Raw genomic sequence first — 115,343 nt, 5'->3', positions numbered from 1 at the left:
CCCTTGGTCGTGATATTACCTACGTTGGTGTAAATCTGATTGGTGAGGTTAGAGCCGGATGCCACCGGCACCTGGCTAAGCAGGTCTTTCGTTTTCTTATAGTAATAATCAATAGCGCCCGTAATGCGGCCATTCAGGAAACCATAGTCTATGCCCGCATTATACGTTGCAGTTTGCTCCCATTTGATGTTGGCGTCATAACCTTCAGGACGAAGGGTAGTAATGAAGTCGTTGCCAAACTGGTAAGCGGCTGTACCCGCGCCAATGGTGTAAGCCGGCAGATAACTGTAATCGCTGCCAATATCCTGCTGCCCCGTGATGCCGTAGCCCAGGCGCAATTTCAGGTCGGATACCGCTTTAGAATTTTTCAGGAAATTTTCCTGACCAATGCGCCAGGCAGCCGCCACAGAGGGGAAGGTACCCCAATGTTGGAGGAAGCGGGAAGAACCATCCCGGCGTATGGTACCGGTGAGCAGGTATTTATCCTGGAAAGAATAAGTAACACGCCCAAAGTAAGAAAGCAATGTATTCTGTGTCTTCACTGGCACACCGGCAGCAGAGATAGTATCACCCGCCGTGTTCAGGTTAGGATAAGCAGGCTCACTGCGCCAAAAGTCTTGGTACGAATAACCCGCCGTTGCATCGATGTGGCTATGGATTCCTTTCAGCTCTTTGGAATAAGCCAGGTAAAAGTCCAGTAGTTTGTTATGTTTTTCCTGGGAGAAAGCAATGTATTGACCACCATTGATCACGGCAGATCCAGCATCTGGTGGGAAGGTGTTGGTGCCCTTACTTTTGGAATAGTCGGCACCCACATTCAGTACAGCGTGCAGTTCCGGCAGGAAGTGCATGCTATAATCCAGTTTAATATTGGCAATAGCGCGATTTACGCGGGCCTGGTTATGTTGCTCTTCTAAAATGCCCAGGGGATTGCGGGTGGCCAGGTTGGAGATGCCGGATGCCGCTGCGGTATCGGCCCATTCAAAGTAACCACCAAATTTATTGCCCGGCTGGTAAACAGGTTGGGTAGGATCAAACGCTACGGCCGCATTCACTGCACCCTGATCGGCAAAGCGGGTTTTCTGCGTAGTACCCTTAAAGTTTACATCTACTACCAAATGATCCTTGAAAAATTTTGGCGACAGGTTCAGGGCCACTGATTGGCGGTCCAGGTTGGAAGTTTTGAGAATACCATCCTGGTTGGTATACCCGAAGGATATACGGTAGGGCAAATGTTTAATGCCGCCGCTCAGGCTCAGGTTATTATCGGTCGCAAACGCCGTTTGGTAAATTTCGTCTTGCCAGTTGGTGTTTGCATTACCCAGCAGGTAGGCCTGGGAAGGGTTGCGGGTTTGCACAGCGTTGCGAAATTGGTTGGCATTTAAAACTTTGACCTCTCCTTCTTTTACCGAAAGCGAGTTCACGGTACTGAAATCTACACGCAGTTTATTGCCGGCTACGCCTTTCTTAGTGGTAATGAGGATCACCCCATTGGATGCGCGTGATCCGAAGATAGCGGTGGCCGATGCATCTTTCAATACGTTGAAAGATTCAATATCATTAGGATTAATAAAGCTTAAGATGTTGGACGACCCTGTAATGGTATTATTATCAATAGGCACCCCATCTATCACGATCAGCGGATCGTTCGACGCGTTCAGGGAAGCGCCCCCGCGTATACGGATGGTGCTGCCCGCGCCGGGCGCGCCACCATTGTTGGTAAGTGTTACGCCAGCCACCTTACCGGTGATGAGCTGGTCGGGGGTAGTGATAGCACCTTTGTTAAAGTCTTTGGTGCTGATCGTGGCAATAGCCCCCGTTACGTCCGATTTCTTGGCCGTACCATAACCAATTACCACTACTTCATTCAGCCCCTGTTGGTCAGTAACTAATACTATGTTCAACACCACATTGCCCGCAGTTACTGTTACCGGCTGCTTCAGTGTTTGGTAACCGATGTAATGTACTTCCAGGGTGATATTGCCTGGTGACAGGCCGGCGAGGTGAAAGTTGCCGCTGCCATCTGTCTGGGTGTTTTTGGTAGTACCCGCAACCACCAGCGTAGCCCCCGGAAGCGGCTGGCCGGTATCGTCGGCAACACGCCCGCTGATGCTACCCGACTGCGCATAGGTGTACAGGGACATCAGCATAAAACATAGCAGCCATCCATATTTGAACAGGATACTTTTTTTCATGTAAAAAGTCTTTTAGTTGGTAATAGTTATCGGTGACCGGCCTTTTCGGAAATAGCTACGCTAGCCCCGGCAGGGCAGTAACACCGGCACGTGGTAAAACGTCGAAGTTTAAAAAGATGCAACAAAATGGCGGGAGGCGGATCAGCGCTGCGCCCTTACATACGTGGTGGAAGCAACATTGCCAGGCTTGCAAAGACGTTGGGTTGCGGTCGGGATGACTGTAACGGGCCTTATTACCCGGATAATAGCTGCGTTAATCGTTATCTGTTGTTGTTTTAGATTTGAAAAATGCTGTTTAATCACCGTGAAATGCGCCCATCCAATCTTTTCCAGAAAAGGCGGATTGAAGACCGGGAACGTTACCGGTATCGTTCCCGATTTTTCATAACGTGCTGCTAAAGTAGAAAAAAAACTGGTTTTACCAAGACTTTAACGCACAATTTTTTTTGTGAAGGATGCACGTGTGCCATACCCTAAAATTCAGGAAAAGCCCGTTGCTATTACGAAGGATTGAAACTAAATCGTTTTACTAAAAACAGGAAAGATCAGGTTAAATGAGGACTGCTACGCCCCGGTATGATAGCGGTTTCTAACAAAGAAACAACAATAATAAATTTACACTCCTGTGGACCGGCGTTGGATAATTTTGGAAGTTAATACCAGGTGATCCCGCACCAGGGCAGGCTCTGCCGCCTCCAGGGTCTTAAAGAGCAGCCGCGCCGCTTCGGTGCCTATGCTGCCCGCAGGCTGCGTGATGGTGGTGAGGGAAGGATTGAGCAAGGGCGCAATTTCCAGGCTGGAATAACTAATCACCTTCACCTGCTCAGGAATTTTCACTTCCAATTTATGACAGGCATAGTAAGAAGCCATGGCCAGGCGCTCAACGGAGGCAAAAATACCATCAGGCTTTATGGTGGTCAGTACTTGGGTTAAAATGGATATACTTTCCTCCCGGTCGTTGCTGCAATCTATTACCCAGTCCTGCCGGTAGGTAATGCCTGCTTCCCGCAGCGCATCCACATATCCCTGCATACGCATTTTCCCGATAGACAGGCTTTTGTTGATGACCAGGAATACTATTTTTTTACACCCCCTTTCAATGAGGTGCTTGGTGCCTTCAAAGCTGCTGGCATAATCGTTTGTCGTTACTTTAGCTACATCCACATCGTCGTACACGCGGTCAAAGAAAACCAGGGGTATCTTTTTCTTTTTAAGCTTACTGAGATAGTTGTGGTCATTGGCCTCTCCGGAGGCAGACATGATGATGCCATCTACCCGGCCATTAGACAGGTCGTCGATGATGGCTACTTCTTTTTGATAATCGTCGTCGGTTACATAAAGCAGCGTATGATAACCATTATCGCGGGCCACCCGCTCTATGCCATTCACTGCTTCGGAGAAAAAATTGTTGGCCAGTTCTGGCATGATCACCGCAATGGTTTTGCTTTTCTTTTCACGCAGATTACTGGCGTATAGGTTGGGCTGATAATTTAGTTCTTTGGCCTTGGCAAGAATACGCTCTTTAGTGGCCTGGCTGATATCGCTATTGCCCCGGAAAGCCCTGGAAATGGTGGAGGTACTCAGGTTCAGGTCTTTTGCAAGTTTTTTTATATTGATATCATCCATTCTTGACTGCTTAAGTTATCAAGGCATTGTGCCACCATCAATATTACAACAATTTTTTTTACAGCACCGCCATGGCCGCGTCCTGTAAGATGCCGGTAAATGCGCTACGAAGGCCGATACATACCGCCCTTGCAGGTGGAGTGTAGTATATCCAGGATGGGAATGTCTATCCCCCCCCTGCAGCCCGGCTACGATAGCAATGGCAGCAACGCCGCCCGCAGTTCCGTATAGGATAATCCATCCGGTGCCGGTGCATCTACACAAGGCATGCTATGGTAATTATGCACATACACATCCAGGTATATGGCACATAGCCGTGCATGTTGGCCAGCTTTTCCTTACCATGGCCCGTTGCCAGTACCAGGGCCATGCGCGCCGGCCGTTCCGGAGTGTTCCGACCCCTGGTAGTAGGTATGGCCATCCAGGAAAAAAAGCCCGTATTGGCCGCAAACTTTTAGCCCCAGCACACAGCCAAGGAGAATACTGCAATCGCCTTCGATCACAAGGGCCTGTTCACCCGCTTGTACGGCTGCCTGTAGCTGCTGGGCCAGTACAATGCTATAGCCTTGTATATCGGCAGCATTGCGCACAGGGGTTGCAGGGGCTATGTCATTATGGTATGGTAACTCCAGCTAATGGGTGTGCGATGCGCCTCAACGCCTGGCCAAATCAAATTATTGCAGGTGTTCCGGCAAACTGCGCACACCAGGCTCTCCTTGCCCGGCGCGGTTGCCTGCAAGCAATGGTTATACGGAGCATTGATGAGTACACGAAGTAAGGCAACGTGGATGGCATTGGTTAAACTGCTGAAAATACAACATCATCCGGGCAGATGCAAATGTTAGCTAGTAGTAAAGAGGTACGCAAATCCACAACGCAGCAGGCGCTTATATTTAAAAAAAAAGAAAACATGGAAAACTCACACCTGTCAGATTTTGAGGGTATGAGCAATGAAATAATCCTGCTCGTTATGCATGTAAGCCGGCCAGCTTTTTCACCGCGTTATAAATACTCCACAAGCTCACCAGGATAACGATGATACCTACGGCGACCATGATGGTCTTGGCCGAAATTTTATTAGACACCCGCGCCGCAATAGGCGATGCCACGGCACTGCCAATAACCAGACCTAATACAGCACTCCAGGGAATATTTTTATTTAGGGCTAATATGAAAGTAATGGAAGAAAGGATAGCTATGAAAAAACGGCTCAGCTTCACCGTGCCCAGCGCGGTGCGTGGGTTACGGCCACCGGCTATCAGCGCGGAAAGTACAATGGAGCCCCATCCTCCCCCGCCTATGGCGTCAATAAATCCACCGCCCAAACCCAGGAGCCGCACCTGGCGTATCTTTTTGAGGCGCTGTTTTCGTTTTATGTTGAATGATTTGGTAACGATCAATATCCCGAGAAATAACGTGTACGCAGATACGAAAGGCTTCATGTATATACTGTAATGTTCCAGGTTGGACAAAATATAAGCCCCCAGCACGGCACCAATGCTACCCGGGATAACCAACAAAATAAAAAGCCGCTTGTTGATGTTGTGCATACGCCAATGCATCCAGCCGGCTATCCCATTACTCAGGATCTCCGATAAATGCACGCCCGTACTGGCTGCCGCCTGGCTGATGCCCATGAACTGCGAAAATGCAATGGAGGTTACGCCATAAGACATGCCAATAGCCCCGTCTATCATGGCGAATACAAAGCCTGCAAAGAGAAAATAATAAAATTGAGGATCAATATTTTCTACTTCCGTACGAAAGCCTTCTACATTTAGCCATGCCAGTATCCCTGCAATCGCAGCCACGGCAAGCAACGCAGCCCATACAAGGCGGATACGGATTTTTACCGCTTTGGGCGGAGGCGGGATGATAACCGGGCCAGGTATGCCTTCTGCTATGGCCGCAGCCACCGAACCGGCATTGGCAGCAGATGGAGGTGGCGCAATAGCTTCTCCGGAAGCACTACCGGCAGGAGTGGTGGCGCCTGCATCTTGCGCTCCGTTGGCATTAGGTTGTCCGTCTCCGGGCAAAACTTCCTGTTTGATGGCTGGTTCCATGTTCATATTTAAAAAGTACCGGCGGGAATAATTACCCTATAAAACTGGTAGACTACGTAAAAATGAACATTAATTATGGTAAATCCAAGAAATATCGCTGAATTATTGGCCGGAGGGATTAAATATTTGGAGGAAGGATACAAGGAATCTCAACGTGTTATTGAAACAAGCCGGAGGGTAACTGACAGGATCTTGCCACAATTATTTGATACGGTAAGATTGTCCGTCTACTTTTTGCAGCTGGGTGTTGGTCATCGTAGATACAGATTCCATCACGTTGTCTACCGTTTCATCCGTGAAGGTGGCCGTTACGGGGGTATTCATACGGGAAGAATCTGTAACAGCCACTTGTATGTCGTACATGGTTTCCACGGTACTGAGTACAGAAGAAAGAGGAATATCTTTAAATACCAGCTTATGATGATCCATATCGGCCACGTGTTCCCCTACGCGATACTTATCGGTCAGGGTATTATAGGCCAGTAACATACCGTCGGAAAGCATCACGCTGTCGTTATTATCACGATCTACTACCATTACCTGGCCATTGCGTACGTGTACGCGCAAGCCGGCTACCTGTGGTTCATAATCTACCACAAAGCGTGAACTTACGGAATGAATTTCCATTTTACCCAGGCGTACAATGAAAGGCGTGTTACGCTTCACTACGTTAAAAGCACCTTTGCCCAGAAAATGCACGTTGCGGCCATGTTTGCCCTCATCGTCTGCGGCGGTTACTTCCAGCGAGGCACTGGAATCCAGTTGTACCTGGCTGCCATCTTTCAATTTAGTAAAACTAGGTCCGGAAATAGCGCCGGAACGGTGTTCCTGCGTAAGCCACCAGCCTGCACCTAGCAGCAATGCCAGCATAGCCGCCCACTGCCAGCGGGAAATGGGGTGAGAAATGGGCGTTACCTTTTTACCAGGAAGGGTATTATTAATTGTTTCTTGTGCCATGGCAGCGGAAAGACGATTCCAGGCACTTTGTGTTTGGGCAGGCGTAACTGGCTCCATCGGAAGGGGACGCAGTAAAGCTTCCAGGGATGATAAAACAGCCGTATTTGCCGGATCGGCGGCCAGCCATTCGGCCACACGGGCTTGCGCCTCCGGGCTTGCTGTTTCCAGCAAGTACTCGGCCAGCAAGTCGTACGGTATGTCTTGGGAACGCATATCCATGGTGAGTGCTTAATTACAATTTAAAGACGCATTTTCACTCCTCCTCCCCCTACGTTACGGGGACCGTGATTTGTTAAATAAGCGGCATTGTTATGTTAAATCCTTGTTTACAGGGCTTTTCAGCCTTGTGTTAATTTTGCTGACCAGGCTTATCCCTGCTTTCCGGGCGCAAGGGCAACTGGCCATGACGCTCGGCGGGCAGGTATTCCCGTAGTTCATTGTGTAATATCTTCAAAGCCTTACCCATTTGGTTCTCTACCGTTTTCACGGCGATACCCATCACGGCTGCAATCTCGGCATATTTTAATTGTTGCTGACGGCTCAGGAGAAATACTTCCCGGCATCGCTCGGGCAGCTTGTCCAGGGCCTTGTGTAAGGAGGCTTCCAGTTCTTTACCGGGCAGTACTGCATCGGCCACTACCGGTTGCAATTGGCCAAAGGCCGTTTCCCGCAGGGTTTGGGCACTTTGCTTGCGCCAGCGGGAAATAGCTACATTGCGAATGGCTGTAAAGAGGTAAGACTTCTCCGGACCGGCAATCTCAATGTTATCCCGCTTCTCCCAAATATTTAAAAACACCTGTTGCACTACCTCTTCTGCCTCATACCGGCTCCCTGTGTATTGGGCGGCAAAGGCCAGGCAATGTGCATGGTGCGTTTTAAAAATGGTTTCAAAAGCAGTAAGCGATAACATAGAAATCCCCGCTAAATTAATGGCATAATGGCAATAGCCAAACAGGCCCTTAAAATTGTGAATAAAAAACAGTTGGCCAAAAGGGAGGGATGCTTGTCGCTGATTCTCTATCTTTGCATCCGCATGTATCCGCTGATAAAAAAAATACTCTTCCGTTTTCCCCCGGAAAACATTCACCACCAGGTGATGAAAGGTCTCCGATTACTACACCGCATACCGCTGGGCGGTGCGGCCCTCCGGGCAGCATTTGATAATAAAACCACCGGGCTGGAACGCCATTTGTTTGGACTCACCTTCAAAAATCCCGTAGGTTTGGCCGCCGGGTTCGACAAGGATGCCAAATATATTAAAGAATTGGCATCCCTGGGTTTTGGTTTTGTAGAGATCGGTACGCTCACGCCACTGGCACAACCCGGCAACGATCAACCCCGCCTTTTCCGCCTGCCGGCAGACAAGGCCTTGATTAACCGGATGGGTTTCAATAACCAGGGTGCGGCAGCAGCCGCCATCCGTTTGCAACATCGGCCCCCGGGGCTGATTATCGGTGGCAATATAGGGAAGAATAAGATAACGCCCAATGAATCTGCCACGGATGATTATGAAAAATGTTTTCATGCCCTCTACGATGGGGTAGATTATTTCGTGGTAAATGTAAGCTCACCCAACACCCCCAACCTGCGCGCCCTCCAGGAAAAAGAACCGTTGCGCCAACTGCTCCAGCACTTACAGGACCTGAACCAACAAAAACCATTGCCAAAACCTATTTTGCTAAAAATTGCTCCCGACCTTACAGACGAACAATTGGATGATATTATCGAAATCGTACAAACTACCCGCCTGGCGGGCATTGTAGCCACCAATACCACCATCCGCCGGGAAGGCCTGCAAACGCGTACAGACGAAATAGCCGCCATCGGCGCAGGAGGTCTCAGCGGCCTGCCGCTGCGCGAGCGTGCTACGGAAGTAATCCGCTACATTCACACCCACTCCGGCGGCACTATTCCCATCATCGCCGTGGGCGGCATCTTCACTGCCGCCCACGCCCAGGAAAAACTGGACGCAGGCGCATCCCTGGTGCAGGTGTACACAGGCTTCGTGTATGAAGGTCCGGGTATTGTGAAAAATATATGTAAAGGACTGCGCAAGTAAGCTTTCTTTAAATATTTGGATACGTTGGCCTGCTGTTACCCAGCTTCGTTTACGCTTTGCATTAACACACAGGCCACCATACCTGCCGTTTCTGTTCTTAACCGCGTATTGCCCAAAGATACCGGCTGGTAGCCATGTTCCAGCGCCAGTGTTATTTCCTCCGGCGTAAAATCGCCCTCCGGCCCTATCAGAATAAAGGCTTCTTTTCCGGGCTGCAATGCATCGCCGAAATAAGTTTTCTGCGCTGGCAGGCAGTGCGCAATAAACCGTTGGGCGGTGTTGTCCTGCTTCACTAATTGATCAAAAACTACCGGCTCACTTAGCGTTGGCAGGTAAAATTGCTGGGATTGCATCATGGCCGATATCAGTATACTTTCCAGCCGGTCCATTTTGAATTTATCCTTCTCGGTACGTTTACTCAACAGCGGCACGATGCGCTGTATGCCGATCTCCATCGCTTTTTCCAGGAACCATTCATTGCGTGAAGCGCTTTTGGTAAAGGCAATGCCGATCGCACAGGCAGGAGCAGGGGCGGGCATTTTATCCACCTGCTCAATTTTTAACAAGCAGCGTTTACGGTTATCATCGGTAATGATGCAGCGGTAGCGATAACCTTTGCCGTCAGCCAGCAAAATGGCATCGCCGGTATGGTGGCGCAGCACCATGATCACGTGTTTAGACGTGTCTTCATCCAGGGTAAAGATTTTAGCGGAAGGCAAAATGTCTTTGGCGTAAAACAGCGGTAAGTCCATGGGCGCAAAGATAAAATTTATCCATTGGCCGCGACCATTTGCCGGGTGCGGATGTGGAAGCGGATGAACACCATGACGGACGATGCCAGTAAGCCGAGCAACAATCCCCACCAGATGCCACTTATACCCCAGCCCATTTTTATGCCTAGCATATATCCCACAGGTAATGCAAATCCCCAGTACGCGAACAGGGTGGTAATTGTAGGCACCTTTACATCGCCCATACCACGCAAAATGCCCAGGCCTACCACCTGGGTGCCGTCGAAAAGCTGGAAGAAGGCTGCGATCAGCAGCAGCCGGGCCGCAATGCCATTCACCTCCACATCGCGGATATAGAGCGTGGGCAGGATATGACGCATTACTACAAACAATATGGCCGTACAGCTCATGTACACCAGCACCATGTGGTAGCTGGCAATGGCGGAGCGGCGCAGCTCCCCGTAATCACCGCGCCCCAGGAAATTACCACTCTTGATGCCGGCTGCCGCCGCAATGCCACTGGCGCCCATAAAGGTCATGGAGGCCAGGCTAATGGCTATCTGGTGGGCAGCCAGGTAGGGCGTACCTATCCATCCTACCATAATGGCTGCGCCGCTGAAGGCGCTCACCTCAAACACATATTGCAGGGCCACCGGCGCGCCAATGCTCAGGATTTGCCTGGCAATGCTGCGGGAAAACTGATGCAACCGCACACCCACCAGGTAAGGCGTAAAGCGCTTATTGCGCAGTACATAATAACACATAGCAATACCCATGAGTACCCGGTCTGCCAGCGTGGCAACACCTACACCTACTACTCCCATTTTAAAGCCATACACCAGCGTAATGCCCAGTACAATGTTGATGATATTGCCTACGATGGTGATATGCATGGCCTGCCGGGTAAAGCCCAGCCCCTCGGTGAATTGCTTAAAACTTTGAAAAAACATGAGTGGCAATACTGACCATCCCAGCAAACGCAGGAAGGTGGCGGCCTGCGCAGCCACAGCGGGCGGCTCCCGCAAAAAGCCGATGTTGTAACTCAGGGCAAGCAGTCCTCCGCACAACATCACACCTGCCAGCAGGTTTATCACCAGGCTATGTTGCAGCAGGTATCCACAGGCACTTTGCTGCCCTGCCCCATCGGCCTGCGCCACCAGCGGGGTAAGGCCATAGGAAATGCCAATGCCCACCACCAGGAATATTGTGAATATGCTGATGCCCAGCGACACCGCAGCCAGGGGTACTTCGCCGGTATGGCCAATGATCACACTGTCTGACAGTCCTACTAATGTGTGTCCAAGCTGGGAAATAATGACCGGGTAAGCAAGGTGGAAATTATCTTTATAATGCGATTTGTATATATTAAAAATATTTTTCATATTTTATAAGCTACCTCAAAAAAAAGCCGGCACCTTTTGCAGATGCCGGCCCGTATAAAAAATATAGGCGCTAAAACGGTGCATCTTCAAATCCTTCATCGCCAAAATCCATATCGTTCATCTTGGACCCTTTCTGGATGTACAACTTAGCCTCATCGTTGCCTCCCGCTGTACCAGGGCGCATACCGGCAAAGCTATTATTGCCACCCTGGTAACCAGCATTGCCGCCAGGATTTTCCAAACTGCCATCGTCTTCAAAACGCTGATATTCCAGGATAGCCCGCAGTTTAATGGTATCGAGCTGGCCATTACGGTGCTTGGCTATACGCACATGGGTTTCTCCTTTATTGGATTCTCCATTTTCATTCTGGTTAATATCGTAGTATTCCGGTCGGTAAAGGAACAGTACCATATCGGCATCCTGTTCAATAGCGCCCGATTCCCGGAGATCACTTAGCTGGGGCATTTTGTTGCCGTCTTTACGTTTTTCCACATCACGGCTTAACTGCGACAGGGCGATAACCGGTACCTGAAGTTCTTTGGCAAGGCCTTTCAGGTCGCGGGAAATTTTGGATATTTCCTGCTCGCGGTTCGTGTTCTTGCCATCGGCGCTCCCACTCATCAATTGCAGGTAGTCTATAATAATAACGCCCACTCCATTGTTATGCACCAGGCGGCGACACTTGGCGCGCAGCTCAAAGATGTTCAGGGCTGGTGTATCGTCTACAAAAATGGGCGCTTTAGCCAGGCGTTCCACACCATGAGTCATCAGCTTTTTCATCTCGTACTCTTCCAGTTTACCACGGGAAATTTTTTCGAGTTTGATCTCTGATTCTGCGGAGAGAATACGCGCTACCAACTGGCCGGACGACATTTCCAAAGAAAAGATCGCAGCACCTTTGGGGTGTTTGGGATGCAAAGCAGCGTTGCGGGCCAGGTTCAGCGCGAAGGCCGTTTTACCTACTGCCGGACGGGCCGCAATGATGATCAGATCCGTAGGCTGCCAGCCATAAGTTACTTTATCCAGCGAAGGAAAACCACTGGGCACCCCGGTAATATCGTCGCCTTTATTACGGAGGTCTTCAATACGTTTCATGGTATTTACCAGTACGCGGTCTATAGAGTCGTAATTCTTACGCAGGTGATTGTTGGTAATCTCGAACAGCTTGGATTCAGCACTATCCAGCAGGTCAAACACGTCGGCAGTATCTTCATAAGATTCGCTCAAGATTTCACCGGAAATACGAATCAGCTCCCGCTGAATGAATTTCTGGAGAATAATGCGTGCGTGTGCTTCCACATTGGCGGAAGATACGACCGCATTGGTAAGGCGGGTCACATAAAACGGGCCGCCTACCGTGTCCAGCTCGCCCATGAAACGCAGCTCTTCAACTACCGTGAGGATATCAACCGGCATAGACTTGCCAGCCAGCCGGATCATCGCGTTAAAGATCTTCTGATTGGCATCTACATAAAAGCAATCTGATTTCAGGATCTCGACCACCGTATCAAAAGCTCCCTTCTCCAGCATGATGGCTCCCAGCACGGCCTCCTCCATGTCTTTCGACTGCGGGGGCACTTTCCCATATACCATGGTGGACACATCTACGGAGGGTTTCCTGCGCACATTACGGTCTTTCTTGAGATTCAGATCCATTTATGTTAAAGGCATTAAATGTTAAAAAAATAGCAAAAGATACGGTGCAATAAAACACTACTTGTCCCGCTTACTGACGGGTTGTCAACATCCGGTTTTGTTCGGTTTTTCGAGCTTTTGAGTGCCGTACAGATGAAGGTAATCGCATTTTCCGATTATTCATCTTTAACATCCCCCAATCTTTGTTCGCATGTCACCCACATCTTATTCACCCGCAAATTGTCAGTTACCCACTGACTAAAGATGGCTTATTAAGATACGCCATTATTAATTCACAACGAAGATCAGTTTATTCACATTAACCCGTGGAAAAAGATTTCTCTACGAGACTATGCCGTATGATCAATGTTTTGTTATGAAGCCCGGTAGCGTATAGACAGGGCGCGAATTTATCTCAATAAAATTTACCGGCAAATGGCGATTTGGCAGTCACTTATTTTCACGTACCGCCATCGCTATGTCACTGTGCCTAAAAGAGCGGGGAATGGCAAAATCGTTTAACTTTACCCGGTATTTTATTGATTTAGCAAAATGACGATCTCGTATAACTGGTTATGTGACTATTTGCCGGTACGGCCAACACCGGAAGAACTATCTGTAATACTAACCCGTATCGGGCTGGAGGTGGAAAGCCTGGAAAAAATTGAAACCGTGAAAGGCAGCCTGGAAGGACTGGTGATCGGCGAAGTGCTGACAACGGCCCAGCACCCCAATGCTGATAAGTTAAAACTTACCACGGTAAACATTGGCGGCCCTGCACCTTTACAAATTGTATGCGGTGCGCCCAATGTAGCTCCAGGGCAAAAAGTGGTAGTAGCCACTATTGGCACCACCATTTATCCCATTGAAGGCGAACCTATGACCATGAAAAAGGCCAAGATACGTGGGGAAGAAAGCCAGGGCATGCTGTGTGCAGAAGACGAGATCGGACTGGGGGCCGGCCATGCAGGCATCCTTGTTTTAGCACCCTCACTCATACCTGGCACCCCCGCCCGCGAGGTGTTTAATATTTCCGAAGATTATGTGTATGAAATAGGGCTTACCCCCAACCGTATGGATGCCATGAGCCACCTGGGCGTGGCCCGCGATGTGTGCGCCTACCTGAATAATGAAAATAACAACCAGGCCTACAGCGCTAAGATACCTGCCATCCCGGCACTACCAAAAGCTGCCATCAGCTTGCCCATTAGCGTAAGCATAGTGAATACGGTGGCCAACCCGCGTTATGCTGGCCTTTCTATTACCGGCGTAAAAACCGGCCCATCTCCCGATTGGCTAAAAAACCGGCTGCAAGCTATTGGCGTTAGGCCCATCAGCAACATCGTAGACATTACTAATTTTGTATTGCACGAAACCGGCCAGCCCTTGCATGCTTTCGATGCTACCGCTATTAAAGGAGGCCGCATCGTGGTGAAAAACTTACCACAAGGAACCCCCTTTATAACACTGGACGATAAAGAACGCAAACTAGACGCTGCCGACCTGATGATCACTAACGGCGAAGGCGAACCTATGGCTATTGCAGGCGTATTTGGAGGTGCCCATTCCGGCGTGCAAGCCACTACCACCAGCATATTCCTGGAAAGCGCCTGTTTTGCACCGGCCAGTATACGCCCCACTTCTTTCCGGCATGGCCTGCGTACCGACGCAGCTACCCGTTTTGAAAAAGGCGTAGACATATCCCAGGTGCCTTATGCGCTGCAACGCGCAGCAGCCCTGATTTGCGAACTAGCCGGCGGACAAATAGCCTCCGACATGGTGGATATTTACCCTGCCCCCAAACCAAAGACGCAAGTAACCGTTACCTACGCCTATATTCACCGCCTCAGCGGCAAGGCTTACCCGGTTACCAAAATCCATAACATACTGGTGAGCCTGGGCTTCGACATACTGGCCCAGACCGCCGAAAGCCTTACGGTGGCGGTACCCTACAGCAAGCCCGATATTAGCCTTCCAGCCGATATTGTGGAAGAAGTTATGCGCATTGACGGGCTAGATAATATAGAAATACCAGCCTTTATCAGTATTGCTCCTTCCCTGAGCGCGCAGCCGGATAAGGAGCGCATCAAGGAAAAAATTGCGGAATATCTGGCGGCCAGTGGGTTTCATGAGATCTTTACAAATTCTATTACCAATAGTAAATATTACCCGGAAGAACTGCAAAACTCGCTGGTGCGCATGCTGAACAGCCTGAGCGCCGACCTGGATGTAATGCGCCCCTCCATGCTTGAAACCGGCCTGGAAAGCGTAGCTCACAACCTGAACCGTAAAAATGAGGACCTGCTCTTTTTTGAATTTGGCAAGACCTACGGCCTGGCCAACAACGGTTACACTGAGCATGATCATCTAAGCCTGTACCTGAGCGGCCACAAAACACAGGAACACTGGCAGCACAAACCAGAACTGGTGGATTTTTATTTCCTGAAAGGTTTCGTGATCAATATATTTACCCAGCTAGGCATTAAAGGTCTGGAATGGGAAGAAGCACCACAAGATAGTTTGGCCCAGGCCTATACGTTGAAAGTGCGAAAGAACCCCCTGGCCGTGTTGGGTGCAGTAACTGCGTCTAAACTGAAACGTTTTGATATTAAACAAGCCGTATGGTTTGCCGATATCGACTGGCAACTCGTGCTGCAACTGGTGGGACAGCATACAGACAAATACTTCACGGAAATCCCGAAATTTCCCGCCGTACGCCGCGACCTGGCGCTGGTGCTGGACAAGCAGGTAAAATTTGCCGCCGTGGCTCAGGCCGCCGCCAGCATTAAATCGCCGCTGTTGCAGCAAATGAATCTGTTCGATGTTTTTGAAAGTGAAAAGCTGGGTACCAACAAAAAGTCGTACGCAGTAAGCTTCACCTTCCAGGACGTGCAGAAAACCCTTACCGATAAGGAAATAGACAATGTGATGGATAAACTGGTAAAAACATTTACCGCTCAATTACAAGCGGAGATCCGCAAATAATGGCACTGGAACAACACATACAACGGATAGAGGAAAAATTGCACCTGCTGCTGCGTAAACTACAGCAGGTACAGGGCGAGAACACCCAGCTCCGCATGGAAATGCTGGAGCAGCAGCAGGCCATAGACCAGCAGCAGCAAATCATTGCCGGACTGGAAGAGCGCTTGCAACTAATGAAACTCGCCAGTGCCCAGCAGGGCATAGGTAACAATAATGAACATGCCGCGGAGAATGAGGCCTTCCGCCGCGACATCCGCAACAAGATCAATGAATACATCAGGGAGATAGATCGCTGCATGGCACTATTGAACGGGTAATCATGGTGAATATCGCACACTCATTTTAAATCTTTTCCCGGAGGCGCGGAACAGCATGGTAATACAACAACCAGGACCATGCTGCCAACCCAATAAATACCAGTATTTATTATTAAATGATACAAATGGACGAATTAATTCCTATCAATATCGTAGTGGCAGACCGTAGCTACCGCATCAAAATGCGGCCAGAGGAAGAAGAGGCCGTGCGCCGTATTATGAAGGAAGTCAATGAAAAAATCATTGAATTTAAGACAGCCTATGCCGGCAAAGATATCCAGGACTATATTGCGATGGCCCTGATCATGTATGCTACCCACCCCGTAACGAGCGGAGGCATAGCCCAAGGTAACGCGGCACCTTTCCTGGCAGAAAAATTGCAACACCTGGAAGACTTACTCAACGCAAATCTATAGCAGCCGGGGCCATGCGGAAACCCATTGTTATAATCCGCTCTCCGTTAAGCATTTACCCTAAAAATTTACCCAAATTACGGTGCGCCCCTGCGGCATTACCCTGCTAAAACAAGGCAGCTTTGCAACTTAATTAATTCATTATCACCCTTCGTACGTGGTTTGCTGCTATTTTTTTGTATTTTCGCCCGTCTATATCCCGTCCATACCGTTTACCACAACTTCGGAGGCCGGGATTGCACTATAAATCGTTAAAAAAATCGTAATGGATGCTAATTTGATAACCGCGATAGCGGCCGTGGTAGCACTGGGGATAGGGATTTTGCTGGGGAAAGTGATCTTCGCCAAGAACACACAACAGAAAATAGCCGACGCCGAGGCACAGGCCCAAAAATTACTTGCCGACGCCCAATTGCAGGCAGAAAGTATCAAGAAAGACCGTATGCTGGAGGCCAAAGAAAAATTCCTGCAACTGAAGTCTGAGCATGAAAAAGAAGTGTTGCAGCGCAACCAAAAAGTAATTGAAGCGGAAAGCCGCATAAAACAAAAAGAACAAGGATTAACGACCAAAACCGAGCAACTCGATAAAAAAATTGCAGAAAACGAAACCATCAAGGACAACCTTAACCGCCAAATAGAGGTGGTAAACATTAAACGTTCCGAGCTGGAAAAACACCAGGAAGAACATATTCGCCGCCTGGAGAAAGTGGCAGGCCTTACCGCCGAAGAAGCCAAACACCAATTGGTAGAAACCCTGAAAGAAGAGGCCCGTTCACAGGCCCTCTCCCATATTCAGGAAATTATTGAGGATGCCAAGCTGAAAGCCAACAAAGAAGCCAAGAAAATTATTATTCAATCCATACAGCGTACGGCTGCAGAGCAAACCATTGAGAACGCCATTACGGTGTTTAACCTGGAGAGCGACGAAATCAAGGGCCAGATCATTGGCCGCGAAGGTCGTAACATCCGCGCCATTGAAGCCGCTACCGGTGTAGACCTGATTGTAGATGATACCCCGGAAGCCATCGTATTGTCTTCCTTTGACCCGCTGCGCCGTGAAATTGCCCGCTTGTCGCTGCAACGCCTGGTGCAAGATGGCCGTATCCACCCAGCTCGCATTGAGGAAGTAGTGGAAAAAACTAAAAAACAACTGGAAGAACAGGTGATGGAGATCGGTGAACGCACCGTGATAGAACTGGGCATCCACGGGTTGCACAAAGAACTGGTGCGCCTGGTAGGGAAAATGCGTTTCCGCTCTTCCTATGGTCAGAACTTACTTATGCACTCCAAGGAAACGGCCAACCTGTGTGGTATTATGGCGGCAGAATTGGGCCTGAACCCTAAATTGGCCAAACGCGCCGGCCTGCTGCACGATATTGGTAAGGTACCCGATGAAGAAACAGAACTGAGCCATGCCTTGCTGGGTGCAAAGCTGGCGGAGAAATACGGCGAACATGCTGCCGTGGTTAACGCCATCGGTGCCCACCACGATGAAATGGAAATGGCTTATGTAATCTCCCCCATTATACAGGCCTGCGACGCCATTAGCGGCGCCCGTCCCGGCGCCCGCCGCGAGATTATGCAAAGCTACCTCCAGCGTATTAAAGACCTGGAAAACCTGGCCGTAGCCTACGACGGAGTAGAAAAAGCCTACGCCATCCAGGCCGGACGCGAGCTACGCGTAATTGTAGAAAGCGATAAGGTAACCGACAACGATGCCGACCGCCTGAGCTTCGAGATTGCCACCAAGATCCAAACCGAGATGCAGTATCCCGGCCAGATCAAAGTAACGGTGATCCGCGAAAAGAGAGCCGTGAATATTGCCCGATAATAAGCTTGCATTTATATTAAAAACGCCCTACCGGATTATCCAGTAGGGCGTTTTTGTTGAAGTACTTCTTCCTCTTGCCAAACAGCCACGCAGGTTATTGCATGGCTATTTGCATGATCAGCTATCTTTTAGCAACTTATTGATCAGCTGCTTCACCTGAAGAGCGACCTTATTTATTTTCATCGTCTTCGTCTGCATCTGCATCCTCTTCATCTTCAAAATCCTTTTCAGTTATATCATCCTCCGCAATATCATCCGCATCGTTTTCGTCATCTTCATCCTCTCCATTGCTTTCGTTTTCATTTTCTTCTACTGCCTGCTCCGCTTTATCTGCATCCTCATCATATTCTCCTTCATCCTCATCTCCACTGCTTGCCGCAGTGGCGGGAACTTGCGAAACGATATTACCTGCCAGGTCCTGCGGCGTATCGGTGCTGCCATCTTCCGCTGTATCTTCATCCAATGCAGGCATTGCTGCTTCATGAAGGCCTTCTAGGTTTTTTTCTTCCAGCAGGCTATTGTCTATTTCCAGTTTGGCCTGGTGTTCTTCCAGATGGCCTTCAGGGATGGCGGGGATTTCTTCCAGCAATTCACCAGTCTCCGACACGGCCAGGAAACCTGCTGCCGCTTCTTCCAGGGCTGCGCGTTCCTCTTCGTTGTTAATAAGGGTAGGCTGTAAAATTTCTTCGTCGAAAACTTCGCGCAGCTTGGGCAGGTCTTTGGGTGAGTTAATACCAAAATAATCCATGAAAGCCTTGGAGGTAGTGTATAACAGTGGTTTGCCGGGCAGGTCTTCGCTGCGGCCGGCAATGGAAATCAGTTCTTTTTCCAGCAGTTTTTGCAGGGAGTAATCAGAGCTTACCCCCCGGATATACTCTATCTCGCCCTTAGACACGGGCTGGCGGTAGGCAATGATGGCCAATGTTTCTAATGCTGCGGTAGACAACCGTTTCAGGAATTTTTCCCCGTTCAGTTGGGCCACCGTTTGGTAGTATTCTTTTTTGGTGAGGAATTGGAAACCACCTCCGCTTTCCCGTACTTCAAATGCATAAAATTCGGAATGGTATTTCTCCACGATGGCTTCTAGTGCAGCTTCTACCGCTTCGGGCGTGGCGCGGTCTTCCAGGAAGGCAATGGCATTGTTCAGCAGCTCCAGGATTTCCGTGGCGGGCAAAGGGCGATCTGCCGCAAATATCAGGGCCTCTATATGGGGAATGATCTTAGAAATTTCCATTGAAAATTTTGTTAGCTGCTATGTGTTTAACGTGCGAGGCATATATGCCGCAAAAGCTTAAGCGGTGCGGCAAACGATACCTTGACGGTTACACAAAAATTAAAAAGTCAAAGGCCGAAAATACGGTCTTTGACTTTTTAAAAGAAATCGAAATATTTTGCTGTTGATTACTTGTGCATAACCTGAACAGGGCTTATCCTACCAAGGCTGCCGCACCGCTCACGATTTCGGTCAGTTCCGTCGTAATGGCGGCCTGGCGGGCGCGGTTGTAAGAAAGTTTCAGGCTGCGGAGCAGTTCGTTAGCATTTTCAGTGGCCTTGTCCATCGCCGTCATCCGGGCGCCATGCTCAGAGGCAATGGCATCCAACATAGCTTTAAAGAACTGCGTGTTCAGGATCATAGGCATGAGCTCTGCTACAAGGGTTTCTTTGGCAGGTTCAAAAATGTAGTCAGCTTTGATGGCTTTTTTATTGGTTACGGGTGCTTCGCTTTTCACTTTGGTAATGGGAAGGAACGGCTCGGCCATAAATAGCTGGGTAGCTGCGTTTTTGAAGTGACTGTATACAATCTCTACCGCGTCATATTCTCCATGGATGAAACCATTGAGTGCCACAGCAGCCGCCTGTTTTACGTGTTCAAAATTAAACTGGGAGAAAAGGTGCCAGTAAGTATCCACCATTTTATACCCGCCATTTTTTTGGAAGTATTCGTAGCCTTTTTTTCCGATAGGCATTACGGTTACCTGTCCTTTGGCAAACTGTTCAGGGTATTTTTCCCGGATAGTGGTACGGGCCAATTTGATAAGATTGGAATTATAAGCACCACAGGCTCCGCGATCGGAGGTGATTAACACAATCAGCACCTTTTCCACCGGGCGATTGGCGGCCAGGGCCAGATCGATATCACCTTCACTATTGCTCACAATGTTTTGCAACATATCCTGCAATTTAAGTGCGTAAGGACGCATCTGGAGGATGGCATCCTGGGCGCGGCGCAGCTTGGCCACACTCACCATTTTCATGGCTTTGGTGATTTGCTGGGTAGAGGTTACTGATTTTATACGGTTACGAACTTCTTTCAGTTGTCCGGACATAATATGAGGCCCTTTTATTTAGGCCGCAAAAGTACTAAAAAACGGCAATTAATTCTGTTTTAATCCCAATTTATTCTCCCAGGAACGGTTTACGGGTAATTTCCCTGTATTTTTCACAAATCCCCCTTATTTTTAGTGACTGATCCATGCAAACAATCCACGAATTATGAAAAAACAGGTATTTCTTGCGGCCCTCCTCTCCTTTTACACCACGGCCGCCGTATTTGCACAAAACCTATTGACCGCCCAGGAAAAGAAAGATGGTTTTAAATTGCTGTGGGATGGCAAAACCAGCAACGGCTGGCGCCGGGCTTTTTCCAAAGATTTTCCGGCCCAGGGCTGGGAAATGAAAAACGGGATCCTTACCGTACTCCCCTCCAATGGTGGCGAAGAAGGCGGCGGCGGCGATATCCTTACCACAGACGCCTACAGCGCATTTGAACTGCGGTTTGAATTTAAGCTCACAGAAGGCGCCAATAGCGGGGTAAAATATTTCGTGACCGAAGCCGAAAATACGGGAGGCAAATCGGCCATTGGGCTGGAATATCAAATACTGGACGACGCCCACCACCCCGACGCCAAGCTGGGCCGCAATGGCGACCGTACACTTAGTTCGCTGTACGATCTCATTCCCCGTAAAAATATTGCTGCCGCATTTAAACCCATTGGCGCATGGAATGAAGGCCGCATTATTGTGCGCCCGGATAACCACGTAGAGCATTGGCTCAACGGTTATAAAATGGTGGAATACGAACGCAGCTCCGAAGCTTACCGCCAATTGGTGGCCATCAGCAAATACAACCACTGGAAAGCCTTTGGCGAAGCCAAAGAAGGCCATATATTGTTGCAAGACCATGGCAACCAGGTGTCTTTCCGCAACATACGCATCAAAACCCTGTGATCATTTTAAACAATCCCCGACAAGCGGCGGTAGGCAGTAAACAGCATTCTTTACCTGGCATGGTAAAGCAATAGCGGTAGTACTGCCTGGCAGCCGCTTTTTTACACACAAACTTCACGGCGAAACAATATGTTAAATCTTTGTATAACAGATCCGCACCGCGATAGGAAATATCCCAATGTACTTTGTAAGCTTACCTGAAACCCTTTACCACAAAGGTTATCAGTCAAATTAAGTCCATTATTCCTGATATCATAGTGTAGTGTTAAGATTTGGGAGGAGCCTGCACGGGCAATTGTTATTATTCAGTATCTTTATAGAACACCTTTTAAAACCCGCAGCATGTTTGATCTTATCAAAGAATACTGCCTCTCCCTGCCGGCAGTTGCTGTAAAAGAAAAGCGGAATGGAGGGCTTTATTTTTCCGTGAACGACAGGTTATTTTGCATACTTTACCAACATTTGCCTAATCAGGTGGCATTTCGTTGCAAGCCCGAGGTATATCATTTCCTGATTAGCCGCCCGGCTATCGTTCCGGCTCCACAGTTGGCGCGTTATCATTGGGTGCAGTTGGAAAGGGCCGATGTGTTCCCTTTTAGCGATCTGGCCGCAAATATTCATGCAGCTTACGAAATGGAAGCCAAAGCTGGTTCTCCACAGGTAAATGTGTTGCCGGTAGTACCCCATGCATCTTCCACTTACTATCCTACGCGTTAAGGTTTATTTTATCTTTTAGACGACCGTTCCGTCCCAACTTAATTTTGAAGAACTCACCTTCCGGATACTCCCACCACTATTTTCCTGTATTTGACTCAAATTTATACGCTCCTTTACCAAGGTAGCGATGATGACTTATTTCATTAACGTATACACCATGTCGTACATGCCGAAACCAATCAGGCTAAAGGCAAATAATTTTTCGAGCAGGGATGTTTGCATGCGGATGGCGGTGCGGGCACCCAGCCAGGAAAAAGGCAATGCGGTGACTGCCAGTAACAAGGCGATTCCCCAATCTATATGACCAAGAAACCAATGGGTGAGGGTACCGGGAATGGATAGGAATGCAGATAATAATACAGAACAAGCGAGGGCCCGCTTGATGGGCATGTGGAGTTTTTTAATAAAGAAGGTGCTGAAGAGAATGCCTCCCGCATTGGCTAGCAGGCCGGATAAAAGCCCTATTACAAAAGCAGCGGCAATGATATAACCATTCGCTGCGGTAGCCTGCTTGCCGGCGGTATTACTGGTGGTGCAGTTTTTATTTTTTTTCAGGAAAGTGATGGCCAATGACACGCCCAGGCCAATGATGAAGAGGGCGGTAAGCACCATTAATGTTTTCCCTTTCAAGTAATGACTACCCCATGCGCCGATGATAGTGGCAGGAATGCCAAATAAGGCACAGAGCAGGATTACCCTTTTATCGAACAAATGTTCTTTTCTGTACACTGCGGAAGCAGACAGGGTGCTGGTGATGGCTGCAGGAAGCGGGGACGCCAGTGCATAAAATGGATTTATACCCGCGAATATTTGTAAGGCGGGCGTACTCACAGCGCTGCCGCCTTTGCCCAGTAAACCTGACAAATATCCTACTACTACGCCGATCAGTATAACGACCAGGTAGTTGTTCTGTTGTAATAGTTCCATTATGGTTGGCGGCCCCCTCGTGCCGGAATTACAGGTTGGAAGCAAACGGGTGTACACAAAAGCCGGGCTTCTGTGTTACGTACTTCTCTCAAAAACAGGTTGGTATCACCAGCCGCCGCGCTACGCGGTGCTGCAACAAATGTACATTTAATCAGCGCTGAGAAGGGATAACAAAATGTAATGAGGCATAACCCCTGGTTATACCGAATGAAGTTACCCCGGTGTATTATTATCTATTATCACGACAGCCAGCCCCCATGGCAGCGCCATTCGTATTTCACTCCCTGAGGTGCCTAAGGCTTTTTGTTTGCCAAGGTATTATTCCCTTACCAAATGCTGCCAGATCAGGTCGTATACCTGGGTAGCAGGAATAGCGGTTGCCTGTGGTTTTCCGGTAATTAATATTGGCTGCCAGGCAGGGTCTTCGGTGAGTCGGCCGTGCGAACCTTTGATGAGGGTGGCATCGAGCGGGATTACATTCATGAGGTAGCGGAAACCCAGTTTTTTCTTTATTAGTTTCCCTACAACCTTCAGCTTCACGAAGGGATCTGCAGGGTTCAGGAACATTTCTACCGGATCATAACCGGGTTTGCGGTGAATATCTACGATGCGGGCAAAGTCGGGCGCTTTTGCATCATCTTGCCAGTAGTAATAGGAGAACCAACTATCTTTGTCGGCCACGGCAATGAGATCGCCGGCGCGGTCGTGATAGAGATGGTGCTGCTGCTTGCCTGCTCTATCCAGCACCTGTGCTATGCCGGGGGTAGTTTCCAGCATTGTTCTTACTTTTCTATAATACGAAGGGTGGTTCAAGTAAATGTGCGCCACCTGGTGATCGGCCACGGCAAAGGCTTTAGAAGCTCCTGCATCCAGCAATTCCGTACCGCGCTCCACCCGCAGGGAAAGCAGGCCGGCATCGCGCAGCAAGCGGTTCAGGTGAATGGGATGATGTACTGGCGTAATACCATACTCTGATAGCACAATGATTTCTGCGCCTTTATTTTCGTAGTAAGTAATAAGTTGCTCACACACTTTATCTACGGCCTGCAACTCAGGTCCTACACGGCTCATATCGTGTCCAAACTTTTGCAGGCAGTAATCGAGATGGGGCAGGTAAATGAGGGTAAGGGTGGGGTCGTGCCACTGATCGGTAAGAATAGAGGCGTCGGCAATCCATTGAGTAGATTTAATATTGGCCCCTGGGCCCCAGAACTGGAATAAGGGAAAGGTACCCAGTTGTTCCTGCAAACGGTCGCGCAGATCGGCAGGATGCGAATAACAGTCGGGCATTTTACGTCCGTCTGAAAGATACTGTGGTCGCGGAGTTACGGAAAAATCCACGTCTGCATACATATTGTACCACCAGAACATTTTCGACACCGTAAAAGAGGGATCTGCACGGCGGGCGCGGTGCCAAATCTTTTCTGCCTCCACCAGTTTGTTGGATTGTTTCCAGAATTTTATTTCACTATCTGATCTATCATACCAGCCATTGCCTACAATGCCATGCTCTCCGGGCCATTGGCCTGTAAGGTAGGTGCTTTGTACAGCAGTGGTTACTGCGGGCAGCATGGGTTGTATCTGGGATACTTGCCGCCTGCGCGCATATTTTTCAAGGAAAGGAGTATATGTACCGATCAGGCCAGCAGATAATCCGACCACGTCAATGACAACCGTTTTTTTCATAGCAATGCAAAAGTTGACGCCCACAAAAATGTTTCCGTGGCGAATGGCTCGCTTTCCTCCTCATTCACGATACAAAACTAGGCTGCATATGGCACAATTCCAACTACCCTACAGCGCTTTCCTGATCAACACTATGGTCTCTCCGGGCAGTTTCGAAGGTATCTTTCACCCATTGTAATTCCCGGATGATGCCTTCGGTCATGTCTATACGAAGTTCGTCGGGCAATACATCCCATGTATAGGTTTCTACTTCCAAGTGATGCGTAAACGGCACCAGGGCTTGCAGTTGCAGCATGTTTACGATATCGGGCTGGGTAGATTCCAGCAGGCCGTATCTTTCCAGGAAAACTGGCACATGAAAATGGGCTCTCCATTCGGTTACCCAGGGATTATCAGCATCTTTCACAGCCTGGGGCATGTCTGGATAATGCACCAGTGTTTCTCCTTTTTTGGCAACAACCTGATGCAGGTAAATAGGTTCATCAAACTGATGGAACGCGGCTACCATGGCATTGCGCTGTGGTCCCGGTTCCGGCAAAGGTGCGCGCAGGGCGGCACTGATTTGCAATTTGCCCACCTTCAGTTGGTGGGTCTTTAACAGCGATAATACACCATTCGGCGGCTCATACACAATCGCGAAGTGGCAGATGTCGTAACAAAGTTGCACGTGGTCTTTGATCCATTTCTCCGCAGTATATTCATCGACACCAAATTTTTCCATAAGTAGGGAAATGCCCACTGGCACCAGGTTTTGCTCGTACCAATCAATATAGCCTGCAATGTCTTCCAACAGCCCGTCTGGCTCGGGTTCAATATCCAGGTGCAGCACCGGGCCCCCATTTTGCCGGACACTGGCCAATTGCAGCACCACTTGCATAATATTCATGGTGGCCGAGGCCATCACATCGTTCCACTGATTTGCAGGGTACCAATGTTTGTAAGAGAGGGGCGAAGTGGAGATACCACCTTCCATACCTTCGGGCAGCAAATCGGCCAGAATAAGAAACAGGCGCAGGGTATACTCCACCCTATCTACCTGCGACCAATCAGGTGCATGCACCTGATCTTTCACGGACGCCTCATGAAAATCGCCATAGGGGAAACCGTTCATGGTAAAAACATAACAGTTTTCCTGCTTCAGCCATGCCTTAAACTTTTGCAGGTTCTCCCCTTCCAGCAATTCAAGGCTGGCTTGGTTGGAAAGGCGCAGGCCTATGCCAAAAGGTGCCTGGGGCGACAATGCTATTTTTATGGCGGGAATATGTTTTTGCAACTGTTGAAAATGCACTTCCCAGCTTTCTCCACGATGGATATTGGAACAATACGTTAAATGACCATAGGATGTATGCATATTTAATTCCTTTCCGATGTGCTGTTAGGGGATTAATAAAGATAAGTTGTTTATACTACAAGCCAATGGGTGGTGATGCTAGCAGGCTGGCACCGGCCTTTTTTTCGCTGATGATTTTCAGCAGGGCCGCCGCCTGTTGGAGCAGGTCAAGGTTTATTTGATGCACCTCTTCTCCTTGGCCGATGGCGCGCAGCAGGGTAATGGTAAGCTGGCCCCCCAGGTGTTCCCGAAACTCCTCCAGCCCCTTAAATACAGGGTTTTCACCACCCACCGGCGCATCCAGGAGCGGGTGCCAGGTGGGCAGTCCCAGGCCATACAATAAGTGAACTATACGCTGCATATCTGACTCGCTGATCCATCCTAACGTAAAGGAATACACGCTATCCAGTGCAATGCCAATAGATACGGCCTCTCCATGGCGTAGTGAAAAATGAGTAAGCGGTTCCAGCTTATGAGCGCTCCAGTGGCCAAAGTCCAGCGGGCGCGAAGAGCCGCTTTCAAACGGATCGCCACCGCCAATGTGGGCCATATGCAGGGCGGCGCAACGGTATATCAATTCCTGCATAGGTGCCATTTCACGGGCAGCCAGGGCAGGTGCCGCCTGCTCTAGCCAGGCAAAGAAAGCTGCATCTTTGATGAGGGCTACCTTTACCGCTTCGGCCATACCCGCCGCCCAATCGCGGGCGTGCAGGGTAGTGAGAAAATGACTATCGTTAAATACGGCGACTGGTGGCGCAAAAGTACCCAGGAAGTTTTTTTTGCCCTGGTAGTTGATACCGTTCTTCACGCCTACTCCGGAATCGTTTTGCGATAGTACGGTGGTAGGAATACGAATATGCCTTACCCCACGATGTGACACCGCAGCCGCATAACCTGCGAGGTCCAGCAAAGAACCGCCGCCAATGGCAACAAGATAAGAATGCCGGTCTATGCCAAACTGCTCTACCGCATGAATAAGTTGATCGAACAAAGCAGGATCGTTTTTGCTAGCCTCCCCCCCTGGCAATACTTGTATGGGTGCCAGGCTAAAACCAGCCAGGCTAGCCACATACGTTGTAATTTGCAGCATCAGTTGTGGATGGTGGGCTTGCACCTCTTCATCTATAACGAATAGTAATTTTTGCTCTAAACCTTCACTTTGATGGGATGCCAGAAAGTCGGAAAATACTGGATTAGCGGTATCAAAAAGTGAGGTAGTAAAATACACCTGATACTTATATGGAATCTTAAAAACCTGTTCTAATATCTGCATGGTTAAATTAAATCAATGACACCCAACTAAAGTACGGTTTTTGAGGAATACGTTCTTTAAATTATCACGTTACGGCGAAGGCTTTGGCCAGTAACATAGATATGGGCAGCAGGGCAAGGATAATGAGGGCATAAGTCCAGTCGGAAAATGCGGCAGCCCAGGCGGCGTTGATAACGATGAGTGCCAGGATGCCCCCCTGTACGGCCTTACCAATATTGGGGCCGGCAGGCAAACGGATGGCCTGTATTAAAGGGCGGTAAATGATATAAGCGGTGAGCGCCACAAAAGGCAGCGTTACCAGCAAATGTCCATTGCGCCAGGAGATTAGCAGAATGGTGCTGAGTACCAAGGTATAAAGTAATACCGCTACCCGCAAGGTGCTGACATTACCTCCATGCACCTCTCCCCGGCTGATCATGGTAATGGCGGCGATATATAACACAGGTATAAGCCCCAGCCACCAGAAATTAAGCAGTACGCCAGGAATAATACTAATGCCCAATAATAAATTTAAGCCCCGGCACAGCCCCATGTTCAGTGGCCCCCAAAAATCCAGGTGCTTGCCCCACTTATTATATATCAATGCGGCTGCAGCAATACTGATGCCCAGCAATCCCGATACGGTGCTTACGGTAAATGCGGCCAGAATGCCTACCAGCAGCAGGTATGCGCCCTGGATAATGGCTTGCGAACGGCTGATAACTCCACTTGGGATGGGACGTTCCGGACGTTCTATCTGGTCTAGCCGGGCGTCCATCACATCGTTAAACACCACACCGCCGCCGTACAGGCCAATGGTGGCCAGGCATAGGCAGGCCAATGGCAATATATCCAGGTAAGTAATAAAGGCTGTGCTAAAATATCCCGCCACGGCAATACCTGCCAGGATATCTGCTACAGCGGTGAGGAGATTGGCAGGCCGCATGAGGCGTAAATAACCTGCTAGTTTTAATATAATGTAATTCACGGATGTGGTTTGTGGGGATAATGAATTACAACAGACGGTTTTTTACACGCAGGGCATTGTTTTACAATTCTTTACTAAATCGATTATTAACAGCGCCCTATGACTGCGGCGTCCTGGTTTCCGGTTCCTGGTGTACTGTTTCTTATAACTAATGCATCACTACTACTACTAATCTCAACGGATTATTTTATTATGCTTGTCTACGCGGGGCTGCTGGCCACCGCGGAGAATAGAACTTCCATTGAATTTTTCGCGCTGGTCCACAACAGCAGCGGATTCCCAATCCGCCTCGTTGATCTGCCCACTTTGTGCAAAAGCGGTGATGGCATTGCGGTAAGTTACCAAATGAATATCATTCAAGTCAATACCACTTTCGTGCATTAAGGCGGCTGTTTTGGGCACAGCCAGCGGGTCGCTGATGCCCCAATCTGCAGCAGAGTTGACCATGATGCGCTCGCTGCCATATTGTTTTACTAATGCTACCATGCGCTCATTGCCCATTTTGGTAAAAGGGTAAATGGTAAAGGCGGCCCAGAAACCACGGTCCAGCACTTCTTGTACGGTTTCTTCATTATTATGGTCTACAATCACCATTTTAGGATCCAGGCCATGCTCCAGGGCAATGTCCATACTGCGTTGTGTACCCCGTTTCTTATCGCGGTGCGGGGTATGTATTTGTACTGGCAAACCTGCTTCCCTGGCCAGATTTAACTGGGCGCGGTAATATTTTTCTTCGAGTGCAGTTTGGTCGTCGAAGCCAATTTCGCCAATGCCTACCACGCCTTCTTTATACATAAAAAGAGGCAGTACTTCCATTACCTGTTCGGCCAGGGCCTCGTTGTTAGCTTCCTTAGAGTTGAGGCCAATGGTGCAATAGTGTTTAATGCCGAATTGTGAAGCGCGGAAACGTTCCCAGCCTACCAGGCTACTAAAATAGTCCTTGAAAGTATCTACGCCCGTGCGGGGTTGACCCAGCCAAAAAGACGGTTCTATAATGGCCGCTACGCCGGCATCGGCCATGGCCTGATAGTCGTCCGTAGTGCGGGAGGTCATGTGCACATGGGGATCAAAAAAGCGCATGCCTTTAATTTTGTCGAGATATAAGGGCTCCTGGGCTTGCGGCTGGAGCGATTGTTCAGATAAAGGATTACAACACATAGTATTGTTTTGTGGTGGCAAAAGTAAGGTGGAAATTTTATGGCAGTGATGGTTTTTATAGCAGCACCTGACTGGCCAGCAGCGATAGTTGTGGATCTACCGTTCTGCCGGCAGCTTTCCGTTCGGCGGCATAATCGTGCAGCATTTGTTGCAGGTCCGGGTTATTGCGTTCCTGTAAACCAGTGATTTCCACTACAGGTTTGCCCGTAAAAAAGGCTTTCAGCACCAACTGGTTCCAGGCGGGCACAGGCAGGTAGCGGGCCGGATAAGGATTGTGCAGCATAATGGCTTCCAGCACATCGCCTATGTTACTGCGAATGCCCTCGGCGGTTTGGGCCACCCAGCTTTCCGGCCATGCCAGGAGCGGTAGGCAACTGTACAAAGCAGTAAGTTCTTCCATACTGCCGGTATGAAAGAGGGTGGATATGCTGCGCACATACGCTTCCTGCGACGCTGCCGGCCATTGCAGCAGCCACCAGGCGCGGGCCAGCCGGTCTGCCGGCCAGTGGCGGGGTGTAAATCCCGGTACCAGCCTGGCCATTGCAGCCAGTTGATCATCCGCTAGCACCACTGTTTGCTTGCCCGCATGGCGGGGCAATGCCACAAAGGTCAGGTTCCATTGTTGGAAACCTTCACTGATAAGAGCTTTAGCTTGTTGCTGCTGCAACCAGGCGAGACCTTTTTCCTGTAGTTGCGTAATTAAAAGGGGCGTTAACAGGCCTAATAAGGCTTGTTGGTCATAAAGATAAGGCTGATGAGTCATGGTATCCCGTTAAGGCCCGTAAAAATACATAAAGGCATTTACAAAGTAAAGGTACCATTCAGTCCGGGCTACACAACAAAATGAACAAGGGAAGCAGGAAAATACAGTAGGGGGATGCCATAGGGATAAACCAGGCGATGATTGGCGTAGGAAATGCAATAGGGACAAGGTTTTTATAAAATAAAAGAGAGGCAACTAGTGCCTCTCCTTCCGCCATTCTAAAACCTGATTAATAACCAGGAGTATCGTTTAACTGTTTTTCAGACAGTATTTATTTTTTTGTTCAGCCCTTTAATATAAAACAATTCTTGTACCAAAAGTACATAAATTTTCTTTATAGGATTGTTTGCAATATAGCCAATATATTTGGTTTAACACCTACTTTTAACACTATTTAAAAAATGGGCATTTTCATAATAATGCCCTGAAATCCGGCAGCCGCGCGGATGTCCACTAGATTACTTTATCTTATTTTCAAGGATAATATAGGGTTGACGTGTATTCCATGGCACCTTAACTCCTTCCGCCAACAATCCCTTTGAGAAGTTCCCCAGGAAAATATCCAGATCGCCGTCATGGTCATAATCGGCAACGTCCATACAAATCCAGCGGCCCATGTTTGCCACAGGTATAGCATGCGGAATAAAATGCATCGGCTTATCTTGTTCAAAATAAACCATGCCCTCCTCCGGCCGGTTAATATAATCGCTGAAAAATGCAATGGTAGCGATATCCATATCACCATCTCCATCAAAATCAGCTACCATGGCTTTGTAGCAGCCATGAATGGGGAAGAAATAAGCTTTTTCAAATTTAAAGTTGCCTTTGTTAAGGAATACGTATACACCGTGAAAGGGTTTCAATACGGTAGAATAGTCTGCATTATCTCCACAGGTATATACAATATCGGGCTGGCCATCGTGGTTTACATCTACATACTGGAAGCTGGTAGAACCCCATACCGGCATAAAATCAAGCAATCGCTTTTCGGTAAAGCCGCCGTGCTGATTGTTAAGGAATAAGGAGATACCTTCCTGTGCATGCGCAAAAAGCACCATCACGTCGGGCCAGCCGTCGTTGTTAAAATCACCGGCCTGCGCCTGCTCTGCACCCGGAATGGATTTGATGGTATCTACGTCAAACTTATGCCCCGTTTTTTGCTGCATGCGCAGTAGTGCGCCCTGCTCATGTCCAAAGCCGCACACGATGTAATCGGTTAACCCATCTTTATTAAAATCGCCGGGCAAGGCTTGTACAGGCCGCGGCTGGAAAGCAGCCACGATGTCATAGTCTGGGTCTGCTTCTTTTTCCGGATTAAAAAGAATTTCTTCTCCCCGGGATTGGTCTGTAGCAATGATCTGACCAATGGTGGTAAACATCCGTTCTACGGTATCGGTGGCGGGATTGCGGTACTGGCTGTAGTGTACCACCGGCGAATGCATGCGAAAAAAATGCAACAGCTTTCCACCAGGCTCATATACGTTGAGTAATTTGGTTTCTTCGGTACCGGTATACAAGTGGCTGGAGGCAGTGTCCCAAGCTACCATGCAGGTGGTGGCATCCATGTTGGTATCTGCTACGGCAGGTATTGTCAGTTTAAATACGGCCCAATCTTTTACAAATGGCTGCGGCAATTTAGCCGTATCCATTTGTTTGGGGGCGGTATGGGTGTAATAAGCTACCAGGTCCAGCCAGTCAGAGAAATCGATGGTGGGATGGTCGCCTTCGCTCGGTGGATAATATTCCGATTCGCCCCATACACGGATCCCTAGTCTACCGGCCATATTGGGCAGTACATGTAATTTCCAGGTAGCGCTGTCTAAAACGGTAGGCGGCACAAACTGGTGGCAATTGCCACAGTATTGTTCGGCCATTTCCTTGCCGTTTTCAATACCCTGTTTTTTTATTTTGGGCGAATGGCAACCGCTGGTCACGGCGGCCATTATCCAGGTGGCGCTGGCTAATGCCATGGCGGCTTTGAGGAATATTTGTCTACGCATACTATATAAAAAAGAAGAGGTAGTGAAAATACTACCTCCTCAACAGAAAACAGGATAAATAATAAACTTTAGTAGCCAGGGTTCTGTGTCAGTGTTTCCTGACCACCTTTCAAGCCCAGATCTATCTGACGTTGTGGGATCGGGTAAGCGGTATCTCTTACCGGGAAATTTGCGCCGGAAAGATCCGTGGTGATCTTGCTTTCATAAGCGTAGTAAGCATTCATGGTAGCCGGTGCTATACCCCATCTAACAAGGTCGAAATAGCGCTGACCTTCCATGGCTAGCTCCAGCTTTCTTTCCAGCCGTACTGCCGTGCGGGCGGCATCTTGACTGGCAAATGGAACTGTATAATCGCTGGCTTTGTACACTGGCAGTTTATAAGCATTCCAAGTTTTTACTTTGCTCGAAGCGTCAATGGCGATAATTACCCAAGTTTCATTGAGATCAGAACGTACTACCCAGTCGCCTACTTTGAGGGAAGCATCTGCATTGGCAGCGTTAAAACCTGCCTGGTCGCTGGTAACTTTTTTAGCATAAGCTATATTATCGCTGTTGCTCACAAAACCAGCAGGTCGATTAGCACGTTCCCTAACCTGATTAATGTATGTACGGGCTTTTTCCAGGGAACCAGCTTCTATTTCTGCTTCCGCCGCCATCAACAATACATCTGCAAAACGGATAACGTGTATATTAATTGCAGTACCGGGTGCCCAGGAATGTGCATCATGGTAGAGCGTTTGGGTAGCCTGATAGTAAACATTTTTTTTAGGGGCATAAGGGCCTGCGTAATCTTGCTGGCGTATCCAGTTGCTGCCCGGGTGAGGACCCCAATCCAGATAAGGTACACCACGACGGCCCACCGTCCAGTCCAGGCGTGGATCTACAGCATGAGTGTCCAGCGTAAAGGGTACTGCGCTAGAAAGGCCCATATCATTTGTTATTATGGTGGCATTGTTATTATTCAGAGGCAATCCGGTGCTTGCATCCACCAGGTAACTATTCACCAAGTCTTGCGAAGGTTGGTAGAATCCACAGCAGCCAAAAGGACTATTGTAAGGGAAGTTCAGCATGTCGCCCTGATTGGCTTTGGTGATCTGGTTTGTACCATTGTTGGCAGTCATCTGGATATCAAACACTGTTTCGGAATTATTTTTCTTGGCAGGGTTAAAATTATCTTCAAAGTTTACCCCATCGAGTGTATAAGATTTACCTGTGGCGGTTTTCCCATTAGCAATCACAAGGTCGAATTCCGTTTTTGCAGCGGCATAATTGTGCTCATACAAAAAGATTTTGCCAAGGTAAGCAATAGCAGCCCATTTGTTAGCACGGCCTGCGTCATTATTTGCAGCAACATCGCCCAGGCTATCTGCAGCAAATTTCATATCATCTTCGATATGCGACCAGGAGTCATCGGCTGGTTGCTGAAAGTCTGTTGTATTTTCATCGATCCACGGCAGTCTTTTGAACATCTTCTTTAACTCGAAGTAGTAATGAGCGCGCAGGAAACGGGCTTCACCTTTAATCACCGTTGCTTCATCGGCTGTTAAACCGGTGGTATTGGCTAGAGCAGCCAGGGTGGTATTACAACGGGTAATCCCTTCAAAAACAGCTTTCCATTTGGAATTAAAAAAACCATTAGCAGGATCGAACACCCCGGTCATTACCTGGTTGATCGGAGGCTGGTCAATAGCATTAGAGCCTTTGTGGGCATCGCCGCCAGCAATACTACCGTAAATCCAGTTACTAGGGGCAGCTTCCCATGGAGAACCGCCGCCAATAGATGTACCACTGGCCGCCTGGCCATCCAAAGCAGCATAAGCCCCTATCAGAAGGGCGCGTACGCCATCTGGTGTAGCTAATTTATCAATGGACAATGCTGATGTAGGTTGTTTTTCCAGGTAGCTTTTGCTACAGGAAAACAATGTCATACCGACAGTAAGCGCGGATAGACCAAATATATAGAATGACTTTTTCATTGTTTGCAGATTTATAAATTCAGATACTCAAAACCAATCGTTGCTTAGAAAGTCAGGTTAGCTCCCACCAAGAAATTACGGGTATTAGGATAACCACCAGTATCAATACCGAAGTTGGTAGTGCCATAATTATTACTTCCACTACCGGTTTGCGGGTTCTGTGCTGTACCAATTTCAGGGTCTATGCCGGAGTATTTGGTGATGGTAAACAGATTGGCTGCTTGTATATAGATACGCAACCGATCAATGCGCGCACGTTTTAAGAGATCTGAAGGCAGTGTATACCCCAGCACCATGTTACGGCAACGCAGGAAAGAACCATTTTCTACAAAATAAGAGTTAGGTGCATTCACCGTAGAGGTGTAAGCTGTTGTTTCCTGGATCGGCAGCTTTGCATTGTGATGCTCTGGTGTCCATGAATTATATACAGCATCTTTGCTTTTCACACTAACAAAAGAAGAGTAAAAATCGGTCCACCACTTAATGTCATTCCATATTTTTCCGCCCTGGCTACCATACAGGAACATACTCCAGTCGAAACCTTTGTAAGACAACCCGATATTAAGACCATAGGTAAACTTAGGATTGGGACTGCCCAGAAACTGTTTATCGTCTGCAGTAATCTGACCATCATTATTGGTGTCTGCATAACGGAAACGACCCAAACCAATACCTTCTTCATATTTCGCTTCCGGATTTCCGGTAGCTTTCTGTGCTTGCAGGTTAGCCGCATCTATTTCTGACTGGCTATTAAAGAAACCTACGATCTTATATCCATAGAAAGAAGATACTGGATGACCTACCTGGTTGCGGATGATATATTGACCATTGAAACGTCTTGATTCCTGGTCGAAATAGCTGGCATCAGCAATTTTGGTGATGGTGTTTTTGTAAGTAGTGATAGTACCGGTGGCGGTGAAATGGAGGTCGTGCGTGAAGTCCAAGTTAGTAGACACCGATGCATCGAAACCGGTGTTCTTCATGCTAGAGATATTTAAGAAAGGAAAGGTAGCCTGGCCTTGGGTGCCGGGTTTTTCTACCTGGTACAACAAATCTTTAATATCCTTTTTATAGTAATCGGCTGTTACTTCCAGTTTGCCTTTGAACAAACTTGCATCGATACCGATGTTACTGTTTGCGTCACTTTCCCATTTAGCGTTCGGGTTACCGAGCTGGCTGCGATAAAAACCGAGGGTGCTGCCACCATCTGCGCCAGTGATATCATAGTAGGAGTTATTTTTATCAGGGGTATATAGGGTGAAGCCGTTAGCCGGGCCTACGTTGATCTGGTTACCCATTACACCATAACCTCCACGGATTTTCAGGTCGCTGATCCAGGAGATATTCTTCATAAATCCTTCTTGGGAAATACGCCAAGCCGCGCTTACTGCAGGAAAATTACCATAACGGTTATTGGAACCGAATTTGGAAGAACCATCCCGGCGGATAACCCCACCGATCAAATACTTATCATGAAATGCGTAATCAACACGAGCGAACAAGGAATACAACGCATCGTTATAATTGTTGCTGTAGTTGGTGGGTGAACCAGAGCCGGTTCCCAAGGTTACATAAGCAGGATCGAAGGAGAAATAGCCTGTAGAAGTACCCCCTACGTTACGGCCAAATTCGTTAAATGCTTCTGAACCCAACAACACTTTCACATCATGATATCTACCAAATACCTGGTGATAGTTCAACGTGTTAGTCCAGGTATAGTCAAAACCATTACCTGCATTTTCAGTATAGCTATTGGTTACTACATTTTCTGAGTTCTCATATTCCGGGAACGTGAACTGGTGATTATTGAAAGAGAAGGACTGACCACCGAAACTGGTGCGAACGGTGAAATACTTGAGGAAGTCTACTTCTCCAAAAACATTACCCAGCAAGCGGGTAGCTACGGTTTTATTGTTGCGGGTACGTTCCTGGATAGCCACTGGGTTACGGGCGTTACCAAAACCCGGGGCGTGTGTGCCGGCATAGTTACCACCGATATCATAAACAGGGATAATATTAGGTTCGCGGAAAGCCATCCCAATACCGCTACCTTCTGCCAGGATCCCCACTTGTGGGTTATCTATAATGGAGTAAGACAGGTTTTCTCCTAGACGTATGCTCTTTGTAACATTGAAGACCGTGTTAGCACGAACCGTGTAACGTTTTTCATATGTCCTATCCAATGTACCTTGCTGGTTGTAATAGTTACCGGAGAAAAAGTAACTACCCTGCTCACCACCACCTGCCGCGGAAATGTTATGGCTGGTTATAATTGCGGGTTTAAATATTTCATGGAACCAATCAGTACCCTGCTTATTAGCTTTTATTATCTGGTTAAACCCTGGACCACCTACCTGGTTAGGATCAGTGTAAAGCGGGTTTACTTTATAATCTGCAAGGGTAGTACCAGGATCGCCTTCCTTGGCACCCTTGGGCAAGATATAGTCCGGCAGCACTGGGGTGGCGCCACTACCATATTGTTCGGATGGCGGCGTGGTGTTAGAATTTTTGTACGCCGTCCACATTAAATTAGCATTTTCCTGTGGCGTAGCCAGGTTCCAAACGTTGCCGGAAGGAGGGCGCTGGGTACCTACATAGCCATCATAGTTCACGCGTATCTTACCGGCGGATCCGCGACGAGTAGAAACGATAATTACCCCATTCGCAGCACGTGCACCATAAATCGTGGCGGAGCTGGCATCTTTCAGCACCTGCATATTTGCGATGTCGTTAGGGTTCAGATCATCAATGTTCTGGGTGGGTACTCCATCCACTACATACAGCGGGGTATTGTTACCGAAGGTGTTGATACCACGGATTTTTACCTGTGGTTGCTGGCCGGGCTGGCCGCTACCTACCACAGTAACACCGGACACTTGACCCTGCAACTGGCTGTTTACGTTGGCCACCGGTTGTGTTTTGAGGTTGTCTACATTCACCACCGCTACGGCACCGGTAAGGTCTTTTTTGCGTTGGGAGGAATAGCCGGTTACTACAACTTCATCCAGCGAGCCTACTTTTTCTTCCAGGCTTACTAATACCGGGCCGGAGCCGATAACGATTTCCTGGTTATTGTAGCCTACGAAGGAGAAAACGAGTACCTGGCCTTTGTTTGCGGATACGGAGAAACTACCGTCTGCTCCGGTAGCAGTGCCCTTTGAGGTGCCTTTAACGGCTACAGATACACCCGGCAACCCACTGCCATTTGCATGATCTGTAACCCTTCCTGTGATCTGTTGTTGAGCGAATGCGCTGTTGCCGAGAAGCAACAAGAACGCACAGCAGCTTAGCGCCAACAAGTGGTAGAAGTGTTTTTTCATAACGTGGTATTTAAATTATAATGTGTGCAATCGAATGAATTAATACAAACAATTACGCTTGCGCGCATTTTCCTGTTTTAGATTTAAACAGCCATAAAAACTGTCGTGTAAATAAAAGTTATTGAATAGAGAAAGCAGCAGTATGAAGCGTAGGCATACAGCACAATGAAAGGTGATTTTGGCACACTTGTCTGTTCATAACGTGGTATTTTTAAAAAAAATTTTGGGTGACCTGTTTTTATAACGTGTAACTAAAACTAAAACTTAACTGTTAATTTCAGGGTTCAATTTATAACATATAATTAACAGATACAAGTATTCTCCCCATTTTTCACAAAAAAAATTTGCCTTCCCCTCCCATCCGCCCGGATGAATTACCCTGCTTAATTGTAAGTTTACCCAACGGAAACTTATCTTCATCCTAACTATACTGATATGAAAGTTTTTAACATTGTCTGGTGTGTCCTATTTATCCTTTTTGCAGGGCTACAATATAATGACCCCGACCCGTATATCTGGATGCCTATTTATTTATATGGCGCATATTTTTGCTGGCAGGCCGCCCGCAAACGCTTTTATTTCACCGCCTACTGGATAGGCATCGTTATTTACCTGGCCTACGCCCTCTTTCTTATTTTTACGGCCAATGGTGTGATAGACTGGATAGCCGTGCACCACGAAGAAAGCATTGTGCAGACCATGAAGGCCGAAAAGCCTTGGATAGAACAAACCCGCGAATGTGGCGGACTACTGATCCTCATTATTGTATTTTTAATTAATTACTGCTATGGCCGGCGCGTGCTAAGGCAGGCCCGCCCATAGACCATATAATGAAAAAATCCCGCTTCGCCCCAATGGCTAGCGGGATTTTTTTTATGGCTTGTATATCCCTGCGCTAATGTTTTAGCAGGAAAGTAAGGATGCCGATGGTGGCTGTTTCCCCGGGTGTAGCATGTATTTTAAAATACAGCGTGTGTAAACGGCTATCTGTAACTGGTGTGAAGGCGATGGTGGCAGTATTCAATGCATTGACGCGCGCGCCGCGACCAATGGCTACTTCGCCCAGCTTAGTGCCGCTGGCATTGTCGAGGAGGGCCTCGATCACGTAACCTCCGCTGGTGGTTCCTTGCGGAAAATAGGTTACTTCCGCGCCACTGATGCCCCGTAAATCCAGGTTATTGTAGGCCACCAGGCTGGCAGCGCTGGGTACCAGGAGCTTAGCGCCGCCCGGTGCCTCTTGTACGGTATTGCCATCCGAAAGATCAGCGTTAGCGGCTTCCAGGCTGGCATTCCGCAGGGTAACGGTGGCAGAGCCGGTAATGGGTTTAATGCCAGGACCACCCTTATCAGTATAACTGGCCGTGAGATAGAAGATACCATTTGCTTTTAACGGGTTGCCCTGGGTAGGGTCTATACCGCCTGTGAAGGGCAGGGAGGGGTGCTGGGCAGCGCCACCATTGAGGGTGAAAATATATTGCACCACTTCTTTGGCTTCGTTCAGGTTTAATCCTGGATGGGCAGGCATCATTACTTCGCCCCATACGCCTCCGCCGCCTTTGATGATCTTATTGGCCAGGCGTTCTTCCGCAGTTTTGTCGTCCTTGTATTTTTCCGCCACCAGTTTAAAGGCGGGGCCTACCGATTTTTCGGCCACTTTGTGGCAGGATTTACAATCGTTGGCTTCCAGTATGCTTTTGCCTGCAAGCGCACCGGTGATTACCTGGTGGCCCTGGGGCAAGGCAGCTTTGTCTTTACCCTCTATATAATTAGCGGAGATATAGACGTTTTCATTGCCGTTGGTAATCTCTCCATCTTCGGCATCGCTGATTTTTACCAGATAGTTCACCGGCTCTCCGGGGAAATAGAACATCTGGCTGCCGGTCAACTGGATATCAACCTTTGGCATTTCATTACCTGCGTACAAGTTTACGGAGGCGCTACTAGTGGAAGCACCTTTGTTGTCGCTTACTTCTACAAACGCATTGTATTCTCCGGCCAGTGCGTAGGTGTATTCCAGTTCCGGTGTGGTGGTTTCTATTTTGTGTCCATCGCCCAGGTACCAGAGGTAGGTAAGCGGATCGCCGTCTGCATCACGGCTGCCCTGTGCGCTCAATTTCACTTTCAGGGGCAATTTACCGGTGGTTTTGTTCACCTTGATCTTGGCCACGGGTGCACGATTGCCGCCATTGAAATCAATGCGGGAAAGGGCTGCGTCTGCATTTTTACTAAACCATCCGCTGCCATATTCCAGGACGTACAGGCGGCCATCCGGCCCCATTTCCATATCGATCATGCCATTAAATTTCATATGCGGAACAATACGTTCCATTTTACTGTAGTGCCCCTCCTTATCCATGGTCACTGCCATAATCCAGCCGCGCATAAAATCGTAGATGAATAGCTTCCCGTCATAATACAGCGGGAAGCGGTTTTTTTCGGGATAGTCTGCTGCATAATACACAGGCCCAGCGCTGGTACTACGCCCACCGCTTCCCACCTGCGGGAAGTCGGTGGAAGGGCCGTAAGGATACCAGATAAAGGCAGGTTGTGCAGGCGGCAGGTTGCGCAAACCAGTATTGTTCCGGGAATCATTGACCGGGTGGGCGGGGTCAAAGAAATCTCCGCTTTGCCCTGTTCCATAATCATAACGGCGGTAAGGTTTGTTGTCCGCAATAAACAGCGGGTAGCCGAAGTAGCCAGGTTTTTGTGCCTGGTTTATTTCATCATAACCACGTGGCCCGCGCAGCGAATCGTCGTTATTGGCATCCGGGCCTACATCGCCCCAGTATACGAAACCGGTGTGCTTGTCTACGGAAATACGATAAGGATTGCGGGTACCCATGGCATAGATTTCCGGTTTGGTATTGGGTGTGCCGGGTTTAAAAAGATTGCCTTCGGGAATGGTATAAGATCCATCTTCCTGGATTTGGATACGAAGAATCTTACCCCGCAGGTCGTTAGTATTGGAAGAGCCGCGGCGGTCGTCGTAGTGGTCATGCCCAGGGCGATCGTCCAATGGACTGTATCCCTTACTGGTAAAAGTTTGTCCAGGTTCGTCGAAGGGCGTGGTATTATCGCCGGTAGAAAGGAACAAAATATGGTCGTTGCCAAAGGCCAGCGATCCGCCGGTGTGGCAGCACATATCGCGCTGCTCATGAAATTGCAGGATCACTTTTTCGGATTCCATCTTCAGCCGGTCGTCTTCAAATATGAAGCGCGACAGGCGGTTTATGGCACTGTCGGCACGGGAATAATAGAGATAGATGTAATGATTCCTCGCATAGTCCGGATCTGTGGTAATGCCTAGCAAACCTTCTTCAGAATTTACATTGGGCGTATCGGTATGGAAGTATACATGGATATCGCCCACTTGTTTCAGGCTGTGATCCAGGTTTTTGAAGAGCATCAACTGTCCCCGGCGCTGGGCAACCAGCACGTCGAAATTAGGCAGGATAGCCATTTCCGTAGGTTCAAAGAAATTGCCACTGGTGAGTACTGTTTTGGAGAAGCGGTCTTCATCGGGTACACGCAGGGTGGTGGCATTGCCGTAATCCAGCACGCTGTTTTCACCCATGGCATATTGAATGCCACCCAAGAGGTGTTTCAGCACATTGGGATCCTGGAAAGCTGCTTCGGTGTGGCCCAGTGCGGTGTAGAATGCGCGGCCACCATCGTAATCGTGGAACCAGCTGATAGGATGGTTGTCCCCCATTTTACCGCCGGTGTAGGATTTTTCGTCCACCTTCATTACTACTTTAATAGTGGGGTCTACCTTTTTAAAATTATACCATTCGTCGGTATGCTCCCAGGTATCGGGCAGGCCGGCGGTGGCGGGAAATTGTTTATCTGTCACGATCAGTTTTGCCTTGTCAGTGCCGGCAGGGTGGTCTTGTAAATAGGCGCCTACCAGGCCGCCGTACCAACCCCAATCGTACTTCGTATCAGCAGCCGCGTGAATGCCTACATAACCACCGCCTGCCTGGATGTATCGTTCCAGGTCGGCCTCCTGGTAGTTATTCAGTACATCGCCGGTGGTGTTCAGGAATATTACGGCTGCATAATGCTGCAAGCTGTCTTCCGTGAAATAGCCGGCGTTTGTAGTAGTGTCTATGGTAAATGCATTTTCCACGCCCAGTTGACGAATGGCCTTTATGGCGGCAGGGATCGCATTGTGGAGTAAGCCCTGTGTTTTGGAAAACACCAGCACACGTGGCTGTCCTTCGCGCTTTTGTTTACAACCCGTTGCCAGGGCTAGCACCAACAGGGCGCCCCATAAAAAATGAATGTATCTCATGTGTTGATTATAGCGATATAAAAATGGTTGCTGCAAAATATATATAAATAAAGGCCAACGTTGGCATTCAAGTAAGCAATCGTGTGTTATTGTTGGGGCATGACCTGATGGGCGGAAACACCTGCCACCTGCATAGCACCTTTTTTCCGGCCTATGGCATAATTGATACCTCCCAATACATGGCCCAGATACAAAGGATCTGTGTAAGATGAGAGCGTATGACCCAGCTCTGTATAAAATGCGCGGCCTCCATCGTAATCGTGGTACCAGGCCATGGGATGCACTGCGCCGTTGCTGCCGCCTGTATAACTCTTTTCATCGATGGTAAGCAGCACGTGCAGATCTGGTTGTATGTCGCGGAAATTATACCATTCATCTTTGCGTTTCCATTCGTCGGGCAATGCCTGGGTGGCCTGGCTGCGATGATGATCTTCCACGTGCAAGATTGCTTCCTGCTGCGCAGGATGGTTCACAAAATAAGCGCCGGCCAGCTTGCCGTACCAGGGCCAGTCATACTCGGTATCGGTGGCAGCATGAATGCCCACGTACCCGCCTCCATGTTCTATAAAACGTTGAAAAGCCAGTTGCTGTGCGCTGTCCAGCACATCGCCGGTGGTATGGAGGAAGATCACGGCTTTATATTGTTTCAGATTTTGGTCGGTAAATGCTGATGCGTCTTCTGTGGTATCTACTGCAAAATTGTTTTCTGCCCCCAATTTAATCAGCGCTAATTTCCCAACGGGAATGGCATCATGGCGGAAGCCTTTTGTTTTGGAAAATACCAGTACTTTGGGCGGCGCAGCCACAACAGCCAGGTGCAGCATGCAGCAAAGTAGCAGGCAGCTAAGCAATTGTTTCATATAACGGGGATATAATGAAAGGGATCATGTTTTACCAGGTATAGGCGGACCATACTAAATAGGATGTACAAGGCCTGCTACTGCATGCTGCCTTGTACATCCTATTTATTTACAATTGCCGGATCTTAATATCGCGGTACCATACTTCGTGGCCATGATCTTGCAGGGCTATACTGCCTTTGGGGTAAGCGGCAAATCCTTTCCAGGTTTTGAACTTACTGTTGGCCAGCATGGTGTTCCATTCGGGTGAGCCGATGGTTACGTCGGCAGTTTTTACGCCGTTAAGCCACAATTGCAGGTGTCCATTTTTCTTAGAGAGTTTTGCGGTATTCCATTCACCCACTGGTTTAGTGGCCAGTTTGGGAGCTTGGGCCAGGTCGTACAGGTCGCCGGAATTGTGTTTTGCGATCTTGCCATCTGGGTGTTTAGAATCGTCCAATACCTGCATTTCCAGGCCGGTAAGGTAGGGTTCTTTGTACTGGGGATCTTCATGAACGCTGAAGATCAGGCCACTGTTGCCACCTTCGGAAATTTTCCATTGGTACTCCAGTTCAAAATTTTCATATTCATCGTTGGTCACCAGGTCATTGCCGGAAGGGCGTCCGGCGTGTTCGGCGTCTGGTGTGAGTTGCAGGGCGCCGTCTACTACCTGCCAGTGTGTGCCAGCGTCTTTAGACAGGTAGGCATGCCAGCCGGTGGTGGTTTTACCATCGAATAATAATGTCCAGCCTTGCTTTTTTTCTTTGGAAGTAAGGGTATTGTGCTGTGCGCTGGCAGTACCCAGCAGGGCGCCCATAGCCAGTAGGAGAATAAAATTTTTTATCATATCAGGTTCCGTTAATAATTAAAATGAATGGTATCAGGGGCAAGTAGTGCAGTAGCAGGCATGGGAAGGAAACGTCCTGGCGGCGGGCCTTTCCGGCCACCAGGCGTTTACACTTTATTTCTGCGCCAGTATATACTTTACAATTTCCTTGGCGTCGTCTTTAGACAAATCTGGGTGGGGCGTCATGGCCACCGTACCCCAGTTGCCACTACCACCGCTGATGATCTTGGCGGCCAGCATTTCAATATTTTCGTCGGTCGGTTTATACTTGGCGGCAATTTCCTTGAAAGAAGGGCCTACCACTTTCATGTCTACTTTATGACAGGTTTTGCAATCCAGGCCAGCCTCCAGCGTTTCGCCTTTAGATACCGCCGAATTAGCCCCGGGTGCCACCATCGAATTGTCGGCAGGGGCGGTAGTTTCAGTCGATTTGGCGCTATCTGTGGCATTCGCATCCTTGCTGCCACCACCGCCACAGGCCGCCATAAATACGGCGATCATCACCATAGACGCCAGCATTCCTTTTTTCATTTTGTCGTTTTTTGTTTTATTGTTTTAATGTTTGCTTCCTTATGCCCAGGACATACCCAATTTTACCAACCGGATGTCCTGTGCTATTGTTTAAAGACCTAATATTTTCTTATTCAGCACATCGTTGGCACCGGTGCCGGCAAAGTCGTCGAACGCACGGTCGGTGACCCGGATAATGTGTTCGGCAATAAAAGGCGCCCCTTCTTTTGCACCTTGTTCAGGATGTTTTATAGCGCACTCCCACTCCATCACGGCCCAACCGCCAAAATCGTACTGCGCCATTTTGCTAAAGATGCTTTTAAAATCCACCTGTCCATCGCCCAGGGAGCGGAAACGTCCAGGCCTTTCCAACCAGCCCTGGTAACCGCCATATACGCCAGAGCGGCCAGTGGGATTAAATTCCGCGTCTTTCACATGGAACATCCGGATGCGCTCATGATAAATATCGATGAATTCCAGATAGTTCAGGCATTGCAGTACAAAATGACTGGGATCGTACAGGATATTGGCGCGTTTATGATGCCCTACAGCTTCCAGGAAACGCTCAAAGGTAACGCCATCGTGCAAGTCTTCGCCGGGATGTAGTTCATAACACAGGTCTATGCCGTGTTGCTCAAATACATCGAGGATGGGTTTCCAGCGTTGGGCCAGTGCTGCAAAACCGGTATTTACCAGTCCTGCAGGCCGTTGTGGCCAGGGATATACGGTAGGCCAAAGCAATGCACCGCTGAAAGTAGCATGTGCGTTCAGCCCTAAATTTTCACTGGCTTTTGCTGCATATTTTAATTGTTGTACCGCCCATTCCGTACGCGCCGAATAGTTGCCGCGCAACTTTTCGGGCGCAAACCCATCGAACAGGTCGTTATAGGCCGGGTGTACGGCTACGAGCTGGCCTTGGAGGTGGGTAGACAGTTCGGTGATTTCTACACCCGCGGCGTTTACCAGCCCCTTGATCTCATCTGCGTACGTTTTGCTTTCTGCCGCTTTTTGCAGGTCAAAAATCTTTGGATCGGAGGTAGGAATCTGTACCCCTTTAAAGCCCAGGGAGGCAGACCATTCGCAGATAGACTGCAGGCTGTTGAACGGGGCTTGGTCGCCCAGAAATTGCGCCAGGAAAATGCCAGGTCCTTTAATCGTTTTCATGCATTATTTTTACGTGTAGGCGTTAACGTTAGATTTCAAATTTTGTCCACTTTTGCTCGCTTTGAGCAGACTTCACCACATTGTCGATGAAGGCCATACCGCGCACACCTTCTTCCACGCTGGGATAGTCCAGGGCTTCAGGGGTGGGGGTGGTGCCATCGGCAAGCGCCATGAGGGTATGGGCAAAGTTGCGGTACAGGTTACCGAATGCTTCCAGATAGCCTTCTGGGTGGCCGCCCGGCGTACGGGTATTCTTGTACATAAAGGGCGATTGGTAATGGTATCCGGCCCCGGCACGGTATATTTCGGCGGGCTTATCCAGCCATTTTACCAGCAGGGTATTGGGTTCCATCTGATGCCATTCCAAGCCGCCTTTTTCGCCATAAACGCGAATGCTAAGGGCGTTTTCTTCTCCGGCTGCAATCTGTGAAGCAATGAGTACGCCGCTGGCACCGTTATTAAATTTAAGCAGTATGGCACCGTCGTCGTCCAGGCGGCGTCCGGGTACTACGATATTAAGGTCAGCACAAAGCCGGTCTATTTGCAGGCCGGAAACATATTCTGCAAGGTTAGCGGCGTGGGTGCCGATGTCGCCCATGGCGCCCGCTTTGCCCGATTTACTGGGATCGGTACGCCAAGCGGCTTGCTGGTTATCTTTTTCGTCCGGGGTGCTAAGCCATCCCTGCGGGTATTCCACGTAAATTTTACGGATTTCGCCTAAGGTGCCTGCTTTTACCATAGCACGGGCCTGTTTTACCATGGGGTAGCCAGTGTAGGTGTGGGTGAGCAACAGTTTCAGGCCGGTAGCTGCTACCTTGGCCTTCAGTTGTTTGGCTTGGTCCAGGGTGAAGGTGATGGGCTTGTCTATCACCACATGAAACCCTTTTTCCAGGGCCAGCATGGCGGGTTCAAAGTGTACATGATTGGGCGTAACGATCACGATAAAATCCAGGCGTTCACTGGCCGGTTTGGCGGCTTCCGTTTCCAACATGGTTTTATAGTCAGCGTAAATGCGGTCTGCTGCGAGAAAAAGTTCGCGGCCCGATTCCAGGGCGCGTTGTGGATCTGAGCTGAGGGCGGCGGCGGTGAGGGTAATGAGGCCGTCCATATTGGCTGCAATACGATGCACTGCACCGATAAAGGCGTTTTTGCCACCTCCTATCATGCCCATTCTTAACTTACGGTTCATTGACAAATCGTTTTTATACGTATCTGATAACTGTTGTTTGAAATACTTTTTGCGGTGTGCGGTTCATAACGTGCTACTGCGCAGGTGGCCCTCGTTTTTATATGCATAGTTCCGGAGAGGGCTGCCCTGGTGGCAGGCCTTAAATTTATAAAAAGTATTTTCATATTTCCCGTTTTTTCATGGCGGCAGCCTGTATGCCTCCCAGGCCAGCCTGCCTTTTTGCCTGGCGGCCGCCGGCTTTCCCCTATAAGCCGTTGTGGGGGCTGGTTTATGATATTGGGATTTTTATTATTTAAAGTCTTACTAATATTTACATTTTAGCTACGCCTGTCTGTAAATTATTCCTACATTTACGCCCCATGTGGGCCAGCAGGGAAAAGATAATTTTCACCACCGCAATTTCCATCCACAACAATTTTGTTTTTTTGGAGCTAGCCTTTGGGGAAATTGCGCACCCCGCGCCTGTCAGCATGACATAACAATCAGTTAAGCATAATATTTGTCTGCATTCATCGTGGCGAAGCCCATGCCTGCTGCAACCAACTTAAATCCGATAATTCTTATAATAACATGTTAGGTTTTTTAACTAAACTTTTTGGTGGTCACAAATCCGAGCGGGATGTTAAATCTCTGGCTCCTATCGTGGTGCAGATCAATGAGGAATTTGCCAAATTACAATCTTTATCTGTAGATGAACTGCGTAACAAAACGCAGGAGTTCCGCCAACGCATCCGCGAATACCTTTCCGATGTTGATGCGCAAATTGCCGCCCAGCAAGCAGATGCCGACGAGGCTGCCGACGTGGCCGCCAAAGACATCGTATACCAGGAAATCGATAAGCTGAAAAAAGATCGCGATAAAAAAATTGAGGAAGTGCTGAATGAGCTGCTGCCCCAGGCCTTTGCTGTGGTAAAGGAAACCGGCCGCCGCTTTAAAGAAAACACCCAACTCACCGCCACCGCTACGGAACTGGATCGCGCCCTGGCAGTAGGTAAACCCTATATTAACATTGCAGGTGACAAAGTGACCTACAATAATAGCTGGAAAGCTGCAGGCCAGGAGGTGGTTTGGAATATGGTGCATTACGATGTACAGCTTATTGGCGGTATAACACTGCACCAGGGCAAGATCTCCGAAATGGCTACTGGTGAAGGTAAAACCCTGGTATCTACCCTGCCCGCTTACCTCAATGCACTAGCCGGAGAAGGCGTGCATATTGTAACGGTGAACGACTATCTGGCCCGCCGTGACTCTGAATGGAATGGCCCTATCTTCGAATTCCTCGGTATTACCGTGGATTGCATTGACAAGCACCCCTCTCATTCTCCCGAACGCCGCAATGCTTACCTGGCGGATATTACGTACGGTACCAATAATGAATTTGGCTTTGACTACCTGCGCGATAACATGGTACACAGCCCTGAAGAAATGGTGCAGCGCAAACATCATTATGCCATGGTGGATGAGGTGGATAGTGTATTGATCGACGATGCACGTACTCCCCTCATCATTTCCGGCCCCATTCCCCGTGGCGACGAACAGGAGTTTCATTCCCTGAAACCCCGCATTCAACGCCTGGTAGATGCCCAGAAAAGAGTAACCCAGCAGTTTCTCCTGGAAGCCAAAAAACTCATCGCCGAAGGCAAGGACGACCCTAAGACCGGCGGCCTGGCCCTGATGCGTGCCTGGAGAGGCTTGCCAAAGAACAGCGCACTGATAAAATTCCTCAGCGAGCCTGGAAATAAAGTACTGCTCCAGAAAGCAGAGAATTATTACATCGCCGATCAGCAACGCGAAATGCCGAAAGTGGATGAAGAACTTTACTTTCACATCGACGAAAAAAATAACAGTGTAGACCTTACCGAAAAAGGCATTGCACTGATCACCCAATCTGGCGAAGACTCCAGTTTCTTCGTGATGCCCGATGTAGGTTTTGAAATTGCAGAAATTGAAAAACTGGATCTGCCCGCGGAAGAAAAATTGCGCCGCAAAGACGAATTGCTGCAAGATTTCGCCCAGAAATCAGACCGCATCCATTCTATCCAGCAACTGCTGAAAGCTTATACCCTCTTCGATAAAGACATCGAATACGTGGTAATGGATGGTAAGGTGAAGATTGTAGATGAACAAACAGGCCGTATCCTGGATGGCCGCCGCTATTCCGACGGGCTGCACCAGGCTATTGAAGCCAAGGAAAATGTAAAAGTGGAAGCTGCCACCCAAACATTTGCCACCATTACTTTGCAAAACTTCTTCCGCATGTACCATAAGCTGGCCGGTATGACCGGTACAGCCACCACGGAAGCCGGCGAATTCTGGGAGATTTACAAACTAGATGTAGTGACCATCCCGACCAACCTGCCGATTTCCCGCAATGATGCGGAAGACCTGGTATATAAAACCAAACGGGATAAGTACCGCGCCGTGATTGAAGAGATCAAGTCACTGACGGCCAAAGGCCGCCCCGTGCTGGTAGGTACTACCTCCGTAGAAGTGTCTGAATTGCTGGGCAAAATGCTCACCTTCGAAAAAATACCGCACAACGTACTGAATGCCAAACAGCATGCCCGTGAAGCCCAGATCGTATCGGAAGCAGGCCTTTCCAGCGCCGTAACCATCGCCACCAACATGGCAGGCCGTGGTACGGATATTAAGCTGGGCCCCGGTGTAAAAGAAGCGGGAGGCCTGGCCATCATCGGTACAGAACGGCATGAAAGCCGCCGGGTAGACCGCCAGTTGCGTGGCCGCGCCGGCCGCCAGGGCGACCCCGGTACTTCCCAGTTCTTTGTATCGCTGGAAGATGACCTGATGCGCATGTTTGGTTCTGACCGCATAGCCGGTATGATGGACCGCATGGGCTATAAAGAAGGGGAAGTGATCCAGCACAGCATGATCAGCAAATCGATCGAACGCGCCCAGAAAAAGGTGGAAGAAAATAACTTCGGTATCCGTAAACGGTTGCTGGAATATGACGACGTGATGAACAAACAGCGCACCGTGATTTACGCAAAACGTAACCACGCCTTGTTTGGCGAACGCCTGGCCATTGATATCGACAATGCTTTCTACAGCGTAGCCGAGAACCTGGTGACCATGCATAAAGATAGCGGCGATTACGAAGCCTTTAAACGCGACGTGATCATTAATTTCTCCCTGGAAACATCCATCACCCAGGAAGCACTGGCCCGCACCGATGTAGCTACCCTGGCCACCCAACTGTATGAGGAAGCCACCGATCTTTACGAGCGTAAGTCGGAAGACATGGTAACTTATATGTGGCCCGCCCTCCAGCGCCTGGCGCAAGAAAAAGGTGCCCGCGCCACCAACGTGGCCATTGAGTTTACCGACGGCAAAAAGAATATCGGCATCGTGGCCAATATTAATAAGATCGTGGAAACCGAAGGATATGAAGTACGGTATGCCCTGGAACGCTCTATCACCCTGGCCCTTATTGACGAAGCCTGGAAGGAACACCTGCGTGCCATGGACGACCTGAAACAATCCGTGCAAAGCGCCGTGTACGAACAGCGCGATCCACTGCTCATTTATAAACTGGAAGCTTTTGAGCTGTTCAAACAAATGAATGCGGAAACTAATGGCACCATTGTTTCTTTCCTTACCAAATGCGGCCTGGAACACCGCAGGCACCAGCATGATGAAGTAGCGGAAGGGGTAATGCCCAGCCAGGAAATAAAGGAAGCCCGCCCGGAAAAACGTACGGATATGAGTAAGATGAAGGCTTCTCACCAGGAGCTTTCCGGCGGCGGTGTGCCCGTGGAAACTGCACCCGCATACAATAACCCAGAACCGGAACGGATAGACCCCGTGAAGGCCGGCCCCCGCATTGGCCGCAATGATCCCTGCCCTTGTGGTAGTGGTAAGAAATATAAACAATGCCATGGCAAGGATGCATGATCCGGCAACATGGTGGAAATAAAAATAAAAAGAGAGGCAAGCATGTTTGCCTCTCTTTTATTAATAGGAAGCCCCTGATATCATACATCGTATTACCACTGCCCGCATACCCTACCGTAGTTACCGGCCCCAAAAATCAGCCCCCTCTTCCAACGTTCCATACGGCCCGCACCGCACCGGAAAATTGCCCTCGGCTTTCCCATTCTTTAGGCTAAATTTGCAGCTATGCAAGTCAACACATACATTGACCATACCATCTTAAAACCTACCACCTCCCGCGAAGAGATTGTGAAGCTTTGCGGCGAGGCTGCTTCATACAACTTTGCAGCCGTATGCGTGCCTCCTCCTTTTGTGCGTTTGGCGAAACAACTGCTGGAGCAAACCCACGTAAAAACCGCAACCGTTTTAGGATTCCCTTTTGGTTATTCCGCCATCGAGGCAAAGGTAGCTGAGGCGGTGCTGGCCATCGTAGACGGGGCCGACGAACTGGATATGGTGATCAATCTTATTGCCGTACGCAATGCAGACTGGGCGTATCTGGAGAAAGAAATCGCCACCCTCACCGGCCTTATTCATACTAAGCAAAAGGTAATCAAGGTCATTATCGAAAGCGGCATACTATCTGATGAAGAAATTATCCGGTGTTGTGAAATTTGTGTGCGCTGCCAGGTAGATTTTGTAAAAACATCTACCGGTTATGCAGAAAAAGGCGCCAGTGTGGAAGCGGTACAGCTTATGCGCAGCCACTTACCAGCTCCTATACAAATCAAAGCATCCGGCGGTGTGCGCACGTATACATTTGCACAGCAGCTTATTGCTGCAGGGGCTACCCGTATTGGCGCCAGCAGCAGTGTAGCCATTGTGCAGCAGCAACCTGCCGGCAGTGAAAACGGGTATTAAAAACATCCTTTGTTCCACCTTCAAAATGCAAACCATCATGATGATAAAATATTTTGCAGTATTGGGCCTGCTACTGGGCACCACGCTTACCGCTGCTGCACAGGACAACACAGCGGCTACCACCCAGCCGGCACCGGTAATCACCTACAATACGCCGGTGGTGAAAGATGCGCGCATAGATGCCATGATCCGCAAACAGATCTACATCAATACACTTGCCATCCGCAGCCAGCCCGGATTCCGGGTGCAGGTGATTTCTACCAACAAACGCACGGAGGCCAACGATGTTAAGGCCAAAGTAATGCAGCAGTTCCCCCAATACCGCACTTACCTGGATTATAACCCACCCTATTTTAAAGTACGCGTGGGTGACTTTAAATCACGTGATGAGGCCAGCGACCTGCGGGATAAGATCAGCAGCGCCCTGCCTGGCAGCATCTTCGTAGTACCCACAACGATCAATTTGTCTGCAGAAAAAGAAGGAGCCAACAATGAAGAATAAAATACAGGCACTCGCCAAACAATACGCGCCTGCATTCATCGATATACGCCGCCACATTCATGCCCACCCGGAGCTTTCCTTCCAGGAACACGAAACGGCAGCTTTTGTGCGCAGCAAACTCGATGAATTTGGCGTTTCTTACCAGGCGCAGGTAGCCGGCACCGGTATTGTAGCTACCATCACAGGCCAGCATCCCGGTTCCAAAACCATTGCCATCCGTGCCGATATGGATGCCTTACCCATTACGGAAGCCAACGATGTTCCTTACAAGTCGCTTAACCCCGGCGTAATGCACGCCTGCGGACACGATGTGCACACCACCTGTATACTGGGTGCTACGCGTATACTCCAGGAGCTGCGCCATGAATTTGAGGGTACTGTGCGGGTCATTTTCCAGCCAGGTGAAGAAAAACATCCCGGCGGCGCCAGTCTCATGATCGCGGAGGGCGTGCTGCAACATCCCCGGCCAGACGCCATCCTGGGCATGCATGTACAACCCACTATGGAAACAGGCTTGCTCGGCTTCCGTGATGGTAAGTATATGGCCAGCGCTGATGAAATTTATATCACCATTAAAGGTAAAGGCGGCCACGCCGCACAGCCCCACCTCACGGTAGATACTATTCTCGTAGCGTCTCACCTGGTGGTAAGCTTGCAGCAAATCATCAGCCGCAATAACAATCCCTTTTCCCCGTCGGTATTGTCCATCTGCGCATTCAACGGCGGTTATACCACCAATGTAATTCCCAGCGAGGTAAAACTAATGGGTACTTTCCGTGCAATGGACGAAACCTGGCGTTTCCGCGCACATGAACTTATCCGCAAGCAGGCGGTAGAGCTGGTGCATGCCATGGGTGCTGACATAGATATTGAGATACTGGTGGGTTATCCCTGCCTGTACAACAACGAAGCCGTAACCGCGCGGGCCAGGGCGCTGGCCTCGGACTACATGGGAGCCGCAAACGTGCAGGATACAGAACTGCGGATGGGCGCTGAAGACTTTGCCTTTTATTCGCAGGAAGTACCCGCCTGTTTTTTCCGCCTGGGTACTGGCAATGCCGCCAGGGGCATTAATTCCGGCGTACACACGCCTACTTTCGACATCGACGAGCATGCCATTGAGTATGGCATGGGCACCATGGCTTTCCTGGCTGCCAGCTTTTAGTCCTTTTATACCTGAACGTTTTACAAAACGCCGCCATTGCTACCTGGCGGCGTTTTTTTTGAACTAAATCTCCGCAAAGCCACAGCCAACAAAAACACAAAAAAAAGCGACCCGCTCAATGGCAGGTCGCAGGTATTTCAAGCAATTGAAGTTTTAATTACATTTCAGGATACAGGGGGAACTGTTTCATAAATTCATTCACGCTGCCACGCACTTTGGTAATGGTAGATTCATTATCGCTGTCGAGCAGCAGGGTGTCTATCCAATCCACGATCTGGCCCATGTGGGCTTCCTGCAAACCACGGCTGGTAATGGCTGGCACGCCAATGCGAATACCGGATGTAACGAACGGCGATTTATCGTCGAAAGGCACCATATTTTTGTTGACGGTGATATCTGCCTTTACCAGCACCTGTTCCGCTTTTTTACCGGAAATGTTTTTATTGCGCAGGTCTATCAGCATCAGGTGGTTATCCGTTCCGCCGGATACAATCTGGTAGCCCTTGTCCACGAAATGTTTGGACATGGCCTGGGCATTTTTCAGGATTTGTTTGGCATATACCGTGTACTCGTCGGAAAGAATTTCAAAAAACGATACGGCCTTGGCAGCAATCACGTGTTCCAGCGGACCGCCCTGTATACCAGGGAATACAGCCACATCCAACAGGTTACTCATCATGCGGGTTTCACCTTTGGGCGTTTTAAGACCAAATGGGTTCTCGAAATCTTTGCCCATCAGGATCATACCACCCCGGGGACCGCGCAATGTTTTATGCGTAGTGGTGGTCACGAAATGACAGTGTTCGAATGGCGAGTTCAGCAGGCCTTTGGCAATAAGACCAGCCGGGTGGGCGATGTCTGCCATGACAAATGCACCGATGCCGTCTGCAATTTCCCGGATACGTTTATAATCCCAGTCGCGGCTATAGGCAGAAGCACCGCAGATGATCACTTTTGGTTTTTCCCGCCGGGCCACTTCTTCCATTTTATCATATTCTACCAGGCCTGTTTCTTTATTAACGCCATAGAAATGAGGCTGGTAAAGCTTTCCGGAAAAGTTTACTGAGGAGCCATGCGTCAGGTGGCCACCCATGCTCAGGTCTAAGCCCAGTATTTTATCGCCTGCCTGGAGAATGGCCAGCAGTACGGCTGCATTGGCCTGTGCGCCGGAATGGGGCTGTACATTCGCATAGGCTACTCCAAATATTTGCTTGGCGCGATCAATGGCCAGTTGTTCACTAAGGTCTACCACTTCGCAACCACCGTAATACCTTCTGCCAGGGTAACCTTCTGCATATTTATTGGTCATCACGTTCCCCATAGCCTGCATTACCTGGCTGCTGGTGAAGTTTTCTGATGCGATCAATTCTATACCGTGGCGCTGACGCTCCAGTTCCTGGCGGATGATATCAAATATTTGTGAATCTCTTTGCATGATGAAAATTTGTGCAAATTTAGCTTAAAGGCAGGTGAAATGCAAGGTTGCATTAAATTGTACACCAGGACCTTCCTAAAACGATGTATCTACAGTATCTGTAGCATTGCAATCGTTCGCATTCATAAAATATTAGTAATTTTGCCGCGTTGTCATTGAGAAGCGCTTTCGCACTTCTTCACCAATTACACGAGTTCATGAAGGCGATCATACCTGTAGCCGGGGCCGGCACCAAGCTACGACCACATACTTACACCCAGCCGAAAGCATTGATTCCTTTGGCAGGCAAAACCATCCTTAGCATTATCGTGGACCAACTGGTGGAAGCCGGCATCACCGAATTTGTATTTGTGGTGGGTTACCTGGGTGAAAAAATTCAGCATTACGTAGAACAGAAATACCCGCAGCTTATCTGCCACTTCGTACAGCAAACCAGCCGGGAAGGTACTGGCCATGCTATTCTGCTGACCCGCAGCATTGTGCAGGACGATGAAGTACTGATTGTGCTGGGCGATACTATCGTGGAGTCTAACATTAAGGAAATCATTGCCGCACCCCACTCCCTGCTGGGCGTAAAAAAGGTAGATGACCCACGCAACTTTGGTGTAGGTGAAATGGATGAACACCATATCATTACCCGCGTAGTAGAAAAGCCACAAATACCTAAGTCTAACATGGCCTTAGTAGGCTTGTACAAGATCCGCGAAACGGTGCAATTATTCGATTGCCTGCAAGACAATATCAATAATAAAATAAAATCGCACGACGAGTACCAGCTTACTGATGCATTGGAATGTATGATCCACCACGGCGTAAAAATGCAGGCCTACAAAGTAACTAATTGGTTCGATTGCGGGCGCAAGGAAACCTTGCTGGAAACCAATGCCATCCTGCTCAAAAAGCAAATGCCTTTCGTTATACCGCCGTTCGAAAATACCATCATCATTCCGCCGGTGAGCATTGGTGAGCATTGCAATATCAAAAACTCCATCATAGGACCCAACGTAGCCGTGGGCGACAATACCACGGTAAATTATTCCATTGTGAAAGATTCTATCGTGGGTTCTTTCAGTAATCTGCACGAGGTAGTGCTGAAATCTTCCCTCATTGGCTCCGATGCCAATATACGCGGGCTTTCCCAAAGCCTGAACATAGGCGACAATACAGAGATCGATTTAGGATAAAACATAAGCCCAAAGTAGCAAGTGGGTGCATGGAAGCGGGACCAGGATGGCGCTTGCTCCGGTGCATGACGGGTGTACCATGTATACGCATTTGTTTTATCCAACGAATGGTATTCCGGCGGCACCGGGCAGATAATACAATTCCTTACATTTACTATATGCAACAGAATCGCATTACCACGTTATTCGGCATTCAATACCCGATTATCCAGGCCGGTATGATCTGGGCCAGCGGCTGGCGGCTGGCGGCGGCGGTAAGCAATGCCGGTGGGCTGGGTATTATTGGCGCGGGCAGCATGTACCCCGATGTATTGCGCGCACACATACAGGCCTGTAAATCTGCTACCAACAAGCCTTTCGGCGTAAACGTGCCCCTGCTCTACCCCGATACCGGACAGCTCATGCAGCTTATCATCGAAGAAAAGGTACCCATTGTTTTCACCTCCGCCGGCAGTCCTAAAACGTGGACGGCCACTTTAAAACAGGCCGGCATTACCGTAGTGCAGGTAGTGTCCAGCACCGCCCTGGCTTTAAAAAGCGAGGCTGCTGGCGTAGATGCCATCGTGGCCGAAGGTTTTGAGGCAGGAGGCCATAACGGGCGGGAAGAAACTACCACAATGGTACTCATCCCTGCCGTGGCCGCACAACTCCGTATTCCACTCATTGCCGCAGGTGGCATTGCCTCGGGGAAAGCCATGGCCGCCGCCTTTGCACTGGGCGCGGAAGGCGTACAGGTAGGCAGCCGTTTTGTAGCAACGCCCGAAGCTTCTGTACACCATTTATTTAAACAAGCCGTGGTGGCCGCCGGAGAAGGTGATACCATCCTGGCGTTAAAGAAACTGACTCCCGTACGTTTGCTGAAAAACAATTTTTATGATGCCATTAAAAAAGCGGAAGATAGTGGCGCAGATATAGATACACTAAAAACACTGCTGGGCCGCGCCAGGGCCAAAGCCGGCATGTTTGAAGGAAATATGCAGGACGGAGAATTAGAAATAGGTCAGGTGAGCGCCCTGATAAAAGACATTAAACCTGCAGCAGATGTGGTGCTGGAGATCTGGACAGAATTTATCGCTGCTACGCAACAATTGGGCAGGCTATTTACCTGACATAAAACGCAGTTGATTCTTAATCAGCCATGCCATCAAGCACACTCTATTAGATATGTTCTCCAGGTAATTTATAAAGCCATGCACAGCCATTATTGTTTTCTTGTGACCCATTTAATAGCCTCGCCCCAGGTAATTTTTTTCCCATACATAAGAATACCGGTGCGGTATATTTTGCCCGCCGCCCAGGTTGTGCCGAGGAAACCCAGGATAAGCAAAACAAAAGAAAGCAGGAGCTGCCAGTAAGGCACCGTGCCTGGCACACCGTAAGGCAGCCGCGCCATCATTACCATGGGTGCCGTAAAAGGGATAAGGCTGCCCCACACTGCCAGTGGGCTGGTAGGGTTTTTTACGGCGGCAAACATGATAAACAAGCCTATGATTACCGGTAAGGTGATAGGAAAGGTGAGCGATTGCGCATCATTGGCATCTTCATTCACCAAGCTGCCTACTGCGGCAAACAGGGATGCATAAAACAGGTATCCTCCCACGAAGTAAAACAGGAAGCAGCCCACCAGCAGTGGTACATTCACCGCGTCCATACCCTGGTGAATGTTTTCCATCATATGCGACACCGCAGCTGTTTGTGCGCTGCCTGCCACTACCTGGTGTGCACCGGCCTGGCCAATCAAAGCCGGCAGGGCCAGGGTATAAAAACAAGTGATCAGTACAATCCAGATAATGAATTGGGTAAGGCCCACCCCTGCTACACCCAGAATTTTTCCCATCATCAGTTCAAAAGGTTTCACACTAGACACCATTACTTCTGCAATGCGGCTGGTTTTTTCTTCGGAAACGCCGCGCATTACCTGCATACCAAACAGTAGCAGCACAATGTAAATCGCAAACCCACTGCCATAACCCACTGCCCATGCCACAACGGCGTTGCCCTGCTTACCAGTGTCGGTGATGGAGGTTACACTTACGTTAGACCGCACAGATGCCAGTTTTTCCTGGTCTATGCCTGCTTTTTCCATGCGCAGGTTTTCGATCACGCGATTTACATCACTATTCAGCTTGGATTGCAGGTCTATGCCTGGCTGTCCTTTACTGTAATAATAAATAGTGCCAGGGCGTTCCAGTTCAATGTTGGGTACGTATAATATGCCCGTATAGCCTAGCTTCTCATAATTGGCCTTAAACGTATCGATGGCGGCATGCTCCTGGTATTTATACAATACGCCGTTGGCATCGGCCAATTTGCCTTTAAACAAATGGCTTTCGTCTACTACGGCAATCTTTTCATTATTGCCGTCGTTCATCGCCATCAGTACCGGTATGATCACCATGGCGGCAAAAAACACCGGGATGAGCAAAGTGATTACCAGGAAAGACTTTTTGCGCACGCGGGTTAAATATTCTCTTTTTATAATGAGCCAGATCTTATTCATACGTAGTGTGTTTGGGATATAAAATGATTAGGCGGCCACAATGGGTACGCCAGCTGTTTCCATTAACTGCACCTGCTGGATAAAAATCTCGTTAAGCGAGGGCAAAATTTCTTCGAAGTGGGTAATAGTTACTTCCTGGCGGATAAAATGGCTGAGGATATCGTTGGTACTGCTATCCGGATTTTTTTTCAGTATATAGGCATTGTCCTCCTGTTTTACCAGCGTAAAATGATAAGTGGCCATGTGGGCGGGGTTGATGGGCTGACCAAATGCTATTTTAAACAAGTGTTGCTTAAACTGTTGTTTTATCTGCGCCACACCGCCGTCAAGGATCTTTTTGCCTTTATTTACCAGCACAATGCTGTTGCAAATTTCTTCCACCTCTCCCATGCGATGGGTAGAGAAAATGATGGTAGTACCTTGCTGGGCGAGGTTAAATATCTCGTTTTTGATGAGGCTTGCGTTAATGGGGTCCAGGCCGGAAAACGGCTCATCGAGGATGAGTAGTTTGGGGCCGTGTAGTATGGTGGAAATAAACTGTACCTTTTGCTGCATGCCTTTGCTCAGCTCTTCAATCTTTTTATAGCGCCAGCTATTAATATCAAAGCGTGCAAACCAATAATTAATTTTTTCGGTAGCGTCGCGGTAGTGCATGCCTTTTAGTTGGGCAAGGTATAACACCTGTTCCTCCACCTTCATTTTCTTATACAAACCTCGTTCCTCTGGCATGTAACCGATGTTAGCACTGTCTCCCAGCGCATGGTAAGGACGCCCGTCAAAGGTAATGCTGCCTTCGTCGGGGAAAAAAATACCGGTGATCATGCGCAGCAAAGTGGTTTTCCCTGCGCCGTTAGGGCCTAACAAACCAAAAATGCTACCGGAGGGAATGTCGAAGCTAATATCATCCACAGCTTTGTGTGTGGCATAATACTTTTTGAGGTGGGAAACCTGGAGCAAATGCATAGTGATGGCTTATTATTTTTGTACTGGAAATATAATACAATGCCTTCACTTTTTAAAAATCTGCAATGGCCACTGCTACGCGTTCTCCATCCATTGCAGCGCTTACGATGCCCCCCGCATAACCAGCCCCTTCCCCGCAGGGATACAGGCCCTTCACCTGTGGATGCATAAGCGTATCGTTTTCCCGCGGAATGCGAACTGGTGAGGAGGTGCGCGACTCAGTAGCTACCAGGATGGCATCGGCCGTATAGTAACCGCGCATTTTTTTACCGAAGGCCACAAAAGCAGCCGCTAGCCGGGAAGATACGGCGGAAGGAAGTACCTGGAAGAGATCTGTAGCCTGTACACCCGGCACGTAAGAGCAATGGGGCAGCGAGGCAGATACCTTACGCTGTACAAAGTCGGTCATGCGCTGGGCAGGTGCCACGAAGCGGCCACCGCCAGCCTCATAGGCATTGCGTTCCACCATTTGCTGATAATACATGGCAGACAGGGCGCCCTTATCTGCAAAGGGGGTAAAATCGCGCTCATCTACCGTCACCACCATGCCGGAATTGGCATAAGGGTTATTGCGCTTAGAGGGCGACCACCCATTCACCACCAGCTCACCAGGGCTGGTGGCAGCTGGTGCTATGATACCACCAGGGCACATGCAGAAAGAGAACACGCCCCTGCCTTCCACTTGCTCTACCAGGCTGTAACTGGCAGGTGGCAGGTATTCCCCTCTTACCGTACTATGATACTGCACACTATCAATCAACATTTGCGGATGCTCTACGCGCACACCGAGCGCAAAGGGCTTGGCATGGATCTGAATTTGTTGCTGCTGCAACAGTTCAAAAATATCACGGGCAGAGTGGCCCGTGGCCAGGATGGCATGCCGGGCGCTAAAAGTGGCGCCGGCAGCAGTTTTTACGCCTTGCAGGGCATTATCCCTGAGGATAAATTCCGTTACCTTCTGTTCAAAATGCACCTCGCCCCCACTGGCCACGATCTGCTCCCGCATGCTGGTAATGATATGAGGTAATTTATTCGTGCCAATATGGGGATGCGCTTCATACAAAATATTTTCATCGGCACCAAATTGTACAAAAACCTGCAGGATTTTATTGATATCTCCCCGCTTGCCGGAACGGGTGTATAATTTACCATCAGAGTATGTTCCAGCACCACCTTCGCCGAAGCAGTAATTTGATTCGGGGTTCACCACACCGGAGCGGTTCAGGATGGCCAGGTCGCGGCGACGGGTACGCACATCGCGGCCCCTTTCCAGTACCACAGGTTTTAGACCGGCCTCCAGCAAGCGCAGCGCAGCAAAAAGTCCTGCCGGCCCTGCACCTATTACAATAACCGGCGTAGCCGTGCCAGGAACGGTGGGGTAATGAATGGGGGTGAAATGACTTACATGATAAGGTTCATCAATGAACACTTGCAAAGTAAGGATATAATACACCTGACGGGAACGTGCATCGATGCTGCGCTTGAGAATATTAAACCCTGTAATACGCGTGTGCGCTATTCCCAGGGTAGCTGCGGCGGCCTGTAAGATATCGGGATGACTGGCCACTGCGGCAGGTGGCAGCTTCACGGAAATCTGTTGTTGCATAATTAATAGTGGTTAGGTAGCGATCCTACAACTTTTTGATACTGGTGCGACAAAAATAAATTTTTCCCGGCTTATCCTATTTGGCCATCCTTGAAAAGATGGCCGTGTCTTTGCAATGAAGTAATGTTTGCTACATGTAATAAACCAGTGCTGTAGCGTTTATTTTATTTATTCCTTATTTTAAAATATATGCAGCTTCACAATTATCTCCTTACTAAAATACAAATTCCAAAGACCCTTCGTTGTTCAACAACCATGAATCTTTGGAATAATATGTTTTGTGGCCGTATTTTAGAGAGAGAGAAACGGCTTAAAATGGTAAGTCGTCTACATTGCTGGTAGCAGCAGGAGCGGCACCACCCGAAAATTCCTGGGAACCGCCATAGTTAGGTTGTGGATCTACTCCAGGAGTATTGGCCACTATAGATTCCATGCGCCAGGCGTCAAGATTAGTAATATAGTTCACTTTGCCGTCTTTTTCCCAACGGGTGCCTTTAATGTTGAAATACACTTTCACGTTTTCACCTTCCTGGAAGCGGTCTACGATCGCGGTGCGGTCTTGAACTGCCTGGAATTTTATGTAATTGGTAATAACACGACCATTGATATCGTCGGATTTCTCAATTACGAATTCCCTGGTCTTAAACGTCTCACTGCGCTGCATGGTGTTGTATTTCACAACCAGTTTACCTGTAATTTCAAAACTCATATTATATAGTATTTTTTCTGTATTGAATCGCCAAAGATACGGCAAAAGATAAGGTAAAGAGTAATCAGTTCCTAAATTTATTTTTCCTCATCGGATGTGGATAATCTCTTTCAATCCCCTAAATTTGCAACCCGGTTTGCGCCAACCGAAGGCAAACCAAATAGCAGGCATACCCTGCTATAATTGTAACACACCGTACTGCAAAGGTTATGAAAGAAGCCATATCTTATCGCTGTTTCTTACTTCCCCTGTCATGTACTATATTATTTTAGCCGGTATATTATTTTATGGACGATAAAAAGTGAATAGCAATGGAAAAATATTGGGAATCAGCTTACATATATTTTAGCAATTGGTAAGCTGAGATAGCAGTAAAATCAATATATAGCGGCGGCTAAAACGCGCAAAAACAGGACATCTGAAGGCTGTATTAAAGGCTATTAAAACAAGGTTAGATTAATTTTTTTTTCTAGTATTTTCTACAGATATTCGTTTCCCTGTCCAAAAAAAAGTTTCTAAATCCCAATTGGAATTTTTACATTTCGAGAACACCTTAATTACTAAACAAATAATTTTTTCTAGCTCAATGAACAAAACTTGCGAACAAGTTTGGGAAAGGTGTCTGAATATAATTAGGGATATTGTGGAGTGGCAGCCATTTAAAACCTGGTTTGAGCCTATTAAACCGATTGGGCTTGAAAACAATGTTCTAACTATCCAAGTGCCGAGTCAATTCTTCTATGAATACCTCGAAGAACATTATGTTGGTTTACTTGGTAAAACGATCAAACGTGAGCTGGGCAAGGAGGCAAGACTGGAATACCGTATTGTAGTAGAAAATGGCACACCGCATCAACACCCTAAAACGGTAAACATGCCCACCCAGTTTGCCAAGCAGCAAAGGGACAGTGAAGTTGATTTTCCGCTAACTATTCAAAACCCAGTCAAAAATCCTTTCGTCATCCCTGGTATCAAAAGGGTACAGATCGATTCACAACTCAATCCTAATTACACCTTCGACGCTTACATTGAAGGAGATTGCAACCGCGTGGCAAGACGGGCAGGTAAAACTGTTTCCGAAAAGCCGGGTGGTACTTCTTTCAATCCACTGGTTATTTATGGCGGCGTGGGCCTTGGTAAAACACACTTGGCACAGGCCATCGGGAATGAAGTAAAAACCATTCATCCGAACAAAGCAGTATTATATGTAAGTGCCGAAAAATTTATCAACCAGTTCATCGATCACTCGAAGAATAATATCATCAACGACTTCATCCACTTTTATCAACTGATAGATGTGTTGATACTGGACGATATCCAATTCTTTGCCCGTGCAGAAAAATCGCAGGATGCCTTCTTCGCCATCTTCAATCACCTGCACCAATCCGGTAAGCAGCTCATCCTTACCTCGGATAAGCCGCCCAAGGACCTCGACGGGGTACAGGAACGCTTGCTAAGCCGCTTCCGCTGGGGACTCAGCGCCGACATACAGGTACCCGAATTTGAAGTACGTATGGAGATCCTGGAAATGAAGATGCGCAACGATGGCCTGGAAATGCCCAAAGAGGTCATTAAATACGTGGCTTACAACATCCAGAGCAATGTACGCGAACTGGAAGGTGCCTTGATCTCCCTGCTGGCCCAGTCATCGCTGAACCGTAAGGAGATAGATCTGGAATTGGCCAAACGCGTGCTGAAATCTTTCGTAAAAACTTCTTCCAAAGAAATTACCATAGAAAGCATCCAAAAAATGGTGTGCGATTATTTTGAAGTGTCTTACGACAAGCTGCTGCAAAAAACCCGCAAGCGCGAGATTGTACAGGCACGGCAAATCACGATGTACCTGGCTAAGTCATTTACCAAAAACTCACTTAAAACCATTGGTGAACATTTTGGAGGCCGAGACCATACCACCGTGATCCACTCCTGCCAAACCGTGAAAGATCTGATGGATACGGATATCAACTTCCGCGATAATGTGATGGAGCTTCAACAGAAAGTGCAATTGGCTTCCATGTAACAATACCCCCCACCTCAGCTAAAAAAAACATTGAAGGGCGTAATCCTGTCACGGATTACGCCCTTTTTCATTTTCCCTGCTCCATGTTTTTTTATGTCATAATAAAAATACGCCGTATATTAGTCCATAAGACCTGTAGACTAAATTCGGTTCTTATGCAGCTTCAATCCATTCCTGCCGTTAGCGGTATTGATCCGCAAACATTTCAGCAGCGCTATTTTAAACCTGGGATACCCGTTATACTTAAGGATTTTGTGGTGGCCGATTGTGAAGCCATGCAACTGTGGGATCTGGAGTATTTTAAAGAAAAGGCCGGCGCCGCTTCCGTAGCGGTGCATGGCAGTGAAGATGCCCATCCGGACAAGGTAACCAGTCCTCCAGAAGAAAGAACCACTTTTGCCGCCTATCTGGACCGCATACAGTCTGGCCCCACAGAGGCCCGTCTCTTTCTCTTTAACATATTGATGGACTATCCTGCGCTAAAAAAGCAACTTAAAGTAAGACCACTGGCCAAGGGCCTGCTAAACTGGCTACCCCTGATGTTTTTTGGCGGTGCCGGCTCCAGTGTACGGTATCATTACGACATCGATATGTCGCATGTATTCCTGACACAATTCCAGGGGGTAAAAAAAGTATTACTCTTTGCCAATGATCAGTCTCCGTTCCTGTACAAACTGCCTTTTAGTTTTCACGGCACACCGGATCTGCGGCACCCGGATTACGAGCAATATCCTGCCTTACGCCACCTGCAAGGGTATGAATGCACCCTTGAGCATGGGGATACGTTATTTATTCCCTCCGGCTACTGGCATTACATACAATACGTTACAGCCGGCTACAGTGTAAGCCACCGGGCACTCTCCGCTTCCTTTGCCGAGCGGCTTACCGGCTTGTGGAATATCCTGGTGGTGCGCCGCACGGATAATTTGCTGCGCAAACTATTAGGTCAGCGCTGGTTCCAGTACAAGCAACGGGTGGCTTTACGCAATGCAGCCCGCGCCGACGCACAGTACAAAGCCGCCAAGATTGCCGAGAGAGTGCATTTGCGCCCCTTTACCGACCCGATAGACCGCATTCATAATGCTTACGAGCGCTAATAAAAAGTGCGGCAAGCACCTGTACAAACAGGCACTGCCGCGCAAATGTTATGAAAAAGGTTATAAATAATTAGAGTTCCCGCAAAGCCAGGATGGGCAGTTTATTCAGCCGGGCCAGCCCCTTGGTATTGCTGCGGTGAAACAGGCTATTCCAGATGCCGTGCTGGCGGGGTACCATGATGAGCAGGTCTATTTGCTGATCGGCTACAAACTGCGCAATGGCATCTATTACATGAGAGTTTTGCATTTTGAAGTATTCCGGCTTAACGGGCGCCAGCGCAGCCTTCAGGATAGCCTCCCCTTTCTCTTCCTCGATATGGTCATCGATTACTGGCGTTTCTACATACACCACTTTAAGTTGTGCGCCACCTGCAAGGGCTACTGTATTGATGAGGCGCTGAAAAGGCAACCGGCTGGTGATATTTTTGTAATTGCAGGCATACCCAATGTTGCGCAATGGTTTAAATTCCATATGCTGGGGCACCAGCAATACCGGTGCTTTCAGGTTACGCAGGGAGTTCAGAATTTCATTGTCCCAGGAGAGCAGATCGTCGTACTCGCCGGCGGCACCCATGAACACGATCACATCCTTCCCGTTGCCCACTAGCGATACCAGTTCTTCGTGTATATTACCCACCACCAGTAATGACCTTACTTTTAGCTGGGGATAATTTTGTCGTATCCAATCCAGCTCAATTTCCAATTCCCTTTCGGCATGTGCATAATCATCATTAATGGATGCCAGGGCCACGCCTTCCCCGCTGATGGTAGCTGGCATGGAATAAATGTGCAACAGTACGTAATCCAGGTCTAAAGCTGCTGCTTGCTGATGTGTGAATGCCAGGGCGTACCTCGTTGCATTTTTGGTGGAAGCGCTGAAGTCGGTGGTCATCATAATCGTGTAAGCCATGGTATAAGATTTAGCGTTTTAAAAATTCCTAACTATTGTAAAATGGGCCCGCAGGGCTCCGGTCATTTCCTTGCCTATACCGTGGTGACATAAATTTTGGTATTACCCGTATTGCTTAAAGTTAAGGGTTTAACTAATTACCATGAATGATTTTTGTTTTAAGTACAGTTATAACCCTGGCGAAAACCAACAGAACCTTTATAGTTTCAAATAGGTTTTTTCCGCGGCGTTTGTCTAATGCTGAATTGGTATTTTAGATGAAAAGAATAGGTGTTTATACCAGCAGCGGCACCAGCCCTGCTATCAGTTCTTGCTGGAAAGAGCGGCCAGCATCGTGGTTGTACCATTTTTGCATTTCCACCTTCATGGTTTCGAAAGGCGCCTTTTCTTGCTGTAGTTGATTGTACAATGCCTGGCACTCTGCCGGGCGCGGACCCCATACGAAAATATCCTGGCCTGCCTTGTCCTGAATAATTAGTTTAGGAATAGACTTGCTAGTGCCAGTGAGATAGTTATTAATGCGAAAGGGCGCGCTGTCGCGCAATTCATAGGTGACTTTTATTTGTTCCCGGAGCGCAGCTATCTTGCGTATAAAAGGAATGGTATTGGCGGCATCGGCACACCAGGCTTCGGTGATCACCGTCCAGTGCTGCGGTGCGGTGATTTTTTCCGTCAGGGCCTGGGTTTCGGGCAGCAATATTCCGCTGCGCATCCAGCGGTTCATATGAGCAAGGTTTAACCGGGTAAATTCAATGTATTTAGGCTGATCATAAGGCGCAGGCGGGTTAGGCTCGTGTAGGAGTTTGTCGTAATAATCCACATACCATTGAAAATTCATTGTTTGCTCCATGAGTGTAGCATTTAGCTATCGGAAAGATACAATAAAAACAAAAACTGCCGGCCTTGGGGGGCTGGCAGCAATGATGAGCGGAGCGGATGCGTGTTTATTTCTTTTTTTTCTTTTTCCCCTTATGTTTATCCATTTCGGCATTATGCTCATCTATCAGCAACTGCCAGTTATCATTGGGCGTTTCTTCTGAGAATACGATGGTTTCCCGGTAATCGTCTTTATCGATCTTCATCTCGTGAATTTCCTTGCCTAAATATTTTTGTATTTCCTTAAGAATAGGCTTTTCTTCCTCACTGCAAAATGAAATGGCCTGCCCTTTCTGTACGCCCCGGCCGGTACGGCCTACACGATGTACATAATTTTCCGGTTCGTCGGGCAGGTCGTAGTTTACCACATAATCTACGTTGGGGATATCAATGCCCCGCGCATTTACATCGGTGGTGATGAGTATTTTAACATCGCCCTGCTTAAATTCATCCATCACCTTCAAACGGTCTTGCTGCTCTTTGCCGCCGTGCATAACCAGGGTTTTAATCTCCACCCGGTCCATAGCAGCAGCTACCCGTTCTGCGCGCACTTTGGTGCGTACAAATACCAATATTTTTTTATCGGGAAATTCTTTGGCAATGCGTTCCAGGAAAAAACGTTTATCGTCCATGGCGATGTAAGACACGGCATGGCTCACATTTTTAGATACCGGGTCTTGCGGGGATATCTGGATACGGATGGCGTTTCGCACAATGGAATAAGCCAGATCTTTAATTTCTTCGTCGATCGTCGCGGAGAAAAAGAGCGTTTGGTGATGGCGGGGTAGGTGCTTCATTACATCGCGGATATCACGGATAAAGCCCAGGTCCAGCATATGATCTGCCTCATCCAGAATGAGTGTTTGCACCTGGCTGAGATCAATGTGCTGCTGGTTTATCAGGTCGAACATACGACCGGGCGTAGCAATCAGCACATCTACCCCCTTTTCCAGCTGGGCTATCTGTGCGGCTTGCTCTACACCGCCAAAGAGACCCAGGATATGGAGGCTGGTGTATTTTCCTATTTCCTTGAACACCTCAGATATCTGCACGGCCAGCTCGCGGGTGGGTACCATTACCAGGCAGCGCACCTCATTGGGCCCGGTGCGGTGGCGTTGTTGCTGCAACCGGTCTAGTATGGGAATGGCAAAAGCGGCTGTTTTGCCGGTACCTGTTTGGGCAATGGCCAGTACGTCATCACCTTTTAAAATGGAAGGGATGGCTTTAAACTGGATATCGGTAGGCCGGCGAAAACCCAGCTCTGCAAGGCTTTTTTTAATATCCGGGGAAATATGGTATTGTTCAAATTTCATGTGGTTCGTTTACCGTAAGCGGCTTTTATGAGCGCAAAGGTATTGAAAAGGTATTATGTACCAGGTACCGTCCTTCCGTACCGTGTAGCGCGGGCGGCAAAGCTCCGGGGGGACATCCATCACCTTGTACCATTTTTAAAGTATTTTTGCAGTTCAATTATCAAATAAGTGGTGAAGATTGCCAATATTGAGTTGCCGGACTTTCCCTTGCTCCTGGCGCCCATGGAAGATGTTACGGACCCTCCGTTCCGGGCGGTGTGCAAAGAAAATGGGGCGGATCTGCTTTACACTGAATTCATTTCCAGTGGGGGGCTGATTCGGGACGCCATTAAGTGCAAACGCAAACTGGATATTTTTGACAACGAACGCCCCGTGGGTATTCAAATTTTCGGCGGCGACGAAGAAAGCCTGTCGCTGGCCTCCCGGATTGTGGACGCCACGAATCCCGACCTGTTGGACATCAACTTTGGCTGCCCCGTAAAAGGTATTGTGGCCCAAGGCGCAGGCTCGGGTGTACTGAAAGACATAGACCTCATGGTACGCCTCACGGCGGCCTGTGTAAAAGCTACCTCCCTGCCCGTAACGGTAAAGACCCGCCTGGGCTGGGATGAAAACTCCAGGAATATTGAAGAAGTGGCCGAGCGCCTCCAGGACGTGGGGATAGCAGCACTCTCCATCCATGGCCGCACCCGCATGCAGATGTACAAGGGCGAGGCCGATTGGAGCCTGATTGCCCAGGTAAAAAACAATCCCCGCATCCACATTCCTATTTTTGGCAACGGCGATATTAATACGCCTCAAAAAGCGCTGGCCTACAAAAACCGCTATGGGGTAGATGGCATTATGATTGGCCGTGCCGCCATTGGTTACCCCTGGATATTCCGGGAGGTGGCTCATTATATCAAAACAGGCGAAATGCTGGCCCCACCTACGCTGGAAGAGCGGGTAGCCGTGTGTAAGTATCACCTGCAAAAATCCGTGGCCTGGAAAGGCCCTAAAGCGGGCATTTATGATATGCGCAAACATTACTTCCAATATCTTAAAGGCTTGCCCAATATCAAGGCGTTTCGCAGCCGCCTGGTATTATCTACTGATCCGATGGAAATCGAAAGCGTGCTGGATGAAGTACAGTCCGCTTATGCCGGCTTCGAAATTCCACACAGCCCCATTGAACTCGTGAACTACCACGAAAACTGCCCCATGTAAGTTCCCGTATGCTACTCCGGTTACCTGAAAGCTATTGCCGGACACAGCCACCCGGCATATAATTTTTTATCCGGCCTCCCAGCATTTGAAATTCCGTACACATCTTTATAGTGATGTACAAGCTAATAACTTATACCTGATTGCATTATACATATTTATTAATTAATAATATATAAAGGGTGATGGTTTTTGCTAAATCCTTTTTAGGGCCTTATTAAGTACCAGGATTTTTTTAAATTTAATGCGTTTCCAACCACTACGGCCTGCCTTTGCCGCCAAAAAAGGCTTCCCCGGTATACAGTATGCCTGCAATAAAATGGTCTCAGAATTTATTTTTATACTATGCACTATACGTCCAATATTCCCGCTTCTCTCTTACCCGACAATGAAAAAGAAAGATTACAACACCTGTATCGATATGAGATATTAAACACTGCTCCAGAAGAAATTTATGATAACATTGCCCGCAAGGCTATGGGTATTTTTAATACGCCGATTGCTTGTGTAAATTTTGTGGATCGTGACCACGTATTTTTCAAGAGCCATGTGGGTGACGAAGGCTGCACGGTGTTACCGCGTTATGCCAGCTTTTGCTCTATTGCCATTCACAATCGTCCGGTTACCGTATTTCCGGATACGCATCAGTTTCCCCAGCTCAGGGCCAATCCATTTGCTAACGGCATTAACGACGACAACCAGGCCGTTCGCTTTTATGTAGGAGCTCCATTGCGTACACCGGAAGGCACGCAAATTGGTACCGTTTGCGCGGTAGACAATGTGGCGCATCCATCCATTACGGAAGCGCAGGCCCTTCAGTTGTTCGCGCTTGCCAGCCAGGTGATGGATGAACTAAATATGCGCCTGCGCGTGCGGTCGTTGCTGAAAGGAAAATCGCTTAATTAGTTGTAAGCTTATGATTTTTGCCGGAGGGATGAACTAACGGGCGGCAAAGGTATAATGTCTGGCTCTCCCTGTAAAAGGGGAAAACGCTGTGCTGCCCAATCTGCTTTCGCTTGATCAATAAGCTCCAGGGTGCTGGCTACAAAATTCCAGTAAATATGACGTGGCTCGGCAAACGGTTCGCCGCCAAAGATAAACACGGTGGTATTTTCCGCCATTACAAAATCGCATAATTTGCTGTTTTTAGCCACCAATATGCGTTTGGGTTCATAAACATGGCCTTCGCTTTCTATCTGTCCGGATAAAATATACAACCCAGTTTCGCCAAACAGATCGGCGCCCAGTGTAATTGTTTGCCTTTGAACGCTTTTCAGTTCCAGCAGGTACAACGGACTATACACCGGCACTGGAGAACGTTGACCCAATACTTCACCGGCAATCAGTTTATAGTGAATGCCGTTTTGTTCCCAGGATGGAATGGTATCTTCTTCGGCATGGAAAAATGAAGGCATCATTTCTTCCAGGTCTTTGGGTAATGCCACCCATATTTGCATCCCATGCATTTGTTTATCGGAGTGCCGGAAGCGTTCCGGAGTGCGTTCTGAATGTACAATGCCTTTACCTGCTGTCATCCAGTTCACTTGCCCGGGTTTTATTTCCACGTTAGTACCCAGCGTATCATGGTGTATAATATTGCCTTCGAATAAATAGGTTAATGTAGACAACCCAATGTGGGGGTGCGGGCCTATATCCAGGTTCTGGTGATCGCTCATCAGCACCGGTCCCATATGGTCAATAAAAATGAAAGGCCCAACCATGCGTTTTTCGCGGAAAGGCAGCAGGCGTCCTACCAAAAAATGGCCAATGTCTGCCGGGCGTTCTTCTATGATAAGCTGTATATTAGACATAACAGGAAGTTATACCTGCAAAATACAAAAAAGCCTGGTGATGTTTGTTGCCAAACGCCGCCAGGCTTTTTGTGATGTAACAAAACGGTTGCTTATTTCAGCTTACTGGTTTGCTCGTCGAAATATTGTTTAGTAAAGATTACATCGGGCAGGTTGTGATACCAGTTCGATTCATGTTCTATAGATATCATACTGGAAAAATGCTGGCGTTTCAGTTCTGCGAATACGGCTGGTAAATTGATCACGCCTTTAGACACCACGGTATCTGCGGCCTCGGTATCACCAAATTTTACGATGTCTTTCAGGTGAGCACCGTAGATGTGGCCTTCCAGTTTTTTCAGGCATTCTACGGGATCGAGACCATTGCGGGCCCAATGACCAATGTCTGCGCAGGAGCCAATGTTGGGATGTCCCTGGATAGCAGCCAGCACGGAGTCAGGGTGCCAGTAAACGTTTGGTTTGGGATGATCGTGGATGGCTACCTTAATGCCATAAACACCCGCCAGGCTATCTACCACATTCCACTGTGTTTTGATGGGTTCTGCGGTAATGTAGCTGAGACCAAAATATTTTGCCAGGTCAAATGCTTTTATCCATTCTGCTTTACCATTGGGTACGATCACGCCCATCGCTACCAGGTTGATGCCTTTCTTCGTAAGTAGTTCTTTTACCTTGGCGCGTTCGTCGGTGGTCATATCTCCCCCGAATTTACCTTTCAGACCATCACCCAAAGGCTGGCCCCAAAAGGCTTCAATGTTTTTAATGCCTGCGCTATCTACCTTATCGAGCGCTTCGGCGAAGGTGAAAACACGGAATGTCCACAATTGTACGCCCAACTTGTAATCCACGCCGGTAGCCGTTTTAATGGTATCAGTAGCAACGGTAGTAGAATCTGAAACCGTTTTAGTACTTGCCCCATTGTTACAACTGGCTAGGGCAGCGGCGCACAACACGCCGAGTAAATAACGTGAAATCTTCTGCATGGTAAATAATAATTTGATGAATAAAATTCGCCACCCAATATAATAAATTGTTGGAATGAACGGTATTTTAAAATGATAAATGGTACAGAAGCATACAACGCCTGACTGTTCCCACTCCTCTGCCTGTTTATTTTTTATGGGTAATCCCTACTTCCACGCTCCAATCGGGCCCACTGCCAATGTGGTACACGGCGGCAAAACTGGCTTGGTTTAAGGCAAAGGAAAGATCCAGTAAACTATTGAGGTAACTCAGTGGTTTACCTTTGGCCACTGCACCAAACGTCTGGCTATAAGGCGCATCACCTTTGTAAACAAGCATGCCTTTGTGCAAGACGGTAAGGTGTACCACGTCCCCGTATTGCGGGCTTAATTGTTGAAAGAGATCACGTCTGATGTTAGTCCATAAGTTGCCATACTGCACGTCCAGCACAGCAATGCTACCTTTAATAATATGTCCTTCCAGCACAGCCGCCTGGTATGGAATGCGCACCACCTCGTTTGGCAACCGGGGGCCTACCTGTTCGTATGTAATGGCGCCTGCTGCCAGTCGCGCGGCAGTGTAAGCATATACATCACGTCCATGAAAAGTATAAGATTGCTGTGAATCTTTGCGACGGTTCACCGTTTCATCGATCTCCCGCACTTCGGCTATACCAAGGGATGCGGCCACCAGGGTAAGGGTACCATTGTCTGGTGTTACGATGAACTGGCCGGTGTTGGTTTTCAGCACCACCGACTTACGTTCAGTACCCACACCGGGATCTACCACAGAAACGAACACCGTGCCGGTGGGCCAGTAGGGTACGGTTTGCTCCAGGCGATAAGCGGCTTCCCAAATATTGTAAGCGGGAATTTCATGGGTAATGTCATACAACTTCAGATCGGTCGATACAGTGCTGGCCACCCCTTTCATCGCCGATACAGCGCCGTCTTTGAGGCCAAAATCCGATTGGAAGACAACGATTTTTTGCTGGGCGGATACAGTGGCAGTAACCAGCATCCATAAGGCGCAACCTGCGAATAGGATCGCTTTTCTGATCATAGCACCGGTTTTTTAACTACCTGTAAATTTAGGGGATTAAGGGTGTATCCTGGAATTGATTAATTTAGTTGCACCAAATCAATACCCCCAACTACAGTCGTAATATTAGCAGCTACCCGATGGTAGCTCAAATAAGAAGAACTGCCTTATGCCAATGGCCGCAACGGATGAGAACCATTTTTTCCAGGAAACCTTACTTATAAATAGTTTTACGCCCTATTTTTTTTACAACCTGCTTATTCCGATTGCTGTTTATGCTTTAATATCCAATTAATGCTTTGATAGTAAGCAATGGCTTCGTTGCGCAATGCCGGATCCAAGGGAATGGATATTGCGTTGCCATTGGTAAAGTCGGGTTTAAACGAGTGTACTTGTTTTACCGGCGATTGTATGATCAACGTTCCATCCTTCAAATATCCCAATCCCTGGTAGGTGCTGATGAAGGCACGTTCTTTACCTTCAGGCAAATGCAATACATCTTGCCCAAAAAATTTAGAACGATAATTAAAATTAAGCAACCCCAGGATAGTAGGCGCCACATCTATCTGTGCAGTGAGCGTACTTACATTCCGAGATGGCAATATTTTCGGTGCATAGATCATCATAGGAATATGATATCCCGTAACCGGCAATTCCACATGGCCGGCTGCACTGGCACAATGATCTGCCACAATTACAAATACGGTACTATCGAACCAAGGTTTTGCAGCAGCTTCCTTAATAAATCTAACAATACTGTAGTCCGTATATTTTACAGCGCCCTCACGGGTTTGCGAAGCAGCAGGAATATCAATACGCCCATCGGGGTAGGTATAGGGGCGGTGATTAGAAACCGTCATAATATGGGTGAAGAAAGGCTTGCCTGCCTGGTGATTAGAATCCAGCATATGAAGGGCCAGTGTAAACAAATCTTCATCTGCCACGCCCCAGATATTTTCGTAATGCACTTTTGCAGCGGGAATAGCTGAACGATCTATGACAGCATAACCATTGTTGCTGAAGAAGGCCTTCATATTATCGAAGTAACTATAGCCTCCATAAATATATTGGGTAATATAACCTTTGGCGCGAAAAACACTGCCTAATGAAAACAGGTGACCATTGTCCGGCCTTTTCACAATGCTCTGTCCAGGTGTAGGCGGAATAGAAAGTGACAAAGCCTCCAGCCCACGGACCGTGCGGGTACCCGATGCAAACATATTTGTAAAGAACAAGCTGTGCTTTGCCAGGGAATCCAGGGCAGGTGTTATATTTTTATCACTACCAAACGCCCGCATGAAACTGGCGCTAAAACTTTCTACGCTTATGAGTACTACATTTAGTTTGCGTTCCGGTTCTGCATAAGTAATATCCCTTTCAATACTATAAGGATTATTATTAACAAAGCGGGCATTGGGCGTTTGAATTTGTGCGCGCACCAGGCGGAAAGCCTCCGTATCGGGCATGGTTTGGTAGAATTTACAGAAATCCAATTCATTGTCCATGAAGGCTTCAGCAAATTCATAAGGTCCATTGCCAGCCAGTGCATTTGCATAAGCATTCCGGCTAAAGTTGCGCCACTTTTCCTGCACTACAAAATAGCCCAGCACCGGCAGCAGCAACAGAAAAATAGCCATCAGCGTTCGTTTAGCAAAAGACGAAGGCAAGCATACGCTATAACGGATAAAGCGCCGGTTCAGGTAAACCAGTAACACAGCTGCCAGTACCAGGCTGCCAACGATAGGTATAATGGGATAAGACTCACCAATGTTACCCAATACTTCTGTGGTATACACCAGGTAGTCTACCGCAATAAAATTATAGCGGGTACTGAACTCCTGCCAGAAAAACCATTCACTGACCCCATTCAATAAAATCAAAAACACCACCAGTGTAGTGGCCGCATATAGCACACCTGCGCGCCAGCGAATACGAAAGCCTTGAGACGAAAAAAATAGCACCAAATAGATAGCAAACCGCAAGACAATATAAATAATCAGGTAGCGAAATAATTCCTTGCTATAATCTTTTGGCACCACATGGGTGAATAATAACAAGGCCAATACACTCATGAAAAATGCCACCACATACGGCATTACCTTTTTACGGTATATAATATTAGTTTGCAACCACAATTGCAACACAAAAGGAATTATCACAAAACTTGCTACCGTACAATCATATATAAACCCAATAATAAAGGCTCCCAACAATTGTCCGAAAGACATATTGGATGCGTGTGTACTGGCGAACAGTAGTAACCTGGTAATTGCTGAAACCACCAGTACCAGGATAAGAATCATTCCCACCAAGGAGAATCTTGTCTTGAACATGCAAAATTTTTAAAATGCGCTGTAAATTAGGTACAGTATCTGTATAGGATCCAAAGTTCCGTCTCGCCAGGATATTTTCGGGAGATTCAGGAATATTTTAATCAAAGTCTAATCCCCAACCATCTTTTAAGCCAGCTGCTAAGGCCAACAGGCGGGATGATATCGGGGTTTGGAATAAAGGTCAATTTATCACTACAACTTTCGTTCTTGCCAGCGTCCATAAAATAGTGATGGAAACTTTACCCAGAGCATTGCAATACAAACGGCCACTGGTTTTTTTCTCCGGCAAACGTATGGTGTGGCCAGCACCCCACTTCCTGGTAATCGTATGCATATTTTCGTAAATGGCATTATCTTTTTCAGCAGAATTACTATAGTTTATAGATCACTTCATGATACGATCACCTTGGCTTGCATGGCCGCCATGGCTGATTGATCGTTGAGCAATATACAATCTTTATTACTGAAAAATATCAGGCAAGTATTGTTCTTCAAAGTGAATAATGTATTCCGGAAAATTACTCACCAAAACGTTGTACAGCAAAGCAAACATGCCATAAAAAACATACAACACCTTTTTTTGTGAAAATCCACTCAATTAAACTTTAGTTTTTTTAGTAAAAAAAATTTTAATCATAATTTGCGTAGTTAAATAACTTCATTTATATTTTTAGCCAAATAGCTACTCAATGAATTTAAGGAGAGATGTTTTTCAGGCCATCGCAGATCCAACCAGGAGGGCCATATTATTACTGCTAACGTCTCAATCCATGACAGCAGGCGCCATCGCTGCAAACTTCGATACAGCAAGACCCACCGTTTCAAAACACCTGCAAATACTCACTGAATGTGAATTATTAAAGCATGAACAAAACGGCCGGGAAATTCATTACCACATCAATGCAAAAAAAATGAAAGAGGTAGCCGACTTCATTGAGCCATTCCGCCAAATGTGGGATAGCCGATTTAATAAACTGGAAAGTATCATGAAAAAGTACAAAACAAAAAAATAACTATTTATAGAACTAAAAACAAAAGTAAAGGCCGAGGACGGCAAACAGGAACTTACCATTACCAGGGAATTTGAATTACCGTTGTCCCTTCTTTTTACAGCCTATGAAGATGCCGCCATTGTTGGGCAATGGATGGGAACGAATGTACTACAGCTTGAAAATAAAAAGCATGGTAGCTATGCTTTTCAAACGACAAATGCGCAGGGACAGGTAGTATTTGCCGCAAATGGGGTTATCCATTCGTTTATCCCTAACCAGGAAATCATACGGACATTTGAAATGGAGCATTCTACTTTTGGTGTACAACTGGAGTTCCTGACGTTTGAACAACTTACCGAAAACACCAGCCGTCTTACCATGCACGTGGTGTACAGATCGGTGGACATCAGGGATCAAATACTGAAGATGCCATTTGCAGCAGGCATCAACATGGCCCATAACCGTTTGCAGGACATATTATCCCAATTAAAATGACACTTTGAAATCATGCAAAATAAAATCATCTACTGGATCGCTACGCTGTGGCTGGCGTTGGGCATGGTATCCACCGGAATTGTACAGTTAACCAAATCAAAAACGGAAGTAGACAAAATCACACACCTGGGTTATCCCGTTTATTTCCTGACACTCTTAGCCATCTGGAAGTTTTTGGGGGTTATCGCTGTACTTATTCCAAAGTTTCCCTTAATAAAGGAATGGGCTTATGCGGGTTTTTTCTTTGCTATGTCTGGTGCTATATACTCACATATTGCCATAGGAAATGCTTGGCAAGACATATACCCCTCGCTGCTATTGCTAGTACTAACTATTACTTCCTGGTATTACAGGCCGCCCGAAAAAAAGTGTAATATTAACTCATTGCGTGCTTAACATTCCATTATCATCCCGCCGCCTTAATTTATGCTACCGTAAGTAGTTTTTATACACAGCATTTTGTTTAGGCGGTTCCAATTTCATCCCCATGCACAACAAAAATCACAAGGTAGATTTTTATTTCACGGAAGCCACCACCTGGCAAAAGGAATTGGAAAAATTAAGATCCATTGCACTGGATGCTCCGTTGACAGAAACATTAAAATGGGGCGTACCTTGCTACACTTTTCAGGGGCATAATATTGTCTTAATACATTCTTTTAAAGCATATTGTGCACTGCTATTTTTTAAAGGGGCTTTATTACAGGACGACCACGGCTTATTAGTCCAACAATCCCAACATACACAAGCTACCCGTCAGATCCGGTTTACCAATACCGAGGAAATAACAGCACAGCAAACCCTCATTAAAGCCTACATCCATGCAGCCATAGCAGGGGAAAAAGCAGGCATAAAAGTGAACTTTACCGCAAAAACATCCCTCATTTATCCAGAGGAATTTCAACAAAAAATAAAAGAAATTCCTACTTTAAAAGCCGCTTTTTCAGCATTGACACCAGGGCGGCAACGAGCCTACAATCTTTATTTTTCCGCTCCCAAACAATCTACAACCAGGGTGTCCAGGATCCAAAAATACATATCGCATATATTAAATGGGAAGGGCCTACATGATGAGTAGGATTTCATTAACGCGTGGGCACAGCTATTGCATTGACTGCATAACATTATTTATTCACGCAAAGGGAAAGCCCACACCTCCCTTACTATTGAAAATAATATTTCTTACCAATTCCTTATTTATCCTCCCGCCCAAAAATAGGGAGATTGACTGATTTTACTTCCGTATTTTTGCCCGCAATAATTACATCAGGAGTGAGTGTACTTCGGGCACTTCTTTTTTGTTCTTTTTGACTATTTTGCCGATAAGTAGTGAAAACCAATTAAAAGATAAACAGATGAGAATACTAGTCACAGGTGGAAGCGGCCGTTTGGGCAATGTGGTGGTCAGAAAGTTAGTTGAGAAAGGAAATATCGTACGTGTATTTACTGGTGGAGATCATTTGCACGAGAAATCGCTTTCTGGTGTACCCGTGGAAATTTATGCAGGCAATTTATTAGACAAGGGTTCGGTTACAAATGCGCTTGAAGACATTGACATTGTTTTTCATTTAGCTGCAAAAATTATACTTGCTCCCGATAAAGATGGAAGTGTCTGGAAAGTAAACGTAGAAGGGACCAGTAATATAGCAGCAGCCTGTCTTGCTAAGAATATCCGGTTAGTGCATTGCAGTTCTCATCATGCATTGAACAAATACCCATTGGACAAACCTATGGATGAAACCCGCGAACTTGCTCTTACTGATCCCACGGCCTACCACCGTACCAAAGCGTATGCAGAGAAAAAAATTCTCGATTTGGTCTCCCAAGGACTTGATGCAGTAATTGTAAATCCAGGTACATTAATCGGGCCTTATGATTACGAACCATCTATTTTAGCCAATGCATTACTTGACTTGGCCAAAGGAAAATTACCCGCCATTATGGAAGGGCTTAGCGACTATGCAGATGTGCGAGATGTTGCCGACGGCATATTACTTGCTGCGGAAAAAGGGAAACGAGGAGAACGTTATTTCCTTACAGGCGCTATGCTCTCCATGCTCGAGGTTTCTAATTTAATAGAAAAAATAACAGGCAGAAAAACAACGAAAACTATTTTGCCGCTTTGGCTGATGCATGCACTGCTGCCCTTCATCAAAATTGCAGCAAAGATCAATGGAAAAGAACCGCTATTCACCAAGGAAATGTTGGAAGCAGCACAATCTCCTAAAGAAGTCATCCATTTAAAAGCTGAAAAAGAATTAGGTTTCAAAGCGAGGCCTATTGAAGAAAGCTTTAAAGACTCCTTTGATTGGTACAAAGCAGAAGGTTGGATATAAGACAATTATTGTAAAAGTTCTTTCCAGCAGGGGCATGAATTTCTTTAAGGAAATCAGCTTTGTGTCGTTTACGCCAATAGGTTTTCTATATTTTTTGATAAAGTCTTTTATGCTGAAACGTCAAACATTTTTTTTGTACCGTCACCCACGAATTTAATCGTGGTTTTTCGGGGAAGAAGGTGCTGCATAAAGAAGTTTGCCACTCTAAAAGCTCTGCCACAAACGAATGAAGGAACCTTGCCAATTTTATCTAGCGCTTCCTTCACAACGTTTTCAGGCACCAAATATTTGGGTTCAAAAATGCTTGCTTTAACAGGATTATTGTTGGTAAAATTAGGCGTATCAATGGGCCCGCAACAGCACGCTACTACATCCACTCCTAAATCTTTCCATTCATACCAAAGCCCTTCCGCTAAAACGCGATTGAAAGCTTTTGTTGCGCCATACGTTGCCACATAACCTGCGCCCTGAAAGCCGGCAAGCGAAGTCATAATAATGATGCCACCGCGTTTACGTTCCACCATTTTGCTCCCAAAGTGATGCACAAACGACAATGACGAAACGGCATTGAGCCGTGCTATTTGTAAATGTGTTTCTAACGGCGCTTTTTCAAATGGTCCGATGTAACAAGCGGCTGCATTGAAAACCATAAAATCAATAGGGGTGTCTGCTGTGGCATTGATGATTTGCTGCAACGCATCGTCCGCTGAAATATCACATACCACCAAAATAATTTTGACGGAAAATTTTTTCTTAATGCTATCCGCCAAAACTTCCAGTGCTTGCCAGCGCCTTGCAATAAGAACAAGATCAAAACCTTTTGCTGCTAGTGCATTTGCATATGCAGCGCCAAGTCCTTCGGACGCGCCGGCAACCATTGCAGTGTTTCCGTACTTATCTTTAAAATTCATCTGAAATATTGCTGATTACTTTAAAGGAGGAAACGGTTCAGGTTGAGGCAACATTCTGATAAGGGCCAGTATCGGGAAAATGATCCACGATGCATTTGCCAGCAGCATGCGCCCAACTTCAGGTGTTGCATTCACTCCTTTCAATTCTTCAAATATGATAAAATACATATCTGTCAGCAATACGCAGGCCCACATAATTGTAGGGATGCGAATCCAATTTTTCCTTTTAATGTGCGCATAAATGGCGACCATGTAAAATGGACCAAAATATAGTACATCCACCCAAATAGCAGCCCGCCACCATGCAGGACGTGCAATTAATGCAGGATCAAAATTATATCCATACCAGTGGGTTAAATCAACCATAAACTTTGGAGGCCAAAGAGGATAGGTGAAATGATGGGGGTCGGTGATGATGATTTGCTCTATATCAATCATGTAAACATTAACCACCAAATTAAAGACATAGAAAATAAGGAGCAAAATATCTAACGGATGGTACTTGGCCGGTGATTTCATCAATAAAGAGAGTTGTTTGAAAATGGTTCAGAAAAATATTTTATATTCTTGCCAGATGAGGGACATAATCTGGTGACGAATGCGGCACATAATCGGGCTGCACGGAATCGGCATAGTAAAATTGTTGCGTCCAAAGTCTGTATTTTGCCACAGGACCATCCCCTTTTGCCAGGATAGGCGGGTCAATATAAATTTTCTTTTTCCAAATCACAAAATCTTGCTTTACGTCATGGGCAAAACCTTCTGCTGCATTTTTCAGAATAAGATGGTTGGCCAGTTTTTTCGGAAGCACATTCATCAACGGAGTTATCTTACTAAAGTCTTTCATTAGCTTCATGCGAGAGCTTGTGCGCATGATCAATTTGCCGATTTCGGTTGGTATTGCCATTACCGTAAAGCGAAATTCCAAACCCAGTTCAGGAACCTCCGCTTCCACAAGCGAATAACCCAACCCGTGAATATTTGCCTTAAACTGACTGCGCACTTTTCTTTTTTTACCCACAAAATCTGCGGTGCGGTCCATGGCATACCGGGCATACATATAAGGTCCATCTGTATTCATGCTTTCTAATGTCTCCACCCCGGTATAGCCATGCACTATACTGAAATGTCCAAAGTCCACGCTATTCTCTGTAGTTTCCTGCGGATGCGAATCGAATTCATATTCGGCCAGCACTGGCTCAGACCAGCCCGTCCAATCTTCATCAGGAATTTCCCACGCAGGCGGATTGTTTTTTTCATCAAACCATAACATGATAAACCCGTTCTTCTCTGCCGAATGCCAAACCGGTACCTGTAGTTTTTTGGATGGAGCAGTGCCATAACCTGTTGAAGTGCAAGCTCCTTTAGCATCAAAACAGAAATAATGAAACGGGCACTTAATCGTTTCACCTTCCACCACTCCACCGGTGCCGAAATGCCCGCCTAGATGCGGGCAATAAGGCTCGATGATTGCCAACGCTCCGCTTACGGTTCTAAACAGAACTATATCTTTTCCTGCGAATCGTCTGGTAAGAATTTCCCCGTTTTTCAATTCGTGTGAAAAAGCGACCGTATACCATCCATTGGGAAATGGTTTCAATGGAATTCGCTTATAAGCCATAGTTTTTGTATTGTTATAGAGTCCGTTAAATTTTCAATACAAATCTAATATATAAATGGTTTAGAAGATATAAAATTTATTATGCTGAGATATAATTATCTGCATATCAGTTGAATATACTACTTAACTCCATAGATTGCCCGCCATTTTGTAGCCTTTAAAATTTAAAGGAAAATAGGCAACTTTAATGTAGGTTAAAAATTTGTTTACTCTCCCGCTCACGCATCACGGCACTTTGCCTCAATTAATAAACATTCATTTCCAAGAAGATACATTCAATGGTCCAATAGATTCAACTTATATGGCAGTGAAGCTGAAAACATTGCTTAAAAAAAATTAGAAAAAGCAACTAAATGGTTGTAATTATACAATAAAATACACCATTAAGTTGTATTATTGTAACATTTAACAGAATGGCGCTTATCAAACCAAAAATTGATGCTATTGCCCCATGGGTTATCGGTACTGTGATGATCTCACTTTTCTCCTGGTTATCTCAGGGCTTGTCACTCATAGTGACATTTGTGCCAGCGGTCCCTATTGCTTTGTGGCTTTATTTTAAAACCTGTTATCATCACAAGCCTGCACCGTCGGCTGTGCTGGTCCTTTATTTGATCGGAGTAGGTTTCCAATTAATTCATTTTGCAGAAGAACATGCTTTCAGTTTTGAGCAACAATTTGGCATATTATTCGGAGGCAGGCCTTATAACCATAATTTGTTTGTAACCTTTAATATGGCCGCCTATTTTATGTTCCTGTTGGGAGCCATAGGTTTTTACAAGGGGATACGGCCCCTGATGTTTTTAGGTCTTTTCTTTATTGTTTATGGCATGGTAGGCAACGCCATAGGTCATATCGGTTTTTGTATTGCGGTAGGTGGATATTTCCCCGGCATATATACTTGTTTTTTTAACCTGTTTATTGGTATTGTTTTGATTGGAAAATTGTGGAAGCCCCGGACTGCCTAACATTATCTTCTTTGGCCCGTTAAACCAGTTATCTTTCTTAACCAATTACGCATGAACACAACACACACTTTCGATGACGGAAAATCCGAAGCTAAAGAGCGGCAGTATTATCTCGATTGGATAAGAACCTTTACGATCCTTATCGTTTTCCTGTTCCACGACGGCCGGTTCTTTGACAGTGATGACTGGCATATCAAAAACGCAGTAAAATCGCCTGCCGCAGACTTCATCCTTTTTTTATTGAAGGAATGGTTGATGCCCATTTTCTTTTTTGTTTCCGGCGCAAGTACGTGGTTTTCGATTTCTTATAAGAAGACCTCTAAGTTTGCAGCGGATCGTTTTAAAAGAATTTTTATCCCTTTATTATTCGGCATTTTCATACTCTCTCCGCCACAGGTTTACGTAGAACGCCTTTCCCATGGGCAATTTTCCGGATCATTTTGGTTGTTCCTGCCGCATTACTTCTCCGGTTGGTATGGCTTTGGCGGTAACTTTGCCTGGATGGGATTACATCTTTGGTACTTATTATTATTGTTTGTATTTTCTTTCTTAACGCTGCCTTTATTTATTTGGTGGAAGAATAATAGGAATTCTTCTACCATTGATGCTCCTTTGATCTGCTTTTTTGTTTTTGTTTTAATACTTGCAAGTGTGGGCATATTGATCTCTTTGGATAATTTCTTAATGAACAGAAGCTTTGCTGGCTGGGGTATTCTAGAGCACCTGATCATCTTTATTTGCGGCTTCTATGCATACGCTAAACCCGGCATTCAACCCGGACTGATCAGACAGCGCTATATCTTTCTTTTGATCACACTACTTGCTACAGCGATAAATAGCTTCCTATATTTAAATCACATGCTGTATGAGTACGGCACATTGGATTATGGTTTAAAGATAGTACTGAGAAGCCTGGCTTGTTTTGGTTGGATCTTTACCATATTTGGCTTCGCGGAAAAACATTTAAATTACACTAATCGTTTTTTAAAATACAGTAACGAGGCTGTTTTGCCTTTTTATATCTTGCACCAGCCAATAATGCTACTGACAGGCTATTTTATTATAAATACAGCGATGAGTCTTTCCTTTAAATATTTGCTAATTGCGATTATCAGTTTCGCGCTGGTTATGATTTGTTACCAATTTATTATTCGAAAAAATAATTGGCTAAGGTATTTATTCGGTATGCCTAAAGCGAAACAAGTAAAAGACGCTTAATAAGTGTGGTGCAGGGAAAAAAACTGGCTGGTTGCTTACTATAGCCTCAAACTTCTTGGCATTGCTTGTAAATCGATTTATAATGTAAGGGAGTTTTCCTTGTATATTTCATCGAATGATTTATTCTTTTGCTTTTGATACAACCCCGAAAAACGTTTGTCTATTGGACTCAGTAACTGCATACATAGTTGCTTGTCTTCATCACTGAGGTCCTGCACCATCATATTGGCAACTTTCAGCACTTGGTCTTTGGCCTTGATCAATACCTTTTCACCCTTCTTCGTTACTTTCAATCGTTTTACCCGCTTATCTTCCGGATCATCATATTCGGCCACCAACCCCCTTTTTTTCATCCGGATCAGCATATTGGTACCGCTCGACAACTCTATGATATTGTTATAGATGGCCTCTGATTTAATAGGATTTCCAAGATTATAAATAGTGACTAATATGCCAAACTCCTCGATCTGATCTAATTCAGTACCCTCCAGCGCTTTATTAGAATAGTTAATATGAAATTTCCCGATCCTGCGCAGCAATATTATGAGACGTCCATTAATATCCGCCTGCAGCTTTCCATTAGCTGTTGGTATCCTTTCCGCTTTGATAGCAGCCGCCGCCTGGAATCTAAAAAAATCTGCTAAGGAAGCCTCAGGATTTTGTTGTTGGAATTGCCCCCAAAGTGTGATCAATTCAACGGTGTGGTTTATATATTCTGCCATTTGGTTGTAAAACTAGATAAATTTGCAAATTTAATTGATAATTACAACCAAATGGTATATTATTGTACATAATTACTACCATTTGGAACCATTAATCATTATTACTATGAACACACTTTATTTTTATCCGGCTATATTGACGCTTCATTTGGCAGGCCTCACCCTAATGGCGGGAACAACGTTAATTGAATTTGTTGGATACCGCACTTACTGGAAACTTTCCGAGAATGACAAGGACCAAGCAAGCGGTGTTCTACAGCTACTATCCAAACTTGCCCGCCCCATAGGTATTGGAGCAGCATTGCTTATACTAACTGGCATTTGCATGATGGCCTTAACCCATGGTGTGTTTGGTGAACAAACCTGGTTTCGGGTGAAATTTGGATTGGTAATCATCCTGATTGCTAACAGTTTGTTTTTCGGACGTAGACAAGGCAATGCTCTTATAAAGACCACCCAAGTCACTGAACCAGGTACAGCCATAAAAATAATGTCAATCAAAAGAAATCTGAAAATCTTTCATGTGCTTCAGTTATTGATATTTTTTACTATCGTTCTTTTTAGTGTATTTAAGTTTAATTGATCTTTATGAAAGTGGAAGAAAAATTACCCTGCCTCCATATAGTGGTGCTAGGTGCTGGCGGCGGTATAGGACGCGCCTGTGTTACAACGGCACTGGCCGCAGGACACCGGGTTACAGCCATATTACGCACACTATCCAAACTGGAGATCATTCATCCTAACTTACAAATTGTTAAAGGTGATGTATCTGATCCCGGATCCTTTTCTGCATACCTTGAAGGCAAGGATGCTGTTATATCCGCTATTGGTGTAAATGGCGGCTTTGGAAAAGATAAGCCCACTACTCTTTACTCAGAAGGCAATCGTAATGTATTAAATGAAATGGTGAAGACAGGGGTAGACAGGGCCTTTTTTATATCCGCGTCCGCACTGGAAGTGAGTCCTGTTGTTCCTTTCTTTATCAGGCTGCTCATTAAGTATGTTGTACAAAAGCTGCTCAAACACATGTATGAGGATTTGAGACGAATGGAGGCCATCATCAAAAAAAGTGATATTAATTGGACTATCATACGGCCGCCTCAATTAACTGACAAGCCTGCAACCACTAAATACCGCGTAGCCATCAATGCTTTTTTAAAAAATGGTTTGAAATTGTCAAGGCAGGACCTGGCGCACTTTATGATCCATCATATCACTCACCAGAAGACCTATCGATCAACGGTTGAAATTGCCTATTAAAAGATGATTACAGACCCATGATAAGGAGAAAAAATAGTTTACTGGATTGCCACAGGAATTTTATAAAAGTCATATCCTTTATAGAATCCAAATGACATTTTATTAATTGGATGGGTCATTTGTATCGAAATTGATGCTATGAGCTATATATACCTTCGCATGCTAATAGCCTTCATTATACTTTAAAAATTAATTTTCAACCATCTGCATTAAAAAAAGGCGAAGCTGGTTTAAAACCAGCCTCGCCTTTATACTTATCTGTTATGGTTTCGCTTCCAGCAGCGGTCAGGGGATCTTTATAAACTTCCCGCATTTCTTTTCACCGGAGGTAGTTAAATTACAATAATACACGCCAGCGGCATAACGATGTGTGTCGAACACCATCTGGTGCGTACCCTGGGAAAGCCTTTCATACCGTGCAGCCCGTGGACGCCCGGCCTGGTCAAATATCCGTAGTAACACCCGTTCCGGCCGGCTCAGGTAAAATGTAACATTTAAATAATCCCTAAGCGGGTTAGGATAAAATTTCCACCACGAGATACACAGGTCGCCGCTTCCAGGGTGAGTGGCCACCTGCTCCGGCGCGCCCAGCGGAACAGGCGCCACCAGCGTGGTATCCAGCGTTAGGGTGGTAGGCTGGTTCAGGAAAGAACCGGTAAAGGAGTAGTGACCATTGTTGGCGGTAATGTTCAGGTTCTGCTCATCGAAACGAATGTTGGACACTCCTCTTGCACCATTAAAAACGTTCACCACGTGCGGGAAGCCCTTGTCGTAATCAAATCCATTCTTCAGCCATACAAAATCAATCAGAGCGCAGGCGCTGAAGGTAGATGGGCGCACCCCTTGCGGGTATACCGTACCGGTGTTAGTGGCATATTCAGAGAACATACCGCTCAACACTGTGCCACGGATGGTGGCATCAATTATGGAGGCGGCGGCTGTTTTGTTGCCGTGATTGATCAGCCCATAAACCGTGTAACTAAGATCAGGATATTTGGCTACGCCACCCAGGTAAAAATTATAATTACTGCCAATGTTAGCATTAAACAGGCTATTCAAACCGCTTAACTGATCGCCGGTGACCAGGTCTGTATAAACCATGAAAAAGGATCTTTTTGAATACAGTACACAACGGGGAAGAGAGAAGGGAAGGACATTCACTTTTCATAACGGATTTATTTTTCATATCGTGGAATACCTTGTAAATGTATAAAAGCCATTATGGAAGAGTGCATACTATCATTTCATATTTGTGTACAAATAGAGAAAATGCGTACAGTACTGCATTTGCGTCGACAGCTTTCCCAGCACGATACTCATTTGCGGGGGCAATGGCACCCGGAAAGCCTGCTTGTTTCCATAAAAGGTTACTGCCGGTAAAAATAGTCCCATCCATAAGCCGGGAAACCACCGTGTTTTTGCAACGCAGGATCAATGGGAAAAAGGAAGGCCCCCACGGGTGGATGAGAACAAAATGGAGCAGCAAAAACGGCTTCTCCATCTAAGTATACCACGATCAAGTTCCTTAACCGATATATTAAAAAATTATACATATTTAAAAAAAAACCTATAAACCTGTTTGATCTTGGAATTTTTATTTTTAAATAAGCAGGATATAGCGTTTAATATTCCTGGACCTCCTTTATACACCACCGGCCCCTATACCGGCAGGGCGTTCCGCCCATTCTTCCCTGCCGGTTGCAACACTCGATTCCCTGATCTTTAACCGGTTGCCCTAAATAGCGCACGAAGGACCGGTCATTTATGAAAAGGCAACCGGGATGGCCAACCTGGAACAACAGGTACCCATGCCAACCAGGATGGTTTGCCGCCTTGGCTCCATGACCAAACAAAACGCTTCCCATTATCAAGGCGCGTTCGGGACCTACCCCCTAGAGTTTGCGCCCGGGAGTACCTAAAAACGTTACCAAATTGGTAACCATTTATGTAGACTTGCAAATGAGGATTATTGCAGTAAGAACATTAGAGGAATGTTATGAAGAATTTCCTCCAGGAGCACAAGCGCTGTTATCATGGCATGATGAAGCAGCGGTGGCGGATTGGAGTAATTCTAACGAGCTGAAAAGTCAATATCGGAATGCTTCTATGCTGACGGATAAAAGAGTAGTTTTCAATATTCATGGAAATACTTATCGATTGATAGCAGATATTGAGTACCGGCTAAGAATAGTATTCGTAGTATGGTTCGGTACGCACGCCCAATATGATAAAATAGACGCTAAAAAAATAAGTTATGCTAAAACCAATAAAAAATAGTCAGCAGTACGAAGACGCGTTAGACCGTGCTTATACGCTGATGCAAAAAAATCTGAGGCCGGATTCCAAAGAGTCTGATGAATTGGAAATTCTGTCTATTTTGATTAAAGCATACGAAAATGAACATTATCCTATTCCTAAGCCTAATCCGCTGGAAGCTATTAAATTCCGTTTAGCTCAAATGAATATGTCTGAAGCGGAATTATCTGACATTTTAGGTTATCGTTCCAGAAAATCAGAAATCCTGTCTGGGAAAAGGAAATTAAACTTAACGATGATCCGTAAGTTGATGGAGAAATTGAATATTCCGGCAGATGTCTTGATCCAAGCGTATTAATTTTCAAAGCAAACCCATGCCAGCATTGCATTTCAGCCATAAAAAAAGCCTCACAGTTTTTACACTGTAAGGCTTCTTAAGTCGGGATGGCAAGATTCGAACTTGCGACCTCCTGGTCCCAAACCAGGCGCGATGACCGGACTACGCTACATCCCGTTCCCTCGCCAGTAAATCTCAGCTATACCTCAATTCCCTTGCGGAGTGCAAAAGTAGAAAATCATTTTTAATTAAACAAACTGAATATAAGTTTCCATCTAAAATCATAAATATTAATATTTAATTTAATATGATATGTGTTTCCTATAACTATCTTTAATACAAAAAATATTCCCCCTCTATACACCCGTTTTATTTATTTGTTAGCCTCACATTAACAGCCTGTTTACCAGCACTGGCTCAAACGCCCAAAGTATACCTGAGCAAAGCTTTTGAAGAGCCAGATAATAGCACTAATCGGCTACTACTGCTGGCCAAAGGCACCAAAGTCTTCCAGCATGAAGTGTTAGGCTATACCAAAGGGTTTAAAGACGCGCAGTACGGCATTCAGTACGATGCGGCCAACCAAACGATCCGGCTGCTCACCATTACCAATGCCAAAAATCTGAATACTGAAAGATCCATAAAATACAAAAGCCGCAATTATGTAATGATGATGTCTTACATAGACCCAGCACATCTTAAGGTAACCTATCACAACTACCTGGAAGATACCTTCCGCTGCATACTGATTATGTAATCTTTAACGATTACCATAAAAATATCCGCGACCATGCTGAAACGTACCGCGACAAAAAAGAAATGCATGATGCCAGCGAAACCAGTACCGTGTGTTTTCGCCGCGATAAAGATGGAAAGTTGGATAAGTTCTTCCTGTATGGCGATCCAGGTGATGAAGACATTAACCACTATACCATATTAGAAGCTACCATCCACACGCCCAACCAGCAACATATGGTGAGCATCATGCTGGAAAAAAATGGTCGCAAGGCCCCACAGGCTCACATTGCGTAAATAGATGCTGCATAAATATCTTAATTCAGATTTAATACATCTTATTAGCCCATGTATAGTTTTTATCCGGGAATGCCCCTATTTTTAACCTATGGACACCAGAAGAGACTTTTTAAAGAAGGCAGCCCTACTCTCAGGAAGTGTAGGGCTGGCAGGTATGCTACCACCCGCCATACAAAAAGCACTAGCCATAGATCCCGCCCCAGGCAGCACCTTTATGGACGCGGAACACGTAGTATTGCTCATGCAGGAAAACCGGTCTTTTGATCACGCTTACGGCACCTTGCGCGGCGTACGCGGTTTTAATGACCCCCGCGCCATTCGCTTACCCAATGGCAATCCCGTATGGTTGCAAACAGACAAGGCGGGCCATACCTACGCACCCTTCCGGCTCAACATAAAAGATACGAAAGCCACCTGGATGCATTCCCTGCCCCACACCTGGACTAACCAGGTGGATGCCCGCAATAATGGCCGTTACGACCGCTGGCTGGAAGTAAAACAGTCTGGTGATACTGCATATCAAAACATGCCGCTCACGCTGGGCTACCACACCCGCGAAGACCTCCCTTTTTATTATTCCCTGGCAGATGCCTTCACGGTTTGCGATCAGCATTTCTGTTCCTCGCTAACTGGCACCACGCCCAACCGGCTGTTTTTCTGGACCGGCACCATCCGCCCGGAACCCAATCCAGAAGCGGAAGCCAAGGTATGGAACGAAGACGCCGACGACAATACGTTGGTAAGCTGGCCTACCTTTCCCGAGGAACTGGAAGCCCATCATATTTCCTGGAAAGTGTATCAGAACGAGATCAATGCAGGCGTAGGACTGGGGGATGAAGCAGAACCCTGGCTGGCTAATTTTGGCGACAACCCGCTGGAATACTTCACTCAATATCATGTTCGCCTCTCCGCCAGTCATATAGCCTTCTTGCAGCGGCAGGTAACCTCCTTGCAAAGCCGCCTCCAACAAGCAACCAATGACCCCGCAAAAGCCACCGCCCTGCAAAAAGAATTGGAACAAGTGCAGGCCGCGCAAAAGTTGTATACCACACAAGCTTATAATGCGCTTACCAACACGGAAAAAAACCTGCATGAAAAAGCCTTCAGCACCAACAAAAACGACCCGGATTTTCACAAGGTAACCACGCTCCAGTATGACGACAACGGCACGTCCCGCGCGCTGAAAGTACCAAAAGGCGATGTACTGCATCAATTCCGCACCGATGTAAAAAACGGAGCGTTGCCACTGGTATCCTGGATAGTGGCCCCGGAAAATTTTTCCGACCATCCCTCCGCCCCCTGGTATGGGGCCTGGTATGTAAGCGAAGTATTGGACATCCTGACGCAGAACCCGGAGGTATGGAAGAAAACAATTTTTATCCTTACCTATGATGAAAACGATGGCTACTTCGATCACGTACCGCCCTTTGTAGCGCCCCGTCCTGGTGCGCCAGCAACCGGCCATACATCGCAGGGCATCAACACATCGCTCGAATATGTGCTGCGCGGTCAGCAGTCGGGCAAAGGAGATGATATACGCGAAAGCCCTATTGGCCTTGGCTACCGGGTACCCATGGTGGTGGCATCGCCCTGGAGCCGTGGCGGATGGGTAAATTCGCAGGTATTTGATCATACCTCTTCCCTGCAATTCCTCGAAAAATTCCTGGTGCATAAAACCGGGCAACCCGTAAAGGAAAACAATATCAGCGAATGGCGGCGCACCGTGTCGGGCGATCTTACTTCGGTGTTCCGCCCTTACCATGGAGAAAAGATCATCACGCCACCGCCATTGGAAAGAGAAGCTTTCCTGGAAAGCATTCACAAAGCCCAATTCAAAAATATACCAGATGATTTCACAGCCCTGAACGCCGCGCAGATTGCCAGTATACAGCAGTCTCCGGCCTTCCATACGATTTTGCCTAAACAAGAAAAAGGCACTCGTACCGCCTGCGCATTACCCTACGCATTATATGCTGATGGTAATTTTAATGCCGCAAAAAATGCATTTGAAATCATCCTGCAAACCGGCACGTCGTCTGTAGGTGCGCCGTTTAACGTGTATGCCTGGAACGTAAAAGACCAGGCCCCACAGATCCGCAACTATGCCGTGAAGCCTGGCGATCAGCTGACGGACCAATGGCAAAGCGAGCTGTTTGAGCAGGGCAATTACTTCCTGCAAGTACATGGCCCCAATGGCTTCTACCGCGCGTTTGCAGGCAATGCGCAAAACCCGGCACTCACCGTAACCAACGCTTATGAAGACCATATTAAAAAGCCCCTTGCCCTCACCAGCAGTTTCGTGTTGCAATGCCGCAATAACAGTAGCACCCCCTTACAGATTACGGTGACTGATAAAAGCTATCATGGAGGCAAACGCAGCACCCAACTGGCTGCCGGCGCTCACTCACTGCTAAGCTGGGACCTTTCCTCCACCCATGGCTGGTACGACCTGGAACTTAGCGTAGCCGGACATCCCCATTATACGCAACGGTATGCAGGTCATTTAGAGAATGGTAAAGCCTCTATCAGCGATCCATTGATGGGAGGACTGTATTGACCCACTCTGCACTGGTTTTGCCGGGATAACAATAGCAGCTTAAATCACGAGGATAATCCGCCAACTATTTAATTGAGCTTTTGAACAAAACACATTGAGCTTTTAAACAAAATTTAACCTCTTGTTCCATCCTTACTTTGCTGGTATAAAAAAACGAACACCATGAATAAGGTTTGGTTTATTACCGGCAGCTCCAAAGGACTTGGACGCAGCCTCGCCGCAGCAGTACTCGCCACGGGCGACAAGGTAGCGGCTACTGCCCGCAACATTTCGCAACTGGACGATCTGTTAAACAAATACCCCGATCAATTGCTGCCCCTCCAGTTAGACGTAACCGATTATCTCAAGGCCCGACAGGTTGTAGCCGATACCATTGCCCGCTTTGGCCGTATAGATGTTTTGGTAAACAATGCCGGTTTCGGCATTACCGGCGCCGCTGAAGCCTATACCGAAGAGCAGGTGCGCAGCCAGCTTGAAACTAATTTGTACGCACCCATTGAACTCACCCGCCTGGTATTGCCTTATATGCGTAAGCAAGGCAATGGCCGCATTTTGCAGATTAGTTCCATTGGTGGCCGTACCGGCAACGCAGGACTCACCATGTACCAGGCTGCCAAATTTGGCCTAAGCGGTTTCAGTGAAAGCCTTGCCAAAGAAGTAGCACACCTGGGTATTTTTGTGACCAGCGTAGAACCGGGTGGCTTCCGTACAGACTGGGGTGGTGCCTCCATGAGTTTTGCACCTGAAGTAGCCGGTTATGAAGCTTCTGTAGGCTTTATGAAAAACCTGCTGCGCAGTGGCAGCTTTGTTCCCCAGGGCGATCCCGGTAAGGCCGCCAAGGTAATTATTGCACTCGCAGCACATCCCGCTCCCCCCGTACACCTGGTATTGGGTAGCGATGCCGTAGGTTTCCTGAAACAAGCGAATGCCGAACGCGACGCCGCCTTTGAACAATGGATACCTGTAAGCATTTCTACCGATCACGATGACGCCACTAATTTCCTGGAATCTGAGATTTATAAGAAAATGTTGCCGAAGGCCTAATCCTGTGCCCCGGACAACCGCACTCATTTTTCACGGCAGGGTGCCGCTGTGTAAAGTTCGCGGCACCCTCCCGTTTCTTTATTAATTTTGAAGTATGCAGGCCACTACAGATCTTAGCTTAATGCCCCATATATTTTATTCCTGTTACACGCAGCAAAACAGGGAAGGCGAATCTTTTGTGTTGGTACACGTGCTGAGTCATGTAATCTCCGGACGTTCTGAAACCACCGTGGGGGATAAAACCTTTACTTTCCAGGAAGGTGATTTATATTTCTTCCGCAAGAACCAGCTGGCCCGTTATATTAAGATGCCACCACCAGATGGCGAATTTAAATCGGTATCCATCGCCATCGACGAAAACACGCTGCGCAGCCTGGCCCAGGAACACAACCTGCAACCCTCCCAGCCCTGGAGCGGCGATACCATATTGAAACTAAAAAACAACTTACTACTCTCCAATTACATTGAAACGCTTTCGCCTTACCTGAACAGTACGGGTGAGATTAATCCCGGCCTCACTTCCATTAAAGTAAAAGAAGCCGTGATGATATTGTTGCAAATAAACCCGGCACTAAAAGATTTGTTATTCGACTTTAGTCCACCTGGCAAAATAGATTTGGAAGGATACATGAATGCGCATTATAAATTCAACGTAGACCTCAACCGCTTCGCTTTCCTTACAGGACGTAGCCTGGCCAGCTTTAAAAGGGATTTCGAAAAAATATTTCATATGTCTCCCAACCGTTGGTTGCAGCACAAGCGGTTACAGGACGCCTATTACCTGCTTAAAGAAAAAGGATGGCGATCTTCGGATGTGTACCTGGAAGTAGGTTTTAAGGATTTATCGCATTTTTCATTCGCTTTCAAAAAAGCGTTTGGCATGACACCATCTCACCTGTCGTCTAAGGCATAACTAAACACTTTTCCCGAAACCCGTCATGGCTGCCGACAGATTCCATAAGCGCCCGGCCTGTGCTGGGTCTATAGCATGACTGCTAACACCGGCAAAACTTCCATCCCCGGCAATGGGCGCAATATTGCAATCCTCACAATACAAACCACCAAGATCTGCTAACATGGGCGCAGTAGCCGCCCACACCTGCGTGGCCGCACCCTGCGCAGTTGTTTTAAACGTTGGGTCGGAAAGATTACCCTGTTCATCTATCCATCCCTCATTCACCATTTCCTGTTGGGTAAGGTAGCGTTGTAATGGCGTTAGTATCTTGCCCGGATGCAGGGAAAATGATCGCACTCCCTCCGCCTTACCCAAATGGTCTAACTGAACAGAAAAAAGCACATTGGCAGTTTTTGATTGACCGTAAGCCAGCCATTTATCATATCCATGGAGGAATTGAATATCATCCCAACGAATAGCACTCAGATGATGACCGGCGGAGGATGTAACAATTACCCTTGAACCGCCAGTAAGCACTGGCCACAACAATTGCACGAGCACGAAATGCGCCAGATGATTTATAGCAAATTGCGACTCCCATCTGCCGGGCCCTATTCTTTGCTCAGGGCAGGCCATAATACCAGCATTGTTCATCAGGATGTGTACATGGGAATGAGCTGCTACAATGCCAGATGCAAACCGCTGAACACTGTCGAGGTGTGCCAGATCAAGGGGTAATATTTCCACGTCCTTTATGCCGGCTAACGCTTCGCCAGCCGCCACCACATTCCTGGCCCCTACGATCACGTGCGCCCCTGCACCAGCCATAGCCCTTGTACTTTCCAGGCCAATACCCGAATGACCACCCGTAATGACCACCACCTTTCCCCAAAGCGAAATTCCCCGCAAGACTTCACTGGCAGTGGAGTTTTTGTTGAAACCACTGTGCAATGGCTTTTGTAAGTTTTTAGTCTTCATCCTTTATCTTGATTGATAAGCTAAATTACCTGCATACCTTTGGTTTCCAGTTACCCAGGTGTCCAAATTTTCTTATTAATCGTCCAATTCTTAATAGATGGATACACTTTCCAGCGTATTGTCGATGTTAAAGCCACAAACATTTGTTGCGGCCGGGTTAAATGCGGGTGGTAAATGGGCTATACAATTTCCAGCACATGGCGGCATTAAGTTTAATGCAGTGATTAAGGGTCAATGCCAGTTGCAAGTTGAAGGTGATGAACAGATCTACTCCCTGCAAGCGGGCGATTGCTTTCTGCTTACCAGTGGGCGCAGGTTTATGCTTGCCAATGACCTTACTATCCCTAAAATTCCTTCCGAAACGATCTATGAAAATGCAGTAAACAATACCGCCCTATGTAATGATGGAGGAGATTTTTTTCTGATCGGAGCAAGGTTTCATTTTGAGGCAGAACACACCCGGTTTTTATTTGGACAATTGCCACCAGTGGTGCATGTACCGGAAGACAGGGACCAGGCAACTGTACTCCGTTGGGGATTGGAAAGGTTTAACATAGAGTTTTTGAATAACATGCCAGGCAGAAATATAATGATGGAATATCTTGCGCCGATGATGCTGATTCAAACGCTGCGCGTATATCTATCCACTTCCCCAAATAAACTACATGGCTGGATGGCAGCCTTATCCATGCCTCAAATTAGGCAAGCATTGGAAGCAATACATACCCAACCAGCACACAAATGGACCGTGGCGGAGCTTGGAACAATCGCGGGTATGTCGCGCTCAGGATTTGCCTTAAAATTTAAAGAGGTGATAGGGCTATCCCCCATGGATTATTTAACCCAATGGAGAATATTAATTGCCAGGGAAGCACTAAAGTCGGGCACCAAAAGCCTGTATGAAATTGCTGTTTCACTGGGTTATGATGCGGAAAGTTCATTTGCCGCGGTATTCAAACGTTTTGTAGGATGTTCGCCCAAATCTTACATGAAAAAATTCCGTTGACATGAAATAAGTAATTGCGACTAGAGGAATGGAATTAATAGAAAAAGCTAAAGAAAGAATATCCACCAGCGACCTGTCTCTGAGCAAGATTGCTTACAAACTAGGGTTTGAACATCTGCAATCTTTTAGCTGGTTAGTTATAGCCAAAACACAGCTCCCTTCTGGAGTTAAGGTCATTATGCCATTGAATAGTAGCAGTGGATCCTTAATTAAATCCAGCCCGGAACTCCAAAGGGCTTTGATTGGTTTTGCTTTTGAATAATTTTGAGAAGCTTTGTAAATGCTCAAACCCTAGTTCATAGGCAATTTCACTTACTGTCAAGTTAGTTACTGATAATTTTTCTTTCGCTTTGTCAATCAATTTTTCATGAATGATCTGCTGTGTACTTTTCCCTGTTATGGTTTTAAGTAAGCGACTTAAATACTTTGGTGAAACGTTTAATTGATCTGCGATATGTTGAACTGTCGGCAAACCTTTTATTGTTAAATCTTTGCTGTTGAAATAATCTGCAAGCAACTTCTCCAGGCATTCTAAAATGTGGTGATTAGATTTTTCTCTGACTATAAATTGGCGGTTGTAAAATCTCTCTGCATTGTTAAGGATAGCTTCAACATAAGAAATAATTATTTTCTTACTGAATTTGTCAATATTACCAGCATACTCTTGTTGAATATTTTGAGCAAGATTGATGATTATTTTTTCTTCTTTGGATGAAAGAAACAATGCTTCATTCACAGCATAATCAAAAAACTCGTATTGCTTAATTGTTTTGGCGAAGGGCGTATTCCAAATAAAATCGGGGTGAATAAGCAAAATCCACCCCGATACTTTTGAAGTTTCTTTTTTATTGATTGCTACCTTACCGTAAACCTGGTTGGGAGCAACGAAAAACATGATGCCTGCATTGTAATTATATTCCTGTTGACCGTATCTGAGTCTAGCATTTAAACCACGCTTCACAGAAATAGAATAAAAATCCAACACCAAATTAAACCCATCCACTTGGTTACTCCCATCCAAAGTTATCAAACTAATGAGTGGATGTTCGGGTTCGGGCAAGCCGTAGAAATCGTGAAACTCACGGATTGTTTTTATTCTATGAGGAAGTTCGTTTGGCATATTGCAGAAATAATTTAATACAATTTACAGGACCGATTTAAGCAGCACCTTAAGTCGTTAAATGACTACCACCATTTACCTGGTAAATAGACCCAGTAATGAAGCCACATCTGGTAACCAGTTCAATCACCTCAGCTACATCAATAGCTTGTCCAATACGGCCCACCGCTAAATTTGCTGCGTGATTAGAGAGAAATGATTTCCTAGTTTCGTCTGGAATAAAATCCCAAAGTGCGGTGTCTATCACGCCAGGACTTACCGCATTAACACGAACCGGCGCCAATTCAAGTGCCAGTGTTGGAATAAGGCATTCAAGCGCACCACTCACAGCACCCGGACCGGCTGCGGTAGAAATGGCAGCCCCTGCGGATCCAGCGGTAACAAAGGTAATTGAACCATTTGGCTTCATATACTGCGCTGCTACCTGAGCCACTTGAAGTTGAGCAATCGTCTTTTCCTCCAGAGAGGTTCTCAGAAGGTTTAGATCAAGCTCTTTAAACAATCCTATTGCCATAACACCAGCTACGCATATTACCACGGTATCTACAGGCCCCGTAGCCTCAAACACCTTCAATACTGCATTTCTGTCTAATGCATCAGCCACTGCAATTTGTACATTACCGTTAATACGCATGGCTGCTGCAGCGAGTCGTTCTGCATTGCGACCAACGATAGTTACCTTCGTTCCACCCTCCATCAACAACTTTGCAGTTGCTTCGCCAATGCCATAACTTCCGCCAAAAACTACACCAACTTTTGGAGATTTTTTTTGTTTGATTTTGTCCATACTGCTTTTTTTAGTACTACAAATGTCTGTACAACAAAAAAAACATATTTAGCCTAATAGCCCTTTGTGTTAGTCAAAAATCTAATTTTAAGTACGGGTGTACAACAAATAACTTGTATTGTAGCAAAGACTGAATGATAAATACTTCCCCTTGAGCCCTATTACATAAGCAATGAAGCTTTGGTCGGCTTGCGTTCCCGCTTAATTTCGCTCATCTACAAAAGCTACCGTATAACCGCCAATGGTTGTATCTGTCGCCTTGTTTTAAAAGAGATGTTTCCCAAAACTACATTTGCATTTCACGTAAAATTTCAGTTGGAAATAAGAAAATACCAGCACCCAAAAAAATGCTATTTAAATGCAGGATGAGCCAAGACCTGAAGCGACAGTACTTTTATATACAACCCCAATCTAAATAAACACAAGACAATTATTTAAAACAGGATAATGAAAATGTAAAAATGCATAGTATATGAATGAAACAATCATCAACCCCGTCATCCGAGACCAGGTAACTTTTATGCAAACTGCCTCAGCTACTAATGGCCGCATTACCACTTTGCAGGTAACCTTAATGCCCGGCGGCGGCACACCGTTGCACTATCATAAAAACTTTTCAGAAACCTTTGTGGTTACCGAAGGCGTGTTAACTATTGGATTCAAGGGTAAAACCATTCTTCTTGCCGCTGGTGATAAATTGACGGTAGAAGCTGGAAAGGCACACCGTTTTTCAAACACGTCTTCCCAGACCGTTGTTTTTACCACGGTAATTGTTCCCGGCTCAGAAGGGTTTGAATATGCACTGCGTATTTTATACGGCCTTGCCGCCGACGGTAAAACCAACCTTAAAGGAATGCCCAATAACCTGCTGGCATTGGCAGTGGTTTCAAAAGTAAGCGATATGCGCCCTGCAGGAGCGGGAGCGCTCATGACCCCATTTTTTGGGCTGCTCAACTTCATTGCCAGCGTTTCAGGATTCCATAAAAAACTGGTGAACAGGTATTGTAAAAAACAATGATAATAAACTATCTGCTTTTATCATGAGAATGAACCACCCAATCAGGCTTAAGCAAGAGCCATAAAAAAATTTAGATATCCTTCTCAACAGCAGAGATAAAAAACGACCTATTATTAGAACAACATCATTTTAAGATGAGAAAATTATTTTCTTTAGCAGTATTAATAGGAGCATTTTCTATTAATGCAAGTGCCCAGCTTACCATTCATATACAACTGTCCCCCCATTTAAAAGGACCCTATACTGGCAAACTTTTAGTGTACACATTGAGTGATACTGCACAACATTTCGGTAATGACGCTTCTGAAAATGAAGCGGCCTTTTCGATAACGGTTAATAATTGGACTCCCGAAAGAACCATTACTTTATCCGAATCAGCCAACTTTTTAAACAAAAGAATGGATGAACTAGCAGACGGTTATTATAGGATGATCGCCATTTTAGATACCAACAATTCTGAAAGAAGAAAATTGGCGGTTGGTAATTTATATACCCGAAAAGAAGAAGTGGCAAAAGTGGTAAAGGGTAAGCCGACAACTGTCAACCTGGTATTGAATTTTGCTATGGAAGAACAGCCATTTAAAGAAAATGATTCTACTAAAATGGTTAAATTTCTATCCCCATCACTGACCTCTTCAAAAAACAAAAATACATATATAATAGCCGGGCTATTTTTACCGCCATCTTATCACAAAGATAAGAAGCGCACTTATCCTGTCATTTTTATTAATCCCGGTTGGGGTGGAACGCATTACCATGCCATGTACGATAAAGTACGTGAATTGTATGGCGTTGGTTTAGGCCTAGAAAAAATCTACGTGTTTTTAAATCCAGAGGCGCAAACGCCCTATGGTTTACATGCTTTTGTGGATTCCAGAATAAATGGCTCCTGGGGAACAGCGCTGGTCAATGAATTTATTCCTTATTTAATAGCCAATTACAGGGTAGCAAGTAATCCTAAACTTCACTTTTTAACTGGCCAGAGCAGTGGCGGCTATGGATCGCTTTGGCTGGCATTACATTTTCCTGATAAATTTGGTGGCACATGGGTTACTTCTCCGGATCCTTTAGATTTCAGCAATTTTACAGGAGTAAACTTGTATAAGGATAAAAACTTCTTCTTCGATAATGAACGTAAAGAAAGAGGATTTATGAAAGTGAATGGTCAATATAGGACAACCATAAGAAAAGTTGTTCAGTTGGAAAGATTTGAAGGTGAAGGTGGGCAACAACAATCTTTCGAAGCTGAATTTGGAATACCCAATGCAGCAGGAAGACCAATTCCATTAATGGATAATCAAACTGGCGTGATAGCACCATCTGTTGTAAATGCGTGGAAAGCGTATGATATGGCTTTATATACCGTTGCCCATATCAAAGAACTTAAAAAATTAGCCGGCCCTGTTTACATTTATGTTGGTGAAAACGACAACTTTTCTTTAAACGAATCGGCTAATGCTTATAAAGCCAAAACAGCAAAAACAGGATTAAATATAAAAGTGATAACAGTACCCGAAGCCGACCATTTCTCGGTAAGGAATGCAGCTATGTCCAAAGAAATGCAAAAAGAAATAGACGCCATTATAAAAAGCGTTCAGTAATTGCCTTTAAAAGCAATCGCATTCCAGCTAACAAGTTTATTGACTCTATAAACTAAAGTTTATCTTTCTGCAAGTCATTCAATTGCCTTACCAATACCAACAAGTGCTTTGCCTGAATGCCATTTTCGTAAATAGGTTCAGCATAATTGTCCGTAAAGAAATATTTTTTTATATCGGTTATTTCAAAGCCAAGTTTCTGGTACAAATAAAGTTGACCAAGACTTGAATTGGCTGTTCCAATGCAAATGCTTTTTTGCTTGTTAAGTAATGCCACCTGCACAACATTCTCTATCAAATAATGCCCGACCCCTTTGCCATGAAAATTTGGCTTTACTGCCATGTTTTTTATTTCCACTACTTCTGCTGCCAAAGGAAATAAAACCACTACCCCAATCGTTTCATCATTTTGTCTTGCAATATATAAATCGGATTGTTTCAAATATTGATCAACCAGCCGTTTCGAAGGATCGGCAAGTAACAGAAGGTCGTAAGGTATTGGGTCATTGTTGTCAAGCTTGAGAAACGTTAACACATCTTTAAGAATCATCTTACTGTGTATATAGTATATAGTTCCTAACCGCCTAATGTGCTAATAGCCTGTCGTTCGGAAAGGATTTGAAAATATAAACACATCCCTATTGTCTCCGGTTCAAAAATACTCAATCCATTACCAGCTTCCACACCCCGTTTATTTTTTTCCATACCGAATTGTAAAGACCTTTGGTTATTTTATCTCTTCCCAGGCTGTCTTTTACGATCATCTTGTACCAGCCGTAGGTATAACCCATATCTCCACTTGTTGCCACATCCGTTTTTTCGACTTTCCAGGTGAGGCTAAAAGGAGGTTTAGTGCCGTTCGGATATTTGCGTATGTTTTCTTTGATAAAGTCCATCCCGCGTATTACAGTATCTCCGGTATCGAACAGTGCAATGTCATTGGCCGCCACATCCAGCATGGCGTTATAAAATCCTTTTTGTGCGGAGGCATCAGAAAATGCTTGCTCGGCCGCCTGCAATTCTTTTTTTAAACTTTCAGTGCCTCCTTTTTTTAAAGTCAGATGACAAGATATTGTCAACAGGCACAGGCAGATGATGAATATGTGCTTCATTGTCTTGTCAGTTATAATTCAATAAGTCCTTTTTACCCGGAAAGACCCAACAATATGCCGGTTCGTAACCTCGCAATTTTTGATTTTGTATAGTGTTCCTTCAAATGTTCCCTGCACTATTCCGCCGCCGCTTTCGCCAAAAGTTTCAAAAACAACGGCACCTTCCCCAACCACTTTTTTAAAAGTAACGCACTCCGTATAATCACTATTATAGGTTACATAACCATCAGTGCCACTAAAGGTGGATGTTTTAGGATCGTCCAGCTCACCAAAGCTATATTTACCCAGCTTCGTACCGTTAGTATGAAAACTCATTTCATTGTCCACAGCTGTAGCCGTCATAATAGCATGGCCATCAAATACGCCTAAAGCGAAAAACATACCCGTGTACTTTTTACCGCCTATTGTCCAGATCACATATTCTTCAGGCAAAATGGTTATTTTTTTTCTTACAATAGAAAGACCGCCATTGCCGGGACGGCGGGGATCTGACTGACTGAGTACGTTTTTAACGGTTACTTCAATCATTACCTCCGTTTTACTATCCGTAGCGGGTGCGGTATATTTTACTTTTGCGCTTTTATCACCGGAAATCGTGCCACCACCAGATACTACTTTCCACGCTACGATTTTATCAGACGTAAGGGGAATGGCTGTCAAAACCAAATCTTCAGACTGCTCGTTTTCCTTATAAGAATCCATTGCAAAAACACTTAGCTCCACTTCTTCTTTAGAGCCTATCTCCTCTTTTTGGGCATGAATATCAATTTCCCTGAAACAGCTCCAGTCACTAAAATGTGTGGTAGCGACTTTTAAGGTCTTGTTCCCTTTATCTAAAGTGCAGTCCATAACTTTATGCCATACCCCGTTGCTGCTTTGGTAACAAGGATAGAGATAATCTTCTCCACCGCCGTCAATATCTGCATCCGTATATCGAAAAGTTATTTCCACTGGTTTTTTTAGGATGATGCCTTCGGGTAATATCCTGAAAAGGCGACCAGTGCTTACTGCCTCATTAGGCGTTACTTCCTGTATGGAAAATTCTGTATTCGCATCCACCGCGCCGGCCGGTATCTGTACGGAAATGTACTGATCGGGCATCGCTATAACCCCTCCCGCGGCACCTATCGTAGCTTTCGTGGCTGTGCCCATTAGCTGGCCGGGTGCAGTCTTTATGGGATCTGCAGGTTTGCCGTGCATATTCGTATCACTTTTATTACAGGAAATCCCTAAAGCAAAAAGTGCTGCAAAAAGAAAAAGTCTTCTGATAGAGCAACTATTCATCTTGTCTTTTTTAAATATTTATAATTTTAAGCCAATCTCCAATGCGTCCCAGTTACTTTTAAAAGAGGGCACCATCACCGGCGTATATTGATGATTGGGTGTGAAGGTTACCGTAGAGGTTCCCACCGCATTATCCGGTTTAAGCCCCAAAAACTCGTATACATTCGCTTTGGTGCCTATTGCGTTCATCTTTAACTTGCGCCCGTCGCTCATTTTGGCGTTAATGGTATATTTTCCTACCGGGATATTATGAATATTGAATGCGTTCATATTGCCGATTTTTTTTGTAATCTTAAATGATTTGGTTTCGCCGTAAAGCCCGGTGCCCAGGGGTATCAGTTCTATCTCAATAACCCCATTTTCAGGCAGGTATTCCGGAATTGGGGTGTCACCTTCATAATTGATATGGAAATTGAACAATAGCGCACCGCCATAGTAATTGCTTTCATTATTCGGCTGCTGCGCTACCGCCTCCGGATTGGCTGGGCCATAGGACAGCAACACAAAGTTTTTGACAACGCCGCTACCGGAGGGGAAAGACGTAGTGCCTCCAACCGGGTACAGTGCCATCACCGCCGGCGTTTCATTATAGGTTACCGTAACGGCTGTGCCAAAGAAATAAGCAGCGCCTGTTGGTATCGTAAACTCATAATACCCATTGTCATTAGTAATCCCACTGCCACTAGAATACCAACCACCATCCATAGTTGAGGACAAACCGATATGCGCACCCTTTAAAGGCTTTCCGCTTAAATCGGCCACATACCCCCTGGCTATACCACCTTTGACCGATAAGGAAGGGAAAAGCGGCATTCTTGGTATGGTGTTCCCCATTACATTGACGTAATTTTCACTGCCCGACATCGAAAAAGTTGCCTGCCCCTGCACAACAGGTAGCGCTGGTTGTTCGCCCCAGCCTTGCGCCTGGCCTTCCTCAGCATTTTTGGAACACCCGATAAATAATAAAGCAGCTATTAATAAACTTTTATTCACGATTAAATATTTTATTTTTTGTGCATTAAATAAAGATGAGGGACGGATTGTCATACAGCATTTTCACCATCTCAAACCCAATGCCTGTTCAGTCTTGCGCCCAATGAACCGTACATCTTTTCGGGGTCAAATAATACTTCCTGAAACTTTAACTAATTTCATTTTGTATTGTTTATTTCTTTCTTTGGCCTCATGGAAATTCCTATATACTTCCCCGTGTTTGTGAAAAAATCATTTTGACATGGGCGTTTGGTTTACTTAATATTTTCTATTGTTTTTACACAAAAGGTCAAGCTTAAGCGTTAGCAAAACGAGCCATTTTTATTTTCAAAACATATCGACGTAACAGGTATAATGTTAAACTCAACAGGCCAAAGCTTAGTTCTATTTTCAGCCAGGTATTTCCAAATGCTTCCAAAGGACCATCAACAATTGTGGTGAGTATCCTGGAAACAGCATACATCAGCCAAAAAGCCGTAAAGAAAAGCAAGCCGTGTTGCAGATTCCGGATGGATATAATTAAGGCTAAACCGACCAAAAAGAAGCCTACGCCGCCATATACGCCCCTAATAGAACTCTTGGCGTCATTATTATTTAATTCTACTTCGACAAATGCCATTACAGTTTCAGGATTTGCCCAGGCCAAAATGGAGATATAAAGCAGGCTTGATAAAAATAGGCCTATACAGATATAACTGATAATGGTAACTGATTTTTTCATTTGCTTATTTTTTATTACTTGTTTTGGTCACATGGAATAGCCTCAATAAATATCCTTTGGGGTATGATCCCGTTAATTATCGGGATTCATGGCTGTTTCATTTTAAATTTTTTGCTTTAATACTGTTATAGCCAGTCTTCACCTTTCATTACACTTCACCAAATGCTGACTATACGTATTGCCTGTTATTTTCATGATTTGAAATTGAGCTTTAGGGTTATGTCCACATCAGGCAGGATATAAAGCTCAGCTTCAGGATCGTTAAAACTGTTCATGCCCCATTGCAGCCGGTTCAGCTTAAAGCTGCCTTCCGCTGAAATTTTATTATTTTCTGTTTTAATTACCGCTGGTATCTGGATGCTGTGGGTTTGTCCTATCATGGTAAAATCACCACTAATAATGGTATTAGCAGATGAAGCGGTGTTGCTGTAGGGTTCTACTTTTGTAATATGAAATGTAGCGTTCGGATGCACGGCTACGTTAAAAAAGTCGGGGCTTTTTAAGTGATTCAGTAATTGTTCCCTTATTGCGGCATCCGTAAGGTCAAAATTGCTGATGCTGGCAATAGGGATGGTGAAGTCGCCACCTGTTATTTTTCCACTTCCGTTTGTTTGCAGATTTCCTGAAACTTTAAAAGCACCGATATGGAAATGGTCGGGGGCGCTTCCCTTCCATTCCAGCGCAGAAGTTTCTTCATCTGCTTTAAACTCTGTAGGTACAGTAACCTCTTCCTTGTTCGAACAAGCCGTAAATAGGGATATTGCCATCAGGGCCACATATAATTTTGTTGTCATTTTGGCTTTTATTTATTAAGGGTTTATAAAAAATTAACTTTATACACATTGGAAATCTTATCCAGCATGGTTTTCATCTTTTCAGGAGACAGCGCAACTGGCCCCACCGTTTCTGGTTTTTGGCTAATTGGCTCGCTGCATTCCATAAAATAATTCCAGAGCGTTCCGGGGGTAATGAGATTCATAATCGTTGCTTTTTCGGTTAATATTTTAAACGAGTGCGGGATATTGCGGGGTGCATACAAAGCCTCTCCGGCTTTCAACGCTGTTACTTTATCCGCTACGGTTACGCTTATTTCACCCTCCAGCACATAAAAAGCTTCATCTTCAAGTGTATGAATATGCGCTGGCGGTTCGGCACCTTTGGGCAGCGTAAGCTCAAGCAGGGCAAGCGTATTGCCGGTTTGATCCGGCGCAATTAATGTTTGAAAATATCCACCCTGGTAACTTCTGTACAACGGTGTTGTAAGTGATTCCATTTTTGTTGATTGATTTATTGTTGTTTCTTGTAAAGAAGATTGGGCGGCAGTCTTAAGGCAATTGCAATCAGCAACACTGTGCAGGCGATCATAGAAAGCGTTTTCATACTTGTCATTTTATTTTTTAAATAGATGAATGAACTATTTTTTATTGATAAAATGCAAGATTGACACTAATTGAACACCTATACAAATAGCGGCGATGTATGAACACTTTTGTCGTTGAAAAGCAGATTTTATGGACGAACGAGGCTTGTAAAAAAGTATATTATAAAAGAAAGTAGGTGGCACAATTACAAGGCCGTTGTACTAGCTGTGATCGTAGGACCAGGTCATTCAACTTTGTTTTAAAACTGTGCAGGCACATTTCATTCATATATTAATCGGTGGTGTATCACTTGAATCTCAATCCTGTCGGTATCATTTACAGAAGCCTGTAGCTATGTTTAGCATTGTACCTTTATCAACTTTAATAACAAAATGAAACAGGTGAAACAATGTTTTATAACCTCCGCATTCTTTTTTATATTATTTGTTACAGGCTTTTCAGCAAAATCACAAACACCGTTCATTTACCGTTGGAATCTTACAGCACCCTCTATCACCTATCCGGGTATTGGCGAACATTACACCATTATATGGGAACAGGTGGACAACCCTTAGGTAGTGGGAATTATTGCAGACGCCGCCAACAGGCAGGCTATCCAAATACCTGCTGATGGAGAGTATTTTCTTAAGGCGTATAAAGGCAATGAAGTATTATAGGTTTTTTAGTTTGCCAGTGATAATTACATCCGCTTATTGGCTATTGAACAATGGGGTACTGTACAATGGACATAGCTGAACGGCGTATTCAGCAGCACTATTAGTATGTAGGTGACAATATGTTTTTAAATGCGGGAAAATTTAATCAGCGGCTCAATAATTGGAACACTGAAAAATTTCAAACAATGATCAGTGCTTTTAGTTAAGACGCTGCATTTAACCAATCCATAGGAATCGAGACGCTCCAAAGCCTAAACGATAAAAGGATTTCAGGCGTTTTCAATGGTACCGCTGCGACCTGCAAAATTATGCTGCTACCCTTTCCGGATGGGCAGGTAATCCGTCAACCCCGGATGGAATAATTCTAAAAGTGAGGACGGGAACAGCAGCAAAGTTCAATCTAACAGTTTTGAATGGCCGGTGCTACCCATTATAGCTGCATTCAGTATTACTTGCTTTACTAAATGTTATTGCCACAGGTTAAATAATTGCCCCCTCCTGCGGGCAGCTAAAGCCATCCCGTGGATCAAACTTATCGGCACAGATTTGCTTATAATTACGCCCGATGGGAATTTTGGTTTCGGCAATAAGTACATGATTGGGGTTATAACCTTCCACTTTATTCAAAGGAATAATAAATGACCGGTGGATACGCAAAAATTCACCCATAGGCAGCAACTTTTCCATTACACTGATTTTTTGCTTTGTATAAAATACTTTTCCCTTAGTAGTCACCTTTATGTAATCCTTTAAACTTTCAATCCACAAGATATCGTCTGTATTCACTTTTACAAGACGACGATCTACACGCAGGTATATAAAATGATGAGCGGTTTGAGTTACCTGAGGATTAGAACTTTCTCCAACTTCCTGCTTTTTATCATCGCCATCTAAAAAATGCATTACTTTATCTATAGCCTGTAGAAACCGCTTAAGGGGAATGGGTTTGAGCAGGTAGTCTATCGCATTGAGATCAAACCCTTCTATAGCATACTCCTGGTAGGCGGTTGTAAAAATAATCATTGGAGGCCTTTTAAGACTGCGAACCAGATCTGTACCTAAAAGACGGGGCATTTTTATATCCAGGAATACAAGGTCTATGTTATTATGCTGAATAGTTTGAAAAGCTTCAATAGCATTCCCACAAGTGCCTACAATTTCTATTTCAGGAATTTGCGTGGCATACTTTCTTATAATCTCCATGGCGTGAGGCTCATCATCCACTATTAGTGTGCGTATCTTCATGCTTTCTTTTTATTGGTTGAAGATAATTGAACACTCAGCTCTGCAATGAAACAGTCGCTTTCATCAAAATACCGCAATGCGTGTTTACCAGGATATAACAAATCTAACCGTTTCCGTAAATTAAGCAGCCCTATTTTCCCTTTCACCTTCTGGCCGGAAGCGCATACAACCGGCTGTTCGGGTTTACTATTAGAAATCTTGAAAGTTAAAGTATCGCCTGTAATATATAATTCCATATTAATCCATGGCGTATCAGTGGTTTCCGCAGCGCCATGTTTAAAGGCATTTTCAACAAGCGGAAGCATTAGCAGCGGCGCCACTTCCACATTGGTTGGATACTCACTGATATTTACATTCAGCTCCAGCCGGTCTTCATACCGAAGCTTTTCCAGTTCTATATAATCGTTCAGCACTTCAATGTCCCGTTTTAGCAATACCCGTTCAGCAGTACATTCGTAAAGCACATATCGAAGTATATTGGAAAGGCCCAAAATAATTTCCGGCGTCTGGGGGGCATTGTCCAAAGAAAGTGCGTAAAGGTTATTTAACGAGTTAAAAAGAAAATGTGGATGTAGTTGACCTTTTAAAAAGTTCAGCTCTGCCTGAAGCACCGCTTGTTTTCGTTCATTCCACAAGATGAATAATTTGAGCGTTACACAAATCCACACCACCGTGTTGGTACGCTCGAGGGCATTGGCAAAATCAAGCGGACGCAATAGCTGCTTGAACCAGGGCAGGCTCATTTCAGGCCAATTCACCTGTATATTTCGGTTGGTGTAATAATGAAAAATATATGGGTTGGATATAAAAATTTCATCCAGCCGGTACAGCACTGCAATTACTGGTATTAGCAGCAGTAATAGAAAAAATGTTTTAACATATTTGTCACGAAAGAAAAACCGTGGCAACACCCAATTAGTAATCGAATAAAAATACAACATATGCACGGGTAGCAGCATCAGGATCACTTTTGCGCCCAGCTCATAACTATCGTATGCTGTTCCATAAATAGCTGACAATAGCCCAAAGGAAAGCAGCCAGTAAAACCATTGTTTTAATATGGTATATTTAATTCTCAACAAGAGGCCTTTTATGTATATGCAAAGTTAGGTTTGTTTTGAAATATTTTTTTGTTAGAAGATATATAACGATTTTCGTCGACGAACGACACGTTTTTTTTAATTATTTCATCCAAAATAATTTAGCTCCCACCACATCTTTTCCTCCAGGAATTTTATTTACAGCATCTTGCCAATTGATGGCATTGGAACCCGATTCATTAGCCGGATAGGTGAAACGCAGGGGAAGCTGACCTTTTGCGCCAATAGGTGGATTTACTACATCAAGATTCGGGTGTCCCAATCTTCTGATATCCGACCATGAATCCCAGTTCATATTGTAGTTGGCTATCCATTTTTGATAACCCAATTTTTGTTGCCAGTTTCCGGTAGCCGTTGCATAAGCGACAGCCGGTTGCAAAAGGTATTCGTTCGCATCTGCCTCTGTTCCACCCCAGTAGCGGATCGATGCTACAATAGCATTATTGTAATGTGATGCAGCGGTACCACCCACAGGAATACCTCTTTCAACAGCTTCAGCTAACAAAAACTCTGTTTGCACATAGCTAAGCAGCACACCCGGATAATCCGGCGTCTGCATGGCAGGAGAAAAGTCAGAAAAAATACCATACCCGTTCCCTGCTCCGGGAACACCACCGCTATACTCGCCATGGGAATCTTTAGTAAAATATAGTGCAAGTCTTGGATCATTCCAATCGGACATGATATTTACCAGTAAATTACTGGGTACAAAATCATGTCGCCCGCTATTTACCAGGCCCTGCCAAAGCGGATTAGCATTTGTAACCGAACTAGGATCATAATGCATGACTGCATCATCATCATTTGAACTAAAAATACCTGTATTAACCGCTTCAAGCGCTTTTGCAGACGCAGTTGCAAAGTCGGCATCTGCCAGCAGCAATGCCATTTTTAATTTTAAGGTAGCAGCAAACTTTTTCCATGCAGCCGTATTACCATTATAAACCTGATCGGCCGCTCCCAAGGAATTAGCTGTTTCATTCAGCCCTGATATACAGGTATCTAATCGCAAAAGTAAATCCGTCCAAATCGTTTTCGCATCATCATATTTAGGGTAGGGAATGGTGTTATTCTCTGCCTGCGAGTAAGGAATATCGCCATAAGTGCCCACCAGCAAATGGTAGGTAAACACTTCCAAAATATCAGCGATGATCCTATTATTTCTCATTACTGCAGGATCTGAGATATCCAGCGCAAATTTCTTTTTGGCAGCTTCCAGGTTGGATAAGACGCCCGGATTGACAGTTGTTCCGCCATTAGGAGTAGAAGTGCCATACAAACGCTGCCACCATCCTGCATTTGCATTATAGTCCGAAAAATTGTATTGTGCCTCCTGAATATAAGTATTTTCCGTCCACTCCTGTGCTAACACACGGAATGGCGCCACGCTGACAGAGGACGAATTATAGGCATCTACAAGCGCTTTTTGTCCTGTTGTAAATAATGTATATGCCGGAACATCAGATGCATTTTTGCCATCGATATTCCAGTCTGTGATGCCTTTAGTACAGGATGTTGTTAAGACAACAAAAATAAAAGTACTTATATTCAATATTGTTTTCATTCGCATTTTTTTTATTTTTTATTTTGATCGAATGGAACGCCATACCATATATTCTCTATGTGTAAAAAATTTTAAATGGGCGTTTCATTTGTAGTTTTTTTATTTCTGCCCGGTTGGCGGGTTTTAATTCTACCATTCAGGTTATATATTATTGTTTATCTAGTTCCATTTCTGCTCATCAAAATTTAACCTTCACTAATACGCCTACTGTTCTAATGGTCGGATAGGCCCCGTTTTGAAATCCCATGGATGCATTGCCCGATGCCTGCCCCTGCTCAGGGTCAGCATAAGGAATATTTTTATGGATAATCCAAAGGTTTCTGCCGGTCAGCGACAAATCAATTCCTTTTATAAAATCAAAATGTTGTGTAAATACTTTAGGCGCAAAAGAATATACGATAGCCAATTCGCGTAGCTTTATATAGCTGGCATCATATACAAATTCACGGCGGGCTTCTCTGTTGGAAGATCCATACGAAAAAGCGCCATTGTTTGCATCAGACTCGTCAATCCGTTTTGTATTGGGTTTGCCATCTTCTGTAACGCCAGGTAAAATGATACCGCCACTTTTATCGTCATCCGTCAATGGATCACGCACGGGATTGCCTAAATCGTTTAGTCCGGCGGTGCGGGGGTAAATACCGGAACTTGAACCATAATCCATATCTAACGAATAAACACTGCCACCCTTGCGTGCATCTACCAGGAAGCTTAATGAAACATTTTTATACTGCAACGTATTATTGATTCCACCAATCCAATCCGGGTTAGGCGTACCTAAATCGGAATAAATATTATCTGAAATTTTGTAATGACCTGTTTCATCTACTACCCTTTGCCCATTTAGATATACATAGTCTGTGCCTTGTATCTGGTAAGGCTTGCCTATCACAGCGGTTAGTCGCACGGCGTTTTGGTAAACAGCTACCGTATAGGATGGCTGAGCGTTATACAGGGAAAGAACTAATTGCCTGTTTGCACTCCAATTTACATTTACATTCCACTTAAAGTTTGTTGTTCTTACAGGCGTTCCATTGAAACTAATCTCAAAACCGCTATTTTGAATAGCGCCTCCATTCACAAAGAAAGAGGCGTATCCTGTTGACATAGATACGCTAACCGGCATAATTTGATCTACTTGTTTTGTTTTGTAATAAGTAGCGCTAAATCCTAACCTGTCATTCAGGAACGCCGCCTCTAACCCAGTTTCCCAACCTTTCTGACGCTCGGGCATTAAATTGGGATTATTGTTGGTATACGATGTTGAAAACAATGTTTGTGAATTGAACGGCACGCGGGATATATAGGTATTATGTACACTATACAAAGGAGCATCTCCGCCTACAGCAGCATAGTTACCCCAGGCTTTTGCACTGGTTAACCAGGGGAGCTGAGGCAGTAATTTTGAGAATTGGAAATTCAAAGACAAGGAAGGATAATTATAACTGTTATTTTTAGCAGGCAATGAAGAGGATTGGTCGCGCCTTAATGTACCATCCAGTGTAAGCAACTCTTTATAGCCTACTGTTACTCCTCCATAAATACCATCTACTTCTTTTCTGCCCACATATTCAACAGGTGCGGCCGGCGTTTTGAGCGAATTTGAAATAGCAAAAAATCCGGGTACTACTAGACCGCCACTTGTAATGGCGCTCATATTTTCACTTTTGGTTTGTCTTATATTGCCGCCCAGCACGGCTTTTAAATTGATATTATCTCCTAGTTTTTTATCGAAATTCAATATCAGGTCGTAATTGGTTTCATCATATTTTTCGTCATACCGGTAATAGAATGGAGTCGTCTGGCTGCCCACATCGTTTCTTGTTTCTAGTTGCTGGCTGTAAAAATCTTTTGAAACCCTGGCGGTAGCCGTCACAAATGAATTTATTGCATAGTTGATTTGTATATTTCCAAAAAACCTGCTACGGCTGTCGTTTTGAGGATTCTGGTATGCAAACCAATATAAATTATCATGATACGCAGGCTGGCCAATGCTTCCGGATTTATTGTTCATATAATCAAATGTCTGCCAGTTCCAGGTTGCATTGGTTTTTGTAGAAAAATAATCCTCTTTTTGCTGCCTTATATCTATGTTCGTTGGCCACCACTGCCTGAAATCCGTCATGGGACTGGTACCACCACTATAAGGAAAGAGGTATCGGTTGGTAGCGCCAATATATGCATAATTTATGCTGGCAGCTATCGTTAACTTATCCATCAATTTGTGCGACGCTGAAAAGCTGGCAAGATTTTTCTTTAAATGACTGTTCGGCATAAAATCCTTGTTATCATCATGTGTATAGCCTAATTTAAACATGCCCTTTTCGCCACTACTGTTCACTTGCACACTGGTGGTAGTAGTAACAGGTGTTTCAAAATAATCCTGAGGCCTGTTGTGTGCAGCAGGCATCCACGGAGTGGCCTTTCCATAATTAGGATTTCCGGGTGTAAAAGCATCCCAGTTATATACTAGTAAATTGGGGTTGTAAGCCGGGCCTAGAGCGGCATCATTATTTGTCTGTACCACCATCAGGCGTTGCCCGTTGCTAAATAGAGCGGGTACATAATAAAAGAACCCATCATTATCAGGATAATCATCGTCATATCCCGCACTACCATAACCCTGCCCATATTCCGTCTGGTATACCGGAAGCGTACTATTATCCGGTTTTCCCATTGTAATTCCAAAATTGGCGCTCACTTGGTTACCTTTCTTTTTAGTCCCCTTTTTGGTAGTAATCATGATCACGCCATTGATGGCTCTTGAACCATATAATGCAGATGCCGCCGCACCTTTCAGGACGCTTACCGATTCGATATCATCAGGATTCAGATCCGACGCTGTGTTACCCAAATCATAGCTTCTGAGGCTTTTGTCCGTATTATCATAAGGTACCCCATCCACTACAAACATCGCCTGATTGCTTTGAGTTAATGATTTTATTCCCCGAAGTATCACATTGGTAGCCCCACCCATTGTATTGGCCTGCGTAATCTGCAAACCAGCAATTTTTCCTGATAAATTACTTACCGGGTTTAATGTTACCGTTTTGTTTAAATCATCTCCTGTGATCTGTTGAGCTGCATAAGGAAGCGTATTTCGGTTCCTTCTTATGCCCAAGGCAGTTACCACTACTTCATTTAAAACCGCATTTTCTGGCGATAATACTACTGTATAAAAAGAATCAGCAGTTACTGGTAGTTCCTGTGCATTAAAACCTACGGCAGAAAACACCAGGATATCGGCACCGCCCGCTTTTATTGAAAATCTTCCTGATGCATCGGTGACAATACCTACTGCTTTTCCTTTCACCTGTACAGATACCATTTCAAGCGCACGCCCATTGGGATCTAGCACGCTGCCATTCACCATCTTTTCCTGACCAAAAACCGAGATGACTAACAGCTGGGCCAAAATAATGAAGGTGCTGTATAATTTTTTTTTTCGTTTCATACGTTTTTTCTTTTAAGCATTAATTAAGATGCTGCTGTACTTTTATAAACGGAGGCCTTCATTACCGGAATCCAACAGCAGTTTCCCTATTTATTTTACGACTTACCGAAGTGAACCCGTCACATGAAGACAAGGCAGCTGATGACACATCCAATAGCAAAAAGATTTGAGCCAATACACTAAAATTTTATTGCTGAAACCAAAAATATTCCTCGGAAACCGGTTAAAATATTACCGTAGACAGAAGGCTATTATCGTCGTCGAATAGTGGAAACAGTCGATGAACCATCCGTCCTTGTTTTTCAAAACTGCATTGCCCTTTCGCTTGCCCTAACTTGCGGATTTCTCTTATTAAAAAAGATGACCTGTCTTTTTTGTAAGACAGGTCATCCTCATTTTATCAAAGCCCTATAGATTGGGCAACTGATCCAATAATGATTTATCAAAGTCATTCATTTTACCATTTCTAGCCACGTTAAATACCAAACGCTGTATTTTCGCCTCGATATCAGCATCTATATTAATATCTCCGGTTGCTGCCAGGTTCTTCGTTGCCAGCTTTTTTATAAGATCAAGCATAGGACCATTTTGTGTTACCGGTCCCATACGATAAACATTTCCCACCCCGGGAATAAACCTGCCGGGATTAATACATTGCGCCCTTATGGGAACATACAAATATTGTTGAGCCGGTATCTCCTTGCTGATTTTTTGGACCAGGATACCATTTTGTATTTTTGTTTCTTTAGAAATAAAAATCAAACCGGGAGGAAGTTGTAAAGTAATAGGATGCTGCAAGGTATTTCTGAATAACAAACAGAGCGGAACATAACCCTCCGCCGGTGCCCCTACCCTTGGTTCACCATTACAATCGGTTTCGTCAAGAATATAATATGGTTCTATTCCTTCGAAATTGAGCCCATCTGGTAATACCAGCGCAGTTCCTTCGGGCTCTTCATCGGACTCCGCGAATCCTTTGGCGGGAACATAATCGGTCGTACTGTCATCATCACTCTTATCGTCATCTTTGGCACAACCTGAAATAATGGATAGACATAAAATAAATATAGTCAGTAGTCCTAACGTTTTTTGCTTCATTTTACATTACTTTTTGAAAAGAAGCAAAGCTATTTTATCAATGGCTTATTTTAAATCTACCTAGCTATATTGCAGCTTTCATCGACAAACAGCTTAAAAAGAACTTATATAAACCTTAACCGGAGTGTATCCCTCCAATGTAGTACACTCACAGGATGTATGCGTAATGTTTAATTTTGCTGATAGGGGGGGAATCAACGATAATAAGTGGTGCATTTAGGGCCGCCAGTGGGAAATTGCTGATAAATTAGGGGTAACTATTCGCGCGGTCTCTGGATGGGAGACAGGAACAAGTGTTCCGCATAATACGATGAAGCGAAAAATAGAGTCTCTATTTGAATCAAATAGTGGGAATAAATCATTAGATGGATCTCCGGTTAGCACCGGTCTTTTAAAGGCAGTACTAAACCGTGACAACTGGCCCGGCGTTCCTATGTATGATGTACCGGTAACAGCTAGCGCCCTGGTTGTGGTACGGGATGAACCTGCCGCCGAACCAGCCTACTTTTTGATCCTGGATATTTCGTTGAGCAGGAGCCGGCAGTGACCATTTTTTACACTGTTGATCGGTAGGTGATCCATACCTACGTTGCGGGCTGCCGCAATAACCAGCTTGTAAAATCCTTTGTAGGCATCCAGGGTGCGTGGGCTTATATTGTATCGACCCCTTATAAACTGGACGGTTTTCTAAAGGTAGCTTAGTAGTTTTTCATTTTCAAAAGGGACCGGATTAAAATTTTTGAACACGTAA

The 115,343-nt window shown here is 46.1% G+C and carries 99 protein-coding genes, 1 tRNA gene and 1 pseudogene (1 of these 101 running past the window's edge); 41 read left to right on the top strand and 60 right to left on the bottom strand.

Features of this window, described 5'->3' with window-relative positions; translation table 11 throughout:
* A protein-coding gene (locus GA0116948_RS05660) for a SusC/RagA family TonB-linked outer membrane protein (protein WP_089709977.1) crosses the window boundary here: on the bottom strand, positions 1–2,195 show its 5' portion. It extends 757 nt beyond the left edge of the window; only the first 2,195 of its 2,952 coding nucleotides appear in the window; its start codon is at positions 2,193–2,195; its stop codon lies beyond the left edge, outside the window.
* Between the two features lie 615 nt (positions 2,196–2,810).
* Positions 2,811–3,821, bottom strand: coding sequence for a LacI family DNA-binding transcriptional regulator (locus GA0116948_RS05655; protein ID WP_089709975.1), 1,011 nt, complete (start codon positions 3,819–3,821; stop codon positions 2,811–2,813).
* Positions 3,822–3,920: 99 nt separating this feature from the next.
* Here GA0116948_RS05655 and GA0116948_RS21665 point away from each other — a divergent pair, with 99 nt between their 5' ends.
* A complete protein-coding gene (locus GA0116948_RS21665; RefSeq protein ID WP_262487035.1) occupies positions 3,921–4,052 on the top strand; it encodes a hypothetical protein in 132 nt (43 codons plus the stop codon).
* Positions 4,053–4,159: 107 nt separating this feature from the next.
* Here GA0116948_RS21665 and GA0116948_RS05650 read toward each other — a convergent pair whose 3' ends face one another.
* The 4 genes from GA0116948_RS05650 to GA0116948_RS05635 form a co-directional block, all read right to left on the bottom strand.
* Positions 4,160–4,411 (bottom strand): hypothetical protein, encoded by a 252-nt coding sequence (locus GA0116948_RS05650; RefSeq protein ID WP_089709973.1) that lies wholly within the window; start codon positions 4,409–4,411, stop codon positions 4,160–4,162.
* Between the two features lie 378 nt (positions 4,412–4,789).
* Entirely contained in the window at positions 4,790–5,884 is a 1,095-nt protein-coding gene (locus GA0116948_RS05645; RefSeq protein WP_205686047.1) for a sulfite exporter TauE/SafE family protein, read from the bottom strand.
* 201 nt (positions 5,885–6,085) lie between these two features.
* The gene (locus GA0116948_RS05640; RefSeq protein WP_089709968.1) at positions 6,086–7,060 is read right to left on the bottom strand and encodes a FecR family protein; all 975 of its coding nucleotides are present in this window, start codon (positions 7,058–7,060) and stop codon (positions 6,086–6,088) included.
* 130 nt (positions 7,061–7,190) lie between these two features.
* Positions 7,191–7,751: an RNA polymerase sigma-70 factor gene (locus GA0116948_RS05635; protein ID WP_089709966.1), complete on the bottom strand. Its 561-nt coding sequence runs from the start codon at positions 7,749–7,751 to the stop codon at positions 7,191–7,193.
* Positions 7,752–7,778: 27 nt separating this feature from the next.
* Between GA0116948_RS05635 and GA0116948_RS05630 the strand changes: the two genes are divergently transcribed.
* On the top strand, positions 7,779–8,900 hold the full coding sequence (locus tag GA0116948_RS05630) for a quinone-dependent dihydroorotate dehydrogenase (protein WP_240619136.1): 1,122 nt from the start codon (positions 7,779–7,781) through the stop codon (positions 8,898–8,900).
* 35 nt (positions 8,901–8,935) lie between these two features.
* On the opposite strand, the gene GA0116948_RS05625 is transcribed toward GA0116948_RS05630, so the two are convergent.
* From GA0116948_RS05625 to dnaB, 3 genes are all read right to left on the bottom strand, one after another.
* The gene (locus GA0116948_RS05625) at positions 8,936–9,652 is read right to left on the bottom strand and encodes an RsmE family RNA methyltransferase (protein ID WP_089709964.1); all 717 of its coding nucleotides are present in this window, start codon (positions 9,650–9,652) and stop codon (positions 8,936–8,938) included.
* A 17-nt stretch (positions 9,653–9,669) separates the two neighbouring features.
* Complete coding sequence (locus GA0116948_RS05620) at positions 9,670–11,013, bottom strand: MATE family efflux transporter (RefSeq protein ID WP_089709962.1); 1,344 nt, start codon at positions 11,011–11,013, stop codon at positions 9,670–9,672.
* Positions 11,014–11,083: 70 nt separating this feature from the next.
* Positions 11,084–12,670, bottom strand: a complete 1,587-nt coding sequence (gene dnaB, locus GA0116948_RS05615) for a replicative DNA helicase (RefSeq protein WP_089709960.1) — start codon at positions 12,668–12,670, stop codon at positions 11,084–11,086.
* Between the two features lie 531 nt (positions 12,671–13,201).
* On the opposite strand from dnaB, the gene pheT reads away from it, so the two are divergent.
* The 4 genes from pheT to rny all read left to right on the top strand — a co-directional run bounded on the left by pheT (position 13,202) and on the right by rny (position 18,195).
* Positions 13,202–15,634, top strand: coding sequence for a phenylalanine--tRNA ligase subunit beta (gene pheT / locus GA0116948_RS05610; protein ID WP_089709959.1), 2,433 nt, complete (start codon positions 13,202–13,204; stop codon positions 15,632–15,634).
* Complete coding sequence (locus GA0116948_RS05605) at positions 15,634–15,951, top strand: hypothetical protein (RefSeq protein WP_089709957.1); 318 nt, start codon at positions 15,634–15,636, stop codon at positions 15,949–15,951. Before pheT ends, GA0116948_RS05605 begins: the two co-directional genes overlap by 1 nt.
* Before the next feature lie 125 nt (positions 15,952–16,076).
* Positions 16,077–16,367: a cell division protein ZapA gene (locus tag GA0116948_RS05600; protein ID WP_089710500.1), complete on the top strand. Its 291-nt coding sequence runs from the start codon at positions 16,077–16,079 to the stop codon at positions 16,365–16,367.
* Positions 16,368–16,629: 262 nt separating this feature from the next.
* Positions 16,630–18,195, top strand: coding sequence for a ribonuclease Y (rny, locus tag GA0116948_RS05595; protein WP_089709956.1), 1,566 nt, complete (start codon positions 16,630–16,632; stop codon positions 18,193–18,195).
* Between the two features lie 169 nt (positions 18,196–18,364).
* Here the strand turns inward: rny and scpB are convergent, their stop codons facing one another.
* Both scpB and atpG read right to left on the bottom strand, forming a co-directional pair.
* Positions 18,365–19,429, bottom strand: coding sequence for an SMC-Scp complex subunit ScpB (gene scpB, locus GA0116948_RS05590; protein WP_089709954.1), 1,065 nt, complete (start codon positions 19,427–19,429; stop codon positions 18,365–18,367).
* A gap of 193 nt (positions 19,430–19,622) precedes the next feature.
* Positions 19,623–20,522: an ATP synthase F1 subunit gamma gene (gene atpG, locus GA0116948_RS05585; protein WP_089709952.1), complete on the bottom strand. Its 900-nt coding sequence runs from the start codon at positions 20,520–20,522 to the stop codon at positions 19,623–19,625.
* A 166-nt stretch (positions 20,523–20,688) separates the two neighbouring features.
* On the opposite strand from atpG, the gene GA0116948_RS05580 reads away from it, so the two are divergent.
* Positions 20,689–21,423, top strand: a complete 735-nt coding sequence (locus GA0116948_RS05580) for a 3-keto-disaccharide hydrolase (protein WP_089709950.1) — start codon at positions 20,689–20,691, stop codon at positions 21,421–21,423.
* Between the two features lie 342 nt (positions 21,424–21,765).
* Positions 21,766–22,140 carry an MmcQ/YjbR family DNA-binding protein gene (locus tag GA0116948_RS05575; protein ID WP_089709947.1) on the top strand — a complete coding sequence of 125 codons (375 nt, stop codon included), beginning with the start codon at positions 21,766–21,768 and terminating at the stop codon, positions 22,138–22,140.
* A gap of 135 nt (positions 22,141–22,275) precedes the next feature.
* Here GA0116948_RS05575 and GA0116948_RS05570 read toward each other — a convergent pair whose 3' ends face one another.
* The 10 genes from GA0116948_RS05570 to GA0116948_RS05525 form a co-directional block, all read right to left on the bottom strand.
* A complete protein-coding gene (locus GA0116948_RS05570) occupies positions 22,276–23,067 on the bottom strand; it encodes a sulfite exporter TauE/SafE family protein (protein WP_240619137.1) in 792 nt (263 codons plus the stop codon).
* 318 nt (positions 23,068–23,385) lie between these two features.
* On the bottom strand, positions 23,386–24,753 hold the full coding sequence (locus GA0116948_RS05565) for an alkaline phosphatase family protein (RefSeq protein WP_089709945.1): 1,368 nt from the start codon (positions 24,751–24,753) through the stop codon (positions 23,386–23,388).
* A 103-nt stretch (positions 24,754–24,856) separates the two neighbouring features.
* Entirely contained in the window at positions 24,857–26,104 is a 1,248-nt protein-coding gene (gene eboE / locus GA0116948_RS05560; RefSeq protein WP_089709943.1) for a metabolite traffic protein EboE, read from the bottom strand.
* Between the two features lie 55 nt (positions 26,105–26,159).
* Positions 26,160–27,356 (bottom strand): 3-dehydroquinate synthase, encoded by a 1,197-nt coding sequence (locus GA0116948_RS05555; protein ID WP_089709941.1) that lies wholly within the window; start codon positions 27,354–27,356, stop codon positions 26,160–26,162.
* Positions 27,357–27,420: 64 nt separating this feature from the next.
* A complete protein-coding gene (gene eboC / locus GA0116948_RS05550) occupies positions 27,421–28,323 on the bottom strand; it encodes a UbiA-like protein EboC (RefSeq protein WP_240619138.1) in 903 nt (300 codons plus the stop codon).
* Between the two features lie 174 nt (positions 28,324–28,497).
* Complete coding sequence (locus GA0116948_RS05545) at positions 28,498–29,403, bottom strand: TatD family hydrolase (protein WP_249260564.1); 906 nt, start codon at positions 29,401–29,403, stop codon at positions 28,498–28,500.
* Positions 29,404–29,536: 133 nt separating this feature from the next.
* Positions 29,537–30,244, bottom strand: a complete 708-nt coding sequence (locus tag GA0116948_RS05540; protein ID WP_089709935.1) for an EboA domain-containing protein — start codon at positions 30,242–30,244, stop codon at positions 29,537–29,539.
* 458 nt (positions 30,245–30,702) lie between these two features.
* Entirely contained in the window at positions 30,703–32,244 is a 1,542-nt protein-coding gene (locus tag GA0116948_RS05535) for an FG-GAP repeat domain-containing protein (protein WP_089709932.1), read from the bottom strand.
* A 68-nt stretch (positions 32,245–32,312) separates the two neighbouring features.
* Positions 32,313–34,220 (bottom strand): RagB/SusD family nutrient uptake outer membrane protein, encoded by a 1,908-nt coding sequence (locus GA0116948_RS05530; RefSeq protein WP_089709930.1) that lies wholly within the window; start codon positions 34,218–34,220, stop codon positions 32,313–32,315.
* 44 nt (positions 34,221–34,264) lie between these two features.
* Positions 34,265–37,540: a SusC/RagA family TonB-linked outer membrane protein gene (locus GA0116948_RS05525; RefSeq protein WP_089709928.1), complete on the bottom strand. Its 3,276-nt coding sequence runs from the start codon at positions 37,538–37,540 to the stop codon at positions 34,265–34,267.
* Positions 37,541–37,975: 435 nt separating this feature from the next.
* Between GA0116948_RS05525 and GA0116948_RS05520 the strand changes: the two genes are divergently transcribed.
* The gene (locus GA0116948_RS05520) at positions 37,976–38,362 is read left to right on the top strand and encodes a transmembrane 220 family protein (RefSeq protein ID WP_089709926.1); all 387 of its coding nucleotides are present in this window, start codon (positions 37,976–37,978) and stop codon (positions 38,360–38,362) included.
* A 73-nt stretch (positions 38,363–38,435) separates the two neighbouring features.
* Here GA0116948_RS05520 and GA0116948_RS05515 read toward each other — a convergent pair whose 3' ends face one another.
* The 6 genes from GA0116948_RS05515 to GA0116948_RS05490 all read right to left on the bottom strand — a co-directional run bounded on the left by GA0116948_RS05515 (position 38,436) and on the right by GA0116948_RS05490 (position 46,383).
* A complete protein-coding gene (locus GA0116948_RS05515) occupies positions 38,436–41,834 on the bottom strand; it encodes a ThuA domain-containing protein (RefSeq protein WP_089709924.1) in 3,399 nt (1,132 codons plus the stop codon).
* Positions 41,835–41,920: 86 nt separating this feature from the next.
* Positions 41,921–42,694, bottom strand: coding sequence for a ThuA domain-containing protein (locus tag GA0116948_RS05510; protein WP_089709922.1), 774 nt, complete (start codon positions 42,692–42,694; stop codon positions 41,921–41,923).
* 109 nt (positions 42,695–42,803) lie between these two features.
* The gene (locus GA0116948_RS05505; RefSeq protein ID WP_089709920.1) at positions 42,804–43,520 is read right to left on the bottom strand and encodes a 3-keto-disaccharide hydrolase; all 717 of its coding nucleotides are present in this window, start codon (positions 43,518–43,520) and stop codon (positions 42,804–42,806) included.
* Positions 43,521–43,634: 114 nt separating this feature from the next.
* Complete coding sequence (locus tag GA0116948_RS05500) at positions 43,635–44,051, bottom strand: c-type cytochrome (RefSeq protein WP_089709919.1); 417 nt, start codon at positions 44,049–44,051, stop codon at positions 43,635–43,637.
* A gap of 90 nt (positions 44,052–44,141) precedes the next feature.
* Entirely contained in the window at positions 44,142–45,194 is a 1,053-nt protein-coding gene (locus GA0116948_RS05495) for a sugar phosphate isomerase/epimerase family protein (protein ID WP_089709917.1), read from the bottom strand.
* Between the two features lie 28 nt (positions 45,195–45,222).
* A complete protein-coding gene (locus GA0116948_RS05490) occupies positions 45,223–46,383 on the bottom strand; it encodes a Gfo/Idh/MocA family protein (protein ID WP_089709915.1) in 1,161 nt (386 codons plus the stop codon).
* Between the two features lie 570 nt (positions 46,384–46,953).
* Here GA0116948_RS05490 and secA point away from each other — a divergent pair.
* From secA to GA0116948_RS05470, 4 genes are all read left to right on the top strand, one after another.
* Positions 46,954–50,298, top strand: a complete 3,345-nt coding sequence (gene secA / locus GA0116948_RS05485) for a preprotein translocase subunit SecA (protein ID WP_089709913.1) — start codon at positions 46,954–46,956, stop codon at positions 50,296–50,298.
* A 225-nt stretch (positions 50,299–50,523) separates the two neighbouring features.
* The gene (gene deoC / locus GA0116948_RS05480; RefSeq protein ID WP_089709911.1) at positions 50,524–51,198 is read left to right on the top strand and encodes a deoxyribose-phosphate aldolase; all 675 of its coding nucleotides are present in this window, start codon (positions 50,524–50,526) and stop codon (positions 51,196–51,198) included.
* 37 nt (positions 51,199–51,235) lie between these two features.
* Positions 51,236–51,700, top strand: coding sequence for an SPOR domain-containing protein (locus GA0116948_RS05475; RefSeq protein WP_165798340.1), 465 nt, complete (start codon positions 51,236–51,238; stop codon positions 51,698–51,700).
* Positions 51,690–52,865 carry a M20 metallopeptidase family protein gene (locus tag GA0116948_RS05470; protein WP_089709908.1) on the top strand — a complete coding sequence of 392 codons (1,176 nt, stop codon included), beginning with the start codon at positions 51,690–51,692 and terminating at the stop codon, positions 52,863–52,865. Before GA0116948_RS05475 ends, GA0116948_RS05470 begins: the two co-directional genes overlap by 11 nt.
* Before the next feature lie 157 nt (positions 52,866–53,022).
* Here GA0116948_RS05470 and glyA read toward each other — a convergent pair whose 3' ends face one another.
* The gene (gene glyA, locus GA0116948_RS05465) at positions 53,023–54,300 is read right to left on the bottom strand and encodes a serine hydroxymethyltransferase (protein WP_089709906.1); all 1,278 of its coding nucleotides are present in this window, start codon (positions 54,298–54,300) and stop codon (positions 53,023–53,025) included.
* A 197-nt stretch (positions 54,301–54,497) separates the two neighbouring features.
* Here glyA and GA0116948_RS05460 point away from each other — a divergent pair, with 197 nt between their 5' ends.
* Together GA0116948_RS05460 and GA0116948_RS05455 are read left to right on the top strand one after the other, a co-directional pair.
* Positions 54,498–55,484 (top strand): sugar phosphate nucleotidyltransferase, encoded by a 987-nt coding sequence (locus GA0116948_RS05460; RefSeq protein WP_089709904.1) that lies wholly within the window; start codon positions 54,498–54,500, stop codon positions 55,482–55,484.
* Between the two features lie 158 nt (positions 55,485–55,642).
* Positions 55,643–56,593, top strand: a complete 951-nt coding sequence (locus tag GA0116948_RS05455) for an NAD(P)H-dependent flavin oxidoreductase (RefSeq protein ID WP_089710497.1) — start codon at positions 55,643–55,645, stop codon at positions 56,591–56,593.
* A gap of 92 nt (positions 56,594–56,685) precedes the next feature.
* On the opposite strand, the gene GA0116948_RS05450 is transcribed toward GA0116948_RS05455, so the two are convergent.
* The 4 genes from GA0116948_RS05450 to GA0116948_RS05435 all read right to left on the bottom strand — a co-directional run bounded on the left by GA0116948_RS05450 (position 56,686) and on the right by GA0116948_RS05435 (position 61,262).
* Entirely contained in the window at positions 56,686–57,984 is a 1,299-nt protein-coding gene (locus GA0116948_RS05450; RefSeq protein ID WP_089709901.1) for an ABC transporter permease, read from the bottom strand.
* Positions 57,985–58,011: 27 nt separating this feature from the next.
* Entirely contained in the window at positions 58,012–58,947 is a 936-nt protein-coding gene (locus GA0116948_RS05445) for an ABC transporter ATP-binding protein (protein ID WP_089709899.1), read from the bottom strand.
* Positions 58,948–58,999: 52 nt separating this feature from the next.
* On the bottom strand, positions 59,000–60,553 hold the full coding sequence (locus GA0116948_RS05440) for an NAD(P)/FAD-dependent oxidoreductase (protein ID WP_089709897.1): 1,554 nt from the start codon (positions 60,551–60,553) through the stop codon (positions 59,000–59,002).
* A gap of 310 nt (positions 60,554–60,863) precedes the next feature.
* Complete coding sequence (locus GA0116948_RS05435) at positions 60,864–61,262, bottom strand: DUF3127 domain-containing protein (RefSeq protein WP_089709895.1); 399 nt, start codon at positions 61,260–61,262, stop codon at positions 60,864–60,866.
* Positions 61,263–61,848: 586 nt separating this feature from the next.
* Here GA0116948_RS05435 and dnaA point away from each other — a divergent pair.
* Positions 61,849–63,282 carry a chromosomal replication initiator protein DnaA gene (gene dnaA, locus GA0116948_RS05430; RefSeq protein WP_089709893.1) on the top strand — a complete coding sequence of 478 codons (1,434 nt, stop codon included), beginning with the start codon at positions 61,849–61,851 and terminating at the stop codon, positions 63,280–63,282.
* A gap of 155 nt (positions 63,283–63,437) precedes the next feature.
* Positions 63,438–64,379 carry a cupin-like domain-containing protein gene (locus GA0116948_RS05425; RefSeq protein ID WP_089709891.1) on the top strand — a complete coding sequence of 314 codons (942 nt, stop codon included), beginning with the start codon at positions 63,438–63,440 and terminating at the stop codon, positions 64,377–64,379.
* Positions 64,380–64,449: 70 nt separating this feature from the next.
* Here the strand turns inward: GA0116948_RS05425 and GA0116948_RS05420 are convergent, their stop codons facing one another.
* The 3 genes from GA0116948_RS05420 to GA0116948_RS05410 all read right to left on the bottom strand — a co-directional run bounded on the left by GA0116948_RS05420 (position 64,450) and on the right by GA0116948_RS05410 (position 67,478).
* Positions 64,450–65,289, bottom strand: a complete 840-nt coding sequence (locus GA0116948_RS05420; protein WP_089709890.1) for a universal stress protein — start codon at positions 65,287–65,289, stop codon at positions 64,450–64,452.
* Between the two features lie 274 nt (positions 65,290–65,563).
* Entirely contained in the window at positions 65,564–66,139 is a 576-nt protein-coding gene (locus GA0116948_RS05415) for a thioredoxin family protein (protein WP_205686048.1), read from the bottom strand.
* A 94-nt stretch (positions 66,140–66,233) separates the two neighbouring features.
* On the bottom strand, positions 66,234–67,478 hold the full coding sequence (locus tag GA0116948_RS05410; protein WP_089709887.1) for a DEAD/DEAH box helicase: 1,245 nt from the start codon (positions 67,476–67,478) through the stop codon (positions 66,234–66,236).
* Positions 67,479–67,646: 168 nt separating this feature from the next.
* Between GA0116948_RS05410 and dusB the strand changes: the two genes are divergently transcribed.
* Together dusB and GA0116948_RS05400 are read left to right on the top strand one after the other, a co-directional pair.
* A complete protein-coding gene (dusB, locus tag GA0116948_RS05405) occupies positions 67,647–68,684 on the top strand; it encodes a tRNA dihydrouridine synthase DusB (RefSeq protein WP_089709886.1) in 1,038 nt (345 codons plus the stop codon).
* A gap of 342 nt (positions 68,685–69,026) precedes the next feature.
* On the top strand, positions 69,027–69,587 hold the full coding sequence (locus tag GA0116948_RS05400; RefSeq protein ID WP_089709885.1) for a GAF domain-containing protein: 561 nt from the start codon (positions 69,027–69,029) through the stop codon (positions 69,585–69,587).
* Between the two features lie 8 nt (positions 69,588–69,595).
* On the opposite strand, the gene GA0116948_RS05395 is transcribed toward GA0116948_RS05400, so the two are convergent.
* From GA0116948_RS05395 to GA0116948_RS05380, 4 genes are all read right to left on the bottom strand, one after another.
* Entirely contained in the window at positions 69,596–70,492 is an 897-nt protein-coding gene (locus GA0116948_RS05395; RefSeq protein WP_089709883.1) for a pirin family protein, read from the bottom strand.
* A gap of 92 nt (positions 70,493–70,584) precedes the next feature.
* Entirely contained in the window at positions 70,585–71,475 is an 891-nt protein-coding gene (locus GA0116948_RS05390) for a sugar phosphate isomerase/epimerase family protein (protein ID WP_089709881.1), read from the bottom strand.
* Positions 71,476–71,602: 127 nt separating this feature from the next.
* Complete coding sequence (locus tag GA0116948_RS05385) at positions 71,603–72,517, bottom strand: SAM hydrolase/SAM-dependent halogenase family protein (RefSeq protein WP_089709879.1); 915 nt, start codon at positions 72,515–72,517, stop codon at positions 71,603–71,605.
* Between the two features lie 236 nt (positions 72,518–72,753).
* Positions 72,754–74,829: an LTA synthase family protein gene (locus GA0116948_RS05380; RefSeq protein ID WP_089709877.1), complete on the bottom strand. Its 2,076-nt coding sequence runs from the start codon at positions 74,827–74,829 to the stop codon at positions 72,754–72,756.
* A gap of 689 nt (positions 74,830–75,518) precedes the next feature.
* Between GA0116948_RS05380 and GA0116948_RS05375 the strand changes: the two genes are divergently transcribed.
* The 5 genes from GA0116948_RS05375 to GA0116948_RS05355 all read left to right on the top strand — a co-directional run bounded on the left by GA0116948_RS05375 (position 75,519) and on the right by GA0116948_RS05355 (position 78,652).
* Positions 75,519–75,842, top strand: a complete 324-nt coding sequence (locus GA0116948_RS05375; RefSeq protein WP_089709875.1) for an ArsR/SmtB family transcription factor — start codon at positions 75,519–75,521, stop codon at positions 75,840–75,842.
* 81 nt (positions 75,843–75,923) lie between these two features.
* Complete coding sequence (locus tag GA0116948_RS05370) at positions 75,924–76,316, top strand: SRPBCC family protein (protein ID WP_240619139.1); 393 nt, start codon at positions 75,924–75,926, stop codon at positions 76,314–76,316.
* A gap of 12 nt (positions 76,317–76,328) precedes the next feature.
* Positions 76,329–76,712 carry a DoxX family protein gene (locus GA0116948_RS05365; RefSeq protein ID WP_089709680.1) on the top strand — a complete coding sequence of 128 codons (384 nt, stop codon included), beginning with the start codon at positions 76,329–76,331 and terminating at the stop codon, positions 76,710–76,712.
* Positions 76,713–76,803: 91 nt separating this feature from the next.
* Complete coding sequence (locus GA0116948_RS05360) at positions 76,804–77,394, top strand: YdeI/OmpD-associated family protein (protein ID WP_089709677.1); 591 nt, start codon at positions 76,804–76,806, stop codon at positions 77,392–77,394.
* 277 nt (positions 77,395–77,671) lie between these two features.
* Entirely contained in the window at positions 77,672–78,652 is a 981-nt protein-coding gene (locus tag GA0116948_RS05355; RefSeq protein WP_123891700.1) for an NAD-dependent epimerase/dehydratase family protein, read from the top strand.
* Positions 78,653–78,759: 107 nt separating this feature from the next.
* Here the strand turns inward: GA0116948_RS05355 and GA0116948_RS05350 are convergent, their stop codons facing one another.
* Genes GA0116948_RS05350 through GA0116948_RS05340 form a run of 3 tightly spaced genes read right to left on the bottom strand, consistent with a single transcriptional unit; the run spans position 78,760 to position 81,184 of the window.
* The gene (locus GA0116948_RS05350; RefSeq protein WP_089709672.1) at positions 78,760–79,563 is read right to left on the bottom strand and encodes an SDR family NAD(P)-dependent oxidoreductase; all 804 of its coding nucleotides are present in this window, start codon (positions 79,561–79,563) and stop codon (positions 78,760–78,762) included.
* Between the two features lie 15 nt (positions 79,564–79,578).
* The gene (locus GA0116948_RS05345; protein WP_089709670.1) at positions 79,579–80,082 is read right to left on the bottom strand and encodes an EXPERA domain-containing protein; all 504 of its coding nucleotides are present in this window, start codon (positions 80,080–80,082) and stop codon (positions 79,579–79,581) included.
* Positions 80,083–80,122: 40 nt separating this feature from the next.
* Positions 80,123–81,184, bottom strand: a complete 1,062-nt coding sequence (locus GA0116948_RS05340) for a Rieske 2Fe-2S domain-containing protein (protein WP_089709668.1) — start codon at positions 81,182–81,184, stop codon at positions 80,123–80,125.
* 413 nt (positions 81,185–81,597) lie between these two features.
* On the opposite strand from GA0116948_RS05340, the gene GA0116948_RS05335 reads away from it, so the two are divergent.
* Positions 81,598–82,152 (top strand): HXXEE domain-containing protein, encoded by a 555-nt coding sequence (locus GA0116948_RS05335; RefSeq protein ID WP_089709666.1) that lies wholly within the window; start codon positions 81,598–81,600, stop codon positions 82,150–82,152.
* A gap of 51 nt (positions 82,153–82,203) precedes the next feature.
* Complete coding sequence (locus GA0116948_RS05330) at positions 82,204–83,370, top strand: acyltransferase family protein (protein WP_089709664.1); 1,167 nt, start codon at positions 82,204–82,206, stop codon at positions 83,368–83,370.
* 77 nt (positions 83,371–83,447) lie between these two features.
* Here GA0116948_RS05330 and GA0116948_RS05325 read toward each other — a convergent pair whose 3' ends face one another.
* Positions 83,448–84,092: a MarR family winged helix-turn-helix transcriptional regulator gene (locus tag GA0116948_RS05325; protein WP_089709662.1), complete on the bottom strand. Its 645-nt coding sequence runs from the start codon at positions 84,090–84,092 to the stop codon at positions 83,448–83,450.
* Between the two features lie 106 nt (positions 84,093–84,198).
* Here GA0116948_RS05325 and GA0116948_RS05320 point away from each other — a divergent pair, with 106 nt between their 5' ends.
* Both GA0116948_RS05320 and GA0116948_RS05315 read left to right on the top strand, forming a co-directional pair.
* Complete coding sequence (locus GA0116948_RS05320; protein WP_089709660.1) at positions 84,199–84,675, top strand: DUF2214 family protein; 477 nt, start codon at positions 84,199–84,201, stop codon at positions 84,673–84,675.
* Positions 84,676–84,680: 5 nt separating this feature from the next.
* Entirely contained in the window at positions 84,681–85,352 is a 672-nt protein-coding gene (locus GA0116948_RS05315; RefSeq protein ID WP_089709657.1) for an NAD(P)-dependent oxidoreductase, read from the top strand.
* 285 nt (positions 85,353–85,637) lie between these two features.
* Here the strand turns inward: GA0116948_RS05315 and GA0116948_RS05310 are convergent, their stop codons facing one another.
* Positions 85,638–86,453: a T9SS type A sorting domain-containing protein gene (locus GA0116948_RS05310; protein ID WP_089709655.1), complete on the bottom strand. Its 816-nt coding sequence runs from the start codon at positions 86,451–86,453 to the stop codon at positions 85,638–85,640.
* A gap of 831 nt (positions 86,454–87,284) precedes the next feature.
* Between GA0116948_RS05310 and GA0116948_RS05300 the strand changes: the two genes are divergently transcribed.
* Positions 87,285–87,629, top strand: coding sequence for a type II toxin-antitoxin system HigB family toxin (locus GA0116948_RS05300; RefSeq protein ID WP_205686050.1), 345 nt, complete (start codon positions 87,285–87,287; stop codon positions 87,627–87,629).
* Positions 87,607–87,966 (top strand): helix-turn-helix domain-containing protein, encoded by a 360-nt coding sequence (locus tag GA0116948_RS05295; protein WP_089709650.1) that lies wholly within the window; start codon positions 87,607–87,609, stop codon positions 87,964–87,966. Before GA0116948_RS05300 ends, GA0116948_RS05295 begins: the two co-directional genes overlap by 23 nt.
* A gap of 81 nt (positions 87,967–88,047) precedes the next feature.
* On the opposite strand, the gene GA0116948_RS05290 is transcribed toward GA0116948_RS05295, so the two are convergent.
* Positions 88,048–88,122 (bottom strand) — tRNA-Pro (locus GA0116948_RS05290).
* Positions 88,123–88,465: 343 nt separating this feature from the next.
* Here GA0116948_RS05290 and GA0116948_RS05285 point away from each other — a divergent pair.
* The 5 genes from GA0116948_RS05285 to GA0116948_RS05265 all read left to right on the top strand — a co-directional run bounded on the left by GA0116948_RS05285 (position 88,466) and on the right by GA0116948_RS05265 (position 93,494).
* Positions 88,466–88,702, top strand: coding sequence for a hypothetical protein (locus tag GA0116948_RS05285; RefSeq protein WP_089709648.1), 237 nt, complete (start codon positions 88,466–88,468; stop codon positions 88,700–88,702).
* Positions 88,703–88,764: 62 nt separating this feature from the next.
* The gene (locus GA0116948_RS05280) at positions 88,765–88,977 is read left to right on the top strand and encodes a hypothetical protein (protein ID WP_089709646.1); all 213 of its coding nucleotides are present in this window, start codon (positions 88,765–88,767) and stop codon (positions 88,975–88,977) included.
* A gap of 91 nt (positions 88,978–89,068) precedes the next feature.
* A complete protein-coding gene (locus tag GA0116948_RS05275; RefSeq protein WP_089709644.1) occupies positions 89,069–91,537 on the top strand; it encodes a phosphocholine-specific phospholipase C in 2,469 nt (822 codons plus the stop codon).
* Positions 91,538–91,699: 162 nt separating this feature from the next.
* Entirely contained in the window at positions 91,700–92,581 is an 882-nt protein-coding gene (locus tag GA0116948_RS05270; RefSeq protein ID WP_089709642.1) for an SDR family NAD(P)-dependent oxidoreductase, read from the top strand.
* A 94-nt stretch (positions 92,582–92,675) separates the two neighbouring features.
* Entirely contained in the window at positions 92,676–93,494 is an 819-nt protein-coding gene (locus GA0116948_RS05265) for an AraC family transcriptional regulator (RefSeq protein ID WP_089709640.1), read from the top strand.
* Here the strand turns inward: GA0116948_RS05265 and GA0116948_RS05260 are convergent, their stop codons facing one another.
* On the bottom strand, positions 93,495–94,454 hold the full coding sequence (locus GA0116948_RS05260) for an SDR family NAD(P)-dependent oxidoreductase (RefSeq protein ID WP_089709638.1): 960 nt from the start codon (positions 94,452–94,454) through the stop codon (positions 93,495–93,497).
* A gap of 97 nt (positions 94,455–94,551) precedes the next feature.
* On the opposite strand from GA0116948_RS05260, the gene GA0116948_RS05255 reads away from it, so the two are divergent.
* Complete coding sequence (locus tag GA0116948_RS05255; protein ID WP_089709637.1) at positions 94,552–95,460, top strand: AraC family transcriptional regulator; 909 nt, start codon at positions 94,552–94,554, stop codon at positions 95,458–95,460.
* A 31-nt stretch (positions 95,461–95,491) separates the two neighbouring features.
* Positions 95,492–95,617: pseudogene (locus GA0116948_RS21575) on the top strand (AraC family transcriptional regulator); the annotation flags it as partial.
* Positions 95,618–95,665: 48 nt separating this feature from the next.
* Here the strand turns inward: GA0116948_RS21575 and GA0116948_RS05245 are convergent.
* Both GA0116948_RS05245 and GA0116948_RS05240 read right to left on the bottom strand, forming a co-directional pair.
* Complete coding sequence (locus tag GA0116948_RS05245) at positions 95,666–96,580, bottom strand: helix-turn-helix domain-containing protein (RefSeq protein WP_089709633.1); 915 nt, start codon at positions 96,578–96,580, stop codon at positions 95,666–95,668.
* Between the two features lie 49 nt (positions 96,581–96,629).
* Positions 96,630–97,367 carry an SDR family oxidoreductase gene (locus GA0116948_RS05240; protein WP_089709631.1) on the bottom strand — a complete coding sequence of 246 codons (738 nt, stop codon included), beginning with the start codon at positions 97,365–97,367 and terminating at the stop codon, positions 96,630–96,632.
* Between the two features lie 472 nt (positions 97,368–97,839).
* Between GA0116948_RS05240 and GA0116948_RS05235 the strand changes: the two genes are divergently transcribed.
* The gene (locus tag GA0116948_RS05235) at positions 97,840–98,385 is read left to right on the top strand and encodes a cupin domain-containing protein (protein ID WP_089709629.1); all 546 of its coding nucleotides are present in this window, start codon (positions 97,840–97,842) and stop codon (positions 98,383–98,385) included.
* 134 nt (positions 98,386–98,519) lie between these two features.
* Positions 98,520–99,986, top strand: a complete 1,467-nt coding sequence (locus tag GA0116948_RS05230; protein WP_089709627.1) for an alpha/beta hydrolase — start codon at positions 98,520–98,522, stop codon at positions 99,984–99,986.
* Positions 99,987–100,038: 52 nt separating this feature from the next.
* Here the strand turns inward: GA0116948_RS05230 and GA0116948_RS05225 are convergent, their stop codons facing one another.
* The 7 genes from GA0116948_RS05225 to GA0116948_RS05195 form a co-directional block, all read right to left on the bottom strand.
* A complete protein-coding gene (locus GA0116948_RS05225) occupies positions 100,039–100,533 on the bottom strand; it encodes a GNAT family N-acetyltransferase (protein ID WP_089709626.1) in 495 nt (164 codons plus the stop codon).
* A gap of 112 nt (positions 100,534–100,645) precedes the next feature.
* On the bottom strand, positions 100,646–101,095 hold the full coding sequence (locus GA0116948_RS05220; protein WP_089709623.1) for a YybH family protein: 450 nt from the start codon (positions 101,093–101,095) through the stop codon (positions 100,646–100,648).
* Positions 101,096–101,113: 18 nt separating this feature from the next.
* A complete protein-coding gene (locus tag GA0116948_RS05215) occupies positions 101,114–102,295 on the bottom strand; it encodes a hypothetical protein (protein WP_089709622.1) in 1,182 nt (393 codons plus the stop codon).
* Positions 102,296–102,397: 102 nt separating this feature from the next.
* Positions 102,398–103,372, bottom strand: coding sequence for a carboxypeptidase-like regulatory domain-containing protein (locus GA0116948_RS05210; RefSeq protein WP_123891701.1), 975 nt, complete (start codon positions 103,370–103,372; stop codon positions 102,398–102,400).
* A 295-nt stretch (positions 103,373–103,667) separates the two neighbouring features.
* A complete protein-coding gene (locus GA0116948_RS05205) occupies positions 103,668–104,093 on the bottom strand; it encodes a DUF4345 domain-containing protein (protein ID WP_089709618.1) in 426 nt (141 codons plus the stop codon).
* Positions 104,094–104,284: 191 nt separating this feature from the next.
* Entirely contained in the window at positions 104,285–104,887 is a 603-nt protein-coding gene (locus GA0116948_RS05200) for a YceI family protein (protein ID WP_089709616.1), read from the bottom strand.
* A gap of 23 nt (positions 104,888–104,910) precedes the next feature.
* The gene (locus tag GA0116948_RS05195) at positions 104,911–105,366 is read right to left on the bottom strand and encodes a cupin domain-containing protein (protein ID WP_089709614.1); all 456 of its coding nucleotides are present in this window, start codon (positions 105,364–105,366) and stop codon (positions 104,911–104,913) included.
* A gap of 884 nt (positions 105,367–106,250) precedes the next feature.
* On the opposite strand from GA0116948_RS05195, the gene GA0116948_RS21760 reads away from it, so the two are divergent.
* A complete protein-coding gene (locus tag GA0116948_RS21760) occupies positions 106,251–106,337 on the top strand; it encodes a hypothetical protein (RefSeq protein ID WP_108675024.1) in 87 nt (28 codons plus the stop codon).
* A gap of 274 nt (positions 106,338–106,611) precedes the next feature.
* Here GA0116948_RS21760 and GA0116948_RS05185 read toward each other — a convergent pair whose 3' ends face one another.
* The 5 genes from GA0116948_RS05185 to GA0116948_RS05165 form a co-directional block, all read right to left on the bottom strand.
* On the bottom strand, positions 106,612–107,376 hold the full coding sequence (locus GA0116948_RS05185) for a LytR/AlgR family response regulator transcription factor (RefSeq protein ID WP_089709609.1): 765 nt from the start codon (positions 107,374–107,376) through the stop codon (positions 106,612–106,614).
* Entirely contained in the window at positions 107,373–108,458 is a 1,086-nt protein-coding gene (locus tag GA0116948_RS05180; RefSeq protein ID WP_205686051.1) for a sensor histidine kinase, read from the bottom strand. The genes GA0116948_RS05185 and GA0116948_RS05180 overlap by 4 nt, the downstream gene beginning before the upstream one ends.
* Before the next feature lie 100 nt (positions 108,459–108,558).
* A complete protein-coding gene (locus tag GA0116948_RS05175; RefSeq protein ID WP_165798341.1) occupies positions 108,559–110,040 on the bottom strand; it encodes a SusD/RagB family nutrient-binding outer membrane lipoprotein in 1,482 nt (493 codons plus the stop codon).
* Positions 110,041–110,218: 178 nt separating this feature from the next.
* A complete protein-coding gene (locus tag GA0116948_RS05170; protein ID WP_089709605.1) occupies positions 110,219–113,494 on the bottom strand; it encodes a SusC/RagA family TonB-linked outer membrane protein in 3,276 nt (1,091 codons plus the stop codon).
* 408 nt (positions 113,495–113,902) lie between these two features.
* Entirely contained in the window at positions 113,903–114,592 is a 690-nt protein-coding gene (locus GA0116948_RS05165) for a hypothetical protein (RefSeq protein WP_089709603.1), read from the bottom strand.
* Between the two features lie 310 nt (positions 114,593–114,902).
* On the opposite strand from GA0116948_RS05165, the gene GA0116948_RS20990 reads away from it, so the two are divergent.
* Positions 114,903–115,139: a hypothetical protein gene (locus tag GA0116948_RS20990; protein ID WP_123891702.1), complete on the top strand. Its 237-nt coding sequence runs from the start codon at positions 114,903–114,905 to the stop codon at positions 115,137–115,139.
* Positions 115,140–115,343: the final 204 nt, after the last annotated feature.

The sequence above is a fragment of the Chitinophaga costaii genome, from assembly GCF_900094705.1.
GTDB classification, from domain to species: Bacteria; Bacteroidota; Bacteroidia; order Chitinophagales; family Chitinophagaceae; genus Chitinophaga; species Chitinophaga costaii.
This window is presented reverse-complemented; position numbering and strand designations above follow the sequence as displayed.

Bases quoted from the DNA above. Each gene is read 5' to 3' on its own strand.
- GA0116948_RS21760 (WP_108675024.1), top strand. From the start codon at position 106,251: ATGTTTTTAAATGCGGGAAAATTTAATCAGCGGCTCAATAATTGGAAC.
- GA0116948_RS05195 (WP_089709614.1), bottom strand. From the start codon at position 105,366: ATGGAATCACTTACAACACCGTTGTACAGAAGTTACCAGGGTGGATAT.
- GA0116948_RS05165 (WP_089709603.1), bottom strand. From the start codon at position 114,592: ATGAAGCAAAAAACGTTAGGACTACTGACTATATTTATTTTATGTCTA.
- scpB (WP_089709954.1), bottom strand. From the start codon at position 19,429: ATGGAAATTTCTAAGATCATTCCCCATATAGAGGCCCTGATATTTGCG.
- GA0116948_RS05575 (WP_089709947.1), top strand. From the start codon at position 21,766: ATGTTTGATCTTATCAAAGAATACTGCCTCTCCCTGCCGGCAGTTGCT.
- GA0116948_RS21665 (WP_262487035.1), top strand. From the start codon at position 3,921: ATGCGCTACGAAGGCCGATACATACCGCCCTTGCAGGTGGAGTGTAGT.
- GA0116948_RS05565 (WP_089709945.1), bottom strand. From the start codon at position 24,753: ATGAAAAAAACGGTTGTCATTGACGTGGTCGGATTATCTGCTGGCCTG.
- GA0116948_RS05360 (WP_089709677.1), top strand. From the start codon at position 76,804: ATGCACAACAAAAATCACAAGGTAGATTTTTATTTCACGGAAGCCACC.
- GA0116948_RS05175 (WP_165798341.1), bottom strand. From the start codon at position 110,040: ATGAAAACAATATTGAATATAAGTACTTTTATTTTTGTTGTCTTAACA.
- GA0116948_RS05440 (WP_089709897.1), bottom strand. From the start codon at position 60,553: ATGCAACAACAGATTTCCGTGAAGCTGCCACCTGCCGCAGTGGCCAGT.
- GA0116948_RS20990 (WP_123891702.1), top strand. From the start codon at position 114,903: ATGAAGCGAAAAATAGAGTCTCTATTTGAATCAAATAGTGGGAATAAA.
- GA0116948_RS05240 (WP_089709631.1), bottom strand. From the start codon at position 97,367: ATGGACAAAATCAAACAAAAAAAATCTCCAAAAGTTGGTGTAGTTTTT.
- GA0116948_RS05235 (WP_089709629.1), top strand. From the start codon at position 97,840: ATGAATGAAACAATCATCAACCCCGTCATCCGAGACCAGGTAACTTTT.
- GA0116948_RS05315 (WP_089709657.1), top strand. From the start codon at position 84,681: ATGAAAGTGGAAGAAAAATTACCCTGCCTCCATATAGTGGTGCTAGGT.
- GA0116948_RS05320 (WP_089709660.1), top strand. From the start codon at position 84,199: ATGAACACACTTTATTTTTATCCGGCTATATTGACGCTTCATTTGGCA.
- GA0116948_RS05310 (WP_089709655.1), bottom strand. From the start codon at position 86,453: ATGGTTTATACAGACCTGGTCACCGGCGATCAGTTAAGCGGTTTGAAT.
- GA0116948_RS05280 (WP_089709646.1), top strand. From the start codon at position 88,765: ATGCATGATGCCAGCGAAACCAGTACCGTGTGTTTTCGCCGCGATAAA.
- eboE (WP_089709943.1), bottom strand. From the start codon at position 26,104: ATGCATACATCCTATGGTCATTTAACGTATTGTTCCAATATCCATCGT.
- GA0116948_RS05185 (WP_089709609.1), bottom strand. From the start codon at position 107,376: ATGAAGATACGCACACTAATAGTGGATGATGAGCCTCACGCCATGGAG.
- GA0116948_RS05495 (WP_089709917.1), bottom strand. From the start codon at position 45,194: ATGAAAACGATTAAAGGACCTGGCATTTTCCTGGCGCAATTTCTGGGC.
- GA0116948_RS05170 (WP_089709605.1), bottom strand. From the start codon at position 113,494: ATGAAACGAAAAAAAAAATTATACAGCACCTTCATTATTTTGGCCCAG.
- GA0116948_RS05525 (WP_089709928.1), bottom strand. From the start codon at position 37,540: ATGAAAAAACACTTCTACCACTTGTTGGCGCTAAGCTGCTGTGCGTTC.
- GA0116948_RS05260 (WP_089709638.1), bottom strand. From the start codon at position 94,454: ATGAAGACTAAAAACTTACAAAAGCCATTGCACAGTGGTTTCAACAAA.
- GA0116948_RS05375 (WP_089709875.1), top strand. From the start codon at position 75,519: ATGAATTTAAGGAGAGATGTTTTTCAGGCCATCGCAGATCCAACCAGG.
- GA0116948_RS05415 (WP_205686048.1), bottom strand. From the start codon at position 66,139: ATGGAGCAAACAATGAATTTTCAATGGTATGTGGATTATTACGACAAA.
- rny (WP_089709956.1), top strand. From the start codon at position 16,630: ATGGATGCTAATTTGATAACCGCGATAGCGGCCGTGGTAGCACTGGGG.
- GA0116948_RS05420 (WP_089709890.1), bottom strand. From the start codon at position 65,289: ATGGCTTACACGATTATGATGACCACCGACTTCAGCGCTTCCACCAAA.
- GA0116948_RS05655 (WP_089709975.1), bottom strand. From the start codon at position 3,821: ATGGATGATATCAATATAAAAAAACTTGCAAAAGACCTGAACCTGAGT.
- dnaA (WP_089709893.1), top strand. From the start codon at position 61,849: ATGAACAAAACTTGCGAACAAGTTTGGGAAAGGTGTCTGAATATAATT.
- dnaB (WP_089709960.1), bottom strand. From the start codon at position 12,670: ATGGATCTGAATCTCAAGAAAGACCGTAATGTGCGCAGGAAACCCTCC.
- GA0116948_RS05545 (WP_249260564.1), bottom strand. From the start codon at position 29,403: ATGCGCTTTTTTGATCCCCATGTGCACATGACCTCCCGCACTACGGAC.
- GA0116948_RS05625 (WP_089709964.1), bottom strand. From the start codon at position 9,652: ATGGACTTACCGCTGTTTTACGCCAAAGACATTTTGCCTTCCGCTAAA.
- GA0116948_RS05640 (WP_089709968.1), bottom strand. From the start codon at position 7,060: ATGGATATGCGTTCCCAAGACATACCGTACGACTTGCTGGCCGAGTAC.
- GA0116948_RS05225 (WP_089709626.1), bottom strand. From the start codon at position 100,533: ATGATTCTTAAAGATGTGTTAACGTTTCTCAAGCTTGACAACAATGAC.
- GA0116948_RS05395 (WP_089709883.1), bottom strand. From the start codon at position 70,492: ATGTCTAATATACAGCTTATCATAGAAGAACGCCCGGCAGACATTGGC.
- GA0116948_RS05630 (WP_240619136.1), top strand. From the start codon at position 7,779: ATGGCAATAGCCAAACAGGCCCTTAAAATTGTGAATAAAAAACAGTTG.
- GA0116948_RS05355 (WP_123891700.1), top strand. From the start codon at position 77,672: ATGAGAATACTAGTCACAGGTGGAAGCGGCCGTTTGGGCAATGTGGTG.
- GA0116948_RS05380 (WP_089709877.1), bottom strand. From the start codon at position 74,829: ATGTTCAAGACAAGATTCTCCTTGGTGGGAATGATTCTTATCCTGGTA.
- GA0116948_RS05245 (WP_089709633.1), bottom strand. From the start codon at position 96,580: ATGCCAAACGAACTTCCTCATAGAATAAAAACAATCCGTGAGTTTCAC.
- GA0116948_RS05255 (WP_089709637.1), top strand. From the start codon at position 94,552: ATGGATACACTTTCCAGCGTATTGTCGATGTTAAAGCCACAAACATTT.
- GA0116948_RS05275 (WP_089709644.1), top strand. From the start codon at position 89,069: ATGGACACCAGAAGAGACTTTTTAAAGAAGGCAGCCCTACTCTCAGGA.
- GA0116948_RS05265 (WP_089709640.1), top strand. From the start codon at position 92,676: ATGCAGGCCACTACAGATCTTAGCTTAATGCCCCATATATTTTATTCC.
- GA0116948_RS05515 (WP_089709924.1), bottom strand. From the start codon at position 41,834: ATGAGATACATTCATTTTTTATGGGGCGCCCTGTTGGTGCTAGCCCTG.
- GA0116948_RS05345 (WP_089709670.1), bottom strand. From the start codon at position 80,082: ATGAAATCACCGGCCAAGTACCATCCGTTAGATATTTTGCTCCTTATT.
- GA0116948_RS05385 (WP_089709879.1), bottom strand. From the start codon at position 72,517: ATGATCAGAAAAGCGATCCTATTCGCAGGTTGCGCCTTATGGATGCTG.
- GA0116948_RS05330 (WP_089709664.1), top strand. From the start codon at position 82,204: ATGAACACAACACACACTTTCGATGACGGAAAATCCGAAGCTAAAGAG.
- deoC (WP_089709911.1), top strand. From the start codon at position 50,524: ATGCAAGTCAACACATACATTGACCATACCATCTTAAAACCTACCACC.
- GA0116948_RS05215 (WP_089709622.1), bottom strand. From the start codon at position 102,295: ATGCACGGCAAACCTGCAGATCCCATAAAGACTGCACCCGGCCAGCTA.
- GA0116948_RS05600 (WP_089710500.1), top strand. From the start codon at position 16,077: ATGGACGAATTAATTCCTATCAATATCGTAGTGGCAGACCGTAGCTAC.
- GA0116948_RS05470 (WP_089709908.1), top strand. From the start codon at position 51,690: ATGAAGAATAAAATACAGGCACTCGCCAAACAATACGCGCCTGCATTC.
- GA0116948_RS05365 (WP_089709680.1), top strand. From the start codon at position 76,329: ATGCAAAATAAAATCATCTACTGGATCGCTACGCTGTGGCTGGCGTTG.
- GA0116948_RS05530 (WP_089709930.1), bottom strand. From the start codon at position 34,220: ATGAAAAAGTCATTCTATATATTTGGTCTATCCGCGCTTACTGTCGGT.
- GA0116948_RS05460 (WP_089709904.1), top strand. From the start codon at position 54,498: ATGAAGGCGATCATACCTGTAGCCGGGGCCGGCACCAAGCTACGACCA.
- GA0116948_RS05230 (WP_089709627.1), top strand. From the start codon at position 98,520: ATGAGAAAATTATTTTCTTTAGCAGTATTAATAGGAGCATTTTCTATT.
- GA0116948_RS05570 (WP_240619137.1), bottom strand. From the start codon at position 23,067: ATGGAACTATTACAACAGAACAACTACCTGGTCGTTATACTGATCGGC.
- GA0116948_RS05295 (WP_089709650.1), top strand. From the start codon at position 87,607: ATGCTAAAACCAATAAAAAATAGTCAGCAGTACGAAGACGCGTTAGAC.
- glyA (WP_089709906.1), bottom strand. From the start codon at position 54,300: ATGCAAAGAGATTCACAAATATTTGATATCATCCGCCAGGAACTGGAG.
- GA0116948_RS05410 (WP_089709887.1), bottom strand. From the start codon at position 67,478: ATGAAATTTGAACAATACCATATTTCCCCGGATATTAAAAAAAGCCTT.
- GA0116948_RS05435 (WP_089709895.1), bottom strand. From the start codon at position 61,262: ATGAGTTTTGAAATTACAGGTAAACTGGTTGTGAAATACAACACCATG.
- pheT (WP_089709959.1), top strand. From the start codon at position 13,202: ATGACGATCTCGTATAACTGGTTATGTGACTATTTGCCGGTACGGCCA.
- GA0116948_RS05475 (WP_165798340.1), top strand. From the start codon at position 51,236: ATGATGATAAAATATTTTGCAGTATTGGGCCTGCTACTGGGCACCACG.
- GA0116948_RS05500 (WP_089709919.1), bottom strand. From the start codon at position 44,051: ATGAAAAAAGGAATGCTGGCGTCTATGGTGATGATCGCCGTATTTATG.
- GA0116948_RS05520 (WP_089709926.1), top strand. From the start codon at position 37,976: ATGAAAGTTTTTAACATTGTCTGGTGTGTCCTATTTATCCTTTTTGCA.
- GA0116948_RS05445 (WP_089709899.1), bottom strand. From the start codon at position 58,947: ATGCATTTGCTCCAGGTTTCCCACCTCAAAAAGTATTATGCCACACAC.
- GA0116948_RS05555 (WP_089709941.1), bottom strand. From the start codon at position 27,356: ATGCAGATATTAGAACAGGTTTTTAAGATTCCATATAAGTATCAGGTG.
- GA0116948_RS05200 (WP_089709616.1), bottom strand. From the start codon at position 104,887: ATGACAACAAAATTATATGTGGCCCTGATGGCAATATCCCTATTTACG.
- GA0116948_RS05605 (WP_089709957.1), top strand. From the start codon at position 15,634: ATGGCACTGGAACAACACATACAACGGATAGAGGAAAAATTGCACCTG.
- GA0116948_RS05340 (WP_089709668.1), bottom strand. From the start codon at position 81,184: ATGGCTTATAAGCGAATTCCATTGAAACCATTTCCCAATGGATGGTAT.
- GA0116948_RS05580 (WP_089709950.1), top strand. From the start codon at position 20,689: ATGAAAAAACAGGTATTTCTTGCGGCCCTCCTCTCCTTTTACACCACG.
- GA0116948_RS05535 (WP_089709932.1), bottom strand. From the start codon at position 32,244: ATGCGTAGACAAATATTCCTCAAAGCCGCCATGGCATTAGCCAGCGCC.
- GA0116948_RS05635 (WP_089709966.1), bottom strand. From the start codon at position 7,751: ATGTTATCGCTTACTGCTTTTGAAACCATTTTTAAAACGCACCATGCA.
- GA0116948_RS05390 (WP_089709881.1), bottom strand. From the start codon at position 71,475: ATGCAGAAGATTTCACGTTATTTACTCGGCGTGTTGTGCGCCGCTGCC.
- GA0116948_RS05270 (WP_089709642.1), top strand. From the start codon at position 91,700: ATGAATAAGGTTTGGTTTATTACCGGCAGCTCCAAAGGACTTGGACGC.
- GA0116948_RS05645 (WP_205686047.1), bottom strand. From the start codon at position 5,884: ATGGAACCAGCCATCAAACAGGAAGTTTTGCCCGGAGACGGACAACCT.
- GA0116948_RS05220 (WP_089709623.1), bottom strand. From the start codon at position 101,095: ATGAAGCACATATTCATCATCTGCCTGTGCCTGTTGACAATATCTTGT.
- atpG (WP_089709952.1), bottom strand. From the start codon at position 20,522: ATGTCCGGACAACTGAAAGAAGTTCGTAACCGTATAAAATCAGTAACC.
- GA0116948_RS05350 (WP_089709672.1), bottom strand. From the start codon at position 79,563: ATGAATTTTAAAGATAAGTACGGAAACACTGCAATGGTTGCCGGCGCG.
- GA0116948_RS05205 (WP_089709618.1), bottom strand. From the start codon at position 104,093: ATGAAAAAATCAGTTACCATTATCAGTTATATCTGTATAGGCCTATTT.
- GA0116948_RS05335 (WP_089709666.1), top strand. From the start codon at position 81,598: ATGGCGCTTATCAAACCAAAAATTGATGCTATTGCCCCATGGGTTATC.
- GA0116948_RS05425 (WP_089709891.1), top strand. From the start codon at position 63,438: ATGCAGCTTCAATCCATTCCTGCCGTTAGCGGTATTGATCCGCAAACA.
- GA0116948_RS05490 (WP_089709915.1), bottom strand. From the start codon at position 46,383: ATGAACCGTAAGTTAAGAATGGGCATGATAGGAGGTGGCAAAAACGCC.
- secA (WP_089709913.1), top strand. From the start codon at position 46,954: ATGTTAGGTTTTTTAACTAAACTTTTTGGTGGTCACAAATCCGAGCGG.
- GA0116948_RS05455 (WP_089710497.1), top strand. From the start codon at position 55,643: ATGCAACAGAATCGCATTACCACGTTATTCGGCATTCAATACCCGATT.
- GA0116948_RS05325 (WP_089709662.1), bottom strand. From the start codon at position 84,092: ATGGCAGAATATATAAACCACACCGTTGAATTGATCACACTTTGGGGG.
- GA0116948_RS05400 (WP_089709885.1), top strand. From the start codon at position 69,027: ATGCACTATACGTCCAATATTCCCGCTTCTCTCTTACCCGACAATGAA.
- GA0116948_RS05540 (WP_089709935.1), bottom strand. From the start codon at position 30,244: ATGACTCATCAGCCTTATCTTTATGACCAACAAGCCTTATTAGGCCTG.
- GA0116948_RS05505 (WP_089709920.1), bottom strand. From the start codon at position 43,520: ATGATAAAAAATTTTATTCTCCTACTGGCTATGGGCGCCCTGCTGGGT.
- GA0116948_RS05620 (WP_089709962.1), bottom strand. From the start codon at position 11,013: ATGAAAAATATTTTTAATATATACAAATCGCATTATAAAGATAATTTC.
- GA0116948_RS05450 (WP_089709901.1), bottom strand. From the start codon at position 57,984: ATGAATAAGATCTGGCTCATTATAAAAAGAGAATATTTAACCCGCGTG.
- GA0116948_RS05510 (WP_089709922.1), bottom strand. From the start codon at position 42,694: ATGAAACAATTGCTTAGCTGCCTGCTACTTTGCTGCATGCTGCACCTG.